The organism is Arthrobacter sp. PTI12, from assembly GCF_056679915.1.
This window is the reverse complement of record NZ_CM155256.1, coordinates 338086-452372: the sequence shown is the minus strand read 5'-3', so window position 1 is coordinate 452372 and position 114287 is coordinate 338086. Positions and strand designations below refer to the sequence as shown.

At 61.9% G+C, this 114287-nt stretch carries 111 protein-coding genes, 3 tRNA genes and 2 riboswitches (2 of these 116 only partly in view); of the genes, 70 read left to right on the top strand and 44 right to left on the bottom strand.

Annotated elements, in window-relative coordinates; genetic code table 11:
- On the top strand, positions 1 to 50 hold the 3' end of the coding sequence (locus AC1MBU_RS02225) for an error-prone DNA polymerase (protein WP_479788313.1). Its footprint begins 3358 nt before the window's first position; 50 of the gene's 3408 nt are visible here — the last part of the coding sequence; its start codon lies off the left edge, out of view; its stop codon occupies positions 48 to 50.
- A gap of 79 nt (positions 51 to 129) precedes the next feature.
- On the opposite strand, the gene AC1MBU_RS02220 is transcribed toward AC1MBU_RS02225, so the two are convergent.
- Positions 130 to 212: transfer RNA gene (locus AC1MBU_RS02220), tRNA-Leu, on the bottom strand.
- A 279-nt stretch (positions 213 to 491) separates the two neighbouring features.
- Here AC1MBU_RS02220 and AC1MBU_RS02215 point away from each other — a divergent pair.
- Genes AC1MBU_RS02215 through pknB form a run of 7 tightly spaced genes read left to right on the top strand, consistent with a single transcriptional unit; the run spans position 492 to position 9827 of the window.
- Positions 492 to 1220 carry an FhaA domain-containing protein gene (locus AC1MBU_RS02215; RefSeq protein ID WP_277358085.1) on the top strand — a complete coding sequence of 243 codons (729 nt, stop codon included), beginning with the start codon at positions 492 to 494 and terminating at the stop codon, positions 1218 to 1220.
- Positions 1217 to 1693, top strand: a complete 477-nt coding sequence (locus AC1MBU_RS02210) for an FHA domain-containing protein FhaB/FipA (protein ID WP_056545632.1) — start codon at positions 1217 to 1219, stop codon at positions 1691 to 1693. The genes AC1MBU_RS02215 and AC1MBU_RS02210 overlap by 4 nt, the downstream gene beginning before the upstream one ends.
- A 3-nt stretch (positions 1694 to 1696) precedes the next feature.
- On the top strand, positions 1697 to 3280 hold the full coding sequence (locus AC1MBU_RS02205; protein WP_479788312.1) for a PP2C family protein-serine/threonine phosphatase: 1584 nt from the start codon (positions 1697 to 1699) through the stop codon (positions 3278 to 3280).
- Positions 3277 to 4689, top strand: coding sequence for an FtsW/RodA/SpoVE family cell cycle protein (locus AC1MBU_RS02200; RefSeq protein ID WP_479788311.1), 1413 nt, complete (start codon positions 3277 to 3279; stop codon positions 4687 to 4689). The genes AC1MBU_RS02205 and AC1MBU_RS02200 overlap by 4 nt, the downstream gene beginning before the upstream one ends.
- A complete protein-coding gene (locus AC1MBU_RS02195; RefSeq protein WP_479788310.1) occupies positions 4686 to 6128 on the top strand; it encodes a peptidoglycan D,D-transpeptidase FtsI family protein in 1443 nt (480 codons plus the stop codon). Before AC1MBU_RS02200 ends, AC1MBU_RS02195 begins: the two co-directional genes overlap by 4 nt.
- Positions 6125 to 7870 carry a protein kinase domain-containing protein gene (locus AC1MBU_RS02190; RefSeq protein WP_277358082.1) on the top strand — a complete coding sequence of 582 codons (1746 nt, stop codon included), beginning with the start codon at positions 6125 to 6127 and terminating at the stop codon, positions 7868 to 7870. The genes AC1MBU_RS02195 and AC1MBU_RS02190 overlap by 4 nt, the downstream gene beginning before the upstream one ends.
- Positions 7871 to 7892: 22 nt before the next feature.
- Positions 7893 to 9827 (top strand): Stk1 family PASTA domain-containing Ser/Thr kinase, encoded by a 1935-nt coding sequence (gene pknB / locus AC1MBU_RS02185; RefSeq protein WP_346027793.1) that lies wholly within the window; start codon positions 7893 to 7895, stop codon positions 9825 to 9827.
- On the opposite strand, the gene AC1MBU_RS02180 is transcribed toward pknB, so the two are convergent.
- The 3 genes from AC1MBU_RS02180 to AC1MBU_RS02170 are packed head-to-tail and all read right to left on the bottom strand — an operon-like array spanning position 9816 to position 11352.
- Complete coding sequence (locus AC1MBU_RS02180; protein WP_479789708.1) at positions 9816 to 10469, bottom strand: anthranilate synthase component II; 654 nt, start codon at positions 10467 to 10469, stop codon at positions 9816 to 9818. The genes pknB and AC1MBU_RS02180 overlap by 12 nt on opposite strands.
- A gap of 2 nt (positions 10470 to 10471) precedes the next feature.
- A complete protein-coding gene (locus AC1MBU_RS02175; protein WP_277358080.1) occupies positions 10472 to 10630 on the bottom strand; it encodes a hypothetical protein in 159 nt (52 codons plus the stop codon).
- Complete coding sequence (locus AC1MBU_RS02170; protein WP_157359044.1) at positions 10630 to 11352, bottom strand: class E sortase; 723 nt, start codon at positions 11350 to 11352, stop codon at positions 10630 to 10632. The genes AC1MBU_RS02175 and AC1MBU_RS02170 overlap by 1 nt, the downstream gene beginning before the upstream one ends.
- 277 nt (positions 11353 to 11629) lie before the next feature.
- On the opposite strand from AC1MBU_RS02170, the gene AC1MBU_RS02165 reads away from it, so the two are divergent.
- Entirely contained in the window at positions 11630 to 11875 is a 246-nt protein-coding gene (locus AC1MBU_RS02165) for a cell division protein CrgA (RefSeq protein ID WP_056545619.1), read from the top strand.
- Positions 11876 to 11954: 79 nt separating this feature from the next.
- Here AC1MBU_RS02165 and AC1MBU_RS02160 read toward each other — a convergent pair whose 3' ends face one another.
- Complete coding sequence (locus tag AC1MBU_RS02160; RefSeq protein ID WP_277358079.1) at positions 11955 to 12467, bottom strand: gluconokinase; 513 nt, start codon at positions 12465 to 12467, stop codon at positions 11955 to 11957.
- 166 nt (positions 12468 to 12633) lie between these two features.
- Between AC1MBU_RS02160 and AC1MBU_RS02155 the strand changes: the two genes are divergently transcribed.
- Complete coding sequence (locus tag AC1MBU_RS02155; RefSeq protein WP_277358078.1) at positions 12634 to 13341, top strand: FadR/GntR family transcriptional regulator; 708 nt, start codon at positions 12634 to 12636, stop codon at positions 13339 to 13341.
- A gap of 153 nt (positions 13342 to 13494) precedes the next feature.
- On the opposite strand, the gene AC1MBU_RS02150 is transcribed toward AC1MBU_RS02155, so the two are convergent.
- Together AC1MBU_RS02150 and AC1MBU_RS02145 are read right to left on the bottom strand one after the other, a co-directional pair.
- Positions 13495 to 14361: a rhomboid family intramembrane serine protease gene (locus AC1MBU_RS02150; RefSeq protein ID WP_479788309.1), complete on the bottom strand. Its 867-nt coding sequence runs from the start codon at positions 14359 to 14361 to the stop codon at positions 13495 to 13497.
- A 6-nt stretch (positions 14362 to 14367) separates the two neighbouring features.
- Positions 14368 to 14910 (bottom strand): peptidylprolyl isomerase, encoded by a 543-nt coding sequence (locus AC1MBU_RS02145; RefSeq protein WP_056545617.1) that lies wholly within the window; start codon positions 14908 to 14910, stop codon positions 14368 to 14370.
- Positions 14911 to 15063: 153 nt separating this feature from the next.
- On the opposite strand from AC1MBU_RS02145, the gene AC1MBU_RS02140 reads away from it, so the two are divergent.
- Entirely contained in the window at positions 15064 to 15867 is an 804-nt protein-coding gene (locus tag AC1MBU_RS02140; RefSeq protein ID WP_277358076.1) for a hypothetical protein, read from the top strand.
- 110 nt (positions 15868 to 15977) lie between these two features.
- Positions 15978 to 16814, top strand: coding sequence for a glycosyltransferase family 2 protein (locus AC1MBU_RS02135; RefSeq protein WP_479788308.1), 837 nt, complete (start codon positions 15978 to 15980; stop codon positions 16812 to 16814).
- A gap of 54 nt (positions 16815 to 16868) precedes the next feature.
- Here the strand turns inward: AC1MBU_RS02135 and AC1MBU_RS02130 are convergent.
- The 11 genes from AC1MBU_RS02130 to dnaA form a co-directional block, all read right to left on the bottom strand.
- Positions 16869 to 16941, bottom strand: a tRNA-Ala gene (locus tag AC1MBU_RS02130).
- Between the two features lie 45 nt (positions 16942 to 16986).
- Positions 16987 to 17103, bottom strand: coding sequence for a DLW-39 family protein (locus AC1MBU_RS02125; RefSeq protein WP_235563158.1), 117 nt, complete (start codon positions 17101 to 17103; stop codon positions 16987 to 16989).
- A gap of 40 nt (positions 17104 to 17143) precedes the next feature.
- Positions 17144 to 17217, bottom strand: a tRNA-Ile gene (locus tag AC1MBU_RS02120).
- Between the two features lie 82 nt (positions 17218 to 17299).
- Positions 17300 to 17833: a DUF3566 domain-containing protein gene (locus AC1MBU_RS02115; protein WP_056545612.1), complete on the bottom strand. Its 534-nt coding sequence runs from the start codon at positions 17831 to 17833 to the stop codon at positions 17300 to 17302.
- Positions 17830 to 20463 (bottom strand): DNA gyrase subunit A, encoded by a 2634-nt coding sequence (gene gyrA, locus AC1MBU_RS02110; RefSeq protein ID WP_277358074.1) that lies wholly within the window; start codon positions 20461 to 20463, stop codon positions 17830 to 17832. Before gyrA ends, AC1MBU_RS02115 begins: the two co-directional genes overlap by 4 nt.
- A gap of 82 nt (positions 20464 to 20545) precedes the next feature.
- Positions 20546 to 22600: a DNA topoisomerase (ATP-hydrolyzing) subunit B gene (gyrB, locus tag AC1MBU_RS02105; RefSeq protein WP_404800710.1), complete on the bottom strand. Its 2055-nt coding sequence runs from the start codon at positions 22598 to 22600 to the stop codon at positions 20546 to 20548.
- A 248-nt stretch (positions 22601 to 22848) separates the two neighbouring features.
- Positions 22849 to 23406 carry a DciA family protein gene (locus AC1MBU_RS02100; RefSeq protein ID WP_277358073.1) on the bottom strand — a complete coding sequence of 186 codons (558 nt, stop codon included), beginning with the start codon at positions 23404 to 23406 and terminating at the stop codon, positions 22849 to 22851.
- 25 nt (positions 23407 to 23431) lie between these two features.
- Positions 23432 to 24613 carry a DNA replication/repair protein RecF gene (recF, locus tag AC1MBU_RS02095; protein WP_479788307.1) on the bottom strand — a complete coding sequence of 394 codons (1182 nt, stop codon included), beginning with the start codon at positions 24611 to 24613 and terminating at the stop codon, positions 23432 to 23434.
- Positions 24614 to 24630: 17 nt separating this feature from the next.
- Positions 24631 to 25518 (bottom strand): phosphogluconate dehydrogenase (NAD(+)-dependent, decarboxylating), encoded by an 888-nt coding sequence (gene gnd, locus AC1MBU_RS02090; RefSeq protein ID WP_056545603.1) that lies wholly within the window; start codon positions 25516 to 25518, stop codon positions 24631 to 24633.
- Positions 25519 to 25559: 41 nt separating this feature from the next.
- Positions 25560 to 26684, bottom strand: coding sequence for a DNA polymerase III subunit beta (gene dnaN, locus AC1MBU_RS02085; protein ID WP_277358071.1), 1125 nt, complete (start codon positions 26682 to 26684; stop codon positions 25560 to 25562).
- A gap of 454 nt (positions 26685 to 27138) precedes the next feature.
- On the bottom strand, positions 27139 to 28542 hold the full coding sequence (dnaA, locus tag AC1MBU_RS02080; RefSeq protein ID WP_277358070.1) for a chromosomal replication initiator protein DnaA: 1404 nt from the start codon (positions 28540 to 28542) through the stop codon (positions 27139 to 27141).
- A 454-nt stretch (positions 28543 to 28996) separates the two neighbouring features.
- On the opposite strand from dnaA, the gene rpmH reads away from it, so the two are divergent.
- The 8 genes from rpmH to AC1MBU_RS02040 all read left to right on the top strand — a co-directional run bounded on the left by rpmH (position 28997) and on the right by AC1MBU_RS02040 (position 34893).
- Positions 28997 to 29134: a 50S ribosomal protein L34 gene (gene rpmH / locus AC1MBU_RS02075; RefSeq protein ID WP_022892375.1), complete on the top strand. Its 138-nt coding sequence runs from the start codon at positions 28997 to 28999 to the stop codon at positions 29132 to 29134.
- A 65-nt stretch (positions 29135 to 29199) separates the two neighbouring features.
- Positions 29200 to 29574 (top strand): ribonuclease P protein component, encoded by a 375-nt coding sequence (gene rnpA, locus AC1MBU_RS02070; protein ID WP_277358069.1) that lies wholly within the window; start codon positions 29200 to 29202, stop codon positions 29572 to 29574.
- Entirely contained in the window at positions 29571 to 29924 is a 354-nt protein-coding gene (gene yidD / locus AC1MBU_RS02065) for a membrane protein insertion efficiency factor YidD (RefSeq protein WP_346027786.1), read from the top strand. The genes rnpA and yidD overlap by 4 nt, the downstream gene beginning before the upstream one ends.
- A 13-nt stretch (positions 29925 to 29937) precedes the next feature.
- Complete coding sequence (gene yidC / locus AC1MBU_RS02060; protein WP_056545587.1) at positions 29938 to 30900, top strand: membrane protein insertase YidC; 963 nt, start codon at positions 29938 to 29940, stop codon at positions 30898 to 30900.
- Positions 30897 to 31454: a Jag family protein gene (locus tag AC1MBU_RS02055; protein WP_346027785.1), complete on the top strand. Its 558-nt coding sequence runs from the start codon at positions 30897 to 30899 to the stop codon at positions 31452 to 31454. Before yidC ends, AC1MBU_RS02055 begins: the two co-directional genes overlap by 4 nt.
- Before the next feature lie 34 nt (positions 31455 to 31488).
- A complete protein-coding gene (gene rsmG / locus AC1MBU_RS02050; RefSeq protein ID WP_479788306.1) occupies positions 31489 to 32127 on the top strand; it encodes a 16S rRNA (guanine(527)-N(7))-methyltransferase RsmG in 639 nt (212 codons plus the stop codon).
- A gap of 96 nt (positions 32128 to 32223) precedes the next feature.
- Positions 32224 to 33333: a ParA family protein gene (locus tag AC1MBU_RS02045; protein ID WP_277358065.1), complete on the top strand. Its 1110-nt coding sequence runs from the start codon at positions 32224 to 32226 to the stop codon at positions 33331 to 33333.
- Between the two features lie 93 nt (positions 33334 to 33426).
- Positions 33427 to 34893, top strand: coding sequence for a ParB/RepB/Spo0J family partition protein (locus AC1MBU_RS02040; RefSeq protein ID WP_479788305.1), 1467 nt, complete (start codon positions 33427 to 33429; stop codon positions 34891 to 34893).
- A gap of 1952 nt (positions 34894 to 36845) precedes the next feature.
- On the opposite strand, the gene trxA is transcribed toward AC1MBU_RS02040, so the two are convergent.
- The 5 genes from trxA to AC1MBU_RS02015 all read right to left on the bottom strand — a co-directional run bounded on the left by trxA (position 36846) and on the right by AC1MBU_RS02015 (position 42281).
- Positions 36846 to 37169 (bottom strand): thioredoxin, encoded by a 324-nt coding sequence (gene trxA / locus AC1MBU_RS02035; RefSeq protein ID WP_277358063.1) that lies wholly within the window; start codon positions 37167 to 37169, stop codon positions 36846 to 36848.
- A gap of 21 nt (positions 37170 to 37190) precedes the next feature.
- Complete coding sequence (gene trxB, locus AC1MBU_RS02030) at positions 37191 to 38225, bottom strand: thioredoxin-disulfide reductase (RefSeq protein ID WP_277358062.1); 1035 nt, start codon at positions 38223 to 38225, stop codon at positions 37191 to 37193.
- Between the two features lie 118 nt (positions 38226 to 38343).
- Complete coding sequence (locus tag AC1MBU_RS02025) at positions 38344 to 39849, bottom strand: ABC transporter substrate-binding protein (RefSeq protein ID WP_479788304.1); 1506 nt, start codon at positions 39847 to 39849, stop codon at positions 38344 to 38346.
- A gap of 82 nt (positions 39850 to 39931) precedes the next feature.
- A complete protein-coding gene (murJ, locus tag AC1MBU_RS02020; protein WP_277358504.1) occupies positions 39932 to 41659 on the bottom strand; it encodes a murein biosynthesis integral membrane protein MurJ in 1728 nt (575 codons plus the stop codon).
- 91 nt (positions 41660 to 41750) lie between these two features.
- Positions 41751 to 42281, bottom strand: coding sequence for an NUDIX hydrolase (locus tag AC1MBU_RS02015; protein WP_082565888.1), 531 nt, complete (start codon positions 42279 to 42281; stop codon positions 41751 to 41753).
- 172 nt (positions 42282 to 42453) lie between these two features.
- Here AC1MBU_RS02015 and AC1MBU_RS02010 point away from each other — a divergent pair, with 172 nt between their 5' ends.
- Positions 42454 to 43896 carry a CCA tRNA nucleotidyltransferase gene (locus AC1MBU_RS02010; RefSeq protein ID WP_479788303.1) on the top strand — a complete coding sequence of 481 codons (1443 nt, stop codon included), beginning with the start codon at positions 42454 to 42456 and terminating at the stop codon, positions 43894 to 43896.
- Positions 43893 to 44540, top strand: a complete 648-nt coding sequence (locus tag AC1MBU_RS02005) for a histidine phosphatase family protein (protein WP_056545578.1) — start codon at positions 43893 to 43895, stop codon at positions 44538 to 44540. Before AC1MBU_RS02010 ends, AC1MBU_RS02005 begins: the two co-directional genes overlap by 4 nt.
- Here AC1MBU_RS02005 and AC1MBU_RS02000 read toward each other — a convergent pair.
- Positions 44537 to 45697 carry a DUF418 domain-containing protein gene (locus AC1MBU_RS02000; RefSeq protein ID WP_479788302.1) on the bottom strand — a complete coding sequence of 387 codons (1161 nt, stop codon included), beginning with the start codon at positions 45695 to 45697 and terminating at the stop codon, positions 44537 to 44539. The two genes, AC1MBU_RS02005 and AC1MBU_RS02000, sit on opposite strands and share 4 nt — an antisense overlap.
- Before the next feature lie 469 nt (positions 45698 to 46166).
- Between AC1MBU_RS02000 and AC1MBU_RS01995 the strand changes: the two genes are divergently transcribed.
- The 6 genes from AC1MBU_RS01995 (at position 46167) to AC1MBU_RS01970 (ending at position 52877) form a co-directional block, all read left to right on the top strand.
- The gene (locus tag AC1MBU_RS01995) at positions 46167 to 46478 is read left to right on the top strand and encodes a hypothetical protein (RefSeq protein WP_277358508.1); all 312 of its coding nucleotides are present in this window, start codon (positions 46167 to 46169) and stop codon (positions 46476 to 46478) included.
- Between the two features lie 248 nt (positions 46479 to 46726).
- Complete coding sequence (gene mshA / locus AC1MBU_RS01990; protein ID WP_479788301.1) at positions 46727 to 48016, top strand: D-inositol-3-phosphate glycosyltransferase; 1290 nt, start codon at positions 46727 to 46729, stop codon at positions 48014 to 48016.
- A gap of 9 nt (positions 48017 to 48025) precedes the next feature.
- Positions 48026 to 48793 carry a phosphatase gene (locus AC1MBU_RS01985; protein ID WP_479788300.1) on the top strand — a complete coding sequence of 256 codons (768 nt, stop codon included), beginning with the start codon at positions 48026 to 48028 and terminating at the stop codon, positions 48791 to 48793.
- 107 nt (positions 48794 to 48900) lie between these two features.
- Entirely contained in the window at positions 48901 to 50592 is a 1692-nt protein-coding gene (locus AC1MBU_RS01980; RefSeq protein WP_471672610.1) for a formate--tetrahydrofolate ligase, read from the top strand.
- 34 nt (positions 50593 to 50626) lie between these two features.
- On the top strand, positions 50627 to 51670 hold the full coding sequence (gene tdh, locus AC1MBU_RS01975) for an L-threonine 3-dehydrogenase (RefSeq protein ID WP_277358512.1): 1044 nt from the start codon (positions 50627 to 50629) through the stop codon (positions 51668 to 51670).
- A 13-nt stretch (positions 51671 to 51683) separates the two neighbouring features.
- Positions 51684 to 52877, top strand: a complete 1194-nt coding sequence (locus tag AC1MBU_RS01970; RefSeq protein ID WP_277358513.1) for a glycine C-acetyltransferase — start codon at positions 51684 to 51686, stop codon at positions 52875 to 52877.
- Between the two features lie 119 nt (positions 52878 to 52996).
- Here the strand turns inward: AC1MBU_RS01970 and AC1MBU_RS01965 are convergent, their stop codons facing one another.
- Complete coding sequence (locus AC1MBU_RS01965; RefSeq protein WP_277358514.1) at positions 52997 to 53491, bottom strand: DUF2306 domain-containing protein; 495 nt, start codon at positions 53489 to 53491, stop codon at positions 52997 to 52999.
- A 77-nt stretch (positions 53492 to 53568) separates the two neighbouring features.
- On the opposite strand from AC1MBU_RS01965, the gene AC1MBU_RS01960 reads away from it, so the two are divergent.
- Positions 53569 to 54189, top strand: coding sequence for a MerR family transcriptional regulator (locus AC1MBU_RS01960; protein WP_277358515.1), 621 nt, complete (start codon positions 53569 to 53571; stop codon positions 54187 to 54189).
- A 20-nt stretch (positions 54190 to 54209) separates the two neighbouring features.
- Here the strand turns inward: AC1MBU_RS01960 and AC1MBU_RS01955 are convergent, their stop codons facing one another.
- Together AC1MBU_RS01955 and AC1MBU_RS01950 are read right to left on the bottom strand one after the other, a co-directional pair.
- A complete protein-coding gene (locus AC1MBU_RS01955; protein WP_277358516.1) occupies positions 54210 to 55187 on the bottom strand; it encodes a YeiH family protein in 978 nt (325 codons plus the stop codon).
- 107 nt (positions 55188 to 55294) lie between these two features.
- Complete coding sequence (locus tag AC1MBU_RS01950; RefSeq protein ID WP_056545557.1) at positions 55295 to 56380, bottom strand: inositol-3-phosphate synthase; 1086 nt, start codon at positions 56378 to 56380, stop codon at positions 55295 to 55297.
- Between the two features lie 213 nt (positions 56381 to 56593).
- On the opposite strand from AC1MBU_RS01950, the gene AC1MBU_RS01945 reads away from it, so the two are divergent.
- From AC1MBU_RS01945 to AC1MBU_RS01920, 6 genes are all read left to right on the top strand, one after another.
- A complete protein-coding gene (locus AC1MBU_RS01945) occupies positions 56594 to 58063 on the top strand; it encodes a hypothetical protein (RefSeq protein WP_479788299.1) in 1470 nt (489 codons plus the stop codon).
- Complete coding sequence (locus tag AC1MBU_RS01940; protein ID WP_479788298.1) at positions 58060 to 59157, top strand: lipid II:glycine glycyltransferase FemX; 1098 nt, start codon at positions 58060 to 58062, stop codon at positions 59155 to 59157. Before AC1MBU_RS01945 ends, AC1MBU_RS01940 begins: the two co-directional genes overlap by 4 nt.
- 2 nt (positions 59158 to 59159) lie before the next feature.
- Positions 59160 to 60605 (top strand): phytoene desaturase family protein, encoded by a 1446-nt coding sequence (locus tag AC1MBU_RS01935; protein WP_479788297.1) that lies wholly within the window; start codon positions 59160 to 59162, stop codon positions 60603 to 60605.
- Between the two features lie 84 nt (positions 60606 to 60689).
- A riboswitch (glycine riboswitch) is annotated at positions 60690 to 60791 on the top strand.
- Position 60792: 1 nt separating this feature from the next.
- Positions 60793 to 60896, top strand: a riboswitch (glycine riboswitch).
- A gap of 54 nt (positions 60897 to 60950) precedes the next feature.
- Complete coding sequence (gcvP, locus tag AC1MBU_RS01930; RefSeq protein WP_277358520.1) at positions 60951 to 63779, top strand: aminomethyl-transferring glycine dehydrogenase; 2829 nt, start codon at positions 60951 to 60953, stop codon at positions 63777 to 63779.
- A 9-nt stretch (positions 63780 to 63788) separates the two neighbouring features.
- Positions 63789 to 64901: a glycine cleavage system aminomethyltransferase GcvT gene (gene gcvT / locus AC1MBU_RS01925; RefSeq protein WP_277358521.1), complete on the top strand. Its 1113-nt coding sequence runs from the start codon at positions 63789 to 63791 to the stop codon at positions 64899 to 64901.
- On the top strand, positions 64898 to 66271 hold the full coding sequence (locus tag AC1MBU_RS01920; RefSeq protein WP_479788296.1) for an L-serine ammonia-lyase: 1374 nt from the start codon (positions 64898 to 64900) through the stop codon (positions 66269 to 66271). The genes gcvT and AC1MBU_RS01920 overlap by 4 nt, the downstream gene beginning before the upstream one ends.
- Before the next feature lie 37 nt (positions 66272 to 66308).
- Here AC1MBU_RS01920 and AC1MBU_RS01915 read toward each other — a convergent pair whose 3' ends face one another.
- Positions 66309 to 66503: a hypothetical protein gene (locus tag AC1MBU_RS01915; RefSeq protein WP_479788295.1), complete on the bottom strand. Its 195-nt coding sequence runs from the start codon at positions 66501 to 66503 to the stop codon at positions 66309 to 66311.
- Between the two features lie 19 nt (positions 66504 to 66522).
- Entirely contained in the window at positions 66523 to 67053 is a 531-nt protein-coding gene (locus tag AC1MBU_RS01910; RefSeq protein WP_346027772.1) for a P-loop NTPase family protein, read from the bottom strand.
- 81 nt (positions 67054 to 67134) lie between these two features.
- Here AC1MBU_RS01910 and AC1MBU_RS01905 point away from each other — a divergent pair, with 81 nt between their 5' ends.
- From AC1MBU_RS01905 to AC1MBU_RS01895, 3 genes are all read left to right on the top strand, one after another.
- Positions 67135 to 68817 (top strand): ABC-F family ATP-binding cassette domain-containing protein, encoded by a 1683-nt coding sequence (locus AC1MBU_RS01905; RefSeq protein WP_277358524.1) that lies wholly within the window; start codon positions 67135 to 67137, stop codon positions 68815 to 68817.
- A gap of 114 nt (positions 68818 to 68931) precedes the next feature.
- Positions 68932 to 71400, top strand: a complete 2469-nt coding sequence (locus AC1MBU_RS01900) for a zinc ribbon domain-containing protein (RefSeq protein WP_479788294.1) — start codon at positions 68932 to 68934, stop codon at positions 71398 to 71400.
- A gap of 165 nt (positions 71401 to 71565) precedes the next feature.
- The gene (locus AC1MBU_RS01895; protein ID WP_479789707.1) at positions 71566 to 72744 is read left to right on the top strand and encodes an MFS transporter; all 1179 of its coding nucleotides are present in this window, start codon (positions 71566 to 71568) and stop codon (positions 72742 to 72744) included.
- Positions 72745 to 72775: 31 nt separating this feature from the next.
- Here AC1MBU_RS01895 and AC1MBU_RS01890 read toward each other — a convergent pair whose 3' ends face one another.
- Complete coding sequence (locus tag AC1MBU_RS01890; RefSeq protein ID WP_479788293.1) at positions 72776 to 73192, bottom strand: EGFR-like transmembrane domain-containing protein; 417 nt, start codon at positions 73190 to 73192, stop codon at positions 72776 to 72778.
- Positions 73193 to 73459: 267 nt separating this feature from the next.
- Here AC1MBU_RS01890 and AC1MBU_RS01885 point away from each other — a divergent pair, with 267 nt between their 5' ends.
- From AC1MBU_RS01885 to rplI, 14 genes are all read left to right on the top strand, one after another.
- The gene (locus tag AC1MBU_RS01885; RefSeq protein ID WP_479788292.1) at positions 73460 to 74053 is read left to right on the top strand and encodes an LURP-one-related family protein; all 594 of its coding nucleotides are present in this window, start codon (positions 73460 to 73462) and stop codon (positions 74051 to 74053) included.
- A 190-nt stretch (positions 74054 to 74243) separates the two neighbouring features.
- Positions 74244 to 75230: an ATP-binding cassette domain-containing protein gene (locus tag AC1MBU_RS01880; RefSeq protein ID WP_277358528.1), complete on the top strand. Its 987-nt coding sequence runs from the start codon at positions 74244 to 74246 to the stop codon at positions 75228 to 75230.
- Positions 75227 to 76060 carry an ABC transporter permease gene (locus AC1MBU_RS01875; protein ID WP_346027768.1) on the top strand — a complete coding sequence of 278 codons (834 nt, stop codon included), beginning with the start codon at positions 75227 to 75229 and terminating at the stop codon, positions 76058 to 76060. Before AC1MBU_RS01880 ends, AC1MBU_RS01875 begins: the two co-directional genes overlap by 4 nt.
- A 253-nt stretch (positions 76061 to 76313) precedes the next feature.
- Positions 76314 to 77300, top strand: a complete 987-nt coding sequence (locus AC1MBU_RS01870; protein ID WP_277358530.1) for a YncE family protein — start codon at positions 76314 to 76316, stop codon at positions 77298 to 77300.
- A 211-nt stretch (positions 77301 to 77511) separates the two neighbouring features.
- A complete protein-coding gene (locus AC1MBU_RS01865) occupies positions 77512 to 78372 on the top strand; it encodes a PDDEXK family nuclease (protein ID WP_277358531.1) in 861 nt (286 codons plus the stop codon).
- Positions 78373 to 78591: 219 nt separating this feature from the next.
- The gene (locus AC1MBU_RS01860) at positions 78592 to 79539 is read left to right on the top strand and encodes an ABC transporter ATP-binding protein (protein WP_346027765.1); all 948 of its coding nucleotides are present in this window, start codon (positions 78592 to 78594) and stop codon (positions 79537 to 79539) included.
- Positions 79540 to 79541: 2 nt separating this feature from the next.
- Complete coding sequence (locus tag AC1MBU_RS01855; RefSeq protein WP_277358533.1) at positions 79542 to 80423, top strand: ABC-2 transporter permease; 882 nt, start codon at positions 79542 to 79544, stop codon at positions 80421 to 80423.
- 34 nt (positions 80424 to 80457) lie between these two features.
- A complete protein-coding gene (locus AC1MBU_RS01850) occupies positions 80458 to 81714 on the top strand; it encodes a sensor histidine kinase (RefSeq protein WP_277358534.1) in 1257 nt (418 codons plus the stop codon).
- A 47-nt stretch (positions 81715 to 81761) separates the two neighbouring features.
- Positions 81762 to 82394 (top strand): response regulator, encoded by a 633-nt coding sequence (locus AC1MBU_RS01845; protein WP_056546653.1) that lies wholly within the window; start codon positions 81762 to 81764, stop codon positions 82392 to 82394.
- Between the two features lie 48 nt (positions 82395 to 82442).
- On the top strand, positions 82443 to 83723 hold the full coding sequence (locus tag AC1MBU_RS01840; RefSeq protein WP_346027763.1) for a M18 family aminopeptidase: 1281 nt from the start codon (positions 82443 to 82445) through the stop codon (positions 83721 to 83723).
- A 189-nt stretch (positions 83724 to 83912) separates the two neighbouring features.
- Positions 83913 to 84218, top strand: coding sequence for a 30S ribosomal protein S6 (gene rpsF, locus AC1MBU_RS01835; protein ID WP_026543913.1), 306 nt, complete (start codon positions 83913 to 83915; stop codon positions 84216 to 84218).
- A 54-nt stretch (positions 84219 to 84272) separates the two neighbouring features.
- Entirely contained in the window at positions 84273 to 84830 is a 558-nt protein-coding gene (locus AC1MBU_RS01830) for a single-stranded DNA-binding protein (RefSeq protein ID WP_277358536.1), read from the top strand.
- 99 nt (positions 84831 to 84929) lie between these two features.
- A complete protein-coding gene (gene rpsR / locus AC1MBU_RS01825) occupies positions 84930 to 85169 on the top strand; it encodes a 30S ribosomal protein S18 (RefSeq protein ID WP_005273147.1) in 240 nt (79 codons plus the stop codon).
- A gap of 15 nt (positions 85170 to 85184) precedes the next feature.
- The gene (rplI, locus tag AC1MBU_RS01820; protein WP_056545506.1) at positions 85185 to 85634 is read left to right on the top strand and encodes a 50S ribosomal protein L9; all 450 of its coding nucleotides are present in this window, start codon (positions 85185 to 85187) and stop codon (positions 85632 to 85634) included.
- Positions 85635 to 85700: 66 nt separating this feature from the next.
- Here the strand turns inward: rplI and AC1MBU_RS01815 are convergent, their stop codons facing one another.
- On the bottom strand, positions 85701 to 86126 hold the full coding sequence (locus tag AC1MBU_RS01815) for a DUF1801 domain-containing protein (protein WP_277358537.1): 426 nt from the start codon (positions 86124 to 86126) through the stop codon (positions 85701 to 85703).
- A gap of 576 nt (positions 86127 to 86702) precedes the next feature.
- Between AC1MBU_RS01815 and dnaB the strand changes: the two genes are divergently transcribed.
- Positions 86703 to 90362, top strand: coding sequence for a replicative DNA helicase (gene dnaB, locus AC1MBU_RS01810; RefSeq protein WP_479788291.1), 3660 nt, complete (start codon positions 86703 to 86705; stop codon positions 90360 to 90362).
- A gap of 12 nt (positions 90363 to 90374) precedes the next feature.
- Here dnaB and AC1MBU_RS01805 read toward each other — a convergent pair whose 3' ends face one another.
- Genes AC1MBU_RS01805 through AC1MBU_RS01795 form a run of 3 tightly spaced genes read right to left on the bottom strand, consistent with a single transcriptional unit; the run spans position 90375 to position 92377 of the window.
- Positions 90375 to 90944 carry an MOSC domain-containing protein gene (locus AC1MBU_RS01805; RefSeq protein WP_346027761.1) on the bottom strand — a complete coding sequence of 190 codons (570 nt, stop codon included), beginning with the start codon at positions 90942 to 90944 and terminating at the stop codon, positions 90375 to 90377.
- A gap of 39 nt (positions 90945 to 90983) precedes the next feature.
- Entirely contained in the window at positions 90984 to 91271 is a 288-nt protein-coding gene (locus AC1MBU_RS01800; protein WP_277358994.1) for a MoaD/ThiS family protein, read from the bottom strand.
- A complete protein-coding gene (locus AC1MBU_RS01795) occupies positions 91268 to 92377 on the bottom strand; it encodes a WD40/YVTN/BNR-like repeat-containing protein (protein ID WP_277358993.1) in 1110 nt (369 codons plus the stop codon). Before AC1MBU_RS01795 ends, AC1MBU_RS01800 begins: the two co-directional genes overlap by 4 nt.
- Before the next feature lie 138 nt (positions 92378 to 92515).
- Here AC1MBU_RS01795 and AC1MBU_RS01790 point away from each other — a divergent pair, with 138 nt between their 5' ends.
- Complete coding sequence (locus AC1MBU_RS01790) at positions 92516 to 93394, top strand: DUF4031 domain-containing protein (RefSeq protein WP_346027760.1); 879 nt, start codon at positions 92516 to 92518, stop codon at positions 93392 to 93394.
- 86 nt (positions 93395 to 93480) lie between these two features.
- On the top strand, positions 93481 to 94110 hold the full coding sequence (locus tag AC1MBU_RS01785) for a TetR/AcrR family transcriptional regulator (RefSeq protein ID WP_479788290.1): 630 nt from the start codon (positions 93481 to 93483) through the stop codon (positions 94108 to 94110).
- A 2-nt stretch (positions 94111 to 94112) separates the two neighbouring features.
- Here the strand turns inward: AC1MBU_RS01785 and AC1MBU_RS01780 are convergent, their stop codons facing one another.
- Positions 94113 to 94367, bottom strand: coding sequence for a hypothetical protein (locus AC1MBU_RS01780; protein ID WP_479788289.1), 255 nt, complete (start codon positions 94365 to 94367; stop codon positions 94113 to 94115).
- Between the two features lie 109 nt (positions 94368 to 94476).
- On the opposite strand from AC1MBU_RS01780, the gene AC1MBU_RS01775 reads away from it, so the two are divergent.
- Genes AC1MBU_RS01775 through AC1MBU_RS01765 form a run of 3 tightly spaced genes read left to right on the top strand, consistent with a single transcriptional unit; the run spans position 94477 to position 96823 of the window.
- Positions 94477 to 95814, top strand: coding sequence for an MATE family efflux transporter (locus AC1MBU_RS01775; protein ID WP_479788288.1), 1338 nt, complete (start codon positions 94477 to 94479; stop codon positions 95812 to 95814).
- 43 nt (positions 95815 to 95857) lie between these two features.
- Positions 95858 to 96448, top strand: coding sequence for a hypothetical protein (locus AC1MBU_RS01770; RefSeq protein ID WP_479788287.1), 591 nt, complete (start codon positions 95858 to 95860; stop codon positions 96446 to 96448).
- Between the two features lie 39 nt (positions 96449 to 96487).
- Positions 96488 to 96823 carry a hypothetical protein gene (locus AC1MBU_RS01765; protein WP_277358987.1) on the top strand — a complete coding sequence of 112 codons (336 nt, stop codon included), beginning with the start codon at positions 96488 to 96490 and terminating at the stop codon, positions 96821 to 96823.
- Between the two features lie 131 nt (positions 96824 to 96954).
- Here AC1MBU_RS01765 and AC1MBU_RS01760 read toward each other — a convergent pair whose 3' ends face one another.
- Positions 96955 to 97083 (bottom strand): hypothetical protein, encoded by a 129-nt coding sequence (locus AC1MBU_RS01760; protein ID WP_268760496.1) that lies wholly within the window; start codon positions 97081 to 97083, stop codon positions 96955 to 96957.
- On the opposite strand from AC1MBU_RS01760, the gene AC1MBU_RS01755 reads away from it, so the two are divergent.
- The 4 genes from AC1MBU_RS01755 (at position 97049) to AC1MBU_RS01740 (ending at position 100158) form a co-directional block, all read left to right on the top strand.
- On the top strand, positions 97049 to 98092 hold the full coding sequence (locus AC1MBU_RS01755; protein ID WP_479788286.1) for a TerC family protein: 1044 nt from the start codon (positions 97049 to 97051) through the stop codon (positions 98090 to 98092). The genes AC1MBU_RS01760 and AC1MBU_RS01755 overlap by 35 nt on opposite strands.
- A gap of 20 nt (positions 98093 to 98112) precedes the next feature.
- Positions 98113 to 98490 carry a helix-turn-helix transcriptional regulator gene (locus AC1MBU_RS01750; protein WP_277358985.1) on the top strand — a complete coding sequence of 126 codons (378 nt, stop codon included), beginning with the start codon at positions 98113 to 98115 and terminating at the stop codon, positions 98488 to 98490.
- 10 nt (positions 98491 to 98500) lie between these two features.
- The gene (locus AC1MBU_RS01745; RefSeq protein ID WP_056545479.1) at positions 98501 to 99079 is read left to right on the top strand and encodes an HhH-GPD-type base excision DNA repair protein; all 579 of its coding nucleotides are present in this window, start codon (positions 98501 to 98503) and stop codon (positions 99077 to 99079) included.
- Positions 99080 to 99180: 101 nt separating this feature from the next.
- Positions 99181 to 100158: an EamA family transporter gene (locus AC1MBU_RS01740; RefSeq protein ID WP_277358984.1), complete on the top strand. Its 978-nt coding sequence runs from the start codon at positions 99181 to 99183 to the stop codon at positions 100156 to 100158.
- Positions 100159 to 100206: 48 nt separating this feature from the next.
- Here the strand turns inward: AC1MBU_RS01740 and AC1MBU_RS01735 are convergent, their stop codons facing one another.
- The 3 genes from AC1MBU_RS01735 to AC1MBU_RS01725 are packed head-to-tail and all read right to left on the bottom strand — an operon-like array spanning position 100207 to position 103086.
- Complete coding sequence (locus tag AC1MBU_RS01735; RefSeq protein WP_479788285.1) at positions 100207 to 102483, bottom strand: heavy metal translocating P-type ATPase; 2277 nt, start codon at positions 102481 to 102483, stop codon at positions 100207 to 100209.
- A gap of 37 nt (positions 102484 to 102520) precedes the next feature.
- Positions 102521 to 102745, bottom strand: a complete 225-nt coding sequence (locus tag AC1MBU_RS01730; protein WP_056545421.1) for a heavy-metal-associated domain-containing protein — start codon at positions 102743 to 102745, stop codon at positions 102521 to 102523.
- A 29-nt stretch (positions 102746 to 102774) separates the two neighbouring features.
- Entirely contained in the window at positions 102775 to 103086 is a 312-nt protein-coding gene (locus AC1MBU_RS01725; protein ID WP_056545419.1) for a metal-sensitive transcriptional regulator, read from the bottom strand.
- Positions 103087 to 103216: 130 nt separating this feature from the next.
- Between AC1MBU_RS01725 and AC1MBU_RS01720 the strand changes: the two genes are divergently transcribed.
- Together AC1MBU_RS01720 and AC1MBU_RS01715 are read left to right on the top strand one after the other, a co-directional pair.
- Positions 103217 to 103876, top strand: coding sequence for a DUF305 domain-containing protein (locus tag AC1MBU_RS01720; protein WP_346027755.1), 660 nt, complete (start codon positions 103217 to 103219; stop codon positions 103874 to 103876).
- Between the two features lie 59 nt (positions 103877 to 103935).
- The gene (locus AC1MBU_RS01715; protein ID WP_277358981.1) at positions 103936 to 104580 is read left to right on the top strand and encodes a DUF3105 domain-containing protein; all 645 of its coding nucleotides are present in this window, start codon (positions 103936 to 103938) and stop codon (positions 104578 to 104580) included.
- A gap of 70 nt (positions 104581 to 104650) precedes the next feature.
- Here AC1MBU_RS01715 and AC1MBU_RS01710 read toward each other — a convergent pair whose 3' ends face one another.
- The gene (locus AC1MBU_RS01710; protein WP_479788284.1) at positions 104651 to 106198 is read right to left on the bottom strand and encodes an MFS transporter; all 1548 of its coding nucleotides are present in this window, start codon (positions 106196 to 106198) and stop codon (positions 104651 to 104653) included.
- Between the two features lie 63 nt (positions 106199 to 106261).
- Between AC1MBU_RS01710 and AC1MBU_RS01705 the strand changes: the two genes are divergently transcribed.
- The 4 genes from AC1MBU_RS01705 to AC1MBU_RS01690 all read left to right on the top strand — a co-directional run bounded on the left by AC1MBU_RS01705 (position 106262) and on the right by AC1MBU_RS01690 (position 108351).
- A complete protein-coding gene (locus AC1MBU_RS01705) occupies positions 106262 to 106819 on the top strand; it encodes a TetR/AcrR family transcriptional regulator (RefSeq protein ID WP_277358979.1) in 558 nt (185 codons plus the stop codon).
- 73 nt (positions 106820 to 106892) lie between these two features.
- On the top strand, positions 106893 to 107435 hold the full coding sequence (locus tag AC1MBU_RS01700) for a dihydrofolate reductase family protein (protein WP_479788283.1): 543 nt from the start codon (positions 106893 to 106895) through the stop codon (positions 107433 to 107435).
- Positions 107436 to 107490: 55 nt separating this feature from the next.
- Positions 107491 to 107826, top strand: a complete 336-nt coding sequence (locus AC1MBU_RS01695) for an ArsR/SmtB family transcription factor (protein ID WP_277358977.1) — start codon at positions 107491 to 107493, stop codon at positions 107824 to 107826.
- A 24-nt stretch (positions 107827 to 107850) separates the two neighbouring features.
- Positions 107851 to 108351 carry an SRPBCC family protein gene (locus tag AC1MBU_RS01690; RefSeq protein ID WP_277358976.1) on the top strand — a complete coding sequence of 167 codons (501 nt, stop codon included), beginning with the start codon at positions 107851 to 107853 and terminating at the stop codon, positions 108349 to 108351.
- 60 nt (positions 108352 to 108411) lie between these two features.
- On the opposite strand, the gene AC1MBU_RS01685 is transcribed toward AC1MBU_RS01690, so the two are convergent.
- The 4 genes from AC1MBU_RS01685 to AC1MBU_RS01670 are packed head-to-tail and all read right to left on the bottom strand — an operon-like array spanning position 108412 to position 111905.
- Positions 108412 to 108804: a universal stress protein gene (locus AC1MBU_RS01685; RefSeq protein ID WP_277358975.1), complete on the bottom strand. Its 393-nt coding sequence runs from the start codon at positions 108802 to 108804 to the stop codon at positions 108412 to 108414.
- Entirely contained in the window at positions 108801 to 110360 is a 1560-nt protein-coding gene (locus AC1MBU_RS01680) for a tripartite tricarboxylate transporter permease (RefSeq protein WP_277358974.1), read from the bottom strand. The genes AC1MBU_RS01685 and AC1MBU_RS01680 overlap by 4 nt, the downstream gene beginning before the upstream one ends.
- Positions 110353 to 110901, bottom strand: coding sequence for a tripartite tricarboxylate transporter TctB family protein (locus AC1MBU_RS01675; RefSeq protein WP_277358973.1), 549 nt, complete (start codon positions 110899 to 110901; stop codon positions 110353 to 110355). Before AC1MBU_RS01675 ends, AC1MBU_RS01680 begins: the two co-directional genes overlap by 8 nt.
- A gap of 5 nt (positions 110902 to 110906) precedes the next feature.
- Positions 110907 to 111905, bottom strand: a complete 999-nt coding sequence (locus AC1MBU_RS01670) for a Bug family tripartite tricarboxylate transporter substrate binding protein (RefSeq protein WP_277358972.1) — start codon at positions 111903 to 111905, stop codon at positions 110907 to 110909.
- Positions 111906 to 112115: 210 nt separating this feature from the next.
- On the opposite strand from AC1MBU_RS01670, the gene AC1MBU_RS01665 reads away from it, so the two are divergent.
- Both AC1MBU_RS01665 and AC1MBU_RS01660 read left to right on the top strand, forming a co-directional pair.
- Entirely contained in the window at positions 112116 to 113726 is a 1611-nt protein-coding gene (locus AC1MBU_RS01665) for an ATP-binding protein (protein WP_479788282.1), read from the top strand.
- Positions 113723 to 114287, top strand: the 5' portion of a protein-coding gene (locus AC1MBU_RS01660) for a response regulator (protein ID WP_277358970.1). 164 nt of this gene lie beyond the right edge of the window; 565 of the gene's 729 nt are visible here — the first part of the coding sequence; its start codon is at positions 113723 to 113725; its stop codon lies off the right edge, out of view. Before AC1MBU_RS01665 ends, AC1MBU_RS01660 begins: the two co-directional genes overlap by 4 nt.

Sequence of the window (114287 nt, the reverse complement as noted above, 5' to 3'; positions counted from 1 at the left end):
TCGAGGTGCTCCGCCTCAAAGCCGCCACCAAGTCACGGGACTTCCGCTGACCGGGGTCTTGGCCGTTCAATGCATCAGAAAGTAGGTAAAAAAATACCCCGACACGAGGCCGGGGTTATTTTTCTCTCGTGCGCGAGGGGGGATTTGAACCCCCACACCCTTTCGGATACTGGCACCTGAAGCCAGCGCGTCTGCCGTTCCGCCACTCGCGCAAAGTGAAGAAGGATTCTTGGAAAAGATTCCTCCGAATCAGCAGAAACAAGCATAACGGAGCGGCGCCAAAAACACCTAAACGGTACAGCTACGGCACACCGCGCAACTTTGCGATGAGTAGAGACGTTGAATGTAATCGACGGGGCAACATGCCGCGTTAAGGCCATTTAGGGGACGCCCCAGTAGTATCGACACAAGACAGCAGCGACCCGGCATGCCTCCGCGCGCTTTCGTGCGGGCGCATTCGGGCAGCAAGAAAAGCAGGTAAGGAGGTAGGCATGGGCATTCTGGATAATGTCGAGCGCGGACTCGAAAAGATGGTCCGTGGCGCCTTCTCCACCGGTTCCAGGTCCCAGGTGCAGCCCGTCGAGATTGCCAGCGCACTGCGCCGCGAACTGGATAACAAGTCACTCACGCTGGCGCAGGGACGCACCCTTGCACCGAATGTTTTCACCGCCCGGCTATCAGATCCGGACTTCGCACTCGCTCAGGAGTGGGGGGCGCCACTCGCCGAGGAACTGTGTGATGTCGTCATCAAGCACGTCAACAGCCAGCACTACACGCTTCAGGGATCGGTTCGGGTGTCTTTCACCCGCGATTCCGACCTGAAGCCCGGTTCCTTTGAAATCGACTCAGCCACCGAAAAACAGCCCGCGCAGCGTCGGCCTGCTCCCAGCGTCCCAAACCGCCAGCCCACGCGCTATCAGCCCGTCCTTGAACTCGACGGTCAGCGCTACTCGTTGAACGCCGGGTCCGTCCTTCTGGGCCGTTCATCGGAGGCGGACATCCTCATCGATGACACCGGTGTGTCCCGCCGGCATCTTGAGATTCACACCGCTCAGGGCCAGTCCCGTGCCGTTGACCTCGGCTCGACCAACGGCAGCTATGTGAATGGACAACGCGTACAGGGGGAAGCGGACCTGACGGACGGCTCAGTGATCACCATGGGTCGTACCCGCATGACTTTCCGACTTGTACCCGTGCAGAACGGTGGACGCCAAGCATGAGTGATCTGACCGTAACGCTGTTGAGATACGGGTTCCTGCTCCTGATCTGGATCCTCGTCCTTAGCGTCGTCAGCGCATTGCGGCGGGATCTTGTGGTGGGCCTGCGCAACCGGACTGGCTCTCCTACAGCCCGCGAAGCCCGTAAGCACCCGGAGTTGGTTGAGGAACCACCGGCCAAGGCGCAGGCGCGGCGTCTGATCGTCACGGAAGGCCCTCTCAAGGGAACCGCCCTGGACCTCGCGTCCAGCCCCATCCTGCTGGGCCGCGCCCAAGAAGCCACGCTTGTCCTTGAGGATGACTACGCGTCCGGCCGCCATGCCCGGCTCTTCCCGCAGGGCAGCCGGTGGTTCATTGAAGATCTCGGATCCACCAACGGAACCTATCTTGCCGGCAACCAGCTGACCCGCGCGCTGCCGGTGGAACCTGGCGTACCCGTCCGGATCGGTAAGACGGTTATTGAATTGAGGCCATAGTCCATGGCCCTGGTTTTCCGTTTCGCCGCCCGCTCGGATGTGGGAAAAGTCCGCGCAAAGAATGACGATTCCGCCTATGCCGGCCGTTACCTCGCCGTTGTAGCGGACGGAATGGGCGGGCACGCCGGCGGCAACATCGCCTCAGCGTCCACAGTCCTGGATCTGGTGCATCTTGACCGTAAGGATTACGACGACGACGCCGGCACTCACCTGGCCGACGAGATCCAGACTGCCAATTCGCTCCTGTCTGAACTGGTCAGCACCAACCCGCAGCTTGCCGGCATGGGTACAACCGTTACGGCGATGCTTCTCAACGGCGAGAAAATTTCCTTTGCCCACATCGGTGATTCGCGGGCCTACCGGCTGAAGAACGATGTTTTCGAGCAGATCAGCGTCGACCACACCTTTGTGCAGCGACTCATCGAGGAGGGCCGGCTCAAGCCGGAGGAGGCGGAGGTCCATCCGCACAAGAACGTGCTGATGCGCGTCCTCGGTGATGTCGATGCCAGCCCGGAACTCGACCTGACCACCTTCGATGCTGAGCCCGGTGAACGCTGGTTGCTCTGCTCGGACGGATTGAATGCCGTCCTGGATGATGCCACAGTCGAACGAATTATCCGTGAAACGCGTGATCTTTCAGCTTGCGTCAACACGCTTGTTGACCTGACGCTGGCCGGCGGATCCCCGGACAACATCACCATCGTGGTGGTGGATGTGGACACCGCCACGCCTGAAGATCTGCGCACTGCCGCGCTCACCGCACTTCCGCCCGCGCGTGAAGCAGCCGGGGAGACGGACAGCGACACTTCTACTGATGACGCGACACCCGGTGTAGCCATCAGGGCGGACGTTATCCGGGAAGACCTGTCATCCCGCCCGCATACCCTGGTGGGTTCGGCAGCGCTGGCTACTGAAACCGGACAGATTCCCATCGTCACGCAGCGGTCCACCGAGCGCCGCGCAGCTATGATGCTGACGCACAAGGCAGCACCCGCGGACACCGTGGAGGACGACCAGACCGAGGAAGCTTCCGCGCCCCGCCGCCGGCGCTGGCTGCTGCCGGCCGCCCTGGCTTTGATGGCACTGATCCTTGCCGCAGTGCTTTCCCTGGGATACGTCTGGACCCAGACGCGCTATTACGTTGCTACCTTCGACAACAGGGTGGCCATCTACAACGGGGTTGCTCAGACACTCGGGCCGATTCCCTTGAGCCACGTGGACCAGACGACCGACATTCCTGTGTCCAGCCTTCCGGAATTCCAGCGCAATCGCCTCGAGAACACTCTCGCAGCGAGCGACCTCGAACATGCACAGGACATCGTTGAAGACCTCCGCCAGTCACTGCGGGCGCTGCCGTGTCCACCGGAGAGCAATCCGAGCCCGTCCGCCGGCCCGTCGCCCACAGTTTCAGCCTCACCCGAGACTGCGTCGCCTGAGCCGTCGTCCTCGGGTAGCCCAACACCAGAACCGAGTGCAAGTGCCTCTCCTGCGAGTCCCGGCGCCACCGCCGAAGCCAGCCCCAGCGCCTCCGCAAGCGCTGATGCAGCACCAGGCGAAGCAGCCTCCTGTGGAGGGAGAGTCCAATGAGTGAGGTACTCACAGTCCCGAAGTCCCGTCGTAATGTCGAGGCACTCCTCCTTGTCGTGGCCCTTACAGTAGCGATCGGCGCCAACTGGCTTGTAGGTCTCGACAAGGAGAATCCGTTCGACTCGGCCTTCTGGCTGCAGGGCGGTACGCTGGCCGCGCTGGCGTTGATCTTCCACATACTTCTTCGTTTCCGCGCAAAATATGCAGATCCGGTAATTCTTCCCATCGTGATCGCGCTCAATGGAATCGGGCTGGCCATGATTTACCGGTTAGACCTGGCACTTCCGGCCGATGCACAACCTGTTGCACCGAGCCAGTTCCTCTGGACAACTGTCGCCATGGGTGCGTCCATAGCTACACTCCTGGTGATTCAGGACCACAGGATGTTGCGTCGGTTCACCTATATATCGCTCATTGTGAGCGCGGTCCTGCTGATGCTGCCGCTTACCCCGCTCGGCGTCGAAATCAACGGGGCGCGTATCTGGATCAACGTGGGTGTGGGTACCTTCCAGCCCGGCGAGGTCGCCAAGATCACTCTCGCCATATTTTTCGCGGGGTATCTTTCCACCAACCGCGACCTCATCCTGCTGGCCGGAAAGAAGCTGGGACCGCTGCAGCTTCCGCGTTTCCGGGACCTGGCACCCATGGTGGCCGCCTGGCTGGTCAGCATCGGCGTGCTGATCTTCCAGCGTGACCTCGGCTCCTCCATCCTGTTCTTCGGCCTCTTTATGGCCATGATCTACGTCGCGACGTCGCGGGTCAGCTGGGTGTTGATCGGCCTCGCGATGATTGCTGTCGGTGGTTACGCAGCCCTTCAGTTGTTCAGCCACGTTGCCCTGCGCATAGACAGTTGGATCAATGCGTTTGAGCCGGAGGTCTTCAACCGCAATCCCGGTGGCAGCGGTCAGGTTGTCCAGGGGCTCTTCGGCCTTGCGAACGGTGGACTCGTCGGCACCGGGCTCGGGCAGGGCAGGCCGGATCTTGTAACCTATGCCAACAGCGACATGATCATCACGGCCCTCGGTGAGGAACTCGGCCTAATCGGGCTCTTCGCCATCGTGCTGCTCTACATTTTGCTTATTTCCCGGGGTTTCCGCGCGGCTCTCGGCACCCGTGACGGGTTCGGAAAGCTTCTCGCCTGCGGCTTGTCCTTCACGATCGCGCTGCAGTGCTTTGTTGTCATCGGCGGGGTAACACGGCTCATTCCGCTTACCGGGCTCACCACACCCTTCATGTCGGCCGGTGGTTCTTCCCTGCTGGCGAACTGGATCATCGTCGCCTTGCTCCTGCTCATCTCGGAGACGGCCCGGCGGCCGGCCGTGAAGGGGCCGGTCCGCGAAACATACTCCGAAGGCAAGCAGAATCGGAACACTCCGGCAACAGATCCTACGCGGGAGGTCACCGCATGAACCAGGCAATCCGACGCTCCTGGATCGTGGCCATGAGCATGTTCGCGCTCGTCCTCGGATCCCTCACCTATGTCCAGTTCTTCGAGGCCAACGCGCTGGAGAACAATGACTGGAATACGCGGCAGATCCTGCAGGACTATGGAAAGAACCGGGGCGCGATTTTGGTGGATGGTCGTCCGATCGCGGAATCCGTGCCGTCGGATGACCAATTCAACTACCAGCGCGTCTACAACGAGCCGGAGATGTATGCGCACCTCACGGGATTCTTCTCGTTGGTGAACGGTTCCACACAGCTGGAGAACGTCATGAATGAGGAGCTCTCCGGCAGTAGCGACGACCTCTTCATTGATCAGATGGTCCGGCTGTTCTCGGGCGTCCAGGCACAGGGTGCCTCCGTCGAGCTGACCATCGATCCTCAATTGCAGCAGCTGGCCTGGGACATGATCCCCGAAGGGCAGACCGGATCGATCGTTGTGATGGAGCCAGCCACCGGAAACGTGCTCGCGATGGCTTCCAAGCCGTCGTATGACCCTAATCTGCTCGCCGCCCATGACACGTCGGTGGTTGTGCAGAACATCGAGCAGCTCGCTCAGGTTCCCGGCTTGTCCATCTACTTCAACCCAGCAACGCAGTCACTTGTGGCTCCCGGATCAGTCTTCAAACTCGTGGTGGCCGCGGCCGCTCTTGAGACAGGTCAGTTCGATGCGGAGTCCACTATCCCCAACCCGCCGGTGCTTGACCTGCCGGGCACCGACGTCGGGCTCCCGAACTTCACCACCGGCGGGTGCGCGGCGCGTGACACCGCAGACCTCGAGTTTGCACTCGAGCAGTCCTGCAACACTCCGTTTGCCCAGATTGCGTGGGAGGTCGGTGAGCAGGCGGTACTCGAGCAGGCGCAGGAGTTCGGCTTTGGTGAGCGCTTTTTCATTCCGGTTGAGGTGGCGGCCAGCCAGTTCCCCACAGAACTTAGTGAAGCCCAGCTCGCGCAGTCGGCCATCGGGCAGTTCAGTGTCGCAGTCACACCGCTTCAGATGGCGATGGTTAGCGCTGCGATCGCCAATGATGGTGTGCTCATGAAGCCCAACCTGGTGAAAGCCGTCCGTGCACCGGACCTCTCCATCATCGACGAACCGGAGCCGGAGGTTTTCCGCGAATCCCTCAGCGCGGACAACGCCAACCTGATCACGGAGTGGATGGTCAACGTGGTGGAGAACGGTACGGCCCAGAATGCCGCGGTCCCAGGGGTGGAAGTAGCCGGCAAGACCGGCACGGCGGAAGTACCCGAGCAGGGCGACAACGCCTGGTTCACCGGCTTCGCGCCGGCCGACAATCCGGAAGTAGTGGTTTCCATCGTGATGCAGGACGTCGACATAGCGACGGGTGCTCAATTGACAAGTCCAAACGCTAAGAGACTCATAGAGGCGGTGTTGAATAGGTGAGACCTACTTCAGGTATCACATTAGGCGGCAGGTTCCAGCTGACTGATCGCATCGCCATCGGAGGCATGGGTGAGGTCTGGAAAGCACGTGACCAGGTGCTCGGACGCATCGTGGCCATAAAAATTCTCAAAGAGGAATATACGGGGGATCCCGGTTTTCTCAATCGGTTCCGCGCCGAAGCCCGCCACACCGCCCTGCTGAACCACGAGGGCATCGCGAACGTCTTTGACTATGGTGAGGAAGGCGGCTCAGCCTATCTCGTCATGGAGCTCGTCCCAGGCCAGCCCCTGTCGACCATCATTGAGCGCGAACAAATCCTGGCACCGGACAGGGCGCTGTCAATCATCGGCCAGACCGCAACGGCCCTCAGCGTCGCACACCGCCAGGGCCTTGTGCACCGGGACGTCAAGCCCGGAAACCTGCTGATCATGCCCGATGGCCGCGTGAAGATTACAGATTTCGGCATTGCGCGCCTTGCTGACCAGGTTCCGCTGACCGCCACCGGACAGGTTATGGGCACTGCCCAGTACCTGGCTCCAGAGCAGGCAACCGGGCAGCAGGCAACCGGTTCCAGCGATATCTACGCGCTGGGCGTGATCGGGTACGAGCTACTCGCCGGACGCCGCCCGTTCTCCGGTGAGTCGCAAATCGCAATTGCCCTCGCCCAGGTCAATGATGCGCCGCCTGATCTACCCGAAACTATCCCTCATCCGGTGCGTGCGCTTATCGCGAGCATGCTGGCCAAGGACCCGGCGGACCGTCCGGGGAACGCGGAAGCGCTTGCCGAGGCTGTCGCCGCCATCCGGCGCAACGATATCCGTGCAGCTGAGTCAGCCGTACCCGGAATGCTGCTGTTTACGGACTCCACCGGCCCACTCACCACTCCGGTCCCGGCACCCACCGGCGCCACCCGCGCGATTCCCGCCCCAACGACGTCGGCTCTGCCCGCCGTCGCAGGTGCAGGGGCAGGCGCCGGCGCAGTTGCGGCGTCACGGGAGTGGACCGAGGAAGATATCGACGAAGTTCCCCCGCCAGAGGAAGAATCCCGTGGACGCAGTCCCTGGCTGATTGCGCTGATTGTCCTGCTGGTCCTGGCAGCGCTCACCGTTGCCGGCTTCCTGCTCGCTCCGCTGTTGGCCGGCAACGAAGACGAGCCGGCCCCGGCACCCACCAGCTCCTCGGCGTCCGCAACGCCGTCCGAAAGTGAAAGCCCGACGCCCACGCCGGAAGAAACCACTCCGGAACCCACCACCCCCGCACCCACCACACCGGAAGCGATCGTGGTGGATGAGGCCACCTATCAGGGTCGTCCCATTGACGTGGTCGTGGCCGAGCTCAACAATCTGGGATTCTCCGTGGACCAGCAGCCGGAGGTTACGGACGATTTTGATCCCGGGACGGTCCTGACCCTCAACCCCGTCGGCCCACTGACGCCCGGCTCCCAGATCACTGTCACCTTCGCGGAAGCGCCCGAGACGTTGACCATTCCATCGGGCCTTGTAGGAGCCACCGAGGAAGAACTGCAGCAGGCCCTCGCCGATCTGGGGCTCAGCGCCGTCCGTTCCGGTTCTGAAGCTTCCGAACAAGCAGCGGGAACCGTCCTGTCCGTGGATCCGGCTGAAGGCACCGAGGTGGAACCGGGAAGCACCGTTCGTTACGTCGTCTCCCTGGGCCCTGATGAAACCCAGGCGCCCCCGGCGATCGGTCCCGGCCAGACTCCGCCCGGCCAGGACCAGCCCTAGGAAGCATGTGAGGGGGCACCAGGTGAGCAGCGAGAGAGTCCTCAACGGACGTTACGAGATGGGTGAACTGATCGGCCGTGGCGGTATGGCCGACGTTCACCTCGGCCGTGACGTCCGGCTCGGCCGTACCGTGGCCATCAAGGTGCTGCGCCGTGACCTTGCCCGGGACCCACTGTTCCAGTCCCGATTCCGCCGCGAAGCGCAGGCGGTTGCCGGTTTGAACCACCCCACGATCGTGTCCGTGTACGACACCGGTGAGGAGGAGGTCGAGGGCCAGCACCATGACGAGGTCCGTGTTCCCTTCATCGTGATGGAATATGTTGCCGGGCGGACCCTCCGCGATCTCCTCAAGCGCGGAGAACTGACGCCTGAGACCTCTGTCGACTACCTTTTGGGAGTTCTCTCAGCACTCGAGTACAGCCACCGTGCAGGCATTGTCCATCGGGATATCAAGCCGGCCAACGTGATGATTACTCCTGAGGGTCAGGTGAAAGTGATGGACTTCGGCATTGCGAGGGCAATGGCCGATTCCGCCGCCACCATGACCCAGACCCAAGCGGTGATCGGTACCGCACAGTACCTTTCCCCTGAGCAGGCGCGCGGAGAAACCGTGGACGCTCGCAGTGATCTGTACTCGGCGGGTTGCCTACTGTACGAACTACTCACCGGAAGGCCTCCGTTCGTCGGCGACAGCCCGGTGTCTGTTGCCTACCAGCATGTGCGTGAGATTCCCACGCCTGCCCGTGAAATCGATGCCAGCATTCCGGCGGAGATCGAGTCAGTGCTCTCCATTGCGCTGGAGAAGGACCGCGCCCGGCGCTTCCAGAGTGCAGCCGACTTCCGGTCGGCCCTTCGTGACGCGCGCAAAGGCATCCGGCCAGACGTGCCGGCAGCACCTACCGAAGCAATCGCCGCCGTTCCAGCACGAACGGACGACGACGCCCCTCAGACAAGAGCGATGGCCAGGGTTCTTGCCGGTGGAAGCATCGCAGCTGATTCGCTGGTGGAGGAAGAGGAGACGGGCTCGCTGCCCGTGGCACATGCGGCGCAGAACCGTCGCGATGCCGAAGACCGGACCCGCTCACGCCGGCGCGGGTGGATAGCTGTACTGCTGGTGCTGTTGGCACTGCTCCTGTCTGCCGGAGGTATCGCGCTTTTCGGAATCCTCAACGCGCAACCGGAGGAGCCCATCCTCACCTCTGTTCCCGCCGTTGACTCCCTGAGTGAAACCGAGGCAAGCAACGCGCTGACCGCCGTGGGTCTCCGTCCGCAGGTGGAACGTACGTTCCACGATGAAGTCGAGTCGGGCTTCGCTATCACTACCGATCCCGAAGCAGGCAGCGAGGTGGAACCGGATGCCCTGGTATCACTGCTGATTTCCAAGGGACCGGCAAATCGCGCAATACCTGAGGACATTTTCCAGATGACCGAATCCTCAGCGAGGGATGCCCTTGAGTCGGTTGGCCTGCGGGGCGGTAGCGTGAGTGAAGCGAACAGCGCAACTGTTCCCGCGGGCCGGGTGATCGAAACCGAGCCGGCACTCGGCTCGACCGTACCCGCTGATTCCGAGGTTAACCTCGTGCTTTCGACCGGGCTGGTGACCGTCCCTCGTCTCACTTCCTTGCCGAGCGATGAAGCAGTCGCGCTGTTGGAAGACCCGGCCCGCGCTTTGGTCCCACGGATCGAGGAGGAACCAAACGCCGTCGTGGAACCCGGCCTTGTAGTGAGACAGGAACCGGTTGCGAACTCGAATATCGCGCCGGGCACCGAAGTAGTCATCTATGTTGCTACCAAACCGGCCGAAGAAGAGCCTGCTCCGTCAACAGCCCCGCCGCCCGCGTCGAGCGCTCCCGCCGAGGAGGAAGAGCCCGGCAACCAGGGTCGCGGGCGAGGACAGGGAAACGGGCAGGGCAACAGCGGCGTCGTGGGAGATGCGGTGGAGGGCCTAGGTCCCTGACTGCTGGTGAATCAGCGGGCTAAGCGTGGCTGAGCGGGCTGCAGCGCCGTCCAGGCCGGCCTGCTCCAACCAGTTCCCCAGCATCCGGTAGCCGCCCTCGGTCAAGACCGACTCCGGGTGAAACTGAACTCCGCACAGCGGAGCGGACCGGTGCTCAAGACCCATGATCACTCCGCTCGCCGTCCTCGCCGTCACACGCAGTTCGGAAGGAACGTCCCCTACTGCTGCCAGCGAGTGGTAGCGGGTGGCCGTCAACGGCGAGTTCAGGCCTTCGAAGACGTTCGTTGAGTCATGTTCTACCAGGGACGTCTTTCCATGCATCAGTTCGGGAGCATGGGTCACTGATCCGCCGTAAGCCTCTGCCAGCGCCTGGTGGCCAAGGCACACACCGAGCATCGGCTTGTCGTTTGCGCCGCACCACCTGATTAGCTCGATGCAGACGCCGGCTTCCGCGGGCGCTCCCGGCCCGGGGGAGATGAGAACTGCGTCCCTCACTTCGGCAAGCGCCACAGCTTCAGCGAGCGTGACGTCATCATTCCGGACAACGGTGGTCTCCGCACCCAGTTCCTGCAGATATCCGACCAGCGTGTACACGAAGCTGTCGTAGTTGTCGACAACCAGGATTCGGGTAGGACTGTTCATGATCACGTGCCAATCGTTGAATCGGTCAGGGGGCTGAACTGGGACAGCCAGGGGAAGACCCAGCTCACGAGGACTGCCAGTGCTGCAATGATGAGCAGAATCGCCCAGACGATCCGAAGCCAGAGAGGCCCCGGCAAGTGGCGGAATATGAAGGCGTACATCAGGCGGCTCCTTCCGCGACCTCGGCTACTTGTGCGGCAATCTCCTCCGGCGGTCCGTCCTCCAGTGACTGGAATGACTCCATCACTGCGTAGGCGATAATTCGTTCCTGCGCGCCAAAGCGCGGATTGCAGCTGGTGAGGGTGAGGATTCGTTCCTCGGGTTCAACGCCCGGCTGCGTAGGTACCGGCGCGAGGACATCAGTTCGGTCCGGCAGTACAATCTGCGTATTCCGGTAGACGTAGGAGTAATAACCGTCCTGTGTTTGCACATAGATGCGATCGCCGGGCACCAGAGTATGTATGTTGTCCAGCACGGCGCCGTTTGTCTGCCGGTGGCCTGCAAGTGCGAAATTCCCTACAGCACCCGGCATGCCGGTCTCGGGATAGTGTCCCAGGCCCAGGTTGTCGAGCACGGCCGTCGTCACCCCGCTGGTGACCGGCCGGGTGTAGCTGTCCCCGAAACGCGGGATGTAGATGACGGCGAAGGTCTCACCCGCTGCTTTCGCCTCCAGAACGGGAACCTGATCCGGTGACGAAGTTGGAGGCTCGTCCACAGGATCATCTGCCACAGGCGCCTCACCGAGGTCGGCGAAGAACTCCTCAACTGCCTGGTCTTGTTTTGCATTGGATTGGACATTTGTCCACCACAGCTGCCACGCCACGAACAGGAGCAGGATAACGCCGGCCGTGATGAGCAGCTCACCGATCACTTGGGCCGCCATCTCGAGCAGACTACGACGACGTCGGCGGGCGGGCGCGCGCCGGGAACGGTCACGGCGAGCCACCGCGATGCCGCCGCCGAGGTCGCTCAATCCTTCTCCCTGCCTACGGATGTGATGTCGGGCGTCGCAGCGGCCATTCATTAGCTAGAATGGGCAGCTAGAACCGCGCCGATGCCATGGGTCCTCATCTCAGGATAACTGGTGTCGCGGCCGGGTTCCGAGCTGTATGACCACAAACACAGCGGCTGGAAGCCCCAGCCACCGTCTAGGAGGATCCGTGCCCGAGTCGAAGTCCCGCAAGAAGCAGGTCGAGCCGAAGACGCGCGCCGCTGCGGAACCGAAGCCGAACCCGGTCTGGTACAAGCCGGTAATGTTCGGGTTGATGGTGCTCGGTCTGTTGTGGATTCTGGTCTATTACATCTCCGAAGGACGTTTCCCGATCCCAGGCATCGACTCCTGGAACATTCTCATTGGCTTTGGAGTCGCGATCGCCGGGTTCCTCATGACCACCCGCTGGCGGTAGTTCTAGCCAGAGCGGCTGCTCCATCCAGCCAGAAAGGAGGTGCCTTCCGAGCGAAAGGCGCCTCCTTTGTTCTATGCGCTCAGGCGATGATGCCGAGTTCGGCCATGATCCGATCCGTAACTTCCGCGGGTGTGCCGACATTGTCGATGGTGAGCCCGCGCTCGTTCTCCTCGAGGATTTCGAGGGTGCTGACCTGCGATGGCAGCAGGGATTCAGGCATGAAGTGCCCGGTGCGCGTCTTCATGCGTGAGCGAATGAGGTCAACATCGCCGAGCAAGTGAACAAACCGGATGTCACCGTCGGCAGCGGCCAGAACATCCCGGTAACGCCTTCGCAGCGCCGAGCACGTCACGATGGTGGATTCTCCATTGGCGCTCTTCTCGCTGATCCAATGCGAGATTGAATCAAGCCAGGGTTTGCGGTCCTCGTCGGTCAAAGCAATACCCTGGGTCATCTTCGTGATGTTCTCAGGGGAATGAAACTCGTCCGCTTCGGCATAGATCCAACCGAGGCGCTCCGCCAGTGCAGTGGCGATCGTCGTCTTGCCTGATCCTGACACGCCCATAATCACCAGATGCATTCGTGACTCCACGCCGTCTCCTCGACTTTCTGGTCGTTTCCGCCGCCTGCGACTCAACGCTCAATCTACTCGGCTATAAAGGTAGCACCTTTACCGAATGTAAAGATGCGACCTTTGAATCGCCGGCGTCCCGGCTTATTCTGATCCCATCCCTACCCCTCGGAAAGGTCAATCAGTGGTGCTGTCTTCGCAAGGCCGGGCACCGGCGGCCGCCGTAAAGTACAGCAGCATCATCGAGGAGCTGGGGCGCAGCATTGTCAGCGGTGAGCTACAACCCGGGGGACGGCTGACAATCGAGGGACTACAGGCGCGCTTCAAGGTCTCACGAACCGTGATTCGCGACTGCATGCGGATTCTCGAATCCATGAACCTCGTCTTCAGCAAACGCCGCGTCGGAATTGTGGTTCAGGCCCCTCGTCACTGGAATGTCTACGACGCGCGGATCATCCGTTGGCGGTTGGAGGGAACATCCCGCGCACGGCAGTTCAAGAGCCTGATGGAACTGCGATGCGCAGTTGAGCCGCTTGCTGCGGCGGGAGCAGCGCGCAATGCAACCCAAGAGCAACGCGCCGTCGTTGTGAACCTCGCCCAGCAGTTGCGCGCACTCGGCGAAGCGGGCCGTCTTGACGAGTTTCTAGCCGTGGATATCGAATTCCACGCCCTACTCCTGTTGGCCAGCGGTAACGAGATGTTCTCCGCGCTCGATGACGTTGTCACGGAAGTTCTCCGGGGAAGGACCACCCAGGGGTTGATGCCCCGCACACCCCGTGAGTATTCGCTTGCCAGCCACGAAGCCGTCGCGGCGGCGATCGCCGGATCCGACCCTGACGCAGCCGAAACAGAGATGCGGAACCTGCTGGCCGAAGTACAGGAAGCGGTTACGTAGTCGTGCACAGGTTGTGCACCGAGTTATCCACAGCTGTGGGTAACTCGGTGCAATTCTTCGGGCCGTTTCTGAAATCCGTGGGTTCTGCTTATCCACACCTGTGGAATTACATGTGTGTAAGTTTTCCCCACTGGGGATAACCCTTGTGGAAAACTAGGCGGGGAACGTCACCAGGCTTGCACCGACAAACGTAAGAACAAGGAGGACAACCGTCAGCGCGGCCAGTCCTGACCACTGGATCAGGGAGCGCTTCGAACTCCGCGGCGTGTAGGCGATGATGGCCGCGGCAGCGCTTCCGGCCATCAGACCGCCAAGGTGTGCCTGCCAGGAGATTCCCGATACCACAAACCCGAGGACGGTGTTGATTGCAATGAGCACAACCAGTTGCCGTACGTCACCGCCACGCCGCCTCTGCACAATGAGCATGGCCCCGAAGAGTCCGAACACCGCCCCTGATGCCCCGACAACGCCCTGCAGCGGATTGGTCAGCAGGAGTACCGCCACCGATCCGCCGAAGGCAGCGATCAGGTACAGGGCGAGGAATCTTGCCCGCCCCAGCAGGGGTTCAAGAGCCTGTCCGATGATCCACAGCGCATACATATTGAAACCGATATGGAGCAGGAATCCTGTGGAGTGAAGGAACGCGGCGGTGATCATGCGCCAGGGTTCCGGAGTGATGATGCCGGAGGTATAGATTCCTGCGTACGCCAATAGGTCCGTCACCCCGGGGATGGCTAGTTGGGCCAGGAACAACGCTACGCAGGCTCCGATGAGCGAAAAGGTCACCAGCGGTTTCCCTTGCCGCACTGTTCCGCCGAAGATGGTGCGCGTGGCCGGACTGTGGCGCTGTGCGTCACGCACGCAGTCGACGCACTGAATCCCGACGGCCGCCGGACGCTGGCATTCCGGACAGGCGGGCCTGCCACATCGTTGACACCGCACATAACTCACCCTGTCCGGGTGGCGTGGGCATACGGGAACGTCCTCATCCGGCTGGCCCGCCGGGATTCCATAAGTCATACGGTGCTAGGCCTGCTCGATGGTGATGCTGTTGATTACGACATCTTCGAGAGGCTTATCGCGTCCATCGGTGGGGATCGAGTTGAGCTGGTCGACGATGGCGCGGGATGACTCGTCCTTGACCTCGCCGAAAATGGTGTGCTTCCCCTGCAGCCACGTGGTGGGAACGGAGGTGATGAAGAACTGCGAGCCGTTGGTTCCGCGGCCATTCTGCAGGCCGGCATTGGCCATTGCCAGCTTGTAGGGAGCGCTGAAGTCAAGGTCGGGGTTGATCTCATCGTCGAACTTGTAGCCCGGGCCGCCGATGCCCTGGCCAAGGGGGTCGCCACCTTGGATCATGAAGTCTTTGATGACGCGGTGAAAAATGGTGCCGTCGTAGAGCGGTGCGTTGGTCTCTTCGCCCGTGCTGGGGTGAGTCCATTTGATCTCACCGGTAGCGAGGCCCGTGAAGTTCTTGACGGTCTTCGGGGCGTGGTTGCCGTAAAGCTCCACCTTGATGTCTCCAAGGCTGGTGTGAATAGTTGCGTGTGCAGTAGCTATAGCTGTCATGGGATCCATTCTTTCACGCACACCCGTGGTATCTCCCGGAACGACCACGTTCCGCGTACAGTGAAAAAGCTGTGAAACCAACGCACGGATAGCATGGACCTCGGGATAGCACGTAGGCTGACTAACAACAGTCACTATCCATGGGAGGTAGTTGTGAAGAAATCCGAAAGCGTTGTCCGCAGCCTTGAGAACAACGTTCTGATGGGCGTCGGAACGGCACGGGATTGGGCCGCTCCGCGAGTGGATGCCGCCAGAGAATGGGTGACGCCGCGAATCGAGCGAGGAATCGAGACGGCCTCGCCCAGGATCCAGCAGGGCGTGAACCGGGCAACACAGGGTCTGTCAGACGGCATAGCCGTCGTCACCCCTAGAATTCAGGAGAGCCTGGACCGCGTAGGTCCGCGCATCAACCAGTTCGTCGACGGCACGGCGCCCCGCATTCAGGGCACCCTGGACCGCGCAACCCCGGCCATCCACCACGCGCGCGACCGCGTCGTGAGTGAATACATCCCGGCTGTGTCATACCGGCTTGGTGATGCCGCAGATTCAGCGTCGCGTACTTTGGCTGCTGCTACCATCCCGGCTGGAGTTGCCGGTGTGGTGACCAAGGTTACCGGTGACAAAAAGGCCGTAAAGAAGTACCAGAAAGCAGCCGTTGTCGCCGCCCAGCGCGCCGCGAAAGACCTCAGGCGAAGCAAGCAGCGCAAGGGCGGGAAGGGCTGGCTGATTGTCGGCATCATCGCCGCCGCCCTGACAGCTGGAGTTGCCATCTGGCGCGCTTCACAGCCTGTGGAGGATCCCTGGAAAACCCCAGCTCCGGTTGAACCGACTCCTGTTGCAGACATTGCGCACAATGAAGAGGCCAAGCAGGCTGTGAACGACATCAAGGAAGCCGCTGACCGCGCAGCCGAAAAGTCGGACGACGGCGCCGGCGCACCCAAGGGTCCCGCCGTCTAGGTTCGTTGACGCCCCGCAAAAAGCGGGAAAGGTCCACCTATCGGAGGATCTTTCCCGCTTTTTTGATGTCTGGGGTCTTAGTCTGACCGGCCGGTGATAGATTTACGGCCGTGCACACCGCGAAGCCGTCCGTGTCGATAGTCATCCCGGCGTACAACGAAGAAAGCGTCATCCGCCAGTGCCTCGTCGCGGCCATCTATCAGTCAATGCCGGCACACGAGATTCTGGTCGTGAACAATCGCTCTACTGACCGCACTGCCGACATTTGCCGTCAGATGCAGCTCGAATACCCTGAGAGCCCGATCCGCCTGCTGGAGCAAGATGACAAGCAAGGTCTCATACCTACCCGAAACTATGGGCTGAACCACTCAACAGGAGACGTACTAGGCCGAATTGATGCCGACTCCGTCCTGGAACCCGACTGGGTCGAAACCGTTCAGGCAGGGTTCAGCGATCCAACCGTAGCCGCCGCGACCGGACCGGTTGTCTACTATGACATGCCGATGCGGCGGTGGGGGCTGAAAGCGGATGACAAGATGCGTCAACTCGTGCTGAAGCTCGCACGTAACCAGTACCACTTTCTCTTCGGCTCCAACATGGCGCTTCGCAGGACGGCATGGGAACAGATCCGTGAGTACACCTGTCTTGATGAAAAGGACGAGATGCATGAGGACATAGACCTCTCTCTTCACCTTGCAGAACAGGATCTGATCATCCGGTACATCCCCGGCATGGTGAGCGGGATGTCAGCCCGGCGCCTCGAGAATTCGCCCAAGGACTACCGCTATTACGTCACAAGGTTCGACCGCACCTACCGAGCGCATCAGATTGACAAGAAAGTTCTGAAAATTCCGATGCTGATCTTCATGTCGATCTACTACCCAGCGAAGGTGTTGCGTGCCGTGCACACCGCGCGTGCAGCCCGAAACACAGCGGCGAACCGTTAGCCACCGTTAACAGACAAGAGCCCCAGTCTTTCGACTGGAGCCCTTATCTTTCGGTGGAGGCACGGGGACTCGAACCCCGAACCCCCTGCTTGCAAAGCAGGTGCGCTACCAATTGCGCCATGCCCCCGTAAAACGGAACCTGATCAGTATACCCCGACCAGGCGGTGAAGTTTTACTCGACTGGATCAGTCGCGCTGCTCCACACTTCTTTTTCCTTCTCGGACTCCTGCCACCGTTTGTAGGCGAAAACTCCTGCAACAGCAGCTGCCGCTACCAGCAACTTCTTCACAGTGCTCCTCCTTGCAGTTGCCTGCCGGTTTCACGATCCGTGGGCGTACCAGGACTTGAACCTGGGACCTCTTCGTTATCAGCGAAGCGCTCTAACCGCCTGAGCTATACGCCCCCGTACCTCATCGGGCCGAAATACGACTTTACAGTAGGGCCTCAGCGATCCACAAATTGAGGCCCGCATCGATTTCGGCAGATCAGTCGTCCGTCAGCGTCACGCCGATTCCGCCGACAAGGGTCGATGAAATGTTGTAAAGAACCGCCGAAAGCATGGCCAGGGCGGTCAGAAGCACTACATTCACGACGGCGATGATGGTGGCGAACGAGACAACCTGACCCAGAGATGCGAACTGGCGCAGATCAAAGCCGGCTCCCTCTGATCCAGCGATCTCTCCAAGGAGCTGGTTCACCCGATCAAAGATCCCAGTGAGGTCTAGCACAGTCCAAATGACGATCGCCGCAACCACCGTAACAATGCCCAGCGCCACGGAAAGCAGGAATGACATTTTGAGGACGGACCACGGATCGATCTTGCTGACCAGCAGACGCGCTTTGCGAGCCTTGGCCTTCGGTGCGGGTTTGACCAGCCCAGGACGGTTTCCCGCCGGCCTTGCGCCTGATGAAGCCGGACGCTGGGTGGGCCGCGCGGGCGGGTTGACCCGAGGTCCGCCGCCCGACGACCGCACAGCGCTGCCCGCAGTCGTGCGCGGATTTGAGTTGGCAGAACTCACTCGGAACCTCCAATATCGCTTGACTCAGCCTCCGGCTCAGCCGTTTCTTCTGACGACAACGGTACTTCATCAGGAGCAACCGGCGCAGATTCAGTGTCATCCACACCCATTACCGGAACTTCCTCATCCACCGTGAGTCCACGTTCCGTGTTGCGGGCAACAGCGATGATCCGGTCCGACTTGTCCGGCTTCGCGAAAATCACGCCCATGGTGTCACGGCCCTTCGCCGGAACGCCGGCCACCGATGACCGCACCACCTTGCCGCCGCCCATAACAACGAGGACTTCGTCTTCTTCCTGCACGATGAGGGCCCCAACCAGATCGCCGCGCACGTCAGCAAGCTTTGCTACCTTGATGCCCAGGCCACCACGGCCCTGCACCCGATACTCATCGACCTTGGTCCGCTTCGCGAAGCCGCCCTCGGTCACGATGAACACGTAGGAGTCATCACTCACGACGTTGGCGGCCAGTAGCTCATCCTCTTCCCGGAACTTCATGCCGGTCACTCCCGAGGTAGCCCTGCCCATCGGGCGTAACGCCTCATCGGTGGCACTGAAGCGAAGTGACTGCCCTTTCCGGGAGACCAGCATCATGTCGTCGGTTTCGGACACAAGCTGAGCTGACACCAGTTCATCACCGTCACGCAGGTTGATGGCGATAACACCCGCGGACCGGTTGGTGTCATAGTCCTCGAGGCGCGTCTTCTTGACCAGGCCGCGTTTCGTTGCCAGCACCAGGTAAGGGGATTGCTGGTAATCGCGCAGATCAAGTACCTGCGCAATGGTTTCGTCAGGCTGAAATGCCAACAGGTTCGCTACATGCTGACCTTTGGCGTCGCGTGCCGCTTCCACAAGCTCGTACGCCTTCGCGCGGTAAACGCGCCCAAGGTTGGTGAAAAACAGCAGCCAATGGTGCGTCGTGGTGACGAAGAAGTGTTCGACGACGTCGTCGCCGCGCAACTGCGCCCCACGGATACCCTTACCGCCCCGAGCCTGCTGGCGGTAGTTATCACTACGAGTCCGCTTGACGTAACCACCGCGGGTGATGGTGACCACCATCTCCTCTTCAGGGATGAGGTCTTCCATGCTCATATCGCCGTCGTACCCCATGAGAATCTCGGTGCGGCGGTCATCACCATGCTTGTCGACGATCTCCTGCAACTCCGTAGAGACGATTTCTCGTTGCTGTACCTCGGAGGCAAGGATTTTTTTGTACTCGGTGATTTCGGATTCGAGCTTGGCATGCTGATCCTGGATCTTCTGTCTCTCCAGGGCGGCGAGCCGCCGCAGCTGCATGTCCAGAATCGCCTGAGCCTGGATCTCGTCAATGTCCAGCAGACCCATCAGCCCATTGCGTGCGTCCTCTACGGTCGAAGATCTCCGGATAAGGGCGATCACGTCATCGAGGGCGTCGAGTGCCTTGAGCAGTCCCCGCAGAATATGTGCGGCTTCTTCCGCTTTCCGCAGGCGGTACCTGGTTCTGCGGACAATGACTTCGAGCTGATGCGTCACCCAGTGCCGAATGAAGGCATCCAGGCTGAGGGTGCGGGGGACCTCATCCACGATCGCCAGCATGTTGGCGCTGAAATTGTCCTGGAGCTGCGTGTGCTTGTAGAGGTTGTTGAGCACTACTTTGGCCACGGCATCACGCTTCAGGACAATGACCAGGCGCTGGCCCGTGCGGCCCGAGGTCTCATCCCGGAGGTCGGCGATCCCCGAAACCTTCCCGTCCTTGACGAGATCGGCAATCTTGATCGCCAGGTTGTCCGGATTGGCCTGGTAGGGCAACTCGGTTACGACCAGGCAGGTACGACCCTGAATTTCCTCCACGTTGACCACGGCGCGCATGGTGATTGAACCGCGGCCTGTCCGGTAGGCGTCTTCAATACCCCTGTGGCCAAGAATCTGCGCTCCGGTTGGGAAATCCGGTCCCTTGATGCGCTGGATGAGCGCCTCAAGCAGTTCTTCCTTGCTGGCAGTCGGGTTCTGCAGATACCACTGCACACCGTCCGCCACCTCACGCAGGTTGTGCGGCGGGATGTTGGTTGCCATGCCGACGGCAATACCGGAGGATCCATTGACCAGCAGGTTCGGGAAGCGCGCCGGCAGGATGGTGGGTTCCTGGTTTTTTCCGTCGTAGTTGTCCTGGAAGTCGACAGTCTCTTCGTCGATGTCGCGGACCATCTCCATGGCCAGCGGTGCCATCTTGGTCTCGGTATACCGGGGGGCTGCCGCGCCGTCGTTACCCGGCGATCCGAAGTTCCCCTGCCCAAGGGCCAACGGGTACCGCATGGTCCAGTCCTGGATCAGCCGGACGAGTGCATCATAGATAGCGCTGTCGCCGTGCGGGTGGTACTGGCCCATGACCTCACCGACAACGCGCGCACACTTGTTGAACGAGCGGTCGGGGCGGTAGCCGCCGTCGAACATTGCATAGAGAACGCGACGGTGAACGGGTTTCAGACCGTCACGCACGTCAGGCAGCGCGCGACCGACAATGACCGCCATTGCGTAGTCCAAGTAGGACCGCTGCATCTCGGTCTGCAGGTCTACCTGCTCGATACGGTCCGTCAGCACTGCACCTTCAATGGGCGTACCGCTCGGAACCTCAGGCGTTACTTCGTCACTCATCTAGTTCGTTCCATTCGTGAATGCGTGTCAGGACCCGGGCCAGCAGATAGCTGCGTGCCCGGCCGGGGCTACTCAATGACGCTCAGATGTCGAGGAACCGTACGTCTTTCGCGTTCTGCTGGATGAAGTTGCGGCGAGACTCGACATCCTCACCCATCAGTACAGAGAAAATCTGGTCGGCTGCAGCGGCATCATCCATAGTGACCTGCAGCAAGGTGCGGTTGTCAGGATCCATCGTGGTGTCCCAGAGCTCGGTGTAGTCCATCTCGCCGAGGCCCTTGTAACGTTGGATCCCGTTTTCCTTGGGGAGACGCTGGTTATTGGCAAGGCCCATCTTGATGGTTTCATCCCGCTCGCGGTCGCTGTATACGTAGGAGTGCGCAGCGTTGGACCATTTGATGCGGTACAGGGGCGGCTGCGCCAGGTACACATACCCATTCTCGATGAGCGGCCGCATGTAGCGGAAAAGCAGCGTCAGCAACAGCGTGGTGATGTGCTGACCATCGACGTCGGCATCTGCCATCAGGACGATCTTGTGATAGCGGGCCTTCTCGACGTCGAAATCCTCACCGATGCCGGCTCCGAAGGCGGTGATCATCGCCTGGACTTCGGTGTTGCTCAGCGCACGGTCAAGCCGGGCACGCTCAACGTTCAGGATCTTTCCGCGCAACGGGAGGATTGCCTGCGTTTCCGGATTGCGACCGCGAACGGCCGAGCCACCTGCGGAATCTCCCTCGACAATGTAGATCTCAGACTTCGATGGGTCCTTCGACTGGCAGTCTTTGAGCTTGCCCGGCATCCCGCCGGATTCCAGCAGGCCCTTCCGCCGGGTGGACTCCCTTGCCTTGCGCGCAGCCAGCCGCGCCTGGGCTGCCTGAATGGACTTGCGGATGACATCGCGGGCAGGCCCGGGATTACGTTCGAGCCAGTCACCCAACTGGTCCGTGACCACGCGCTGCACAAATCCCTTGGCTTCCGAGTTGCCCAGCTTGGTCTTGGTCTGCCCTTCGAACTGTGGTTCGGACAGCTTGACCGAGATGACGGCGGTAAGCCCTTCACGGATGTCGTCACCCGTGAGGTTGTCATCCTTTTCCTTGATGATGTTCTTCTCACGCGCATAACGGTTGATCAACGATGTCATAGCTGCACGGAAACCCTCTTCGTGGGTTCCACCCTCGTGGGTGTTGATCGTATTCGCGTAGGTGTGAACGCTTTCGGAATACGCCGTTGTCCACTGCATTGCCACTTCGACGGCGATGGAGCGGTCCGAATCCTCAGTCTCGAACGCAATGACGTCCTCGTGGATGATGTCAACGCGTTTCGATGAGTTCAGGTGCTTGACGTAGTCCAGCAAGCCGTTCTCATAGAGGTACTCGACATGGCGGTGCTTGTTCTCTTCGGACTGTTCTGCCTCGGCGTGGGCGGCGTCCGTAATTTCCTCGGTCTCCACCTCAGGCACGCGCTCATCCACAAGGCTGATCCGCAGGCCTTTGTTCAGGAAGGCCATCTGCTGGAAACGCGCCCGCAACGTCTCGAAATCGAACTCAACCGACTCGAAGATTGAGGCATCCGGATAGAAAGTCTGCGTGGTACCGGTCTCGGTGGTCTCCGGACCCTTTTCGAGCTTTCCGACAGGTTTTCCACCATCCTCGAAGGACTGCCTCCAGACGTGGCCCTGACGCTTAATTTCCGTGTTGACACGGGAGGAAAGCGCATTCACAACCGAAATACCCACTCCATGGAGGCCACCGGATACGGCATATCCTCCACCGCCGAACTTCCCCCCTGCGTGCAGGATAGTCATGACTACTTCAACGGTGGGTTTGCCCTCGGTCGGGTGCATATCAACCGGAATACCGCGGCCATTGTCGATGACGCGGACGCCGCCGTCAGCAAGCAGCGCCACCTTGATGTGGTCGCAGTATCCCGCGAGTGCCTCATCCACAGAGTTATCCACAACCTCATAGACAAGGTGGTGCAGGCCGCGGGGACCAGTGGACCCGATATACATACCGGGCCGCTTTCGAACCGCTTCCAGCCCCTCAAGGACTGTGATGTCGCTTGCGCCGTAACCTTTGGGTGCGCCGGCGCCGGTTTCCGGCAGTCCGGCAGATTCCACTTCGTTGTCGTTAGCCACTGACGCTGTCGACTCCTCGTTGTCCTAATGTTGCCCAGTCTCAGAATGAAGGCATCCCAAAAGGAATGCCTGCACCTGTCATTCTACCGTGCAGTGGCCGACAACGGAGCCTCAATTGCCCCCTAACGGCGAATAAACAGCTATTTAAGCTCTCAGCGGGGGGTCTTGTGGGGGCGTATACGTCCGCTGGGGTCCGCTCGGCGCTGCACGCCGCTCATCAGCGGATCCGCAGATAACCGGTCAGCAGGTCACCCGTAGGTGTCCCTGGGACCTCTGCCGGGAACTGATCGGCCCCCTTTTCGCCAGGACGGAGCCGACGGCCCGACAATTTTCATGGCCGTCACAACACCTGTGCCCAGCTCGTGTTCGAAGCGGCGTAAAAGGTCAGGGCTGATCAGTCTGAGCTGCGTTGCCCAGGCGGTGGAGTCGCAGCGCACGAGAACCGTTGTTTCGTGGAAGCTTTCGGGAGTACAGTGGCTGGCGATTTCCTGCCCGACCAGTTCCGGCCACCGCGCCATGACCGACCCCACGGCTACCGGCGAATTCCAGCCTCGCTCACTAAGGAGCCGCCCGAATACGGCCCCGACTCCCTGCGGATCCCTACCGGTGTAGGACTCCTGACCTCTAGGATGATGAGCACCATTCCCAGTACGACGACGGCGGGCGGCCGGCGCGCGAAGATCACCACGCGCTGCAGACGCGTCACGGAGTCGGTTCAACAACAGCCGCGGTGCATCCTGGGCAGGTGTTTCCCCGGCATCATCCGCAAGGGGTGTGCCGGCGTCGTCATTGGGTTGTGCCTTCATAACACCCGGCGCTGCACGATTATCTTCAGGCCGGTACTTCACTGAAGCCCCCCGGTACTACCTCGAACTGGCGGCCTGCCAACGCAGCAGGTACATCCGCTCCAACCGCAGCGGTCACCAGTACCTGTTCAGCTCCGACCACCACAGAGGCCAACCGCTCTCGGCGATCAGTATCCAGTTCAGCAAACACATCGTCGAGAATCAGGACTGGCGTGGATCCCGGGGTCTGATCATCATCGGTCAGGAGGTAGTACGAACCGAGGCGGAGCGCAAGCGCCATCGACCAGGTTTCGCCGTGCGAGGCATACCCCTTGACCAGGGCACGACCGAGCATGAGCTCCACCTCGTCGCGGTGCGGCCCCACCAATGAGATACCACGCTCGGTTTCGCGGCGCCGCTGCTCCCTGATTGTCGTCAAAAACCGCTCAGTGATGTGTTCAATGGAGAGCGTGCCGAGGTCTTCGGCCGAAGAAGGTGCCTGGCCGTCGTCGTCATCGGAAACCGGACCGACCAGGGACGAACGGTAAGCGGCTGTTGCAACTTTCGAGCCGTCGGTCAGCTCGCGATAGGCCTTTTGGATATGCGGCAGAAGTCTGGTCAGAACGGCGAGTCGGGCATGGAGGAGTTGTGAACCAACCGCCGCAAGGTGCTGGTCCCACACTTCCAAAGTGGCCTCCTGCGCATCGGTCAGCCTGCGCCCCCGCAATGATTTGAGTAATGCGTTGCGCTGCTTCAAGACCCGTTCGTAGTCCGCTCGTGTGCCGGCATGATGCGGTACCAGCTGCACCATCAGTTCGTCCAGGAACCGGCGGCGGTTGGACGGATCTCCCTTGACGAGAGCGAGGTCTTCCGGTGCAAAGAGAACCGTACGCAGGATACCTGCGGCGTCCCGTGCCCGAACCGGGTTGGCCCGGTTGATACGGGCGCGATTGGCCCGCTCGCCGTTGATCTCCAGCTCCACACTCGTGGCTTGTGATCCGCGTACCAGGCGCCCACGGACCAACGCCCGCTCAGCGTCGAAGGCTATCAATGGTTTGTCGGAGCTCACCCGGTGGGACGAGAGGGACCCGAGGAAACCGATGGCTTCGACGATATTGGTCTTCCCGACGCCGTTTTGCCCGACGAACACCGTCACTCCTGGTTCCAGGGCGACCTCAAGCTGGGAATAACTACGGAAATCGGTCAGTGAGAGATGCTGGACGTACACCGTTGCTCAATCATTTTTCACTTGCGGGGAGGGCGTACGGCATGGCCGCCGAACTGGTTGCGCAGGGCCGCAACCATCTTCAGCGAGGGTGCATCCTCCTGCCGCGAGCTGAATCGGGCAAAGAGCGCAGCAGTGATGGCTGGTGCGGCCACTTCATTGGCAATAGCCTGCTCAACCGTCCACCGCCCTTCGCCTGAGTCCTCAACGTAAGCGCCAACCTGGGTGAGTTTCGGGTCTTCCTCGAGCGCCTTCACCAACAGGTCCAGTAGCCAGGACCGCACGACTGTACCCTTTTGCCATGCGCGGAACGTCCCGTGTACATCCTTGATGATGTCTTTTGCCTCGAGCAGTTCGTAGCCCTCGGCGTAAGCCTGCATCAGACCGTACTCAATCCCGTTATGCACCATTTTTGCGTAGTGTCCCGCACCGGTGTCTCCCACATGGACGAAGCTTTCTTCGCGGTCACCTTCCGGACGCAAGGCATCGAAGACCGGCATCACCCGTTCAACGTCCTCGGCAGCTCCGCCGACCATCAGCCCATATCCGTTCTCAAGGCCCCATACACCGCCGGAGACCCCACAATCAACAAAGGCAATGCCTTTGAGTGACAACTGCTCGCTGTGTTCCTGATCGGTACTGAACTTGGTATTGCCGCCATCAATCACGAGATCGCCCTCGGAGAGCTTCTCTCCCAACTCGGCAATCACCTGATCGGTAATCTTTCCAGCCGGGACCATGACCCAGACCACCCGTGGAGTGGGGATCGTAGCAATCAGTTCATCAAGACTTGCGACGTCGGATACATCCGGATTGCGGTCGTAACCGGAGACCTCAATGCCCTTGGAACGCAACCGTTCCCGCATGTTATGTCCCATTTTTCCGAGTCCGATTAGGCCGATGTGCAAAGTATCCTCCATGGGTTTCGGTGGGATAGACGGTCTCGCTGCTACTGGTTTGGCAACCTCACCGGCATCAACAAGTACCTGTAATCTTCCCGGTCAGCGCCGGTTGCCTCTTCCTGCGCCGAGATAACAGCGGGTTTGGGCGGGGTGGTGAAGGAGAACCGCACGAAGCGGCTGCTGAAGGCACCAAGACCTTCACTCAGGTAATGGGGGTTGAAGGCAACGGTAATGTCCTCGCCGTCCAGGGTAGCTTCGATGGCTTCGGATGCCTGCGCATCCTCACCCGTACCGGCGTCAAGTACCACCTGGCCCGCACTGAAAGCGAGGCGCACAGGCGTATTCCGCTCGGCCACCAAGGACACACGACGGACTGCTTCGACCAGCAAACTCGTCTCCACCGTTGCATGGATGGGTGTGCTGTCCGGGAATAGGGACCGGATTTTGGGGTAATCGCCGTCAACCAGCAAAGAGGTGGTTCGCCGGCCGCCACTTTCGAAGCCGATGAGTTCACTGTTGTCAGACAGCGCGATGTTGAGATCTCCGGATCCGCCCAGGGTCTTTGCCACTTCGCTCAGAGTCTTGGCTTTGACCAGGGCGCTGGTGGAGATTCCAGGATTCGTCGGTTTCCAGGAGAGTTCACGCAACGCCAGGCGATAACGGTCGGTGGCGAGGAAGGTGATCAGGTCTTCCTCGATTTCCATCCGTACACCGGTGAGGATGGGCAGTGTGTCATCCCTGCTGGCAGCGATGATGACCTGAGAAACGGCTTCGGCGAAAGCATCGCCGTCGACGACGCCGCTGACCTCCGGCAGCGCTGGAAGTTCGGGATACTCCGCTTCCGGCATCGTCGCCAGGTTGAAGCGGCTGTTACGGCAGGTCAGTGTGACCTTGGATCCGTCAGTCTCTACCTCAACCGGTGCGGACGGAAGGCTGCGGCAAATGTCAGCGAGTAACCGGCCGGACACGAGAATGGTGCCTTCTTCGGCTACATCAGCGGCAATTTCCAAACGAGCTGAGATTTCGTAGTCAAAGCTGGCCAAGCTGAGACTGCCTGCACCCGCCTTGATCAACAGTCCCGACAGCACCGGTACGGGAGGACGCGGTGACAAGGAACGCGCCGTCCATGTGACGGCCTCAGCCAGGACATCGCGCTCGACTCGGAATTTCACTGAAGGGTGCCGCCTTTCGCGAGGTACATGGGGGAAGCCACTCGGCCTCGACCTGTCCGACGATTCTTTGCGGGCGAAGGAGGAGGCGTGAGCAAGCGTCAACTCTACTGAGTCACAGCTTAGCGCGACACAGCGGACAGTCTTGCCGGATGGCCTGGAGGGGAAATGTTATTTGGAACAGATCGATGGATTAAGGATCAGTAGTGTTAACAACTCCTGTGGATACTGTGGATAACCTTCCCAGTACTGGCATTTCCGCGGATTCTCCCTGTGTACAGCATGTGAGCTGAAGACGGAGAAGTGCCAGGTGTGCTGTGCATGAGATAGCCGTAATTCAGCGGTCCACAGGCTTCCCTGGCGTTGTCCTCATTAACGTCCACGGGAATCCGGTAGTTATCCACAATTGTTTCCACAGATGTTAATTCACGCGCGGCTGAGGTATGTACCAAAGGTCCTATGAATCTTTCCGGTGGTGCTTTATCCGGTTGGTCAGTTCGGTCACCTGGTTGTAGATGGCCCGGCGTTCCGCCATGAGCTCGCGAATTTTGCGGTCAGCGTGGATGACAGTGGTGTGATCCCGTCCTCCCAGCTCTTGGCCTATTTTCGGTAGTGACATATCGGTCAGCTCACGGCACAGGTACATCGCAATCTGCCGTGCCGTGACCAGCGTGCGCGTTCGCGACTTGCTGCACAGGTCATCAAGAGTGATGTTGAAGTACTCAGCTGTCTGCGCCATGATCAGCGACGATGTAATTTCCTGGGCGCCGTCGTCACTGATCAAGTCCTTGAGCACGATCTCGGCCAGGTTCTTGTCCACCGCCTGGCGGTTCAGGCTGGCGAAGGCTGTTACGCGGATCAGCGCACCCTCGAGTTCACGGATGTTCGTGGAGATCTTCGACGCGATGTACTCAAGCACCTCATCGGGTGCGCTCATTCCTTCGCTGATTGCCTTCTTACGAAGGATGGCGATCCGGGTTTCCAGTTCCGGCGGCTGGATGTCAGTAAGGAGCCCCCACTCGAAGCGCGAACGCATCCGCTCCTCGAAGCCGGACAGCTGCTTGGGCGGAAGATCAGAGGTGATGACCACCTGCTTGCTGTGGTTGTGCAGGGCGTTGAAGGTGTGAAAGAACTCCTCCTGTGTACGGTCTTTGCCGGAGAGGAACTGAATGTCATCGATGAGCAGGATGTCGACGTTCCGATACGTCTGCTTGAAGCTTGTGCCTTCATCATCGCGAATTGAGTTGATGAAGTCGTTCGTGAATTCCTCGGAGTTTACGTAGCGAACCCGGATCCCTGTGTAGAGGTGGCGGGCGTAGTGGCCGATGGCGTGTAGCAGGTGAGTTTTACCCAGCCCGGAATCGCCGTAGATAAAGAGCGGATTGTACGCCTTGGCCGGCGCCTCGGCGACCGCCACTGCGGCCGCATGCGCAAACCGGTTCGATGAACCAATGACGAAGGTGTCGAAGATGTATTTAGGATTCAGTCGCCCGAACTCATGGGAGTTGCTCGGTGGAGTGGGCGATGGCGTCTGGTCCCGCGGCGCACTTTCCTCCGGAATCTCTTCCGGTTCTTCTTCAATGATCGGAGTGAGTTCCGGATCAATGACGAACGCGCACTGGATATCCTCTCGGAAAACGTCTTTTAGTGCGTCATTGAGCTGGCTCTTCAGCTGACTCTGCAAAACTTCGCGGGTCAGTTCATTCGGAACGGCCACCAGCAGGGTTGTCCCGATGAGTCCCTGTGCCTGCGCCAGCACCACGAACCCACGTTGACGTGGAGATATCCGCTCGTCCTGTTCCAGGGTTCGGATGACCTTGCGCCAGGAGCTTCCTACATCATTGATCTCGTCTGTACTCACTCGCGTCCTCAGTTGTCAGTTCTTTTGAGCCATCTTGACCCCGTAGCAGGGTCAGTAATCCACAGAGTTATGCACAGTACGTGGATAATTGCGCCACCCGGCAACAGTAGACGATGAAAAGTACAGAGGATAGCTGGGCCCGCGCCTGTGGATAAGGTAGTTCCCGCGAGTGCCCGTAGGGTGCAGGAGCGGCCGGTTGTCGGCAGTTGTCCACACGGTTCACAGGACGCCGCGCGCTGTGTCGAAGCCGGTCGGTTTGACCGCCTTGTGTTCGGTGCCCTAACGTTATGTAGTCCTTTATGTCTGCATTTTGCGTGCCTCCGTACGGCCAGCCAAGCGCTGAACAGTATGCTGTTGCCCGCCAACGCAGATGTACTACAACTTCATTGCGCCAGTCCGTTCTTCCCCCTTGTTGCAACGGCAGCGCATGCCAAGAACGTTCTGGAGTATCACAGTGAGCAAGCGGACCTTTCAGCCGAATAACCGCCGTCGTGCCAAGAAGCACGGCTTCCGCCTTCGCATGCGCACCCGCGCCGGCCGCGCCATCCTGTCTGCGCGCCGCGGCAAGGGACGCACCGAGCTTTCGGCCTAGCATCAGTCAATCCGTCCGCCGGTGTTGTCTCAACTGACAACGCCCTGACCGTCCCGGAGCTCCAGGTGCTTCCTATCGCCCACCGAGTTCGGACGGCCACAGATTTTTCACATACCGTTCGTTCCGGTACCCGTTCGGGGTGCCGGAACTTGGTGTTATATGCGGTCGGAACCGGAGCCGGTAGGCCTTCGCGTTTCGGTTTCATTGTGTCGAAAAGTGTGGGGAACGCGGTAACAAGGAACCTCGTTAAGAGGAGACTGAGAGAAGCAGCAGCGTCAGCGCTGGTGAAGCGACCGGTCGGAGTAGATGTTGTCGTACGTGCACTGCCTTCGGCGGCTTCGGCGGGTTGGCCCGAGCTCAGTTCCGATTTTGAACGATGCCTGGCATCGAGTGTGAAGCGGTTCAGCAAGGACGGCGGCAGAAAGGGAGACGGCAGATGACACGGGATCATTCGCCGTCCAAACTCTCCGGGCTGTTGTCGCTGCCACGTGTCATTCTTATCGGCATCCTTGTTGGCTACCGCCGCTTGATATCACCCCTCTATGGACCGGTATGCCGATTTTTCCCCTCCTGCTCGGCCTACGCACTTGAAGCTGTGACCGTCCATGGTGCTGGAAAGGGTTCATGGCTAGCTGCCAGGCGGCTCTGCCGGTGCCATCCCTGGAACGACGGCGGCGTGGACCACGTGCCGTCTGGTGGGCGACGCTTTGCACCCGGTGAGGAACCACAGATTGTAGTGCTGAATCACCCGGTGATTCCTGCAGACGAGGAAAGCCGCCCAGCGGCCTGAGGAGCAACAGATTATGGATTTCTTCGAAACGATTCTCCTGCCCTTCCGATGGCTGGTGTCTTGGGTCATGCAGGCTTTCCACGAGGGATTCACCTTCCTCGGGATGGACGCGGCGTCCGGCTGGACCTGGACGCTGTCCATTGTTGGCCTGGTTGTGGTCATCCGAGCCGCATTGATCCCCGTCTTCGTGAAGCAGATCAAGGCCCAGCGCGGGATGCAGGCGCTGCAGCCGGACCTTCGGAAGCTGCAGCAGAAATACAAGGGCAAGACGGATCAGCTTTCGCGTCAGGCAATGACGCAGGAGCAGATGGCACTGTACAAGAAGCATGGGACAAACCCGTTTGCTGCGTGTCTGCCGATCCTGATCCAAATGCCGTTCTTCTTCGCTTTGTTCACTGTTCTGAACGGTGTATCCACCGCAAGCGACAATGGTGAGGGTATCGGTGCTCTGACCGTCGACGATGTGCAGCAGTTCGATGCTGCCGAGATCTTCGGTGCGCCCCTCTCCTCCTCCCTGCTTCACGGGTTCGGTACTGAGGGACATACCTCAGTGGTGGTCCTTTCGATCATCATGATCCTTGCCATGACTGCCTCGCAGTTCATCACGCAGAAGCAGATCATGGCCAAGAACATGTCCGAAGAGGCCATGCAGAGTCCCTTCATGCGGCAGCAGAAGATCATGCTGTACATCCTTCCGCTGGTCTTCGGTATTGGTGGAATCAACTTTCCGATCGGTGTGCTCATCTACTGGACCACTACCAACCTCTGGACCATGGTTCAGCAGTTCTACGTGATCAGGCGGATGCCTACTCCGGGGTCCCCGGCGGCGAAGGCCCTGGCCGAGCGTCGCGCAAAGAAGGGACTGCCCATGGTTCCGTTGCTCGGCGAGAAGAAGAGTGAACCGGCAGTCGAAGTTGTTGCTCCACCCAAAGCTCAACGAGTACAGCCTCAGCGCAAGAACAGGAAACGCAAATGAGCACTGACAACATGCAGGAAGAATCTCTTCAGACAGTTGCTGGGGACGCCGGCGCCCAGGACGCAGGAGACCAAAATGAAGCGACCTCAGCGGAAGACGAGGGCGACGTCGCCGCGGACTACCTGGAGGAACTCCTGGACATAGCGGATCTAGACGGTGATATCGACATTGAGGTGCGAAATGGGCGCACCTACATCTCGATCGTGTCGGAAGAGAATGAAGCACGGGGACTTGAAGCTCTTGTCGGTCGGGATGGGGAGGTTCTTGAAGCACTCCAGGAACTGGCACGGCTCTCGGTGCTTACGTCGACGGAACACCGCTCACGTCTTGTTCTGGATATTGACGGATTTCGTGAGGCCCGTAACAAGGAGCTCCGCGAGATCGCCGAACAGGCAGTAAGTACGGTCAAGGAAGGCGGCACAGAGGTAGCTCTCGCGCCGATGTCTGCATACGAACGCAAAATCGTCCACGACATTGTTGCGGATCTGGGCATGGTCAGCGAGTCCGAGGGTGAGGGGTCACGGCGCCACATCGTAGTGTCAGCCGGATCCTGACATCCCGTCTGTCTTTCCCAAAGGAGGGATTGCCTTGACGATTGAGATCAGCACGAAGGAACTTCTTGCTGCGCGCACCATCTTCGGTGACGACCTTCCGCTTGCTGAGCGCTTCGTACACCACTTGGCTACGTCAGGGATCGAGCGAGGTCTTCTCGGACCTCGCGAGTTGCCGCGCTTGTGGGACAGGCATGTCCTTAACTGTGCGGTTGTCGGTGAACTGATTCCAGAGGCGTCTCGCGTTGCTGATGTCGGTAGTGGTGCCGGCTTGCCTGGGTTGGCTCTTGCCATCGCCAGACCGGATGCTGCATTCCTCCTGATTGAGCCCCTCGAACGAAGAGTGAACTGGCTTCGCGAGGTGACCGAGGATCTCGGCCTGAAGAACGTGGAGATTTTTCGCGGTCGCGCTGAGCAAGCTATCGGAAAGTCTGACGTAGATGTTGTTACAGCTCGCGCTGTGTCCGCGCTGTCCGGGCTCGCCTCGCTCACCATGCCACTCCTTAAGGGTCAGGGAGAGGTCCTCGCCATCAAGGGGCGAAGCGCGGGTGAAGAAGTAGAGAAGGCGGCGAAGATCATCCGCCGTTTGGGTGGAAAGTCGACGCGCGTTGAAACAGTGGGTGGCGATCTCCTTGATGAACCGACGACGGTAGTTCGTATCGTCGTCGAACGCTGATCTCGTCTCTAGAGGGAAGTTCCACCACACAAGGATTGCCTGCCGGGGTATGGGGCCTACACCCGATAACCTAGAGTGGAACACCCGGACCGGAAAGTGAGCAAAACGCTTGTGACGAAAGATTCTGCCATGCGACGCGAGCAGCCTACGTCGATGATGGGTTCGTCCTTGGCAATCACTATCGCCGATATTCAACCCGAAGTGTTTTCGAACCCGACAAACACCGGCATCGTTTCACGTGAAACGGGCCGCACGGGCGGGACAAGTGATTCAAGTCAGGCCACCAGCGTGAAATCTAACGGAAGTACCAGGAACGTCATGGATGTTCTCGACGACAGCACCCCTTTGGCGCGTGAGCTTGCGTCGGAGAACCGGCGACGCGAGAAGCTACTGGGGCGCTCTTTGCCTCGGCCGGCCGAGACGCGTGTGCTTACCGTCAGCAATCAAAAGGGCGGCGTCGGCAAGACGACCACAACAGTGAATCTCGCGGCAGGTCTCGCCTCCTCCGGCTTGAACGTTCTTGTTATCGACATCGATCCGCAAGGAAACGCCTCTACCGCTCTGGGCATTGAGCATCATGCCGAAGTGGACAGCATTTACGATGTCCTGATCGATGACCTTCCACTGTCGAGTGTGGTGGCACCGTGCCCAGATGTTCCAAACCTGATCTGCGCGCCCGCGACAATTCACTTGGCCGGCGCTGAAATTGAGCTCGTCTCGCTGGTGGCTCGTGAGCAGCGGCTGCGGCGTGCCATCGATCTGTATGCGAAAGAGCGTGCGGAGAATGGTGAGGACCGTTTGGATTTCATCTTCATCGACTGCCCGCCAAGTCTCGGTTTATTGACCGTCAATGCTTTTGTAGCGGCTCGTGAAGTCCTTATACCCATCCAGTGCGAGTACTACGCTCTAGAGGGTTTGAGCCAGCTTCTGAAGAACATCGAGATGATCCAGAAGCACCTCAATGCTGATCTGGTTGTGTCTACGATCCTTCTCACCATGTACGACGGCCGAACTAATCTGGCCGCGCAGGTGGCTGCCGAGGTTCGCGAGCACTTCCCCCACCAGGTCTTAAAAGCGGTTGTTCCCCGTTCAGTGCGGATATCAGAGGCTCCCAGCTACCAGCAGACAGTACTTACCTATGACCCATCTTCGAGTGGTGCACTGTCCTATTTAGAAGCGGCTGCTGAAATAGCGGAACGCTCCTAGAGCGCCTGCGCTGTATAGCGCGTCCCCCACAGTAGACTGAACGCGTTATCAATCGCTGCAGTTTGTCTGCTCTCCTTTGAGAGGAACCGTTTCATGCCTGAGAAGCGTAGGGGTCTAGGTCGAGGACTTGGCGCGCTCATACCGAGCAGCGCAGAACAACAGGATGGAAACGCAGGCAGTACTAGCACGAGGGTCACTGAGCGCGGGCGTCCAGTTGACCTCTTCTTCCCCACCGGCGCATCTAATGGCGCCGGTGATCGCTCAAGTGATGGCGGAGAGCGGGATGAGCCGTCGAAGTCGTCTACGCGATCGTCGATTAACAAGGAGGCGCTGACCGCGCCCTCGAAGCGACAGACCGGACGTAACCAGGCAGGGCTCAAGAAGCAACCGCCGAATAGGGCAGCAAAAGCCAAGCCGGAACCCACTGGTCAAGGCACTGTTGCAACACCGGTTGATTCGGCGATTGATGATCAGAAGACAGACCAGAGCGGCATCACGGCGGAGCCTGCTCTGGATGCAGCGGGTTTGCAGACAAGCCCTGGCGACGCGACCACCTTGGCGGCATCTGACGCAGTTGAGTTGCAGCGCCCGGCCGCGAAGGAACCTTCCCCTGTGTCCCGAGTTGAAGGGGCGTCGCCGGGCTCCGAAGCCGAGCCGGGCGAGGATAAGACGGGTATCGTCGACGCCGGAACCGATACCGCTGATGACGTTTCACCCGATGACGTTTCACGTGAAACGCTTCGCGAGGTGCCGGGAGCCCGTTTCGCCGAACTCCCGATTGACTCCATTCACCCTAACCGGAAGCAGCCCCGTAACGTCTTCGACGAAGACGAGATGGCTGAGCTGGTGCACTCTGTCCGTGAAATTGGTGTGCTGCAACCGGTAGTGGTTCGTGTCTCCCCTGAGGGCGGAGAACAGAACTACGAGCTAGTGATGGGCGAGCGTCGTTGGCGAGCATCAAAAGAGGCCGGCCTTGAAACCGTTCCAGCAATCATCCGCGACACCACGGACGATGATCTTCTCCGGGATGCCCTTCTGGAAAACCTGCACCGTAGTCAACTCAATCCACTTGAGGAAGCTGCTGCGTACCAACAGCTTCTCGAGGACTTCGGATGTTCTCAAGAGGAGCTGGCGGTGCGCATCGGGCGTTCCCGACCGCAGATCTCGAACACATTGCGGCTGATGAAACTGCCACCGCTCGTGCAGCGCCGCCTGGCAGCTGGCGTGCTCAGTGCTGGGCACGCGAGGGCGCTTCTCGGACTGTCCGATCCAGCTGAGATGGAGAAGCTGGCACAACGGATCGTCGCTGAGGGTCTATCCGTCCGGTCCACAGAAGAGATCGTTGCCATGAGTGACGGTCTGCGCCGGCCATCGAAGCCAAGTAGCCCGCGAGTTGGCGCGCGACATGAGCGCCTCGATTACCTTGCTACCTCGCTTTCCGATCGGTTGGACACCAGTGTCAAGATCACACTGGGCGCAAAAAAGGGACGGGTGAGTATTGAGTTCGCGAGTGTTGACGACCTGAACCGAATCATGGGGGTACTCGCACCGACTCCATAGTGGGAAGGTGCGGTCAATAGGTTCTGAAAAGGCGCCGTATACGTGGAAGTTTCACGTGAAACGGCGTCTTTCCGTGGTCAAATCGGTGCTGCCGAGGACGGGTCGTTTACAGTTGCGAAGACCGCTCGGGCCGGATCTGCGGTTCCACCTGCGCTGAAAGTCTAATCAGGGGTTGATGACTTCGCGCTGCATCGGACGGTCCGCCCAAATCGTCGCCGGATACAGGGGCGAATCACGCCGAGACCACACAACCTCGATCGACGCGTTGAATGTTATATCGCTACCTGGGTTGGGTCGCGTTTGGTATTGAATGATCCCTGAGTTGGCAAACTTGGTCTCAAGGTGAAACCGGGGTTTGAAACAGAGGCGTGTCTACCGAACTCACCCAGTTGCTGATCGTACCGCTCGCACCCTTGCGCCATGGGCCAGTTGACGGCTGCGTGGCTGATGGCACCGGATACGACGGCGGAGGAAAGTGTCACGCGGAATTCCGAGCACTCGTGGCGAGCCTCTGCATTGTAAGAAATTGCTCGTGCAGGAGTGCCAATGAATGAACGGTTTCACGTGAAACACCGGTACACCGGAATGCCATCTCGGTGAGCGGCTGTTGCGAAGGGCGGGCGACCCGAGGGCGACGGGCGGGCGACAGGCACGGGCACTAGGCGGTCGGCGTCATTAACGAGTTGCCGAATGGCTTAACCGATTGAATTGTTCAGCGGCGGTACTGGTGCGTGTTGCCGTTGATTCAGGCTACGGGCGGGCAGATTCCAGCTTTATGCTGTCGGAGCAAGCCGTTTCACGTGAAACACACGATACTACTGACCGGATGCAATGTGACGATGCGCTATGCGACTCCGGTTGTGGCCATGTCGCGCGTTGCCATGTGCCCTGGCTCCTCGCCAACCGTTCTTTTTTATTACTCACTCGCTTCAGGGAAAGTAAACCGTAGCCCAATTGGTATTAGTGTCTGCGTATGATTGTCTGCGGGCGCTTCAGAAGTATCGCCGAAGACAACGTTGCTGGAGGCTGAGGCGGGTCGTTTCGTGCAGTCTGCGCTCGGGGACCCCAATGACCACCACGGCGCCCACGTCCCGTATTGCCGTCTAGCCTTTGAAGATCTGTAGCTTGCAAACCGGCACGACCCCGTCGCTACACGTTTGGAGTCCCAGTTTCACGTGAAACTCGACCGAATGAGTGCCTGCGTGACGCTGTTGGGAGCTAGGCCTGGTACTGCCTGGATCCGTTCCGAAGGACGGGCAGCTCGATTGAGCGCGAAGCTCTGGGGCAGCAAGCCTAACGAAGGCCGGCCCCGGATAGCTCCTCGGGATCGAGCTGCCACCGACGCGCGAGCGGGGCTAAGTTGCGATGGGTTGTCGATGGTCCGGCTTCATGAACTAGGAAGTCCGAAGGTTTCACGTGAAACCTCCGGTTCCCCTATCTGAGCTGGCTGGTGATGCCGGCGGGTGTGGTATTGGACGGACGTTAGCCCCCGTGAACAGAGTCGGCATCTGCGATGAGAGCACCGATTCCCTTGGGCTTTTGGTGGGTCTCCTTGTAAGTACCTGACCGCTCGCCCGTTCCACGTGAAACCTACCGGCCAGCATCGGGCGAATAGCCCGTCTTTGCGCGGGACTACCGCTGACATCCAGGACGCTCAGGAGATAGAGGACCTGTCGGACAAATCCTCGGGCCAGCGTCTGCTATCGGTGCACAGCAGACCGGGGGGCGGGATGCGAATTGCCGTGAGCCGTTGGCTGAGTTGAAGTTGTAGTGGCCCGCGGCCAAACACACTCCCGCTATTAAAGCTCCGTGCGCATTGAGATTGTGTCCCACGTGAAACATTGATCTCGTGGACATCAGCGTCTGGAAACTATCGGGAGGTTGCACCGCGATTTCATGCATGAAAAAGCCGGGGCCCGATTGGGCGGCCCGGCTTCTTCTGATCCGCGTTCTTAGAGGAACTGTGCAAACTCCTGTTCCAACACCTGCTTTGGCTTGGCACCGATTGAGGTAGCCGCCACTTCCCCGTCCTGGAAGACGTACACAGCGGGAATTGACGTGATCCCGTACTTCGCCGCCGTGGCAGGGTTGTCATCAACATTCAGCTTCACGACATCGATCTTGTCGGCGTGCTCTGAAGCGATGTCATCAAGGATTGGCGATAGTTTACGGCAGGGGCCACACCACTCAGCCCAGAAATCAACCATTACGGGTTTCGAAGCGTTGAGTACGTCGGCTTCGAACGAACTGTCAGTAACTTCCTTTGCATCGCTCATATCTCTACTCCTTTTCGAGGGTTATACGGAAGCGGTCTCGGAGACTTCTTCTGCTACCGGTGTCGGTACTTCAGCGGCTGTCTGCACAGTGTCTCCCAGATCAGCGAGGTAGTGCTCGACATCGATGGCAGCAACACAGCCGGAACCGGACGCCGTGATGGCCTGACGGTACGTCGGGTCAATGACGTCACCGGCTGCAAACACACCGGGCAAGGAGGTCTTGGATGTCCGCCCGAGAACGGCAATGGTTCCTTCACCTGTCAGCTTGAGCTGATCTTTGACCAGGTCGATCCGAGGGTCGTTGCCGATCGCCACAAACACTCCAGTGACAGCTAGTTCCCGGGAGGAATCGTCGACGGTGCTCGCGAGCGTCAGACCGGTCACCTTGTCGGTGCCATGGATAGCTGCCACTTCCGCGTTCCACTCGAAGCGGATCTTCTCGTGAGCCAGTGCGCGGTCCTGCATGATTCGTGACGCGCGGAGGGAATCACGCCTGTGGACCACCGTAACCGAACGGGCGAACTTGGTCAGGAAGAGTGCCTCCTCCATAGCTGAGTCACCTCCGCCGATAACGGCAATGTCCTGGTCCTTGAAGAAGAACCCGTCACAAGTGGCGCACCAGCTGACTCCGTGACCGGAAAGCCGCTTCTCATCTTCGAGGCCGAGTTCGCGGTAAGCGGATCCGGTGGAGATGATGACCGCACGAGCCCTGAACGTCTCACCGGTGCCGATGGTAACGGCTTTGACGTCTCCAGAGAGGTCTACCGACGTCACATCTTCAAAAAGGATCTCAGTTCCAAAGCGCGCTGCCTGCTTCTCGAAGTTCTCCATGAGGTCAGGGCCCATGACACCGTCGGGGAATCCCGGGTAATTCTCGACGTCAGTCGTATTCATCAACTCGCCGCCAGCGGTCACCGAGCTGGCGATCAGCAGCGGTGAAAGATTGGCCCTTGCTGTGTAGACCGCGGCGGTGTATCCAGCGGGACCGGACCCTACGATGATGACGTCGCGGATATCGCTTGGCGAATTGCTGCCGTTGTCTGTCTCAGTGCTCACGGGTTTGATGAACCTTTCTATCGGTGAGAGCGATTCGAACCTTCAGTCCAGTCGCGATCATTTGCAATAACGACAGGTCAACTGCCGTTATTCCGTGTCCCGGGCAGAGGGGTAGTCGCTAGGAGATGTTGATCTCGGCGATACGCATTCCCCATGGGTACTGTGCCTGAACGTTGGAAAGCCTGGGGAGCTGAGTGAAATTTACGATCACATACTGCGCTGTGGCAGGAGCACCATCGACCTGCGGCACATTGAACGTCACCGACGGTCCGGTGAAGCCCGACTGCGCCACCTGGGTAGCGCCCTCAAGTGTCGGCTCATCATTCAGCAATACACTGAAGCTGCCGCCCGAGCTGTTCAGTTGTTCAATCTGAATTTCCGAGATGCTGGATGGCTCTTCCAGTTCCACCACGAGCGCAAGGTTCTGAGCGAGCCCGCCGAAGGTTTCGTTTGCGTAGACGAGGCTGCCCCAGAAGCTTGCAGGGTTATCGTCGATGATTGCCCCGAGGTCACCGTCGGTCTGGGAGTTGAGCTCGGGATTATCCGGCACCAGGCGAGTGACGCTTGTGGCGACCGGGGGTACCAGCTCCGGTGTCGGTGTTGCAGAGCCTGAGGCGGACGGAGAGGGAGCCGCGCTGTCCGTGGGTTCGACGGCACTCTCCGTCGTTGCGCTCTCGTTGGCGACAGGCGGGTCGAAGATGGGCCGCAATTGGGTGACAGCGAGGACGACCGCACCGACAATTACAAGAGCGAGGACAATACCCACGAGCAGGCGCGTGAAGCGGGGATTGTTCTCGCGATCTTCATCCTCGTCGTAATCCTCGTACGGGCCGTCGTCGTCATACTGGCTACCGGCAGCGGTAGCTCCGCCCGCAGCAGCGGCGGGGAAACGCGACGCCGGCCGCTGGGATGATGATCGGTCTTCCGGGCGGTCGTAATCGTCTTCGGACCAGGCCGAGACTTTCGCCCGCTCGTTCCGCTCGTCAGCCGGGATAGCCCGGGGAGGGGCGCTCGGTGGCGGTGGAACACTCGCATTGCCTCCGACGGGGCGGGATGCCGAGATGTCCTGCGGTGCAGTGCCTGGATCTGCCTGTCCGGACGCGGCGGCAGCACCCGCAGCAGCTCCGCCGGCGGCGCCGGCCGCAGACCCGCGGCCGAAACGGGGCATCCGCGCCTTCGGGAGGCGTGCCGGCCGCCGTTCCGGCTCGTGGTGATAGTCGTCGTCGTCCTCGTGGGTTTCCGGCTCCGTGGAACGGGCAACACCGAAGATTTCCGAACCGAGGGTGTCTGTGAAGAACGGTTCGATATAGGGGGCATCCTGCTGGATCACAAGGTCCAGGAGGTCAGCCGCCGGTGCGCGGTTGGTGACAAGGTAGGTGCCGGCGTCGGTGATTCCGAGATCAAGAACCTGGATATTACCGGACCGCTCACCCGTGGCGACTTCGCGGGCGCTCGTGGCAACCTGACCGGCGTTGGAAGGCGATGCCACCAGGATGCTGACCGGCCGATTGAGCACCTGGTCCACGCCATCGAGCACCAGGTCCTTCTCAGCAGAGGCGAGGACGTAAGCGGTGACCTTGTACCGGCCGCCCAGTACTGAGCCGACGTCTACTGCTTCTGGCACGTGTTCCTCCCGGATGTGGATACTTTGTACCAATGCTACCGGCCACTTCCGGGCAGATAGTGCGCACGCGCGGGGCCACCGCTTACCGGCGTGCGAAGCGGGATAGGAGCGGAGCGAGGAAGTCGCTCAGTTCGGTGATCCGCAGGACTTTCAGCATGCCGATGTAGACCCCTGCCATCAGCGGTCCGGCAACCAGCAAAACGACGACGGCGCTTCCCACCGACTGCCAGACGAACCCGTCCGGCTGGTAGGCACCGAAAAACCACAACAGCCCGGCGCCGAAAGCCGCGGCGATGAGGCCCGCAACGGTCAGCCGGACGTGCACGTCGTAAATATGCCCAGCTCCGTATCCGCCGATTTTCCGGACCAGAAACACATGACTGACGACGACGGCCACAATATTGCCGAGGGTGAAGCTGAGAGCCAGCATGGGAACGATGAGAGCCGGCTCGAACAGACTGGCGGTGAGGGCCAGTGCAACCCCGGTGACCGAGAGGATGAGCTGGATTTTCAGCGGGGTGATGGCGTCTTCCGCCGCGTAGAAAACCCGGTTGAGGAAGAAATTGGCGCTGAGGAAGGGCGCGCCGACCGCCAGCAGCGTGATGATCAGTGCGTTGAGTGCGCCGCCGGCACGGATACCACCGGAGAAGACCATGCCAAGCGGCGCGGCCAGGGCCAGTAGCGCTGCTGCACCGAAAACGGTGGCCACGCCGATGGTCCGCATGCCCAGGGACAGTGTTTCCTTGGTGGTTTCCACATCACCCTGCGAGTGCGCGGCCGCTAGACGATTGAACATGACGGTTGCCAGCGATAGCGCAATCACGGAGTGCGGCAGAACATAGACCAGCGACCCGATGTCCAGGTTGGTCAGACCGGCAATGTAGACGTCGTCGGGCAGGTCGGTTCGAGCTTCTGTGGCGATCGTGGCCACCCACTGGTTGATCATGTAGAGACCGTTGCCGATCAGCATGGTCACGATCGTGATGGAAGCCAGCCGTCCTGTCTTGCCGAGCCCGACGCCGCGCCACCCGAACCTGGGACGAAGGCCGAGGTGCAATCGGCGCAGCGGGACGATGAGGACCACCGCCTGGATGACGATGCCGAGGGTGGTGCCGCCGGCCAGCAGCAACGTATGGGTGGGAGTCCACGTATCGGGGGTATGGCCAGTGGTCCGTTCGGCGCCCAGCATCACGATGAAGGCAATGAGGAAACCGATCGAGACGATGTTATTGACCACTGGAGCCCACATGTACGGGCCGAAGGAGCCGTTGGCGTTAAGCACCTGGCCAATGATCGAGTAAAGCCCGTAGAAGAAGATCTGTGGCAGGCACCAATAGGCAAAGACCGTAGTGAGGGCCAGCGCGTCACCGGACACATTGGTGAGCAGGTCCGCCAGGAACGGCGCAGCGAGCGTAATCAGCACCGTAAGAATGAACAGGACGATGACCGAGAGCGTCATCAGGCGGCTTACGAAGTCCGAACCGCGGTCCTCCTGCTGGCTCGCCCGGATGATTTGCGGCACGAGCACTGCGTTGAACACACCGCCGGCAACCATCAGGAAGATGTAGGTCGGCAGGTTGTTGGCAGCAGGAAACAGGTCGGACACCGCGCCGGCCGTGCCGATCGCCGTGGCGAGAAGAGCGACACGGACGAGGCCGAGGATACGCGAAACGAGGGTACCCGCCGCCATGATTGCGCTGGAACGTGCTGTTGTATCAGTGGGCGGAACGTTGCCCGCGGGAGTGGGACGGCGACTGGGCACCACGCCCGCATCCTGGACCGGTATTGAGGCGGTGTTGGTATCAGACATCGTGACTTATCGTCTCACCATTGGCGGCCGATTCCGGTAACCGCGGTCCACGCAGCAAGCCCGTAATCGCCACGGTATGACGGGCACCGGCTCAGAGGTACTGCGGCAGGACCTCTCGGGCGAGGTCGGCGATACGCCGCTCGTTAGGGAAGGAGAGCTTGCGGCCGAGGTCTGCGAGCGGAACCCATGCGACGTCGACGGCCTCGTGATCGGGATCATTCTCGATGGTCAGATGCCCGCCCGTAGAGATAAGGAGAAAGTGGTGGACCGTCTTGTGGACGCGGTGACCGCTGACAGTGAACCAGTAGTCAATACTGCCGAGCGCTGCGAGGACGCGGCCGCAGATGCCGGTTTCCTCCTCGATCTCCCTTACTGCTGCCTGTTCGTTGTTTTCCTGGTTCTCCGGATGTCCCTTGGGCAAACACCACTCAAGCCGTCCACCGCGGTTCAGCCTCGCGATGATTGCTACGTTGAGCAGGTCCGTAGAGGTGTCGACGACGATTCCGCCGGCCGACACTTCCTCCACCGTGGGGAGGGACTGATGAATTAAAGGCGCGCCTGTTCGGCCCATTGACGCTGTCAATGGGGTGCGCTTTGGTGCGCTCGGAACGGGACGGTCCATGATCCCACTCTAACTACCTTTGCTGGGGGATGATGACCGCGCGGGCGGCTCCCCGCCAGCATGCAGGACGGTCGGCGTGTTGCCGTGCCGATGGTTCCACCGGCGACCCTTTAGCGCGTGCCCCCGTTCCCGTAATGGTGTTTGGGCTGATCTCTGGCACGCTTAAAGGACTATGGTGCACCTGTTGGAAGATTCCCCGTTGACCGCCCCCCTTCCGGCGGTGGTTACTGAGCTAGGACGGCTGTTCGCTGATGCCGGCCACGAACTTTCACTTGTGGGCGGGCCGGTCCGCGACCTTTTCCTCGGTAGGTCCTCGCCGGACCTCGATTTCACCACGGACGCTGATCCGGATCAGATAATCGCGGTCATCCGGCGGTGGTCCGACGCCTTTTGGGAGATTGGGCGGGAGTTCGGAACGATCGGGCTGCGCAAGGCGTCCTTCACCATCGAAGTCACGACCTACCGCGCCGAGGCGTATGAGCCGTCCTCCCGCAAGCCCGTGGTTGCCTTCGGCACGAATCTGGAGGATGACCTCCTCCGCCGGGACTTTACGATCAACGCCATGGCCTTGCGTCTGCCCTCACTGGAACTCGTGGACCCGTACGGTGGAGTAAAGGACCTGCACGCGGGCCTGCTGCGCACTCCGGGGGCGCCGTCGTCGTCATTCTCCGATGATCCGCTCCGAATGATGCGCGCGGCACGGTTCGCTTCCCAGCTGGGAGTGGAGGTTGCGCCGGAGGTGCGGGATGCGATGGCCGCGATGGCCGAGCGCATCACCATCATTTCCGCAGAGCGCGTCCGGGATGAGCTGATCAAGCTCATCAACGGTGCCCACCCCCGGCGGGGCGTCGACCTCATGGTTTCCACTGGGTTGGCCGACCATGTGCTGCCTGAGGTGCCTGCGCTGCGCCTTGAGATGGACGAGCACCACCGGCACAAGGACGTCTACCAGCACTCACTGACCGTGCTGGAGCAGGCGTGCGCACTGGAAACCGATGACGACGGCGCGGTGCCGGCTCCGGACTTTGCCCTGCGGTTCGCTGCCCTGATGCACGACGTCGGGAAACCGGCAACCCGACGATTCGAATCAACCGGCGCGGTGAGTTTCCGCCACCACGATGTTGTCGGAGCAAAGCTGACAGCCAAGCGGATGAAGACGCTCCGTTTCGACAATGACACGATCAAGGCGGTGGCGCGCCTCGTGGAGCTGCACATGCGCTTCTACGGCTACGGCGAGGCGGGCTGGACGGATTCCGCCGTGCGCCGTTACGTGAGCGACGCCGGGCTGCAGCTTGAACGGCTGCACCGGCTGACGCGGTCGGACGTGACAACGCGCAACCGCCGGAAGGCAGAGCGCCTCGCTTTTGCTTACGACGACCTCGAGAACCGCATCGCTGCGCTCGCCGAGCAGGAAGAGCTCGCATCGATACGGCCGGATCTGGACGGAGAAGACATCATGAAGCTGCTGGGCATTCGGCCGGGGCCGGTTGTGGGGCGGGCCTATCGCTTTCTTTTGGAGGAACGCATGGAACATGGTCCGCATACCCGTGAGGCTGCCGAGTCCAAGTTGCGCGTCTGGTGGGCCGGCCAGCCCGAAGCAGGAGATGAATCATGAGCCAGTCCGGAGCAGCTGCCGCTGATCTGACCGCGGCGGGCACACCGCTGCCTAACCTTTGGCTATTGCGCCACGGTGAGACGGAGTGGTCCCGCGACGGCAACTACACCGGCCTCACTGACCTTGCGCTGACTTCGGCCGGCGAGCAGCAGGCACGGGACGCTGCGAGCCGGTTGGCCGGCGTCGAGTTTGACCTGGTCTTCACGTCTCCGCTTCAGCGTGCGCGACGCACGGCTGAGCTGGCCGGTTTTGGTGGCGCCGAGGTGCTCCCGTATGCCCATGAGTGGGACTACGGCGACAATGAAGGCCGTAACAGCGCGCTTGTCCGCAAGGAGAATCCGGATTACCTCATCTGGAAGGACGGCGTCCCAAACGGAGAAACCATTGCCCAGGTGGCAGCACGCGCTGACCGGATCATCTCGAGGGTTCAGGCCGGTTGCGGCACACCGGCGGACCAGGATCCGCAGGCGCAACCGGTGCGTAACGCCCTCCTGGTTGCTCACGGCCACTTCCTCCGGGTGCTTACGGCGCGCTGGCTGGAGTTCGAACCCGTGGAGGGGCGGCGCTTCATCCTTGGTACGGCCGCGGTGTGTGCGCTCGGCTGGGACAAGCGCACTCCCGCCATCCTGCGCTGGAACGTCTAACTTCCCGGTGCCCGCGTACTCCGTCGGCCATACGTGATGCTCCGCAGTAGCCACTCTGCCGGGCCAATTCGTATGCGTGCGAGGAGAAGGCGGCTGAGGATAAGTTGGGCTGCAAAGATGACGACGGCGATTCCCGCCACCGCGCTGGCCGGCAGTCCGTCGGAGAGCCGCAGCCCGTAGGCGGTGAAAACGAGCGCCATGATCACCGACTGCAGGAGGTAGTTGGTGAGCGCCATGCGTCCCGCGGGTGCAAGCAGTCCGCAGAGGCGTGCTCCGGCCGCCGTGCGGAAGAGCAGCAGGAGGAGACTCACGTAGCCGGCTGTCTGCAGAGGCGCGGTGAGCGTTGAGATGCCGAAGGCCAGCACACTGAACCGGTCGCCGCTCCCATAGGTGGTCAGGTAGGCCTGGAAAACACCGGCGGCGAGGCCGACGGGAAGGCAGGTTGCCGCCGTCGTCGTCAGGATGCGGGTGGAGAGCGGCCGTTCCAAAAGGCGGGCCCGGGCGGCCGCGAGCCCGAGGTAGAACATTCCGAGCGAGAGCGGACCCTGAACGAAGACCACACCGGCAACGTTCTCCAGGAAGTTGTCCGCGTTGGCTGCGAAGACCGAGCTTGGGCTCTGGGTGAGCGCGCCTGAATTGACTGCAATAGCGGCGGAAGGAGCACCCGCTCCGGCGCCGGCAATGAAAAGGCCCACAGCCAGGATGAGCGAACCGATCCCTCCAATCAGCGCACTGCCCGTGATGACGGCCGTGGACGTGCGCAGTGAGTGCGTCGCGAGCAGAATCAGGCCCATCAGCGCATACGTCAGGAGGATGTCCCCAAAAAACAGGACGAGACCGTGCAGCAAGCCGAGGACAAACAACGCAGCAAGGCGGCGCTGGATGCGTTGTACCGGGGATGCGGTTGCCGCAATGGCCGCCCGCCACTGCAGATCAAAGCTGTAGCCGAACAGGAAGGAGAAGAGTAGGTAGAACTTCGCTTCGAAGAGAGCTGCAACCGTGAACCGCACTGCGAGGTCAGCTGCCGACCGGTGATTCGGGCTGATTTCGCCGGCAAGGGTGAACGGGTCGGCGAAGTACCAGATATTGACCATGAGGATGCCGCCGAGCGCAAAGCTGCGCAGCGCATCGACCTCGCGGAGCCGTGCAGATCCCATCCGCCTACCTCTCCTCGAATCCTTGGTCAGCCTAACGCTGCCTGGCGGGCTAATGCGCTGCTGCTGTCCCGGCTACTCCCCGTCCGGCAAAATATTCGGAATTTCTCGCAAAAGAGCTAGGCGAAGGCGCTTCGTTTGAGGTAGCTTTGAGAAGTGCCATTGGGAGAACCCAATCTTCCTTTGTTTTTGCACTGTTCAGGTAAGCGCAAGTTAGAAGTGGAGGTGGGATTCGGTGATTAATCTTCTCGGCGGCATGATGGCCGCGCGAACCCGCCCAGCCTCCGCCATCGCTGCGCATTAACTTCCTGCTGAAAACGGCACTTCTCTCCTAATTTCTTCTGCGGAGAAGTTTTCTTTTTCCTTTGTGTGCGTCAGGCGGAACCCGCCTCGCTTTTTCGTGCCTTTCTCACGAATTCCGGGCTCATCGCAGCCCTCTTCTCTTCCCGCACCACAATCTCAGGAGATATCCATGCCTGTTTCAGCCCCTGTTTCCACCGAACGCACCACGGCCCAGGTCGATGCACAGCAGCGTTCACACGGGGAATTCATCATGTCCGGCAGTCTCACCCGCCTCGACCCGGTTCGTGAACCCGACACGCAACCCGTCGATTTATCAGCGGTGATGCCTGACTTCACGCAGCGAGAGGAGGTGTACTTCATGATTAAGAAACTTCGGGAAAGTGTTTCCTTCTGGAAGCGAATACAGGAATCGTCGGTCGATAACGCCTGGGAAAACGCCCAGTCTTTTGCCCTGCCGCAGCATCACCTGTTCATCAAGTAACAGGTGCGTCCATGCGGCGTGTAGCCGCGCCCTGTCGATCCGCGAAGGAGAAACTGATGCAAGTCATCGGTGCCACCACCAGAGAAGCCCGCGCTTCCCAGCGCGGGCTTCCGCCTTTAACGGACCACTCCGGCTCCACGAGGCGCTCCCGCGGAATGTCGTGACTGTTGTCCGCGTTATATGGTCACTAGTGGCCAGAGGTCAAGTGCTGGCAGAAGAATACAACCTGGACGGCGAAGGGAGGGCTCGTGACCCCCGTGAAGCGCGTGGCGATGCTGTCGCTTCACACGTCGCCCTTCGATCAGCCCGGCGGCGGCGACGCCGGCGGTATGAATGTCTATGTACGCTCAGTGGCGCTGGAGCTCGCCAAGGTCGGTATCGACGTCGAAATTTTCACTCGCGCAGCAGCGGACGGGCAACCTCACATTGAGGAGTTGGGCCCGGGTGTCCTGGTCCGTCACCTTATTGCCGGACCCACGCGCCGGGTTCCGAAAGAAGTACTTCCCCAACTCTCCGATGACCTGGCCGACGCCATCGCCGACGCCACCGATCTGCTTGCCGACGGACACTTCGATGTCATCCACTCCCACTACTGGGTCTCCGGCATCGTGGGCTTGACCGTCGCGAAGTCCCTCAACCTGCCGTTGGTTCATTCGATGCACACCATGGCGAGGGTGAAGAACCTCCGGTTGCATGCCGGAGGAGTAAGGGAACCTGAATCGCGGATTGCCGGCGAGCAGACAATTGTCAACGACGCCGATCGCCTCATCGCCAACACAAGTACCGAGGCCGCGGAATTGGAATCCCTTTACGGCGCGGCCGCCGAGAAGGTCGACATTGTCGCCCCCGGTGTGGATCTCGACATCTTCAATGCGCTTGACCGGCCCGCGTCACGCGCAGGGCTTTCGTTCTCTGCCGAGACGTTCCACGTGGTCTTCGCCGGCCGGATCCAGAAGCTGAAGGGTCCCCACCTGCTGGTTGAGGCTGCCGCTGACTTGCTGGCGCGGCGCCCGGACATCCCACTCCAGGTCAGCATCATCGGCTCCGGCAGCGGACCTGAAGCCCTGGAGCTGCGGCCCCTGATCAATCGGCTTGGACTACAGGACGTGGTCCGGCTCTATCCGCCCGTTTTGCCGGAGCAGCTTGCGCACTGGTTCCGCGCGGCCGACGTCGTTGCGATGCCTTCCTACAGCGAATCTTTCGGTCTGGTGGCGCTTGAAGCGCAGGCCTGCGGCACACCGGTTCTGGCAGCGAATGTCGGCGGACTGCCGCAGGCGATCAGTGCCGGGCGAACCGGCGTTCTGGTTGACGGGCATGGTGCCGCACTATGGTCAGCGGCGCTGGAGGTCCTGCACGACGACGGCGCAATGCGCCGCACGCTCGGCACCAATGCTGCGGTGCACGCGTTGGCCTTCGGTTGGCAGCGGACCGCACTGTTCACGGCGCAGAGCTACCGGACGGCCGTCGAACAATACGAGGGTGCGCCCCGCACTGTAGGCCGCAGCACATCAGCCAGTTCCCCAGGACAGTGTGCCTAGGATGGACGGGTGAATGCAGCCGCCGAACTCGCCAACTATCTCGACTCAGTAGGTATTACCGGGAAGGTTGCCACACCGCGGCAGGACAACCTGCGGCACATGCAGCTGTTCCTTGATGGAAACGAGCACCTCGAGTTTGGTGTGCGGCTTACCCGCACCTGGAGCCTTGATGAGGTGTTTGACCTGATGCACGAGCGCGTCGGCACCAGCGCCGACCGGGATCATCTCGAGGGTCAGGACACCATCGACGCGCACAAGTGCGTCGCAGCACTCGACCGGTTCGCGGACCGGTTTGGCGTGGCCGTCCGCTCGGGCAGCCGGATTCTGTTCGCGACCGGCCACCCCGCAGGGTTGCTGCCCGTTCACGCTGCGCTCGCCGCTGCAGCTGAACGGGGCGGCGCAACCGTCGTCAAGGTCCCCGAGGGCCAGCCCTTCCGTGACGGTGACATCCGGCAGTTGTTCGGTGTCCTGGCCTGGCATCAGTACGGCGGCCTCGTCCACACCCACTATCCGGAGCCGATGCGGCTCAGCCTTGAGCTTCTCGCATCCCAGGGCGCACCCGCGCCCGAGCTGGTCGTGGCCGACCATGGTTGGGCAGGGCATGCCGCATCAGTTGGCATTCCGACTCTCGGCTTCGCCGACTGCAATGACCCCGGCTTGTTTGTCTCCGAGGCTGAGGGGCAGTTGGAGGTCGCGGTGCCGCTGGATGACAATCTGTGCCCCGGTCTGTATGAGCCGATGACCAGCTACGTTCTGGAGCGCGCAGGACTCGGCTAAAGCCCCTCTTCGGCGGCGCGCTCGCGCGTGGGCGCGCTGGTAGATTGGATGCAGCTCACACCCGAGCCGCCCATAGTCCAGCCAGCACCCCGGAGGGATTTCAGACGATGACGTCTATCCACGCCCCTGTGTCCGATCTCGACATTGCACGAGCGGCCCGTATCCGTCCCATCGAGGACATCGCAGCAGCGGCGGGTATTCCTGCTGAAGCGCTGGAACTGCACGGGCGGTACAAGGCAAAAATCGACGTCGCGCAGTTGCCTCGCGTCCCCGGGAAGGCGCCGGGGAAAGTGGTTCTGGTCAGCGCCATGAGTCCAACTCCCGCGGGTGAAGGAAAGTCCACCTTGACGGTAGGGCTTGCGGATTCGCTGGCGCGGGCCGGCCAGAGCGTGATGGTTGCGCTGCGCGAGCCCTCGCTTGGCCCGGTCATGGGCATGAAGGGCGGAGCCACCGGCGGCGGGTATTCGCAGGTGCTGCCGATGGAGGACATCAACCTTCACTTCACCGGTGATTTCCACGCGATCACCAGTGCAAACAACACGCTCATGGCCCTGGTGGATAACTCCATCTACCAGGGCAACCCGCTCAACATCGATCCGCGAAGGATCACCTTCAAGCGCGTGCTCGACGTCAATGACCGCAGCTTGCGGGACGTGGTGATCGGACTGGGCGGGCCCACGCAGGGAGTTCCGCGCCAGGACGGTTTCGACATCACGGTGGCGTCCGAAGTCATGGCCGCTTTCTGCCTCGCCACTGATCTCGCCGATCTCCGGAACCGGCTGGCGCGCATGACCATCGGATATACCTATGACAGGAAGCCGGTAACCGTTGCGGATCTCGGCGTCGAGGGAGCGCTGACACTGCTGCTGAGGGACGCCGTGAAACCGAATCTCGTGCAGACGATTGCCGGCACGCCGGCGCTGGTGCACGGCGGACCGTTCGCCAATATCGCACACGGCTGCAACTCGGTCATCGCCACCCAGACAGCGCAGCGCCTTTCCGACATCGTGGTAACCGAGGCCGGGTTCGGCGCAGATCTGGGTGCCGAGAAGTTCATGGACATCAAGGCGCGGGCCGCGGATGTGGCGCCTGACGCCGTCGTAGTGGTTGCGACCATCCGTGCCTTGAAGATGCACGGTGGTGTGGCGAAGGACAATCTGCGGGAGCCGGATGTCGACGCGGTGAAGCGCGGAGTCGTGAACCTTCGGCGCCACGTAGCGAACGTGCGGAAGTTCGGCATCACACCCGTGGTGGCCGTCAACAAGTTTGTTACTGATACGGATGAGGAACTCGAGTGGCTGTTGTCGTGGTGTGCTGCCGAGGGTATCAGCGCGGCCGTGGCGGATATCTGGGGTGAGGGCGGCGGCGGCCCGGGCGGTGACGATCTCGCCGGGAAAGTCCTGGCCGCGCTTGAAGCACCTCGCTCCTTCCGGCACCTGTATCCACTGGAACTCCCTGTGGAGGAGAAGATCCGCACGATTGCGCAGGAGATTTATGGGGCATGCGACGTCGAATTCTCCGCTGCTGCCCTGCGCCGGCTCAAGGAGATCCAGGCAAACGGGTGGGATCAGCTTCCGGTGTGCATGGCCAAGACGCAATACTCGTTTTCCGACGACGCCACCCGGCTCGGCGCTCCCGAGGGTTTCACCCTCCATGTACGGGACCTGATCCCGAAGACCGGAGCGGGCTTCATTGTCGCCCTCACCGGAGCGGTGATGACCATGCCCGGTCTGCCGAAGGAGCCAGGTGCCCTGCGCATGAACGTGGATGACGACGGCGGCGCGGTGGGACTGTTCTGAGTATTGTCCAGCGATACAAACGAAAGGACTGTGGGTGAAGGCGCTTTATAAATCGGGTGCTCGGGCTGGTTTTGAGTTCGTGGATCGGCCGGAGCCGGTGCCTGGCGTGGGTGAGGTGAAGATCCGGGTGTTGACCACGGGTATTTGCGGGACGGATCTGCATATTGAGTCGTGGGATTCGTGGGCGGCCGGGATTATCGAGGCGCCGCTGATTCCCGGGCACGAGTTCTACGGTGAGGTTGTGGAACTCGGTGAGGGTGTGTGTGAGGTCCGGGTGGGGGACCGGGTGTCCGGTGAGGGACATATTGTGTGTGGTATTTGCCGTAATTGCCGTGCTGGGCGCCGGCAGATGTGTATCCGGACGGTCAGTGTGGGCGTGCAGCGTGATGGTGCGTTTGCTGAGTTCGTGGTGATTCCGGAGACCAATGTGTGGGTTCACCACGATGCTGTGACACCGGAGTTGGGTGCGGTGTTCGATCCGTTCGGTAACGCGGTTCATACGGCGTTGAGTTTCCCGTTGGTGGGTGAGGATGTGTTGATCACGGGGGCTGGTCCGATTGGTTTGATGGCGATCGCTGTTGCCCGTCATGCCGGTGCACGCAACATTGCGATCACGGACGTGTCGGAGCCGCGGTTGGATCTTGCCCGGTCCATCGGCGTGGATTTGGCGGTGGATGTGAGCCGGATGCGGATCATCGAGGCGCAGCGTGAGCTGCATATGGTGGAGGGTTTTGATATTGGTCTGGAGATGTCCGGGCACCCCACAGCGTTGCCGGAGATGATCGAGAACATGAACCACGGCGGGCGGATCGCAATGCTGGGCTTGCCGTCCCAGGACATCACGATCGACTGGGGGAAGGTGGTCACGCACATGCTCACGTTGAAGGGTGTGTATGGGCGGGAGATGTTCGAGACGTGGTACGCGATGAGTGCGATGCTGCAGTCCAATGACCGGTTGCGTGATGCGGTGGCGAGTGTGGTCACTGACGTTTTGCCGGCGTCTGACTGGCAGGAAGGTTTCAGCATTGCCCGTGATGGGCGCAGCGGCAAAGTAGTGCTTGACTGGTCGGCGATCTAGAGGGAGTTTGCGAATGTTTGTTTCAGTGCGGGATCAGCTGCAGTCGGAGCTGCAGGAAATCCGGGATGCGGGTTTGTATAAGCATGAGCGGACCATTTCTTCGCCGCAGTCCAATAGGATCCGCGCGGCGTTGGGCAGCGCGGAGGGGGCGCAGGTGTTGAACTTCTGCGCCAACAACTACCTTGGTTTGGCGGATCATCCGGCGATTATCGAGGCTGCGAAGGGTGCGTTGGATGATCGCGGGTTCGGGATGGCGTCGGTGCGTTTCATCTGCGGGACGCAGGATCTGCATCTTGAGCTCGAGAAGCGCGTGTCGGCGTTTTTGGGCACTGAGGACACCATCTTGTTCTCGTCGTGTTTCGATGCCAACGGCGGGGTGTTCGAATCCCTGTTGAACGCTGAGGATGCTGTCATCTCGGATGCGTTGAACCACGCCTCGATCATTGACGGGATCCGGCTCAGTAAGGCGCAGCGGTACCGGTACGCGAACCGGGATATGGCGGATCTTGAGGCGAAGCTGCAGGAGGCTTCCGGTGCGCGCCGTCGGTTGGTGGTGACTGACGGGGTTTTCTCGATGGATGGGTATCTTGCTCCGTTGCAGGAGATCTGTGACTTGGCGGAGCGGTATGACGCCATGGTGATGGTCGATGATTCGCATGCTGTGGGTTTCATGGGGCCAACGGGGGCGGGAACACCGGAGCATGCTGGTGTGTCTGACCGGGTGGATCTGTATACCGGGACGTTCGGTAAGGCGTTGGGTGGTGCCTCGGGTGGGTACGTGTCCGGGCGGGCGGAGATCGTCGAGTTGTTGCGGCAGCGGGCGCGGCCGTATCTTTTCTCCAACTCGCTGGCCCCCTCGATTGTCGCGGCAACCCTGACGGCCCTGGACCTGGTCCAGAACAGTGCGGAGCTTCGTGCACGGTTGGGTGAGAACGCGGCCCTGTTCCGGTCTCGGATGAGCGAGGAAGGATTTGAGCTGCTCGCCGGCGAGCATGCCATCATCCCGGTTATGTTCGGTGATGCCGCGCTGGCGGCGAGAGTGGCGGACAGCATGCTCGAACACGGGGTCTACGTGATCGCGTTCAGCTACCCGGTTGTCCCCAAGGGAGCCGCGCGCATCCGTGTGCAACTCTCCGCAGCCCACAGCGCCGAAGACGTGGAAGCGTGCGTCACCGCCTTCGTTGCAGCACGGGACGCCACGGCGTAGTTCCTGCGTGCCGCGCTGAAGTAGGCGAGGGTGATTGCTTCCTGCTGAAGAGTACGTAGGCGGATGCCGCGCGGAGGCGATCCTGCCGCCCCAACCGCCCCCGGTCACGCCCAACGGTACTAAACCGGCGCCTTGCCGGTGTGGACCACCTTGACAGGTGCCGCTACCGTTCTCGGCCGGACCGCCAGGTAAAGCCCGCCCACTGTGAGCAGCACCAGCGCAGCAACAACGACGGCGGTGCCCGGGTCATCAGCCAACAGCAGCGGTATTGCCCGCCCCGGTGCCGTGGCTGCGAACACAAAAGCGATTGCAATGCCGATGTAGCTACCGATCATGTTGGCCCGGTGAGCAACGATGTTGCGGCGGATCGCCGAGACGAGGCCGAGCGTCACCGTGATAATGGTGAAGGCGGAGAGACCGTGAAGCCAGCTGAAATGTCCGTCGGTCACAATCCCGAAACTGCTCACGCAGACGAAGTACATGGCGCTCACCCAGGTATAGCCAATGATCCTGTGGGTGCGGTCGCGTCGCCGTCGGAAAATATTGAGTGGCCCGAGCACCAGGACGTACAGCGCGGCGACCACGTGGGCGGCTATGAGCGGGCTCCAGTCCATGGTTATAAGATAGACCCACTATCTTGCGATGTATATCTGGATAGTTGACGTCTTTCCACTATCCAGTGAGGACCCTCGTGCAGCTGAAGGAACTGAGCGCGTCAACGGGCATAAGCGCCGCCAGCATCAAGTTCTATCTTCGCGAAGGACTGCTCCAGCGCGGGGTCGAGATCCATCCCACTCGTGCCGAGTACAGCATCCGGCACGTTGAACGCCTCGAGCTGATCTCGGGTCTCCGGTCAGTCGTCGGGCTTCGTGTCGATCAGATCCGTGGCTTGATCGGACTCATTGAGGATACCGGTGTATCCCGCCTTGAGCTGTTGGGCAAAACCCAGGCGATGGTGATGGGTGCCCCTGCGGAAGCGGTGCAGGACCACCCGCTTATGAACGGGCTGTTGGCAGCCCAGAGCTGGCCGGATGCACCCTCTGAGGCGCGCGCGCTGCTCAACATCATCCTCCGGGAAATGGAGACAATGGGACTTTCGGTGAGCGCCGACGTCGTACTTGGATATGCACGAGCGGCGGATCAGGTGGCACAGCAGGATCTGGGCACAGTCCTCGACACACAGTCCCGGGATCAGGCAGTGCTCGCGGTGGCAGTGGGTGTCCGCGCATACAGCCGACTGCTCCTTGGCCTGGTGGGGATGGCGCAGGCGTCGCACAGCATCCGCCGACTGGGTGGAACACGTTCCGCGTGAGGCCTGCAGGCCACGTTTCTTCAGGACAGTGGCAGGGCCACCGAGCAGACGAGGGATACCGCGAGGATCACCAGGGTTGAAATCAAACCGAGCAGCACCGGGCGCTTGCCCACGCGCAGCAGGCTTTTCAGGTGGACTCCCAGACCCAGGGCGAACATCGCCGCTGACAGCAGCAGCGTCTGCAGGATCTGTGCCAGTTCCAGGACCCCTTGCGGGAGGACATCCGAGGTGCGCAACAGCATCGCTCCGACAAACCCCACAATAAAGAGCGGGACCACGGGAGGAATCTTGCCGCCTGTAGCCGGTTCGGCACGGCGCATGCGCAGGGCTATTCCGGCGGTGATCGGCGCCAGGGTGAGGACACGGGCGAGTTTCACCGTGACGGCAACAGCAAGAGCAGAGCTGCCCACTGATCCGCCCGCGGCAACAACCTGTGCCACTTCATGGGTCGATGCCCCGATCCACACGCCGAGGGTCCTCTCCGGCATTCCCAGCAGCCCGCCCAGGAAGGGGACCGTGGGGATCATCAGGGTCCCAAAGAGCACCACCAGTCCGATGGCGGTGGCGACTTCCGTCTTCTTGGCGCCGGCCGCGGTCTCCGTGGCTGCAACCGCTGCCGCACCGCAGATAGAGAACCCTGAAGCGATGAGAAGTCGCTGGGCAAAGCTGATGCCCAGGAGCTTTCCGATCCACAGTGTGGCAGCGAAGGTCACACCCACTGACAGAAAAACAAGGAGGAGCACACCGGGGCCCAGCCCAAGTACTGCTGAGAGTGAGAGTTGAAGTCCGAGCAGTACGATGCCCGCCCGCAACAGGGTTTTGGATGAAACACCGATCCCCTCGAAGAACAGGGATGGCACCGGCAACAGGTTCCCCCAGGCCGCTCCAAGGAGGATGGCGATCAAGAGCGGGCTGGTTCCCGGGAGTAGACCGCTCAGCAGCCAGGAAATTGCAGCGCCGGCGAGACACACCGCCAGACCGGGAAGGCTATTGCTCATGACAACAATCTCTCATGCGATGCGATCGCCAGCGGTCGGGCAGGCCCCTTCCCCACAACAAAACGCCCCCGGTAGGACCGGGGGCGTTTCATCAGAGGGGAACTGCTCTAGCGCTCGACCTCGCCGCGGATGAAAGCTTCAACTTTGTCGCGGGCGATGTCGTCGTTGTACTGCTCCGGCGGCGACTTCATGAAATAGCTCGACGCCGAGAGGATCGGTCCGCCGACGCCGCGGTCTGCGGCAATCTTCGCGGCGCGGATGGCGTCGATGATCACACCGGCCGAGTTCGGGGAATCCCACACCTCGAGCTTGTACTCAAGGGAAACCGGTGCATCACCGAAGTTGCGCCCCTCGAGACGCACAAACGCCCATTTGCGGTCATCGAGCCAGGCGACGTAATCCGACGGTCCGATGTGAACGTCGTCGGCGTGCAGTTCGGCCTCTACGTTTGAGGTGACAGCCTGGGTCTTGGAAATCTTTTTTGACTCAAGGCGGTCCCGCTCGAGCATGTTCTTGAAGTCCATGTTGCCGCCGACGTTGAGCTGGTACGTGCGGTCCAGCGTGACTCCGCGGTCTTCGAACAGCTTGGCCATCACGCGGTGGGTGATCGTTGCGCCGATCTGGCTCTTGATGTCGTCACCCACAATCGGCACACCCGCTGCAGTGAACTTATCAGCCCACTCCTTGGTGCCTGCGATGAAAACGGGAAGTGCGTTGACAAAAGCGACGCCCGCATCGATTGCGCACTGCGCATAGAACTTCGCTGCTGCTTCGGAGCCGACTGGCAGGTAGCAGACCATTACGTCAACCTGTGATGCCTTGAGCTCAGCGACGACGTCAATCGGCTCCGCATCGGATTCGACGATGGTCTCGCGGTAATACTTGCCCAGACCATCGAGGGTGTGCCCGCGCTGGACCTTCACTCCGGTGGGCGGCACGTCCGCGATCTTGATGGTGTTGTTCTCGCTGGCGCCGATGGCGTCGGCGAGGTCCAGGCCGACCTTCTTGCCATCGACGTCGAACGCGGTGACAAACTGCACGTCATTGACGTGGTACTTGCCGAACTCCACATGCATCAGTCCGGGGATGGTCGCCGTAGCGTCTGCATCCTTGTAGTACTGCACGCCCTGCACCAGGGATGCTGCACAGTTGCCAACACCGACGATTGCTACCCGAATGGGGTTAGTTCCCACTGTTCTCCTCTTTACGCGCACTTATAACCGCCCGGACCGAGGTCTTTGTTTGCCTTTGCCTCCGGCGAAATCCACAGCTTACCCAGTCTACTTGTTATTGCGAACGCCCGTTGTTGCCTGCTCATTCCCTCAAGCCCTCCGGAGTGCGGAATTACAGGTGGGTTTCTACGAAGAGGGCGCCATTGTCCTGCCCGTTGGCTAGGCTTTCGAGACATGGAGCAAGAGCAGGGTCAGCGCCGCCCCGCAAGCATCTCCGTGCCTACGCGCGGGGACCCCTTGCTCAGGCATGCCGCGGAAGTCGCCGGCGGGCCACTTGGGAGGCACGCTGCACCGGGCAGGGTGCGGCCGGTCGTCTTCACCGTCGGGCGGGTCCTGATCCTGATGACCACAGCCGCCGCTGTCCTGGCGGTGCTGATCAAGGCTCCGTGCCGAACCGACGGATGGACACGTCCCGCGCAGTTCTACCGGGGCTGCTACTCAGACTGGACCGAGGCCTTCCAGTTCCAGGGTCTCGGAAGCGGTTTGTCCCCATTCGCGGAGGGGTCCACCTTTGATGGGCCGCTGCTCGTTGGAGTGTTTGCGGGACTGGTCGCGCTACTGGTGCCGACGTCCGCGGACGGCATAGTCCAAACGCAATCCCTGATGCAGTATTTCGACGTGAACGCTGTACTGATCGCTGCCGCGTGGATTGGAACTGTTGTTACCGTGATGCGACTGGCGAGTCGCCGACCCTGGGATGCGGCGCTTGTGGCGGTGGCGCCGATCGCGATCCTGACGGCAACCTCAAGCTGGGTGCTGCTGTCCGTCCTATTGAGTGTCCTGGCTGTGTGGGCGTTTGCCCAGGAGCGCTATGTGATCTCCGGCGTCCTGCTCGGGTTCGGCGCCGGGTTCAGCGTTCACGTGCTCCTGGTCCTCGCTGCCGTCATACTGTTGGCCATCCGGACCGGCCGGTTCAGGGGTGCCCTGCTGAGCGGCGGTTCGCTGATCGCCGTCTGGGTACTCACCGTTCTGCCGTTCGGGCCCGAACGCATTCTGGCACTGCCGTGGGAATACGATCCGGCTCGCCTCGGCATTTCCTCTTCGCTGTGGGCGGGCTATGACCTGCTTGCGCAGCGGCTCGGCCTGCCGGTGCTCTCTCCGGTAGCAACAGCAACCCTGGCTTTTACCATTTTCGCGGTGCTGGTTGCCCTGATATGCCTGCTGGTGCTGCGGGCACCGCGACGCCCACGCCTTCCGCAAGTGATTCTTCTGCTGCTCGGAGCACTCGTCCTGGTCCTGCCCGACTACCCTCCCGCACTCACTCTGTGGTTGCTGCCCTTCGTTGCGCTCTCGTATGTCGATTGGCGAATACTTTGTGTCTGGCAGCTTGTTGAACTACTTCACTGGTGGGCGTACTGGATGTACGTAGCCCGTGAAGCGTCGTCAGGCGTGGTGGAGAACAATATCGACTCCCCCTACTATGTCGCCGCGATCTTGGCGCGGCTACTGGCCACCGGTTACCTGTTGTATCGGGTTGCGCAACATATACTTGAATCGACATATGATCCCGCACGGCGCATTGGTATTGACGATCCGGCAGGCGGCCCCTTCGATGGCGCTCCAGACCGGCATGCGCCTGCTCCGGTACTGTTGAGCGAGTCCTCTCCAAACCTCACCATCACCGCACCGAAAGACCCCCAGTGACAGAATCCGTCTTCCGCAGTGAGCGCCTAACGCCAGAGGCATTCGAGCTGTTGGCGTCGGCAAGCCCCGATGTCGTCATTCCGCTCGAACAGACTCCGCAGTGGGCGGACTTCGAGCGCAGTCTGGGCCGGGAACCGTACGGATTGTGGGCCTACTACGACGACGACGACGGCGCACCGGCTGCGATGGTGAGCTTCCTCCGGGTGCGGCGCAGGTTCCGAGAATCGCTGGTCGCGATCAACGGGCCCGTATGGTTCGCGGACCGTACCGCGGAAGCTGAACTCCGTCTTATGCACACGGTTCAGCACCAGTTCACTGATGATCCGGGCACAGACCCTCTCTATGTCCGCATGCAGGTGAAACACCCGCTGCCTCCTGCAGCCGGCCCGATCGAGCACGGCTGGTATGAGCGCGAGATCGTCGTTGACCTGACGCCGGGCGAGGATGCAATCTTCAAGTCTTTCCGGCCGAATGCCAGGAACAGTATCCGTCGTGCGGAACGGTCAGGCGTGGAGGTCCGGACCATCGAGCGGGCACGCTGGGTCGAGGTATTCAGGGCGGACCTGTACCCGATTCTGCAGGAAACAGCGGAGCGCGACGGCTTCTCCAGCTTCGGCCCCGAATACTACGAGTTGCTGCTCTCAACTCTGGGGGATCATCTTCGGCTCATGGTCGCCTACGTGGACAGCAGGGCTGTGAGTTGGTTGATCACTACCGAATACCGCGGCTACTCGGTCTACTATTTTGCGGGCAGCACACACGACGCGCGCAAGACGTTTGCGCCTTATCTGTTGCTGTGGGAAGCGTTTAAACAGCTCAAAGCTGCCGGCAATACCGCTTGCGGGCTTACCGGCATCGTGAGTGAGAACTACCCACAACTGGTCAACGTCACCACGTTCAAGCGGAACTTCTCCAAGAACGTTGTGGACCTCCCCACAACTTATGACATCCCGCTGAACCCGGGTAAGTACAAGGTGGTGGCTGGACTGCTCTCATTCCGCAGAACGGCGCCGGCCAAAGGTCGCGCGTTGCTCATGCGAGCAGCCTCGTCCGTGTCCACGCTTCGCGCCCACCGGTCCGGAGGGAAGAGCTAGCCATGGCGGACGTCGCGATTGTCGGTGCCGGCCCCAATGGGCTGGCTGCCGGCGTCGTGATGGCACGTGCAGGCTTGAGCGTGGAGATATTTGAGGCCGAACGAGCTATCGGCGGCGGGTCACGCACCATGGAGCTGCTTGAGCCGGAACACGTGCATGACATTTGTTCGGCTGTGCATCCGATGGCGTTGGCGTCACCCTTCTTCCGGGAGTTCGGTCTCCGGGAACGGATTCCCTTCGTGGTTCCCGAGCTGTCGTACGCCAATCCGCTGGACAATGGCCGTGCTGGACTCGCGTACCGCGATCTTGGGCGTACGGCGCTCGGTCTGGACAAGGACGGACAGGCCTGGCGGCGACTGATGCGCCCGCTCGTGCAGCACATTGATGGGGTGGTCGATACCGGGCTCAACCAGTTCCTGCGGGTCCCGCGGCATCCAGTCGCGGCCGCCCTGCTCGGTTCAAGGACGCTCGAGCAGGGGACTGGCCTGTGGAACCTGCGCTTCTCGACGGAAGAGGCGGCGGCATTGTTTACCGGAGTTGCCGCACATGCCGTTGCTGCCCTGCCCACACTCGCGGCTGCAGGTGCCGGGCTCACCCTCGGAGCGTTGGCGCATGCCGTGGGATGGCCCATTCCGGTTGGCGGATCCCAGGCATTGGTCAACGCTATGGCGGATGACATCCGGGCACATGGCGGCGCCGTCCACACTGCCCGTCGGATTGAATCGGTCGGCGAGTTCGACGGAGCAAAGGCAGTCCTGCTCGATGTCTCACCCGGTGCTGTTGGCGGCCTGGCAGGCGATCGCCTCCCGCAGGGCTACGTCTCAATGCTGGACCGGTTCCGCTTCGGGGACGGCGCCTGCAAGGTTGACTTCATCCTCTCGGGGCCGGTGCCGTGGGCAAACGAGGAAGTACGAGCGGCCGGCACAGTTCATGCGGGCGGAACCCGGGCTGAAGTGGCGGCGTCGGAAGCCGACGTGGCCGCCGGACGCCATCCGGAAAAACCGTACGTGCTGGTTTCGCAGCCTTCCCTGTTCGATTCTTCCCGTGCACCCCACGGACGGCAGGTTCTGTGGACTTACTGCCACGTGCCCAACGGTTCCACGCGGGACATGACGGAGGCCATTGTGCGGCAGATCGAACGTTTCGCGCCCGGCTTCCGCGACGTCGTCGTGCGTTCACACGTCATGACTGCAGCTGACCTTGAGCAGTACAACGCCAATTACGTGGGCGGTGACTTCAGCGGTGGCGCGGTGACCATCCCTCAGCTGCTGGCGCGTCCCTCATTCGGGCCGCGCCCTTGGCGGATGCCGGGGAAGGGCCTCTATCTGTGCTCAGCATCGACCCCGCCCGGCCCGGGCGTGCACGGGATGGGCGGTTATCACGCGGCAAAACTTGCACTCAAGGACGTGTTCGGGCTGCCGGTGCCGCAGTTGGGAAGGTCATCGTGAGCGCACTCCTTTGCTGATCGATTTCAGCGAAGAGTAAGCTTGATCACGATCGCATAACTGAAAAGCGCAGTAATAAAACGCCCTTGACCCGCAGCGGGAGAGTCCTGCCGTTGACCTACAGCCGGCAGGCGCCGTAGGAGCAAACCCTCCCCAGGAATCTCTCAGGCCCAGCACCGCAGCGGAAAGGCAACTCTGGAAAGTAGCGCAGCTGAAGATAGGTTGTGCTCACCGACGGTGCAAGGTGAACCCTGTGTTCACGGAATCTCTCAGGTCCAAGACAGAGCGGGGAGGAACCCACCCACCTGTCCGCGCGCCCTGCACGCACACTGATTCACGGAGTTCCTCATGACGCACCAGACGGAATCAACTTTCTCCGACCGCCACATCGGTCCCCGCTCGGACGACGCCGAGCAGATGCTCAAGGTCCTGGGCTACCCCAGCCTGGACAAACTCGTCGATGTTGCGGTGCCGGCGAGCATCCGTATCAACGAGGGCCTGGACATTCCGTCTGCGCTGAGCGAGTCGGAGGTCCTGGCGGAACTGCGCAGCATCGCCGCGAAGAACAAGACCGCCGTGCAGATGATCGGTCAGGGCTACTACGACACGGTCACCCCTCCTGTCATCCGCCGCAATGTGCTTGAGGCTCCCGCCTGGTACACCGCCTACACGCCCTACCAGCCGGAAATCTCCCAGGGCCGTCTTGAAGCCCTGCTGAACTTCCAGACGATGGTCCAGGACCTCACTGCGCTGCCCATCGCCAACGCCTCCCTGCTCGATGAAGCATCGGCCGTTGCCGAGGCCGTCCTCCTGATGCGTCGCTCCGGCAAGAACAAGGGACGAACCATCCTGGACGCGGAATGCCTCCCCCAGACCATCGCCGTCGTGCAGGGCCGCGCTGAGGCGCTGGGCTTTGATATCGAGATCGCTGACCTCTCAAAGGGATTGCCGGACGGCGACATCAACGGCGTCGTCCTCCAGCAGCCCGGGACATCCGGCACGCTCCGCAACCACACGGACATGGTCGCGAAAGCGCACGACGGCGGCGCCCTGGTGACGGTCGCAGCGGACCTGCTAGCGCTGACCCTGATCACCCCTCCGGGGGAGCAGGGCGCGGATATCGCCGTCGGCTCCGCCCAGCGTTTCGGTGTGCCGCTGTTCTTCGGCGGACCACACGCTGCGTACATGGCCGTTCGAAAGGGCCTGGAGCGCATGCTCCCCGGCCGCCTTGTTGGGGTGTCGAAGGATTCCGACGGCGCACCCGCCTACCGGCTTGCACTGCAAACACGTGAGCAGCACATCCGCCGCGAGAAGGCTACGTCGAACATCTGTACCGCTCAGGCGCTCCTCGCGATCGTTGCCAGCATGTACGCCGTTTACCACGGTCCCGACGGGCTGAAGGCGATCGCGGAACGTGTCCATGGAAAGGCGGCGCGGCTCGCTGCAGCCGTTCCAGGGACGGTCCACGAGTCCTTCTTCGACACCCTTCTCGTGAAGGTCGAGGGCCAGTCCGAGAGCATTGTCCGCAAGGCCGAGGAGCGCGGCATCAACCTGCGGTTGGTCGATGCCGATCACGTCGGCATCTCCTGTGACGAGACCACCACGGACGCTCACCTTGAAACCATCGCCGAGATCTTCGGGGTAAATCTGTCAGCCGACGCGGAGACTGCAATCCCTGCTGACCTGCAACGGACGTCGTCCTATATGACCCATCCCGTGTTCTCCCTCCACCGCTCAGAGACCCAGATGCTGCGCTACCTGCGCGGTCTCTCGGACCGCGACCTGGCACTGGACCGCACCATGATTCCGTTGGGATCCTGCACCATGAAGCTCAACGCCACGGTTGAGATGGAACCGATCTCCTGGCCCGAGTTCGCAACCATCCATCCGTTCGCCCCCGAGCACCAGACCGAGGGCTGGCGCCAGCTGATTGATGACCTGGAGGGCCGTCTCGCTGAAATCACCGGCTACGCCAGGGTGTCGATTCAGCCGAACGCCGGCTCCCAGGGCGAACTCGCCGGTCTGCTGGCCATCCGCAAGTACCATCTTTCACGCGGTGATGAGGCTCGCACAGTGTGCCTCATCCCATCGTCAGCACACGGCACCAACGCCGCCTCTGCTGTGCTCGCCGGCATGAAGGTGGTTGTGGTCAAGACAGCCGGAAACGGCAACATCGATCACGATGATCTCCAGGCAAAGATCGAGGCGAACAAGGATTCCCTGTCTGCGATCATGATCACCTACCCGTCCACGCATGGCGTTTTCGAGGAGGACGTCCGCTGGGTCTGCGACCAGGTGCATGGCGCGGGCGGTCAGGTCTACATCGACGGCGCAAACCTTAACGCGCTGGTCGGGCTAGCAAAGCCGGGTGAGTTCGGTGGTGATGTTTCCCACCTGAACCTGCACAAGACGTTCTGCATCCCGCACGGCGGCGGAGGTCCCGGTGTCGGGCCGGTAGCAGTGGCGGAGCACCTTGCCCCCTTCCTGCCTGGAGATGCGAATAGCGCAGCTGGTGTAGACAACAGCAACACAGCCGGCGTCCCTATCTCCGCCTCCCGCTTCGGTTCAGCAGGCGTACTGCCGATTTCCTGGGCCTATGTGGCGCTGATGGGAAGCGAGGGCCTGACGGCAGCCACGAAGTCCGCGCTCCTTGCAGCGAACTACGTCGCCGCCCGCCTCAATGAATACTTCCCGGTGCTCTACTCGGGTGAGAACGGACTCGTGGCGCACGAGTGCATTCTGGACCTTCGCGCACTTACCGCGAAGACCGGTGTGACAGCCGAAGACGTGGCCAAGCGCCTCATCGATTACGGCTTCCACGCCCCGACGCTGAGCTTCCCGGTAGCGGGCACGTTGATGGTGGAGCCCACGGAGTCCGAGGACCTGCGCGAACTGGACCGTTTTGTCGAGGCGATGATCGCCATCCGACACGAGATCGACCGCGTCGGAACAGGCGAATGGCAGCTGGAGGAGAGTCCGCTTCGCCAGGCACCGCATACCGCACAGACGCTCATCAGTGACGAGTGGTCGCAGGCCTACTCCCGGGAACTGGCTGCATTCCCGCTGCGGACGCTGCGCCACGACAAGTACTTCCCGCCGGTCCGCCGTATCGACGGCGCCCACGGTGACAGGAACCTCGTGTGCTCGTGCCCGCCGATCGAAGACTTCGAGGACTAAGGGATCGCCATGACAAAGCAGACAGCGCTGTATGCCCAGCACCAGGAACTCGGTGCGGCATTCACCGACTTCGGCGGTTGGCAGATGCCCCTGAAGTACCGCAGCGAACTTGAAGAGCACCACACGGTTCGCCGGGCCGCCGGCATTTTCGACCTTTCGCACATGGGCGAGGTGATGGTCACTGGGCCGCAGGCAGCCAGCTTCCTCAACTATGCCCTCGTGGGAAATATGGAGATCATGGCGGTGGGGAAGGCCAAGTACTCCCTCATCTGCACCGAGGGCGGCGGAGTGATTGATGACCTCATCACGTACCGTCTCGCCGAGGACCAGTTCCTTGTGGTGCCCAACGCCTCGAACTCCGACACGGTTGCTGCCGAGCTGCAGCAGCGTGCTGCCGACTTCGATGTCACTGTGCAGGATCAGTCGGAGGAGACCGCTCTCATCGCGGTGCAGGGACCGAACGCGGAGGCGATCCTGCTCGGCATGGCGCCGGCTGCAGACCGCGACGCCATCACCTCGCTCAAGTACTACGCCGCCGTTCGCGTGGAGCTCGCCGGTCAGCCGGTCCTCCTCGCCCGCACCGGCTACACCGGCGAGGATGGCTTTGAACTTTTCATCGAGAACGCGCAGGCCGTACAGCTGTGGAAAGCCGTGACCGAGGCAGGAACCAACCATGGCCTGGCGCCCTGCGGGCTGGCCTCGCGGGACTCGCTTCGCCTTGAAGCCGGCATGCCGTTGTACGGTCATGAGCTCGGCCTGGAGACAAATCCGTTTGAAGCGGGATTGGGCGGTGTCGTCAGCCTGAAGAAGACCGAGAACTTCGTGGGCCGCTCCGTGCTGGAGCCGCTGAAGGCCGAAACACCGGAGCGAAAGCTGGTCGGTTTGCGTGGTACCGGACGCCGGTCTGCCCGTGCAGGGTACGACGTCGTTTCGAACGGACAGACCGTAGGTACCGTTACGTCCGGCCTTCCGAGCCCGACCCTCGGGTACCCGGTTGCCCTCGCTTACGTTGACACAGCGTTGAGCGAACCGGGCACGGAACTGCAGGTTGACCTGCGCGGACGTCCGGAGGGTTTCACCGTCGTTGAGCTGCCGTTCTACAAACGTCCGGGCCGCTCATGACCATCAGCGCCTTCGACCTCTTCAAAATCGGGATAGGTCCGTCCAGTTCACACACGGGCGGGCCCATGACGGCGGCCTTTCTCTTCACCCGGATGGTGGTGGAGCAGGGGCTGCTGGAACAGGTCCAGCACGTCGATGCTGAACTGTTCGGTTCGTTGGGCGTAACCGGTCATGGGCACGGAACAGTCAAGGCCGTGATCCTGGGGCTCGAGGGCGAGCAGCCGCACCTTACCGATCCGGAACGCGCTGAACCTCGTGTGGAGGAAATCTCGAAAACAAAGACCCTTCGTCTGGCCGGCTCCCACGATGTAGCTTTTGATCCGGAGAAAGATCTTGTTCTGCACCGCAAGCAGCGGCTGGACTACCACACCAATGGGATGCGCTTCTCGGTATATAACGCTGAGGGCATACTCTTATTCGCCCGCGAATACTACTCGGTGGGCGGGGGTTTCGTTCTGGACGAGGACCAGATCGGCACCGACCTGTCCGCGGAACAGACCGTCGCGATTCCCTACCCGTTTGAATCCGGCGAACAGTTGCTCGGCCTTGCAGCATCGACGGGAAAGTCCTTTTCCGGGATTGTGCTGGCCAATGAACTGGCCGTCCGGTCCGAGACTGAGATCCGCAACGGCCTGCTCGAGATCTGGGACGTCATGCAGGACACCATCCGGCGGGGGTCGACCAACAGCGGCATTCTTCCCGGTGGGCTGCATGTCCGGCGTCGTGCTGCCCGGCAGTTGGAACTGCTTCAGAAGGAAGCTGACCCCAGTGACCACCTCAGCACCATGGAGTGGGTCACCCTGTTCGCGCTTGCCGTAAACGAGGAAAACGCGGCCGGCGGTCGTGTGGTGACCGCTCCCACCAACGGCGCGGCCGGCATCATCCCGGCAGTCCTGAAGTACTACACAGACTTCGTTCCGGGAGCCGACGACGACGGCGTTATCCGCTTCCTGCTCGCCGCCACTGCTGTCGGTGCCCTCTTCAAGAAGAATGCCTCCATCTCGGGTGCCGAGGTCGGCTGTCAGGGGGAAGTTGGTTCAGCGTGCGCGATGGCCGCTGCGGGGCTGGCCGAGGTGTTGGGAGGCACACCCGAGCAGGTCGAAAACGCCGCTGAAATCGGCATTGAGCACAACCTGGGCTTGACCTGCGATCCCGTCGGCGGACTGGTGCAGATACCGTGCATCGAGCGCAACGCCGTGGGAGCGATGAAGGCAATCACCGCAGCCCGCATGGCCGTGCGCGGCGACGGGCAGCACTTCGTCTCACTTGACGCTGCGATCAAGACGATGCGTGAAACCGGTGCGGACATGATGGACAAGTACAAGGAAACCGCCCGTGGCGGGCTGGCCTTGAACGTCGTGGAATGCTGATTGGGTTCCAGGGACTGCCCAGGAACTGAGCTGCGGCTCAGTCAGCCTTGACGTTCACGATCTGGCGCAGCGTGTGCCGGTTGCGCACGAGGTCGCGGGCATCCTGCATCACCACGTCGATGTCCACACCGACTGCCGCGGGAATGATGGCGCCGAGGGTCGGGATGACCGATCCGACTGCAGCTCCTCCTGCACCGATTTTTAGCGCGCTACTTTGCGTGAGCGAGCTCATCGTTCGATGAATTAGGCCGTCACCTCTCATAGGACCTGAGCCATTGCTCCAGATCCCGCGGTCTGGTGAAGCGAAGCACTGGCAACCCGGCGTCCTGATATTCAAGAATCCTCCGGCGCTTGCTGGCGAAGGACGTGAAGTGCCACCGAATGATCGAGTCGTGTGCGATGACGCGGCGGAAGGTCTCCGTGTTCCCGTTGCAGACCTCTTCCCGCAGCACCATGCGCCGCAGCGTCCTGCGGACCAGCCGGGACAGCGAGAGCCAGCGCGGATAATCCAGCGCAACGATGACTTCAGCGCGCGGAATCAGGTGGTCTGACCACTTCCGGTAGAAGCTGTCCAGCACCCAGGCATCCCGCGAGGCGATTTCCTCAACCATGCGGAGCTGCTCGGCGGGATCCCGCTCCGCCCATCCCGGAAGCCACCCGATGTCCGAGTCTACGGATGTCAGCGGCAACCCGGTCGCAGCGGCATAGCGCTCAGCCGCTGTTGTTTTCCCGGATCCGGTCACGCCGAAGAACACCACCCGCTGGGGAGTTATTGGAATCACGCTCCCATCCTCGCACTCGAGTGTCTACCCACGGATGAGACCCTATTTCGGCTCACTGGATGCGGGTGGAAGACTGGGAGCGTGGCGCACCTCGACATTTCCAACATCGACTACTTTCTTTCCGACGGCCGCCAGTTGCTCAACGGCGTCACCTTCAAGGTCGGCGAGGGCCACAAGACTGCCCTGATCGGTCCCAACGGCACCGGAAAGACCACGCTCCTTCGCATTGTTGCCGGCGATATCACCGCCGATGAGGGGGCCATCACCCGCTCCGGCAGTATGGGCATCATGCGCCAGTTCGTGGGCCAGGTCCGCGATGACACCACGGTGCGGGACCTGCTCGTCTCCGCTGCGCCGCCGGTGCTTGCAGCGGCCGCGAAAAAGATCGACGACGCTGAGCTCGCAATGATGGAGCACGACGACGAACCCACCCAGATGCGTTATGCCCAGGCGATTGCCGATTGGGGAGACGCCGGCGGCTATGAGCTCGAAACCACCTGGGATGAAGTGACGATGGCTGCGTTGGGCGTTCCGTATGATCGCGCACAGTACCGCGCGGCGTCGTCGTTATCCGGAGGAGAACAGAAACGGCTCGTCCTGGAGGCGCTGTTCTCCGGTCCAGACGAACTGCTCCTCCTCGACGAGCCGGACAACTACCTCGACGTACCCGGCAAACGGTGGCTCGAAGCGAAGCTCAACGAGTCCAGCAAGTCGGTCCTCTTTGTCAGCCACGACCGCGAGCTGCTGGACAATGCGGCTACCCGGATCGTCACGCTGGAACCCGGCGCACTCGGCGCCTCCAGCTGGGTGCACGGTGGAGGTTTCAGCACCTACCTGCAGGCCCGGACGGACCGCAACGCCCGCTTTGAGGAACTGCGGCGACGCTGGGATGAGGAGCACATCAAGCTCAAAGAGCTCGTGAACATGTACAAGAACAAGGCCGCGTTCCGCTCGGACATGGCTAATCGCTACCACGCCGCCCAGACGCGCCTGGCGAAATTCCTGGAGGCAGGGCCGCCGGAAGCGATCCCGATCGAGCAGAACGTGAACATGCGGCTCAAGGGTGGCCGCACAGCCAAGCGGGCCGTCGTCGCGCAGAGACTGGAGCTGACCGGGCTGATGAAGCCGTTCAGCACCGAGATCTGGTTCGGTGACCGCGTCGGAGTGCTGGGCTCCAACGGGTCCGGCAAGTCCCACTTCCTTCGCCTCCTCGCCGCCGGCGGCACCGATCCGGAGAAAGAACATGAACCGGTGTCCGAGGTGAGCATCGCACCCGTGCCTCACACCGGCGTGGTGAAGTTGGGTGCGCGCATTCGCCCTGGGTTCTTCGCCCAGACCCATGTGCGTCCGGACCTGCTGGGCCGGAGCCTGCTCGACATCCTGCACCGCGGCGACGATCACCGATCGGGCCTCGGCCGGGAGGCGGCGTCGGGAGTACTGGACCGCTACGGGCTGGCAGGGCAGTCGGAACAGCTGTATGACTCGCTTTCCGGCGGGCAGCAGGCACGGCTGCAGATCCTGCTCCTCGAACTGTCCGGCGCCACGCTCCTGCTCCTCGACGAGCCCACGGACAACCTCGATCTCCATTCAGCCGAAGCCCTGGAACGCGCTATAGACGCGTTCGAGGGAACCGTGCTGGCCGTAACCCACGACCGCTGGTTCGCGCGGAGTTTTGACCGCTTCCTCGTCTTCGGCGAGGACGGCAAGGTGTATGAATCGGAAGCTCCTGTGTGGGACGAAGGCAGAGTGCAGCGGTCGCGCTAGGACAAGGCTTGACACTTATCCACAGCACTACCCGGGGCACTGGCCGCTCATAGTAAATTGTCTCCGGGGGCAAATTAGTGATCGTCCTCATCATTCTTTCGTTGGGGGACAACCATGAATCCAGAATCCGTCGATCGGCCTGCCCTTCCGCCGCTGCCGCCAGCCACTCCGCGCGTATCGGCTCCGTCATCGTCAGAGCGGCCCGTTGATCCGTTGCCAGTTGGCGGAGGTTTCAGGGACATCGGGCACAGCCGTTGGTTGAGCGCGGGTTTGGCCGGGGTCATCGCGTACGGCGTCACAGTTTTCGCAGCATTCGCAGTCTTACTGCTGGTTGCTCTGGGCCTGGTTCTTTCAGCACAGGACCTGCAGGCCTCCCTCGATGAGTACGTGGGAGTGGAGACGCCCTCGGACGTTGGCGGCGCTTTTCTTTTACTCGCACTCCCATTTCAGCTCGCCGGCATGGCGATGATGGGAGCCCTACACGCCGATCTGGGTCTTAATGTCCTCGGGATGCCGCTGCAAATAGGCGCTGTAGGCTGGGGCGTCCCGCTCGCTCTGACGGGAATCGCGGTACTCACGCTGTGGTTCCTTGGTAGGCGGAGCGCTCGAAGCCAAACAAGTATCACCAGTACGCAGGCGTGGATGCTTTCGGCGGTCAGCGGACTGACACTTGCACTCGTTGGCCTGTTGCTTAGCTTCCTCTTCGCAGTCCGGATCTCCGAGAACGGCATGTCTGCTGTCCTTACGAGCGCCTCCTTGCCATTGTTCTTCGGGGCCCTTGCCATCGGAACACTCGGCAGTCGCTTGGGACATCATCACGGGTCGGCGACTACACACGGCCTTCTGCAAGCAACCGCGAGGCGACGCGCAGGCGCGGAGATACTGGCGGGCGTGAGGATCTTCTGCCTCCATTACATGGCCTACACGCTCGTGAGCGGGCTTGTACTGTTCATCTTTGCCACGGTGAAAGGCGGAGCAGCAGCGGCGTTCTCAGCACCGCTCTGGCTACCCACCGCCGCCGGCTGGGCCTACGGAATCGGGCATCTGTCTTCCGTCAGCAACGCCACCAGCCAGGGCACAGATTCCATGACGGTTTTTGATCTCCCATGGTGGGCCGCCCTGCTGCTTATCCTGTTAGCCATCACGATCGCTTTCGTCGCATCGATCGCCTGGGCAGCTGCGCGAGCCTCCTACCGCCAACGGGAGGGTTGGATGTCATGGGCCATCCTGCCGGCCATCTTTCTGGTGGGTGGGCTCCTAATCACTCTGTTCACCTCAGTGGTCTTCGGTGTCAGGGGCGGCGCATTGTCATTTTCGGGCACTCTGGCACTGGCTCTCTGGACGCCGCTGATCATGGGTTTGTGGGGAGCCGCAATTGAAGTTTCGGGACGATACCTGGCCCCGGTGGCAGTGCCTTTCCTGCCCGCCATTATCCACCGCTGGTTCTCCGGTCCCACAGCAACCGCCGACTCCGCAGTCGCCGGCACTGATACCGGGCGCCAGGTGGAGGAGGTGCCGGGTGCCTGCGGGCGGGAGACCAAACCATTAACCGCCCATGCCAAGAAAAGGCTGCGGATTGGCACAGCAATCGCGGGAATCGTCATCCTCCTGATTGTGGCTGCCACTGTTGCGTTCAACATTCTGAGCGCCACAACCTATGGGCCCCAAGCGCACGTTGAGAAGTACCTCAAGGCGCTCGAGGAGGGGGATGCGAGCGCAGCGGTAGCGCTGCATGATCCAAATGTGACGTCCGAGGAGCGGTTGCTGCTGGATGACGGCATCTTCGGTGCTGCTCAGAACCGCATAACCGACCATGAGATTCGCGACGTCGAGTTCTCGGGTGAATTGGCGACCGTTACGGCGGAGGTAACCCAGGATGCCAAAAGGGTGCCACTTATCTTCACCCTGGAGAAGGCAGAGCGAACGGCGCTGTTCTTCCACAACTGGACGGTGACCCGCGGGACGTCCTGGACCTTGCCGATCCAAGTGCCTGAAGGCGTGGACATGGTGACGGTAAACGGCGTGGACGTGGAGCTGTCCCAACAGCTCGGCCAGCAGGCTCCAGGCGCGTTCTCATTGCCGGTCCTGCCGGGCGACTATGTGCTGACTCCGCCGGAAGGCACCAAATATGTGACGTTGGGGGAGGAGCAAACCATTACAGTGTCGGCTGATCCGGCAAGCAGTGTTGGGGAAGGGGCCCTTTTCCAGCGCTCCATGACGGATGCAGTGACGGAAGATGCGGTGGCTCAGGCGAGGGAATTCCTTCAGACCTGCGCCGACTCCACAGAGGCGGCGCCCGAGGACTGCCCGAACAGAGCGTTCACGTTTGGCGACGACGAGGACTATCGCAATTTCAGCTGGACAATTACCCAGGAGCCTGAGTTCGAGGTGTCGGAGAATTGGGATGGGTCCCTGGCGCTGTACGCCACGGAAGGCGAGATGACTGCCACCTATGAGCGGAACACTCAGTGGCAGGACGACGAGCCGGCCGAATGGGAGCCGGAAGAAGACACCGCGAGCCTCTACTTCAGCGCGGCCGTGCAGATTGATGGAGACCAGCTCACCCTCAGCTTCGAGGATTAGCGGTACGTCGAGCCGGGCGTGTTTCTTTTGCCCGGGGTTTCAGTGCGGTCCGCCACCGTAGCGGCGGCAACCTGTTGTCATCTCCATCACACTGCCTGCCCTGGGTAGCCCCTTCCGAGCCCGTGCGCCTACGGTTTAGAGGTGCAGAGCAACGTCAATTCAGCCATGTGGGCTACCTTCGCTATCTTCGGTCTCAACGGCCTCGTATTCGCCAGCTGGGCGGCCCGGATTCCATCTGCGTCGGACACGCTGGGGCTGAGCGACGGCCAGACGGGCGCGCTGCTGCTTGTTGCGGCGATCGGGTCCATGGTGTCGTTGCCGTTGTCGGGCGGGATCGCCGCACGGATCGGGACAGCGAACACCGTGAGGCTGGGCGGAGTGGCTGCCACTATCGCCGCCTCCACCATTGCCGGCGGACTCGTCACGCAATCCGTGGTGGTTGCCGCCGTCGGCCTCTTCATTTTCGGCCTTGGTATAGGCCTCTGGGATGTTGCGCAGAACCTGGAAGGCGCCGACGTCGAACGCCGGCTCATGCGCACCATCATGCCGAAGTTCCACGCGGCCTTTAGCGGTGGTGCCTTCATCGGCGCGCTCACTGGAGCCGGTCTCGCGGCCGCAGGCGTAGAGCTATCAACCCACCTGGCGGTGGTTGCGGTGCTGGTACTCATTATTTCGCTGTGGATTCCGCGTTACTTCCTGCCTGAGGACCCTCACGCCGGGAAACATGACGACGCCGAGACCTCCCCTTCCGGCGGATTTGCCGCCTGGAAGGAGCCGCGCACGCTCCTCATCGGGCTGGTAGTGCTCGGTGCAGCGCTCACTGAAGGTGCTGCAAACGACTGGGTGGCGAAGGCAACAGTGGACGGCCTTGGTTCCACTGAAGCCGTCGGTGCGCTGATGTTCGGCGTGTTTGTAGCCTCAATGACCCTCTTCCGCTTCGTTGGCGGCGGCTTTATCGACCGGTTCGGGCGGGTGCGGGTGCTGCAGGTGAGCCTTGCGTCGTCGCTGGCCGGCCTGGTGCTCTTCGTCTTTGCACCCACTGTGCTTCTTGCCGGAGTCGGAGCGGTTCTGTGGGGAACGGGCGCCGCGCTCGGGTTCCCCATGGGAATGTCTGCCGCTGCGGACGAACCGCGCCTGGCTGCTGCCCGCGTGTCGGTGGTTTCCACGATCGGGTACACGGCATTCCTCGCTGGGCCTCCGCTGCTCGGATTCCTCGGTGACCAGATGGGAATCCGGAATGCCCTGCTCGCCGTCGGAGTGGCTGTATTGGCGTCGTTCCTTGTGGCGCCTGCCGCGGCCGAGCGCCCCGCGGGCGAACCGAGGGGCGCCGGCATCCGATCCTGATGACGGAGCGGCGCGGTCAGCGGCCCAGCTGTCAGTGACGTCCGGGCCGGCCGGGATCGGCGCCGTTCTTCCTAACGCTGCGCGTCCCCTGGTCGTTGCGTACGTCAGGATCGATCTCATCCGCGTGGCGCGCGCGTTCTTCGGTTTCCCGGCGCAGGCCCTGGGCATCGTTCTGCCGCTGTTCCGCTTCCTTGCGCAGTCTTTCGGCGTCCACCTCGGCCTGCTGGGCATCGGCGTCAGCGCGGGCGGCGCGTGCCTCACGCTCACGGGCTTCCAGGTCCTTGGCGTGCGCCTCTTCCCGAATCTCGTTTGCGTGCTCGTGGTCTTTCCGGCGCTTCTCCTGGTCGTGTGCGTGCTTGCGCTTCCGTCCAAGGAATACGATCAGTCCGATGATGAGCAGCACCACGAGGATCCCGATGATGATCCAGACCCACATCATTGCGTCCATTGCCTTCGCCTTCCTATGAATGGCCGCCGCGTATGCGGCGAGCCAATTGAGCGGCGCCCAGAAGGGACGTCATGTAGTAACTCTCGACCCGCGGATGAAGGTCGTCAAGAGCTCCGGATTCCCGGCACGGCCGTCATTTCCCCGGTACGGCCGCTCATTGGGCAGAGATACTCCCTCAGGACGACGTCGGCAGGGACCTCAGGTAGCTAGGCTCAGAACGGCTGCCCGCAGAGCGGTCGCAACTACAGACAACGACGAAAGAATCAGATGAACTCCCAGCCGCCGATCGAGCGATTTTCAGTAACCCAGAAGGTCACCCTCATGGTCAATCGGTACGAGGTCCGATCCGTCGATCCAGACGGAAATCCGGGGGCGCTCATGGCTCTTGCGCAACAGAAGCGGGCTGCCTTCAAGGAAGAGGTTAGGTTTTTCACGGACGAGTCGAAGAAGACGCAGCTATTCTCCTTCAAGGCTCGACGGCGTCTTGACCTGGGAGCAACCTATGATGTGCTCGATGCGCAGGGAAGCCCGCTGGGCAGCTTTCGCAAGAACTTCGGATCCTCGCTGCTGCGTTCCACCTGGGAGCTTGAAGCACCCGGAATTCAGGCAGTGGGCAGCGAACGGAGCCAGGGCGTCGCGATCGCTCGCCGTGTGTGGGAGATTGTGCCGTTCCTGGACGCCATCCCGGCGCCCTTCCTGTTCCACTTCGATTTCCGCGATCCGACGGGCCAGCTTGTCCTGACTTCGGAGCGGCGCGCTTCACTGCGGGACAGGTATGACGTTAATGTTCCCGGCGGACGTCTCGACTGGAGACTCGCGGCAGCTATGGCGGTTGCGCTGGACTCGCTGCAGTCCCGATGAATGCGGTTGGTACAAAGAAAACCGTTGCCGTCAGGATAAGAAATGTATACGGTGTCTACATGCTGTTTTCCTAGGAGCCACACACTCCTTATGACATCGCTCAGCGGCACAATTTGCCGCCACCGGGTCGCGGACCAAAGCTGTCCGCAATCTCCTTCTTCCCGTAATTCCGAAAACCTAGGGTTGACCCATGACGATTATCCAGGCTGAAGGCCTGACCAAGACCTACAAATCGAAGAGCGGCCCGGTGCATGCACTGGCGGGCCTCAACCTTTCGGTCCCGCAGGGGACCGTGAAGGCTCTGCTCGGGCCCAACGGCGCTGGCAAGACAACGGCGGTCAAGGTACTTACCACCCTGATCAAGCCTGACGAAGGCACAGCACATATCGACGGCATCGACGTCGTGAACAACCCCAAAGCGGCCCGGCGGATCATCGGAGCATCCGGTCAGTATGCGGCGGTCGATGAAAATCTCACCGGGTTCGAGAATCTGGAGATGGTGGGCAGGCTCTACCATCTCGGCGCGAAGACCGCACGCAAGCGGGCACAGGAGTTGATTGACCAGTTCGAGCTCACGGAAGCCGGGAACCGGCCGGTCAAGGGATTCTCCGGCGGCATGCGCCGTCGTATTGACCTCGCCGGAGCGCTGGTCATCAACCCGAAAATCCTTTTCCTTGACGAGCCGACTACCGGACTGGATCCACGAAGCAGGCTCGCGCTGTGGGAGATCATCTCCCAGCTGGTGAATGACGGGACCACGCTGCTCTTGACCACCCAGTATCTTGAGGAGGCGGACCACCTGTCAGATGACATTGCCGTGATTGACGGCGGTAAGGTCATCGCCGAGGGCACTTCGGATGAACTGAAGGCGCAGATCGGCGGACACCGGGTGGTCGTGACGCTGGTGGATGAAGCAGACGCCGGCGCGGCCCGTGAAATCCTCGCGCGTCACGGTGACGGCACTCCTACCGTCAGCGACCGCACCGTGGAGGTGTCCGTCGTCGACGGACCACGCGCGCTGCAGTACGTGCTTTCCGATCTGGGCCAGGCAAACATCCAACTGCACGACGCCGGTATGCGCCGGCCCACGCTTGATGACGTCTTCCTCAAGCTCACCGGCCACCGGGCCGAAGACGAGACCAGCAAGAATGACGCCGAAATGGAGAAAGCCCAATGACCGCGGTCAGCCAGCCCGCCTACGAGAGCGTAGGGTCGCCTCTCGCCCAACTGTTCTCGGACGGCTGGATCGCCACACGCCGCAACCTGATCAAGATCAGGCGCGTGCCGGAGATCCTCGTCTTCACCATCCTCCAGCCCATCATGTTTGTACTCCTGTTCAGCCAGGTTTATGCCGGCGCAATGAATGTGCCCGACTACGTGAACTTCCTGATGGCCGGGATCTTTGCCCAGACCGTGATTTTCGGCTCGACGTTCTCCGGGGCAGCCATGGCACAGGACCTGAAGGACGGCATCATCGACCGCTTCCGTACGCTGCCGATGAGCCCTGCAGCAGTGCTCATCGGCCGTACCAACGGTGACCTCGTGATCAACAGCATTTCGATGATGATCATGATGGGCACCGGCTGGCTGGTCGGTTGGCGGGTCACCACCTCGGTGTGGGGTTTCCTGGGCGGCGTGGCGGTCCTGCTGCTGTTTTCCTACTCCTTCAGCTGGGTGATGGCCCTTCTCGGGATGAGCGTCCGCAGCCCGGAGGTCATCAACAACGCGTCCTTCATGATCCTGTTCCCGCTGACGTTCATCTCGAACGCCTTCGTTCCCATCCATACCCTGCCGGAGGTTCTGAAGAACATCGCTGAGTGGAACCCGGTGTCAGCCCTTGTGGAATCGGCGCGCCAACTGTTCGGGAACACAAACCCCGACTTCCCTGAGCCCACCGCATGGACCCTGCAGAACCCGATCATCACCGTAATACTGGGAATCATCGTGATGCTTGCCATCTTCGTGCCGCTCTCAGTGAAGAAGTTCAAGTCCATCAGTTCCCGGTAACAGATCAGCCGTCGACGGCGGCAGCCCACCGGGGCTGCCGCCGATGCGCCTTTCGCGGGACAATGGGTGCATGTTTCGCAGCGCCGTCGCCATTCTGTGCCTGTTGTTTCTGACAGCCTGCACAGCGGTGCCTATCCCGAGCGCCACGAGTTCGGCCCCTCAACCGGCGGCCACCCCTTCCAGCATGGACGTGCCCACCTCTGGTCAATCTCCCTCAGCAAAGCCGACCCCACTGCCGTCACCACGGGAATCCATGGTCCTTGCTACCGACGCGGCAGGAGCGGACCTTCTGGTCATCAATCCCGCAGATTCGGGCAGTCCCGTTGAGCAGCGGATTCCCGTCGGGCAGGCACCTTGGGATGTCGCGGTGAGCGACACGCGTGCCTTCGTCTCCACTGCCGAAGGAGTGGCGGTAGTCGACCTTGTGGAGCGGCGTCGTACTTCACTGATCCCGTATGTGAATCCGGCCGGTTCCATCTCGCAGGGGGAGTATCGGCCAGGCGGTACGGGTATTGCCGTGAGCGCGGACGGAAGCACGGTTTATGTGGCGGTGCTCCGGGCGGACGGCACCTCAGCGCTGGAGAAGGTGGATGTCCAGGAAGGGCGGACCATCGGTACCGTTGAGGTGGGACTGCGGCCGTTTGACATCCTGCTCTCCGCCGACGGCTCTGAGGTCTACACGATCGACCATGATTCCTTTTCGGTCCACGTCGTCAATACCGAAACCCTCATCGTGCGGCGAATCGAGGTAGCGCCGTTCGGCACGCAGGGCGGCCTGGCCTCCTGGGAGAAGCCGCACTATGGCGCAATTGACGACGCCGGGAACCTCCTTCTGCCCTATCAGGGCCTGGCGCTCGCCATCGTCAACCCGGCCTCGGGTGCTGTCTCCGTGGAGGAGATGACCGCCAACTCGCATCAGCACGGAACGGCTCTGGTTGACGGCACCCTCCTTGTGATCGGAACGGGGGCATTCGGCAATGCCACCGGATCTCCGAACCTCACGGTCCGGGACACCGAAACTAACGCTGAGCGAATCGTGCCGCTGGACCGGTTGCACGAGACCGTGGTGCCGTGGACCGATCCCGCGACCGGCGAGGCCTATGCGCTGCTCTCCGGGGGCTACACCCGGGACGGTTTCTGGCCCGGTGTCACCCTTGTCGATCTCGAAACGTTCGAGCAGCAGGAGCTTGCGGTGCCAGGGAGGCCGCAGTCGCTTGCCGTGATTCCCGTCGCCCCCTGAAAGTTTTTGTCGCCTTGTTGAGGCGTAGAGGCGGCGAAAGCAGCAAGTAGGCGACAAAAACTCGGGAAGGGGCGCGGATATGACTCAAGATATCCACATACCCGGGCACGGCTGATTTTTCCTGAGTGCGGCGTGGCATCAAAGGATGATGAAACAACCTCATCCCCTACCTTCTCCACTGGATCAGCGCCCGTTCACGGTGCAGGAGTCGATGGCCCACGAAATCCCCTATTCGCGGCTCCGTGCGAAGGACCTGACTGCGCCCACGAGAGGCATCCGTGAAGCTGTCGGTCAGAACGCTGACGTTCTCAGTCGCGCCGAAGCCTTCATACAGCTCAATCCGGGCTCCTGTGTCAGTCACGTGAGTGCCGCGAGGCTTCACGGCATTGCCGTGCCGGGTCAACACGAGGATGTGCTGCATCTCGCACGCCCTGCACGCGGCTCTCTTACCCGTCGGAACGGGGTTGTCAGTCATCGACTGGCGCTAAGAGCAGAAGACACAGTGATCATAAACGGGTTGCCAGTTACAAGTGTCTTCCGCACCTTCGTCGATCTGGGAACTCTGTTGCACCTTGATGACCTGGTGGCTGCGGGTGATTCGATTGTCAGCGAGCACCACCGCCATTTCGGAGAGCCTCGCCACCCCATGATTCCTGTCGCTGGACTTCGAAAACTGGTTGAGCACACGAGCAAAATTCACGGTATCCGGGCGGCACGGCTTGCGATCGACCTGATTGAGCCCGGAGTCGATTCGCCCCCCGAGACCCAGATTCGGCTGATGCTCGGCCGTGCCGGTCTGCCCGTTTTCGTCCCCAATTGCCGGATCGACACCGAGATTGGCCTTCCCGTCTGGGCGGACCTCGGCTGCCATGAGTTCAAGACCTGCATAGAGTACGACGGCGGACATCACCTTACGCCCGAACAGCAGCAGTACGACGCCCGGCGGGATCAGCGCACCCGCGAAGCCGACTGGGCTCAGGTGAAGCTCAACAAACTGGATATTCGGAAGGGGGAGCAGTGGATTACTTCGCTGGCGCGCGGGGCACTACGTTCCCAGGGCTGGCCCGGGTAGGCAAGGGGGGGCGCCATCGTCGCCGGGAGTTTTTGTCGCCTACTTGCCGATTAGACGGTGTCGAAGCAGCAACTAGGCGACGAAAACTTCAAATAGGGGTCATCCTTTTGATGGACGCATGACGCGTGCAAGATCATCCGGTTGGTCGGTGCCCTTCGCGGTGAAGCTCCGTAGGGTTGGGTGTATTCCAAAACTTTCCCTTCCCCAAGGATGCCCATCATGATTGAGGCAGCAGAACTGTCCAAGCGCTATGGCGCAAAAACGGCGGTAGACCGTATCTCCTTCAACGTTAAGCCCGGCCGCGTGACCGGTTTTCTCGGTCCCAACGGCGCCGGTAAGTCGACCACAATGCGCATGATCGTCGGGCTCGACAATCCCTCAGGCGGCGACGTCCGCGTCAACGGCAAGCACTACGCCGAGCACTCCGCACCCCTGCGTGAAGTCGGCGCCCTGCTCGATGCCAAGGCGGTCCACACCAAGCGCTCCGCCTACAACCATCTGCGGGCGATGGCTGCCACTCACGGTATCCCCAATAGCCGGGTCAAGGAGGTCATTGAAATGACCGGTCTTGGACCTGTGGCGAAGAAGCGTGTCGGAAGTTTCTCCCTCGGTATGGGCCAGCGGCTCGGCATTGCCTGCGCGCTTCTTGGAGATCCGCATACGGTGATCCTCGATGAGCCGGTCAACGGACTCGACCCGGAGGGCGTGCAGTGGGTCCGGCACCTCGCCAAGGGCCTTGCGTCCGAAGGCCGTACCGTCTTTCTTTCCTCCCACCTGATGTCGGAAATGGCGCTCACAGCGGACCACCTCATTGTCATCGGCCGCGGCCGGATCATCGCTGATGCTCCCATCAGCGAAATCCTCGACGCACAGGGTCAAACCCGCGCCCGGGTCCGCACCGACCGACCAGCCGAGCTGGTGCGGGCACTGGCCGCGGACGGCGTTTCGACCCAGCAGCTTGAACCGGAACTTCTCGAGGTCACCGGGGCGAACTCGCGCCGGATCGCGGAGGTCGCTCTTGACCACCAGATCCTCGTCTACGAATTGACACCGCTGCAGGCCTCGTTGGAGGACGCATACATGCAGCTCACCTCCGATGAGGTCGAATACCACTCACACACTCTTCCGGATGCTCCTTCCGGCGCCGACTCCAAGGAAGGCAAGTAACCATGTCGCATACAGCAACCGCACCCGCGCCGGAAACTGCCGGCTCCCACCGCGGCCCCGCCAAAGGATCCGGCGTGAACTTCGCGCGGGTACTCAAGTCCGAGTGGATCAAGGTGACAACCGTCCCCTCGACGGTGATCATGCTGAGCATCACCGTGGTGGTCATGGTTGGCCTCGCGGCGCTGTTCGCCTGGCAGACAACTATCCTGTTTGATCTCCAGTCCGATCCGGAGGTGGCTGCCCAGGTGCAGGGAGCGCCGGACGCAACCTCGATCGTTTCCACCATCCCGGGCTCCGGACTGATTTTCGGCCAACTGCTCATGGGGTCCCTGGCAGTGGTCCTGATTGCCTCCGAGTGGGGCACCGGGATGATCCGGTCCACCATGGTCGCGGTCCCCAAACGTATTCCGGCGCTGCTGGCGAAGCAGCTCGTTTTCGCTGTCATCGCATTTATCCTCGGCGCGGGTTCAGCTTTCGTCGGCTACCTCGTTGCACAGCCGATTCTCGCCCCATCAGACCTGGCCTTCGGCCTGGATACTGACGGCGTGCTGCTGCACATCATCAACACGGGTTCGGTTCTGGCCCTGGTCGCCATCATTGCCATGTCCATCGGAACCCTCCTGCGCAACACCGCCGGCGGAGTTGTAACGACCATTGGCCTCCTGTTTGTCCTTCCGATCCTCGTGGCCACGTTGCTGGCAGGTATCGCTGACTGGATCCCTGACGCCGCGCGGTTCCTACCGAGCAGTGCCGGCGAGCAGATGGTGGCAATCACCATCGCTGAAGACGCCCTCAACCAGTGGCAGGGTGCGCTGGTACTCGGCGGCTGGGCTCTCGTGCTGCTCGTCATCTCGGTGGCGGTCACCAAGAAGCGCGACGTCTAGACGAGTAGACCTGCGCACCACATAAGCTCACTCCATGAGTGAAAAAGCCTTGGTGAAGGAGACTGCGGAACGAACGGCCGCCGTCTCCTTCACCGAGATTAACGCCCGGCGGCTCGGCCCCATCCGCCGGTACTTCCGGTCACATCCGCGTGTGATGGATGTCGCCGTCGTCGTGCTGTTCCTTGTTGCCAGTGTGCCCAACGTCGTCCTGGCAGCGGACCTTCCCCTGGGGTGGTGGGGTATAGCGCCTCTCGGCGCCGCCGCCCTCATCCTCTTCTTTCGGCGCCGACGGCCACTGGTTGTCCTGGCGCTGTTGTGTTTGATCGAACCCGTGGCGCTGCTGATCTCCGACGGGCGCGCAACGGTGGGCATCAGCATCTGGTTTGCGCTGTACGCGGTTGCGGTGGCTTTCCCTATCAAAATTGCAGCTGTGGCGTTTGCTGCCGCACTGGTCACCTCGGTGGTTCCCCTGCCCTTTATCCCGGACCTGATGCCCGACGACGCTCCCTTCCTCATCTGGGTTGTCGTGGGATTCGTGGTCATGTGGTACGTCGTGGCCGTCGGCATCGGCATGACCGTCCGCCGGGAGAGGCTGCATGAGAATGAGTTGCGCGAGTGGGCTGAACGCAACGCGGAACTTGCCTCCGCGAACGAGAGGAACCGGATCGCCCGTGAGATGCATGACGTCGTCGCGCACTCCCTGTCGGTGATGATCGCGCTGTCCGATGGCGCCGGCGTCGTCATGAAGCGGGATCAGGATCGAGCGCGGGAGGTACTGGCGGAGCTCTCCGCCACCGGGCGCACAGCGCTGGCGGATATGCGGCGGGTGCTGGGTGTTCTCCGTGAAGGACCGGACGCGGCCCCGCTCGCGCCGCTGCCGGCCGGCGGTTCACTCGCCGGTCTCCTTGAGGGATTTCGCGCGGCAGGGCTGCCTATCCGGGTGCAGCTGAGTGGGCCGGGCCTGCCCGAGGATGCCGCCTTCCAGATGACCGTCCACCGCATTGTCCAGGAGTCATTGACCAACGTGTTGCGGTACGCGAAGGGGGCCACCACGGTCGACGTCCTGATCGCCAGACTGGGCAGCACCGTCAGGGTGCGGGTGTCCGACGACGGCCGCGGCGCCATGGAACCGCTGCCGTCAGTGGGAACCGGGCAGGGAATCACGGGCATGCGTGAGCGGGCCGCCATTTACGGCGGCACAGTGAACTGTGGGCCAACGCCGTCCGGAGGATGGGTTGTTGCCGCAGAACTACAGGTTCCCATTGAGAACCGACAGGAGAAGATTGCGTGAGCGAGCCGACAAGGGTGCTGCTGGTGGATGACCAACCGCTGCTGCGGATGGGCTTCCGCCTGATCCTCGAGGGCGAGGAAGACATGCACATCGTCGGTGAGGCCTCCGACGGCGCTGAGGCTGCACGCCTGGCAGCACGGCTGGAGCCGGACGTCGTGTTGATGGACGTCCGCATGCCGGTGATGGACGGGATCGAGGCCACCCGGCGCATCACCCAGTCAGGCGCGTGTGCCCGGATCATCATCCTCACCACCTTCGACCTTGATGAGTACGCGTTCGCAGGGCTGCGGGCAGGGGCTTCAGCCTTTCTCCTCAAGGACGTCGCGCCCAACGAGTTGGTGCAGGCCGTCCGGGTGGTCGCGAGCGGGGATGCCGTGGTTGCGCCGAGGGTCACCCAGCGGCTGCTCGAGGAGTACGTACGCTCCCGCCCCGACGCGCCGAAGCCTCCCCGCGACCCGCTTTTGCAGGACCTGACGCCGCGTGAGCTAGAAGTGCTTGGCGCCATCGCGGAGGGGCTTTCCAACGCGGAGCTGGCACACCGGTTCTTCCTCTCCGAAGCCACCGTGAAAACCCATGTGCGCCGGATTCTCACCAAACTTCATCTGCGGGACCGCGTCCAGGCCGTCGTGTATGCCTACGAAACCGGTCTGGTCACCCCAAGCCAGGGGCTCGATTTCTGAGCTTGCCGGCTTCCGGGGCAGCACGCGGCGGCCAGTAGGCTTGCAGGCATGACTGCCGCTCACGCTCATATCGCAGACCTCGGCGCTTACGTTGCCGCCTCACCCTCCAGCTTCCACGCTGCCCACGAAGGCGGCATCCGACTTCAGGCGGCCGGCTTCAACCAGCTGCATGAGGACGATCCCTGGGACGGGGGACCCGGCCGCTTTTACGTCATCCGCGACGGCGCGCTGATCGCCTGGATCACCCCGTCCACTGCGACGGAGACCACCGGCTTCCACATCCTCGGAGCGCATACGGACTCCCCGTCCTTCAAGCTGAAGCCCAAGCCCACCATCGGACGGCACGGTTGGCTACAGGCCGGCGTCGAAATCTACGGCGGACCGCTGCTGAATTCCTGGCTCGACCGTGAGCTGGCGCTCGCCGGCCGGCTGGTGACGCACGACGGCGCGGAGCACCTTGTGCACACAGGCCCGCTCCTGCGCTTCCCTCAGCTGGCCATCCACCTGGACAGGGCTGTCAACGACGGCCTGAAGCTCGACAAGCAGCAACACATGAACCCGGTCTGGGGCCTTGGTGATCCGGGACGGGCGGACCTCCTGCAGCTTCTTGCGGTCGACGCTGATCTCGAAGCAGCGGAGATCGGCGGCTTCGACGTGGTGGTTGCGGACACTCAGCAGCCCCGGGTCTTCGGCGCGGACGGCGAGTTCTTCGCCTCGGGCAGGCTGGATAACCTCTCTTCCGTGCACGCCGGGATCACCGCCCTCATTCAGGCAACAAGGAACGACGCCGGTGGCGCACCCATCGCGGTGCTGGCCGCCTTTGATCACGAGGAAGTCGGCAGCGGATCACGCTCCGGCGCGAGCGGGCCGTTCCTGGAGGACATCCTGCATCGGATCTCGTCGGGATTGGGTGCCGGTGAGGAGCAGCGGCGGCGGGCTATCGCGTCGTCGTTCTGTGTGTCATCGGATGCCGGCCATGCAGTCCATCCCAACTACGCCGAGCGCCACGATCCGGCAAATCACCCGGTCCTGAATGGCGGGCCACTGCTGAAGATCAACGCGAACCAGCGCTACACCACCGACGCTCCCGGCGCCGCCTATTGGGCGCGGTTGTGCAGGGATGCGGGCGCGCCGTACCAGGAGTTCGTGTCGAACAACGTGATGCCGTGCGGATCCACCATTGGACCGCTGACAGCAACCAGACTTGGCATCCGGACGGTGGATGTCGGCGTTCCACTGCTGTCCATGCACTCGGCCCGTGAGCTCTGCGGCGTCGAGGATCCATACCAGCTCACCCGGGTGATGCAGCGGTTCTTCACGGTTTCCTGACACGGTTTGCCGGCCCAGCCACTTGTCCACAGGCGGTTCGGAGAGCTGCCTCATGTCCGGTAGTATTGATAAGTCCGTGCCAACGTGGAACCGCTGAAAATGAGTGGTTTCCGCGCGCGGATCAACGCTAAAGAACCTCCTGTTGCGGAAAGACCGCGACCGTTTAGCCCAGAGGAGGTGGGTTCACAAATGCGTGCATATGAACTGATGGTAATCATCGACCCCGATGTCGAGGAACGTACCGTTGAGCCAACACTCGAGAAGTTTCTGAATGTCGTCCGTAACGGCGAAGGAACTGTGGACAAGGTAGACATCTGGGGACGTCGCCGCCTTGCCTATGAAATCAAGAAGAAGTCCGAAGGTATCTACGCCGTCGTCAACTTCACCGCTACCCCGGCTGTTGCAGCTGAACTTGATCGCCAGCTTGGTCTGAATGAGACCATCATGCGCACCAAGATCATCCGCCCCGAGGAGCAGAAGGTTTCCGCCGAGTAATTTCGGCTATCAAACCAGGCCCACTCCGGTGGGCCCGTGACCGTAGGAGGCACCATGGCAGGCGAGACCACTATCACGGTCGTCGGTAATCTCACCAGCGACCCGGAACTTCGTTTCACCCCGTCAGGCTCTGCAGTGGCTAATTTCACCATTGCGTCGACGCCGCGGACCTTCGACCGTCAGTCCAGCGAGTGGAAGGACGGCGAAACGCTGTTCCTCCGGGCGTCGGTCTGGCGTGAAGCGGCTGAGAACGTAGCGGAGACCCTCACCAAGGGAACCCGTGTTGTTGCTCAGGGCCGCCTCAAGTCACGTACGTATGACACCAAGGAAGGCGAGAAGCGCACCGTCATGGAGTTGGAGGTGGACGAAATCGGTCCATCCCTGCGCTACGCATCGGCCAAGGTAAGCCGTACCCAGCGCTCCGGCGGTGGTGGCGGCGGTTTCGGTGGAGACAGCGGCGGCGGCTTCGGCGGCGGCAACTCCAACCAGGGTTGGAACGGCGGCGGCGGCCAGCAGGCCCAGCAGCCGTCCCAGGACCCGTGGGGTGCACCGGCCGGCGGTAACTCGTCCGGTTGGGGCAACGGCCCGGAATCATCCGAGCCGCCTTTCTAGACCTTCCAGGAACGGTGCCGCACCGGCGGCGTTCCACTTTTGAAATTCCCATCCCGCAGAACCGTTCTGCGGGCTCCACCAGACATAAGGAGCACCACGATGGCTAAGGCTGAACTTCGTAAGCCCAAACCAAAGTCCAACCCCTTGAAGGCCGCTGACGTCACCGTCATCGACTACAAGGACGTAGCACTGCTGCGTAAGTTCATTTCCGACCGCGGAAAGATCCGTGCGCGCCGCGTTACCGGCGTGACCGTGCAGGAACAGCGCAAAATCGCCCAGGCAATCAAGAACGCCCGCGAAGTTGCACTCCTGCCTTACTCCGGCGCAGGCCGCGGCTAAGGAAAGGAACACACCATGGCAAAGCTTATTCTGACCCAGGAAGTCACCGGTCTGGGAACCGCAGGCGATGTTGTCGAGGTCAAGAACGGTTACGCACGTAACTACCTTCTGCCCCGCGGCTTCGCCCTCACGTGGACCAAGGGCGGCGAGAAGCAGGTGGAGTCCATCAAGGCTGCACGTTCTGCCCGCGAACACGCTTCACTCGAGGACGCTCAGCGTCAGGCTGCTGCTCTGCAGGCAAAGCCGGTCAAGCTGACCGTCAAGGCCGGCGAGTCCGGTCGTCTCTTCGGAACCGTCAAGGCCGAGGATGTCGCCAAGGCTGTTGAGGCCGCTGGCCTTGGCGCCATCGATAAGCGCAAGGTCGAATTGCCGGCACACATCAAGTCGGTCGGCAGCTACCAGGCAAACGTTCGTCTCCACGAGGACGTAGCCGCAGTGATCGATCTCGACGTCGTCGCCAGCTAGAGTTACGCATAGTACGCGCAAGGCCCTCGTTCCTTCGGGAGCGGGGGCCTTCTGCTTGCCGCCGGATCAGCTGCTTGTGAAGTTCTCACTGACCATGAACTCGTGACCCAGGGCGATGAGCTGAGCGAGAACGTCCTGGTCGACGTCGTCGAGCTTATTGATGTACAGGCATCCTGCACCAGTTCTATGCTTGCCCAGCTCCGGAAGAAGCTCGGCGGCTTGTGGTGCGTAAGTGAGCCCGTAGAGCGCGAGGTTGGCGCTGCGCGGTGAGAACCCGACGGCCAGGGCGTCCCCCTCGCGGCCGGAAGCGTACTTATAGTGGTAGCTTCCGAACCCCACCATTGACGGACCCCACATCACCGCTTCCAGCCCGGTGATACGGCTCATGAGGGCCAGGAGCGTTTGAGCGTCCTGCCTGCGGCGTTCATGGGGTACTGAATCGATGAAGTCCTGTGGGGACGCGGCGGTGGGTACAGTCTTGTTGTCTGCCATGGGTGGAAGTATCTCAGGGTTAAGACGTACACCGGACCGTACCCGGTGCATATATCTCGCAGGTGGAGTATTCCCGTGTCCGTACGTCTATGGCCGGTCCATCAGTGTAGGGGCATAAAGGGCCGTCATGCTTTCTATTCGTTGTGACGCACGTCATGTCTAGTGGCGTACGGGTTGTGGATAGTCAGTGCATAAATGCGCCGCCGTAGGGCTCTTTTGCTCGTCTGTCAACACGAAAGTGCGGGCTGAATGTTGGCGGAATAAACTTCTTCTCCACAGGTGGAATGAAGCATTTACCCAAGTCAGCCCCACATTGTGGATTAATATTCTTTCTACTCCACAGAGATATCCCCAGCCTGTGCACACAACACGCCGAACAATTGCCTGTTTATACACACCCCCTGTGGATAACTCACTTGGCAGAGCGGAAGCTGGGCACTAGCGTTGCGGGGTATCCCATACCGCAAGGACTGTCGGTGACGGCTGGTATCTATAGTTATTCAGCTCGGATCCACCACTCCTCGGCAGACGCCCTGGGCAGGGATCGGGAAAGTTTCGGGAAGGAAGGCCGCACACGTGTCTTTGACTCATGCGGATTCATCAGAAGACACTCGTTCACCGCAGTTCTCCCGAACGCCTCCACAGGATCTGGTTGCTGAGCAGTCCGTCCTCGGCGGGATGATGCTGTCCAAAGACGCAATTGCCGATTGCGTCGAGGTGCTACGCGGCGTGGATTTCTACCGCCCGGCACACGAGAGCATCTATGAAGCGATCATCGATCTCTACGGTCGTGGAGAGCCCGCTGATGCCGTGACCGTATCGGACGAGCTCACCAAGCGCGGAGAGATCTCCCGCATCGGCGGGCCGGCCTACCTTCACACGCTGATCCAGTCTGTTCCCACGGCCGCCAACGCGGGCTTTTACGCTGAAATCGTTCGCGAGCGTGCTGTCCTGCGTCGCCTGGTTGATGCCGGTACCAAGATTGTCCAGCTCGGCTACTCCAATGACGGAGAGGTGGATGACCTCGTCAACGCCGCCCAGGCCGAGGTCTATGCAGTAGCCGAACGCCGCACCGCTGAAGATTATGTGCCCCTGAAGGACATCATCGAGGGCACGGTCGACGAGATTGAGTCGGCTGGCCACCGTGGCGAGGGGATGACCGGGGTACCGACGGGCTTCTACGAATTCGACGAACTTACCCAGGGTCTGCATGGCGGGCAGATGATTGTGATTGCGGCTCGTCCTGCCATGGGTAAAGCGCTTGCACTAGACACCCCGCTGCCCACGCCCAGCGGCTGGACAACCATGGGTGAGGTGTCGGTGGGGGACCAGGTGATAGCAGCAGACGGTAGCCCAACCGCGGTCGTAGCTGCCACGGAGGTCATGCATGGCCGACCGTGTTTCAAGATAACGTTCGACGACGGTTCGACCATCGTTGCTGACGAAGAACACCAATGGCTGACCGATACCCGAGCTTCCCGAAAGTCCGCGCAGGCGGCGTCCGTAGGCCACAGCGGTGTACGCAATCAACGGGTGTTCCCCTCTGTTCGCACTACACGGGAAATCGCGAATACGCTCCGGTGCAATACCAGCGATCAGCGACTCAACCATTCAGTGCGCAATACCCGTCCGTTGGCCCTGCCTCATGCTGAGCTCCCGATCGGCCCTTACACTTTGGGGGCGTGGCTGGGTGACGGCGCATCGGCGACCGCTCGAATAACCACGGCTGACGAGGAGGTGCTCCTCCGTATTGGCGGCGAGGGGTACGTGACGAAGCAGATTACCGACATCACCTATTCTGTACGCCTTCCTGAGCAGTACATCTTCCATGGTGTTTGTGTCGTTTGCAGTCGCCCGTTTGAAAACAAGGTTCGCCATGTCCGGACCTGCTCGCGCTCGTGCGGTGCTCGGGCAAGTGCTGTATCGGCCCCGGTTCCTCCTAGCGTTTGCATGGATTGCGGTGAGCGGTGCGCCGGCGGCTTGCGTTGTATGGCGTGTCGTAACGGCAACGGATCTTTACAAGCCCAGCTGCGCACCCTTGGAGTGCTTGGGAACAAGCACATCCCTGCCCAGTACCTTCGAGGGAGCGAGGCGCAGCGGCGCGCTCTCTTGGCCGGTCTGCTGGATACGGACGGTACCGTTACCGCGAATGGCTGCGTGCAGTTTGCGGTCACGCACGCTCGCTTGGCAAAAGATTTCCGTGAGCTCGCGCTCAGCTTGGGCTACCGCACCGGCTGGTGGGAAAAACCTGTCAAAGGTCGTAGCGCTTCTTCGTCGACGTGCTTCGTCATCACTTTTTCCACTGATGACACTGTATTTGGGCTCACTCGCAAGCAGATTCTCCACAAAGAGCGGGACTGTAGGTCCACGCCGAAGCGGACTCAGCGGTTCATCACCTCGGTGGAACGCGTCGAGTCGGTACCTGTTCGATGCATACAGGTAACGAATGACGAGCATCTGTATCTGGCAGGCAGGTCCTTCGTCCCCACTCACAACTCCACGTTCGCTTTAGACTGGGCCCGTTCTGCCGCCATCAAGCACAACATGACTACCGTCTTCTTCTCGCTCGAGATGGGTCGAAACGAGATCGCAATGCGTTTGTTGTCTGCGGAAGCCACCATCGGACTGCAGGACCTGCGTAAGGGCACCGTAAAGGATGAACAGTGGGGCAAGATCGCCACCACGATGGGACGCATGAACGACGCCCCGCTCTTCATCGACGACAGCCCGAACATGTCGCTGATGGAGATCCGCGCAAAATGCCGCCGTCTCAAGCAGAGGCATGATCTGAAGCTCGTTGTCCTCGACTACCTGCAGTTGATGTCATCCGGAAAGCGTGTCGAATCACGGCAGCAGGAAGTCTCGGAATTCTCGCGAGCCCTGAAGCTCCTGGCGAAGGAACTGAACGTTCCCGTCGTTGCACTGTCACAGCTCAACCGTGGCTCTGAACAGCGAACAGACAAGCGGCCAATGGTCTCGGACCTTCGCGAATCGGGCTGCCTCACTGCTGACACGAGGGTGCTGCGATCGGATACCGGTGCGGAGACCACAATGGGCGAGCTGTTCCGGACCGGTGCCCGTGATGTGCCTGTTTGGTCTTTGGATGACAGCCTCCGGTACGTGGAGCGCCACCTCACGCATGTTTTCTCGACCGGCACAAAGGAGGTTTTCCGTCTAACGCTGGCCTCCGGGAAAACTATTCGAGCCACTTCCAACCACCCGTTTTTCACCTACGACGGCTGGCGTGCGCTCGGTCATCTCAAGGTCGGGGACCGACTGGGTGTTCCTCGCCATGTCAACGGGCCGTCAGAGCGGACCCATTGGGATGATTCTCAGGTCATCCTTCTCGCCAATAAGGTGAGGGACTTCGTTCCGGAAGAGGTCTTCGCTTTACCCAAGGCCCAAATTTCCCTGTTCCTGAAGCACCTGTGGGCCACCGACGGTTCTGTGACCGTGAACCGGGCGGCTACGGGCGGCCGCATCTACTATGCGTCGACCTCACGGCGGCTCATCGATGACGTAATGCGGCTCCTTCTTCGCTTCGGTATCAGCGCCAGGGTAAAAACGGCGACCGCCAAGGGCAACTACCGTCCGGGTTACACGCTCGACGTCTCAGGCGGTGACGATCAGCGCCGGTTCCTTCAGGAGATCGGCGTCCATGGTGCCCGGGCGGCTTCATGCGAGCATCTGCTTGAGATCATCCGGGACAAAACAGCCAACACCAATGTTGACACCGTTCCTCTGCAGGTTTGGGATGATGTGAAGTCCATCCTCGCGGAAAAGGATATGACCCACCGTGAGTTCCAGGCAGCCATTGGGACCCAATATTGTGGATCAACCCTCTTCAAGGCCGCTCCGTCGCGGCAGCGATTGGCAAGGGTGGCGGCCGTGTTGGGCTCAGCGGAGCTCGACGTCATGGCAGTCAATGATCTCCTCTGGGACAGCGTTGTCAGTATCGAACCGGACGGTGAGGAAGAGGTATTCGACGCGACTGTCCTTGGAAACCACAACTTCGTTGCCAACGGCATTGCCGTTCATAACTCGATCGAGCAGGATGCCGATATGGTCATCCTGCTCCACCGCGACGACGTCTATGACAAGGAATCGCCGCGAGCCGGAGAAGCCGACGTCATTGTCGCCAAGCACCGTAACGGTCCCACCAAGACTTTGGTTGTCGGGTTTCAGGGCCACTACTCGCGGTTCAACAACATGGCAGCGGACACCGGCGGGTTCTAGGGGGAAGGGTGATCACGGGAGACGGCTGGGCTTCAGCCGATGAGGCACGCCGGCCTGCGCCGGGTCAAGCTCCACCGGGCTCACCAGGACGGCCGGCCCTCGGCGCAGCACCCCACTGGCGACAGGCTGACAGCGCACGCCCCCGCGGCCACGCATGGCCGCATGTGCTCCAGGAGCTAGCATCCGGTCCATCCACGCACACGGATGCGCGGGCCTGCCGCCGCGCAGCGTCACCCGGTCCGGGCCCGACTCGAGGGTGAACTCCTGCCCAACCAGGGGCGCCAGATGTGCACCCCTCAAGACCACGTTGCGCCGCGTCAGCAGCGGATCGAAAGCACCCTCACCCAGTTCTGCCGCGATCGCCTCCAACGCCTCGACGGCGAACACCGTCACCGCAGCGTCCATGTGCGCCGCCTTGCCGAAGAAGCGGTCCCCGACGATGCCCTTGCCGGCCACCACGTCGACATGCTCGGCGTCCACCGTTGGCACGTCCGCTGCGCCATCACGCGCGCGGCCGAAGTAGGCGTGCTGGCCGGACACGAGCAGATGCAAAATCTCGACCTCGTACCGGTAGACGCTCATTCATCCAAACTAACGCCTACTGTGGCTGAGCGCAGCCGCTTACCCGCCGGCCACGGACTGAATGATCATCACCTCTGAGCCGGGTGCAACCGGTGTAGAAAGACCGTCCGCCCGGCGCACGTCTTCACCGTCCACGTAGATATTGACGTAGCGGCGCAGCGCCCCGGTCTCATCACGGATCCGACGGGCAAGGACAGGTCTCCCGTCGGCCAGTGTGTCCAGTACCGCAGAAACCGGAGCGGGCGCCTCCAGCGGAATCTCGACGGCGGACCGGTCATCAACCAGCGGCCGCAGCAGCGTCGGAATCAGGACGGTGACAGGGCTCATGGTGACCCGACGCCAGCAGCGGCGCCAACGACGACGGCGGCACGCACGCACAGCACATCCGGCAGGTGAGCCGCCACCTCAGTGAAAGTATTCCCTTCGTCCGCGCTGGCGTAGACAGAACCGCCCCGCGTTCCGAAGTAGACGCCGACCGGCTCCGCAGTATCCACGCCTGCGGCATCGCGCAGTACGGCGTTGTATTCGCTAGCGGGCAAGCCTCTGTCCAGCCGGGTCCAGGTGGCACCGGCGTCGTCCGTGCGGTGAACGGCAAGCCGTGCATCCGGGGGGATGCGCTCTCCGTCGGCCTTCAGGGGAATAACCCAGGCGGTACCGCCGCGGCGGGGATGGGACAGCATCACGAATCCGAAGTCAGCCGGCAGTCCGTCAGCGATCGATTCCCAGGTTTCTGCGCCGTCGTCGGTCCGGTAGACACCGTGGTGGTTCTGGGCGTAGAGCCGTTGGGGATTCTCAGAATCCCGAGCGATCTTGTGAACACACTGACCGAATTCCGGGTTGGGGTCCGGCATGAAGTACGCCGAGATGCCCTTGTTCCGCGGTTCCCAGGACTGGCCGCCGTCTGTGGAGCGATAGACGCCGCCGGTACTCATGGCCACGTGAACGGTGTCGTCGACCGGGCTGGGCATAACCGTGTGCGCCGCGGCGCCGCCGAAACCGGCGCCCCACTCCGAGCGGTGCGGATGGTCCCACAGCCCGCGGTTGAGCTCGAAGTGCTGCCCGCCGTCAGTCGATTTCCACACGGAGATCGGTTCACAGCCGGCCCAGACAACCCCCGGCCGGCCCGTTGTGTCCGGCTGCAGCTGCCAGATCCGGCCAAGCGCGGTGTCATCTGATTCGGCAAACTTGATGGCGCCCTGCTCGGGTTCGGACCAGGTCGCTCCGAGGTCATCCGAATAGACCACGGTGGGTCCCCAGTGCCAGTCCATCATTCCCACCAGGATGCGCGTCCTCCCCTCGCGGGTATCAATTCCGATGCTCGGGATCTCGGACATGAGGTGGTGGGGCTGTGAGAGCGTCCAGTTCTGCCGGTCGGTGCTGGTTGCAAGCCAAAGGCCCTTTTTGGTTCCGACGGCAAGGAGGGTGGTTTCCATGGGTACTCGATTCGCGAAGGTGAAAACGCGGTCGCCGTGGACACACCAAACGCACGACGGCACCGCATGTAGACACCGTAAACAATGGCACAGCACCCAGCGGCTGTACAGGGGTTTTGCTGGGTATGCTTCTATCCCATGGCCGTGTATATCGATCCTCCGCTCTGGCCCGCGCACGGCACGCTTTTCTCGCACCTCATCTCGGATACCTCGCTCGCTGAGCTGCACGCATTCGCAGCCAGTGCCGGCATTCCCGAGCGCGCGTTCGACATAGATCACTACGACGTTCCGGCCCGGCGCTACCGCCGGCTCGCCGAGCTCGGTGCCCACGAGGTTGACGGCGGAACGCTGGTGCGGGTCCTGATCGCCAGTGGGCTACGGGTACCTGCACGACGCCGGCCGGACCGCATCCGCCGGTCCCTCCTCACGCGATGGGAGCAGACCCTGCCCGGCACGTCCCGGCTCGGCGCGGAGTTGCTGGGCCGGTGGTCGGAGCCGCACCGCCGCTACCATACGCCCGAACACCTGCTCGATGTCCTAGAGGCGCTGGACCTCCTTTTCACCGAGAACGACGGCGCCGAAACCCGCCTGAATGCCCGGCTCGCCGCCTGGTTCCACGACGCGGTGTATAACGGCCGTGCTGGGGAGGATGAGGCGGCGTCGGCCGCGCTCGCGGGGTCCCTGCTCGAAGGTGTCGTAGAGACTCATGCGGAGGTGAGGCGCCTGGTGCTGCTGACCACTACGCACGCACCGCTGCAGGGTGACCGCCCGGCCGAGTTGCTGTGTGATGCGGACCTTGCGGTGCTGGGCCGTGCTCCGGGCGGGTACCGGCGGTACCTCGCCGCCGTCCGGGAGGAGTATGCCCACATACCGGACCCGGAATTCGCGCGGGGGAGGGCCGCCGTCGTCGACCGCTTGTTGAATCTTGATCCCCTTTATCGCACTGCCGAGGGGCGGCGTCTGTGGGCGGTGAAGGCTCGGGTGAACCTTTCCGCCGAGGCAGCAACCCTGCGCTGAACGTCCCGGCTCGATTACCGGCGTCGTGGCACAATTGTTGACACTGTTCACATTTGTTTAGGCGCCTCACGAGGGGAGGAGATGGTGTGACTCATCGGAAGCGCAGCACATACCGTCACGGTGACCTGCACCGCGCCCTGGTGGCTGCTGGTACTGAACTTGCCCGCGAGGGCGGGCCCTCCGCCGTCGTGCTCCGTGAGGTCACGCGCCGCACGGGCGTGACACCCAACGCCGCCTACCGGCACTTCGCCGACAAGCGGGCACTCCTCCATGCCGTGTCGATGGCAGCTCAGGCGGAACTGGCGCGTTCCATCGAGCAGGAACTGTCCCGGATTGAATCAACCGGCGACGTCGGCGACGTGGCCAAGGCTCGGCTCCGCGCCGTAGGAGCCGGGTATCTTCGTTATGCACAGACCCAGCCGGGCCTTTTTCGTACTGCGTTCGCGGAGCATGCGGACCTGCGCGATGCCGCTGCCCCTGATTCGGCCGGCGACAGCGGCCTGACACCGTTCCAGTTGTTGTCTGCGGCGTTGGATGGTCTGGTCGAGGCGGGTGTTCTTCCGGCGGAGCGGCGTTTGGGAGCTGAGTTCCTGGCGTGGTCGTCGGTGCATGGGCTCGCCATGCTCGTCATTGACGGACCGCTGCAGGGACTGGATGAGGAGCAGCGGACCTTCGCTGCGCGGCGACTGCTGGAGATGGTTGAGAAAGGGCTATGACCTTAGGAGAGGTCCGTTGGCCTCCGCCCGGCCTCGCGTGCGCGCTCCCTGTAACGCAGCATGTGGCCGCGCGCGATCAACGCGATCGCCGCCACCACGATGACAACGCCGATAATCAGCAGCACTATGGAACCGCCATCGACAGGCTCGCTGCGAGCGGCGGACCGCGCAAAACCTGACATCCCCTGCGGTATGAAGAAGGTGCTGAACAGAAGGAGTGCAGCACCAACGATGAAGTGCTTGACTCCAGCTTTCACGGACATCTCCTCATCTGGCTGAACAGCTATTCAACCAGTACCCAGCGTAGCTATTCGGAGCCAGGATGGCCCATCCGTTTTGTCCTGCCCAGGGCCTAGGCTGGGATTCGTGTCCACCACTGTCCCCGACCGCCGCCAGCTTGGCCGCTCCATTCTCCGCCTTGCCGTACCTGCGCTGGGTGCTCTCATTGCGGAGCCGCTCTTCCTGCTGGCGGACTCCGCGATCGTCGGTCATCTGGGCGTAAACGAGTTGGCCGGCGTGGGACTCGCATCAACAATCCTTCAGACCGCCGTCGGACTTATGGTTTTCCTCGCCTACTCGACAACGCCTGCGGTTGCGCGGTTCCTCGGCGCCGGCCGCATGCAGGATGCACTCGCAGCAGGGCGCGACGGCGTCGGGCTGGCACTGTTGCTGGGTGTGACCCTATCGGTTCTCGGATGGATCCTCGCGCCAGGGCTCGCTGCCGCAATGGGCGCTGAAGGCGAAGTTCACCAGTTCGCGGTGGATTACCTGCGGTTCTCCATGCCGGGGCTGACAGCCATGCTTGTTGTACTCGCGGCAACAGGAGTGTTGAGGGGGCTCCAGGATACACGCACGCCGCTGGTAGTGGCCGGAGCCGGGTTCGGCGCCAATATCGTCCTGAACTACCTACTGGTGTACGGTGCGGGGCTTTCCGTTGCAGGTTCCGCGCTGGGGACGAGCATTGCGCAATGGGGCATGGCAGCGGTCTATCTCGTCATCATCTATCGCTTTTCAGGCAGGCACTCGGTTTCGCTTCGTCCTACCTGGCGGGGCCTGAGGGCAACGGCACGCGTCGGTTCATGGCTGATGCTCCGGACCGCCAGTCTGCGGGTGGCGATCCTCGCAACGGTGGTGGTGGCAACGTCGCAAGGGCCCGTGTCCCTTGCAGCCCACCAGCTGATCATGACCATCTTCACTCTCCTCGCCTTCGCGCTGGATGCTCTTGCGATTGCGGCACAGGCGCTCATCGGGAAGGAGCTCGGTGCTGGCAACCGGCCTCTCGCACATGCCCTCACCCGCACCATGATCCGTTGGGGAGTTGTCTTCGGCGTGCTCACCGGACTGATGCTGGCAGCCGCTGCACCGTTCATTGACTGGATTTTCACCTCTGACGAGGGCGTCCGGGCGGCCTTCACCATAGGCCTCTGGGTACTCGCCGCAGCGCAGCCGGTCTGCGGCTACGTCTTTGTGCTGGACGGAGTGCTGATCGGTGCGGGTGACGCGAGGTATCTGGCGCTCGCCGGCGTCGTAAATCTGGTTCTGTACGTTCCACTGCTGGTTCTGGTGTTCGCAGCCGGCCTGACGGGACTGGAGGGGATCGCCTGGCTATGGGCAGCGTTCGGTGTCGGGTACATGCTGGCGCGCGCACTGACTCTGGGCTGGCGGGTCCGGAATGATCGCTGGATGGTGACCGGGGCCGCCTGAGACTAAACTTGCATCGTTCCTCAGGCGCACGGAAAGGCAGGACATGAGCGTGGAAAAGGCAGGCAGGCCCGCACTGACTCTGCTCTGGCGTGCTTTTCTGCTTCACGCCGCAGTGGCCGGTGCTTTCGGGCTGCTGACCATCTTCTGGGGACAGCCCTCCGTCCATGTGATGTCCGTCGCGGGAGGGCTCTATTTTCTGGGGCTGGCCGCCGCCGTCTACTTCACCGAGCAGAGCCTGTTGCTAGAGGGCGCCATACCCGCGTGGCTCACCCGAACGGTGCCGGTGTTCCTGGCAATTGCCGGTCTGCTCAATCTGTGGGTGCATGCAGACCAGGTGTTTGCCCAAGCCGGGGCGCTTGCATTGATCCTGATGGGTTTGGTGTACCTGAATATCTGGTTCAGGAACCGCGGCGCCTATATTGCTGCCCGCGATTTCCTCCTGATCGGGATCGTGACAACGTTGACCGGAGCTCTGCTGCCGCTGTTCCAGCCTCTCGGAGCGCATGCCCTGCTCGGTGTGGCCGGCGGCGGCGCGGTGATTTCCGCCGTCGTGCTTGCTCTTGCAGCCCTCAGCTACCGGCATGACGCACGGGAAGTTACCGGTCCCGTAACCCACGCCAAACCCGTAAACTAGATTTCTACTATTCGTAGAAAACATTGAGGAGAAGGAACCGTGTCCAAGCAGGTCAAGGGCGTCAAGGGTCCTCTCATTTTTTCGGCCGTTCTGGCAGCAATAGCGGGGATCGCGACCATGGTGTTCGCCACCGGCGGTGGCACCCGGGAGCTGCGGGTGGACCTGGGCCTGACCGCCGCGGGCATCGCCTTCATCGCCTCGATGGTCATCTGCGCGCTGTTGCTGATGACGGAGAAACCCAATGAAGATCACCTCGGGAAGGGCACGGGGATCAATCGCTCGTCCTCGAAGATTCCCGGCGGATCAGCCAACCTCGATGAGCACGGCAACCCCCGGGGCACCAAGCCGAAAAGCACGGACGACGACGCCCGCTAACACGCAAGCGAAGACGGCAGGCTGCCGTCAACCGGATCAGAGGAGGCGCGGGAACCAGGGCGCTTGCGCGAAAAGGTGAACTCTGGTTCACTTATTTTCACGGAGGGGAGTATCCCCTAACCAGTCCATCGTCATTCCGGCAGCCCCAGCGCTTCCCGGTGGACAGGCCGGCAGCGGCCGGGAGAGACCTCCAGTTGGTAGTAACTGACTGGAAGCAGGTACCCCATGAACGTGCCCTTGTGGCTGTGGTTTGCTGTCATTGGCCTCATACTCCTGATGTTGACGTTCGACCTCGTTGCGCACCGGCGCGCGCATGTCATTTCTGTCCGGGAAGCTGCAATCTGGTCTGCTGTCTGGGTCCTGATGGGCGTGGCGTTCGGTGGAGTGATCTGGCTCGGTTATGGCGCTGAGTTCGGCCAGCAGTATTTCGCCGGATACGTGATTGAGAAATCTCTCGCTGTCGACAACGTCTTCGTGTGGGCCATCATCTTTGCCTTCTTCGGAGTTCCCCGCGAGTTCCAGCACCGCGTATTGTTTCTCGGCGTGCTGGGAGCCTTGGTTTTCCGAGGCATTTTCATTGCCGCCGGTTCGGCCATCATTGCCAGTGCGGAGTGGGTTCTCTACCTGTTCGCCGCGTTCCTGATCTTCACCGGCTACAAGATGCTCAAGCAGCGCAACGAGCACATTGATCCGGAGAAGTCACGCACGCTGAAGCTGTTCCGCCGCTATGTCCCGATGACCGACGCCTTTTATGGTCAGCGTCTTCTCATCCGCAAAAAGGGCGTACTGCTTGCCACTCCGCTGCTCGCGGTCCTCGTCATGGTAGAGGTGACGGACATTGTGTTTGCGGTCGATTCCATCCCTGCGATCTTCGCGGTGACGGATGAGGTGTTCCTGGTCTTCACCGCTAACGCGTTCGCTATTCTGGGCCTGCGTGCCATGTACTTTCTGCTTGCCGACCTCATTCACCGCTTCATCTACCTGAAGGTAGGGCTTTCCCTGGTGCTGGTGTGGGTGGGAATCAAGATGCTCCTCAAGGTGGACGTCTTCTACATCCCGACGGCGATTTCCCTGGGTGTCATCATCACCATTTTGGCCATCTCCATAGGCGCGAGCCTGCTGGCGACCCGCGGGGAGGAACGCCGGGCGCTTCCCGGTCCGCTGACTTCCCCCTTCCGCACGGCCACACCGGAAGAGTTCGAAGATCTGCAACCGGTCTGGGGTAGAAAAGGTGTAGCGGCGGGAACTGACCCCCGCAACGACACCTAAAACGACAACGGGGAGGCACTATGCCGGAGGCTGGACCGGACCCCCATCCCGGAGATGGCCCCCCGGCTGCGACGGGCGGTGAAAGCCGCCCGTCGTGGACCATCCTCACGAATCACGGGCACGTGCTCCTCGCGGTGGCAGCCCATCCGGACATTCTGGTGGAGGACCTTGCGCTCCGGGTGGGAATCACCCGCCGTGCCGCCCTGCACATCCTCAAGGATCTCGAGGAAGCCGGGTACATCCACCGTCTGAAGGAAGGGCGCCGCACACACTACGTCGTGGAGGGTTCCCAGCCCTTCAGGCATCCTGCGGAATCACACCACGACGTCGGCGCCCTCCTCCGCATCTTCAAGGATGACGAAGTGGCTTCCGACTCTAAACGCCCGTCCGGTCGATAGCATTGGATCCATGGCGCCACATGTTCACATCACCGGCGACAGCGAAGCTGATGAGCTGCTGTCCAACAATCCGCTCGCGCTGCTGCTGGGCATGCTCCTCGACCAGCAGGTAGCGATGGAAACGGCCTTTGCGGGGCCGGCCAAGATCAAGGCACGGCTGGGCGCGCTGGATGCCGCCACCATCGCAGAGTACGACGCCGACGCTTTTGTTGAGCTCTGCCGGACCCCTCCCGCTGTGCACCGCTATCCCGGCAACATGGCGGCCCGGATCCAGACACTCTGCCGGACGGTGGTGGATGAATGGGGTGGCGACGCGTCGGCCATCTGGACGCGTGGTGAACCTGACGGCGCCGAGGTGCTGAAGCGGCTGAAGGGCCTGCCGGGCTTTGGGGTCCAGAAAGCGCAGATTTTCCTTGCGTTGCTCGGCGAACGCTATGACTTCACGGGCTCCGGGTGGCGGGAGGCAGCAGGCCACTACGGCGAGAACGGCTGCTTCCGGTCCGTCGCGAACATCACTGACGCAGAGTCACTGGCGAAGGTTCGTGAGACCAAACGCGCGGCGAAGGCAGCCGCGAAGCAGAAAGCATAGCTGGTGCGTCATGACCGTAGCTGGTGTTGACTCATAACCAATTCTCAGCGTAACGTCATCACCGTAAGCACACTTTGGTTATGACGTTATGAGGGACACCCATGAGAAGCGGTACAGCTACCGGACTGTGGTTTGCGCTGCTGTCAGCCGCCTCCTTCGGCGTGTCAGGGCCCTTCGCCAAATCGCTGCTGGAGATCGGATGGAGCCCTGGTGCCGCCGTCGGAATCCGTATCGGTGGCGCAGCCCTGGTGCTGCTTGTCCCCGTGGTGGTTGCGCTCCGAGGCCGCTGGGGCACGCTGCGGCGCAACGCACTGACGCTGATCATCTACGGCGCAACCGCCATTGCGCTCTGTCAGTTCTTCTACTTCAGTGCTGTTCAGCGGATGTCAGTCGGCGTTTCACTGCTGCTCGAGTACCTCGCGCCCGTGCTCATTGTCGGATGGTTATGGCTCCGCTCCCGCAGGGCGCCGAGTAGGCTCACCATCTGCGGATCCATCACCGCCATGCTTGGACTGCTTCTTGTCCTTGACCTGACCGGCGATCAGCGGTTGGACCCCATCGGGGTTCTGTATGGACTCGGAGCCGCGGTCTGCCTCGCGGTGTTCTTTGTAATGTCGGCAAAAGCCGACGACGACCTGCCGCCACTGATAATGGCCGGCGGCGGTATGCTGGTCGGCGCTTTCACGATCCTCGTGCTCGGGCTGATCGGCGTGATGCCTTTTGCGTTCGAGTTCCGAGACGTGACCCTCGCAGGCTGGCAGACGTCCTGGCTGGTTCCCGTCCTGATGCTGGTTCTGATTGCGACGGTGCTCGCCTATGTCACCGGAATCTTCGCCGCTCGGGGCCTTGGGTCGAAGGTGGCATCCTTCGTCGGTCTTACTGAAGTGATGTTCGCCGTCCTGGCATCGTGGCTCATTCTCGGCGAGCTGCCCTCAGTCATCCAGCTGCTCGGCGGTGCGCTGATTGTCGGCGGCGTGATCCTGGTCCGCATCGACGAACTCCGGCAGGCGGCTGGCTCCCGCGACCCGCTCGACCAGGCAAACGTCGTAGAACCTGTACCGACAACGCCGGGCAGCTAGGGAGTGGGACCAGCGGAACAGTAAGTCCGGCTGGCCCCACACCAAGCGCTATTTCCCGAACCGGCGCAACCGCAGCGAGTTCGCGACCACCAGCACCGAGCTGGCCGCCATGGCCGCGCCCGCGACCATCGGGTTCAGCAGGCCCAGCGCGGCAATCGGAATGCCGATCGTGTTGTAGAAGAATGCCCAGAACAGGTTGGACTTGATGGTGCCGAGCGTCTTCCGGGACAGCTCGATGGCCTGGGCTACCTGTTCCAGGCTGTTGCCCATCACAGTGAGGTCAGCGGCTTCAATCGCCACGTCTGTGCCCGAGCCCATCGCGATGCCAAGGTCAGCCTGCGCCAACGCAGCGGCATCATTCACGCCGTCACCTGCCATGGCAACGGTTGCCCCATCCGCCTGAAGCCGCTTCACGGCCTCTACCTTGCCCTCGGGGAGCACATCCGCCATGACGTCTTCGGGAGCGATGCCTACTTCCGCGGCGATTTTCCGTGCCACGGCGGCGTTGTCACCGGTGAGGAGCATAGGCCGCAGCCCGAGTTGCTTGAGCCGCTCAATGGCAGCGGCTGAGGACTCCTTGACGGTGTCCTGCAGACTGATCAGCCCGGCAACCTCACCATTGACGGCAACCCAAATGGCGGTGGAACCGGCCTCCTGCTCCGCAGCAAGAGCCGAACGGTGCGCCTCGGTGATGTCGACGTCGTTCTCCTCCAGCCAACCGGCACGCCCGGCCAGCACGACAGAACCGTCAACGGTCCCACGCACACCGCCGCCTGCGGAGCTGATGAAGTCGCTCACCGGCGGGTGCCCCGGAGCGGCGGCCGCAATGGCCTGCGCAATGGGGTGTTCGCTGGCGGACTCCACAGCCGCAGCCAGCGACAGCACGTCTTCCCGGCTGCGGGAACCAAGCACGACGACGTCCGTCACGGACAACCGGCCGCTGGTCACGGTGCCGGTCTTGTCCAGAACGATGGTGTCGACCGTCCGGGTGTCCTCGAGGACCTGGGGACCGCGGATGAGGATGCCCAGCTGGGCGCCCCGGCCCGTGCCGGTGAGCAGCGCGGTCGGTGTTGCGAGCCCCAACGCGCACGGGCAGGCAATGACCAGCACTGCGACGGCGGCCGTGAACGCTGCTTCGACATCACCGCTGAAGACGAGCCACGCCGCGAAGGTGAGCACCGCGATCACAAGGACCACGGGCACAAAGACTGCGCTGATGCGGTCGGCGAGCCGTGCGATCGGCGCCTTGCCGCTCTGCGCCTGGCTCACCAGCCGGCCCATCTGCGCCAGGGTGGTCTCGCTGCCGACGCGGGTTGCCCGGATGATCAGCCGGCCGGACGTGTTGATGGTTGCGCCGGTGACGGTGCTGTCCGGGCCAACCTCGACGGGCACTGACTCTCCGGTGATGAGGGAGGTGTCCACGGCGCTGCGCCCCTCGACCACAAAGCCGTCGGTCGCGATCTTCTCACCCGGCCGGACAACGAACTCATCACCATGCACCAGCGACGACGCCGGCACCTTCACTTCGACAGGCTCACCGCCCTGTTGGCGCAGCACGGTGGCGTCCTTGGCCCCGAGATTGAGGAGGGACTTCAGTGCATCACCGGCCCGCTGCTTGGCGTTGGCTTCCAGATACCTGCCGAGCAGGAGGAAGGTGACCACGACGGCGGCAACCTCGAAATAGAGCGCGTGCCCGCCCATATCCATACCGACATGCGCCGTGACCATCGGGTCAGCGAGGAGCTGGCCCAGTGAGAACAGATAAGCGGCGGTGACGCCGATCGACACCAGCGTGTCCATTGTGGAGGAGAAGTGCCGCGCGTTGATGGCCGCGGCCTTATGGAAGGACCACGCAGACCACGTCACTACCGGCGTGCTGAGGGCAAGCACCACCCAACCCCAGTGCGGGAACTGGAGCGCCGGGATCATCGAGATGAGGAATACCGGGACGGTCAGGATGGCAGCGGTGATCAGGCGGGGACGCAGCTGGGACGCCGTGCCTCCGTGCGACATGTGATCATGGTCCATCCCGTCCGCCGCGGGTTCGCCTTCCGTCGATGGCCCGGGACCGTGCGGCGACTTCTTCAGTTGCGCGGTGTATCCGGTGGCATTCACGGTGTTGACGATGTCTTCATCCGAGATGTGCGCAGGAACCGTCACCATCGCGGATTCCAGTGGCAAGTTGACGCTCGCCTCGACGCCGCTGAGCTTGCCGAGTTTGCGCTCCACCCGACCCACGCATGAAGCGCAGGTCATGCCCTGGATATCGAGCTCAACTACCCTGGTTGCGCTCGCGGTTTCTGTAGTGTCCGGTGTGGTGGTCATGATGGTCCTTCCAGGCCGGCTTTTCGCCGGAGTTCTACTACGCGTCGTTGGAAACGACGACGTAGCCGGCTTCCGCCACGGCTTCGCCGATCTGCTCTGAGTCGATGTCACCCTCCGAGGTGACGGTTGCGGTGGAAATTCCACCCTTGTTCAGCTCAACGGAGACGTTCTGGACGCCCTCGATGGCGGAGATCTCCTCGCTGACTGAGTCAACGCAGTGGCCGCAGGTCATTCCCGAGATGCTGACTGTTGTGGTGCTCATGATTGTTCTCCTTCGGTGATGTGCAGGAATTACCGCAACAGCCGGCTGATGGCCGCTGTTGCCTCCTGAACTTTTTCGTTAACTGCCCGGGGGTCTCCGGACGCCTGTGACTCATTTGCGGCACCGACGACGCAGTGAGCAATGTGCTCTTCAAGGAGCCCGATGCTGACCGCATGCAGTGCCTTGTTCACGGCGGAAACCTGGGTGAGGACGTCAATGCAGTACTTGTCCTCCTCCACCATCCGCGCAATTCCACGGACCTGCCCCTCAATGCGCTTAAGCCTGAGGAGGTAGGCCTCCTTGTCAGCGGTGTAACCGTGTTCCGTTGTTGTCTGCGTCATGATTCCTCCCGGTTGTCACTCCAACATATACCCGCCGGGGGTATGCGTCAAGTACCCCTAGGGGGTATGGATTGGGAACGATTCGCCCGGTGCCCTACGTTAGATAACAAGACACGAAAGGCAACCCCTCATGACCCTCAACCTTGAGGCGTGGCAGAAGCGCGTCCTCCTCCTTCTCGGCCTCATCGCGGTGGCCGCCCTATTTGCCCTCGCCTTCACCGCGGGCAGGGTGGCGGCAGATCCTGAGACGCCGGGGACCAACAGTGCGGACGCTGGATTCGCGCGTGACATGCAGGTCCACCATTCCCAGGCCGTGGAGATGTCGCGCATCGTGCGTGACCAGACTGACGACGTCGTCATCCGCACTATTGCGTATGACATCGCCATGACCCAGCAGCACCAGGTCGGCCAGATGTACGCCTGGCTGGAGGAATGGGGTCTGCCGCAAAGCAGTGACGCGGATCGGATGGCGTGGATGGCAGGCAGCGGACACACCGCACATGCCGATGGCGGCACAGGCGCCGAGGGCGGGGATGACGCCGCCGCGGACACTCTGATGCCTGGCATGGCAACGCCCGAAGAAATGCAGGCGCTCGCCGAGGCGACCGGCGAGGACGCTGAGCGGCTGTACCTCGAGCTCATGATTGACCACCACATAGCCGGTGTGGACATGGCCCAGGCGGGAGTGGATTTGGCGGAGGACCCGGAACTCCGCGAGCTCGCCCGCAAGATGGCGGCGGGCCAGCAGATTGAGATCGTGGAGATGGAAAAGCTCCTGGCGCAGCTCTAGGCCACCCGCCCGGTACATTTAGACCCGAACCCTTACAAAAACAGAAGGAAATCAGCGCGTTGAATAAGAAACGAGCTCAGGAGAACGTGGACCGGCAGGCACGGTTGAAGGCGCTCCAGTCACAGCAGCGGGCCAGCGAACGGAAGCGGAACAGCCTGATCTTCGGCGGCATTGCACTGGTGATTGTCGCCATCATCGTCGCTGTCACCATCGTAATTGTGCAGCAGGTGCGGGAGAACGATCGCCTGGATGCGCTCGCCGAGCAGCCCATTGAGGGTCTTGAAACCATCGAGGTGACATCCTTCGAGCACGTCCCCGGACCCGTTGAGTATGAGCAGGATCCTCCCGTCGGTGGGAACCACAACGCCATCTGGACCAACTGCGGCATCTACACGGAGCCGATCCCCAATGAAAACACCGTCCACTCCCTTGAGCATGGCGCTGTATGGATCACGTACCAGCCGGATCTGGAGCAGTCCGAGATCGATGCCCTCACCGATCTCGTGGGGGAGCGGAGCTACGTCCTCCTGAGTCCTTACGAAGGCCAGGAATCGCCGATCATGGCGAGCGCCTGGGGCCTTCAGCTGGGCGTTGACTCGGCTGACGATGAGCGTCTCGTTGCCTTTCTCACCAAGTACATCCAGGGCGAGCAGACCCGCGAGCCGGGTGCGGCCTGCAGCGGAGCGCTTGACCCCTCCGCCTAACCCTTACCTTGAATGAGCAGGACAGGCCCCTTATCCCTCGGGATAGGGGGCGTGTCCTGCTTAATGAGGCTCAGGCGGCGGACGGCTTGCGCAGACTCCAGAAGGCTAGGCCGGAAGCGGCGAGCATGAGAACCGCGCCGATTCCTGACGTAAGAACAACGCCGCTGTCGAACGCGTGGAACGCCGACTCCAACAGGAGCGCCCCGCTCTCCGAAGGCAGTTCCGACGCGACGTTGATGGCGCCGCCCAGCGTTTCTGTCGCCGTCGTTCCCTGTTCAGGACTCAGCCCGGCAGGAAGCCTCAGGTGCTCCTGGTAGGAAGCGAGCAGGATGCTGCCGAGGAGCGCGGTGCCGAAGACGGAGCCGACCTCGTAGGCAGTCTCCGAGATGGCTGACGCTGCGCCCGCTTTCGCTGCCGGCACGCTGGACAGGATCAGGTCGTTCGACACCGTCTCGGATGCCCCCACGCCCGCGCCGAGCAGCACGAAGGCCGCAAGCAAGGCGCCGATCGATCCGCCCTGGCTCAGCAGCGCGACAAACGCATATGCTCCCGCCGAAAGCAGCAGGGCAGCCGGGACCACCACATGTGGTGCAACTTTCCGGACCAGCGGCACGACGGCGAGTCCCGCAACGATCGTCATGACCAGGCCGGGCACCAGGACCGCGCCGGCCTCCAGCGGACTGAGCCCGAGCACCAGCTGCAGATGCTGAGACACGAAGTAGAGAAACCCGACCAGCGAGAAGATTGCCAGCAGGTTCACCAGCACCGCACCGGTGAATGGCCGCACGGTGAAGAGGCGCACGTCGAGCATGGGATTCTGCCGCCTCAACTGGCGGCGGACAAACGCGGTACCCGCGGCAAGACCAACGACGACGGCGGCAGCAACCACCGCTGTGGACCCGCCTTTCGCGAAGGTCTTGATGGCGAAGACGATGGGCAGCATGGTGCTGACGGAGAGCATGATGCTCAGGTAGTCGACGCGGCCCGGGTTGGGATCCGCTGACTCCGGAACCAGCAGGGGCGTAACAACGAGAAGGACCAGGAGTACGGGAACAGCCAACAGGAACACCGAGCCCCACCAGAAATGCTCCAGGAGTGCGCCGCCCACCAGCGGACCGAGGGCAGCACCCGCCGAAAAACCGGCTGCCCAGACCGCGACAGCGAGGCGGCGCTGGTTCCGGTCGAGGAAGATGTTTCGGATGAGGGAGAGCGTTGACGGCATCAGCATGGCGCCGAACACACCGAGACCAACGCGGGCTGCCACCAGAAACTCGGCCGTGGGTGCGAAGGCGGCAACCACGGAAAAGACAGCAAACCCGGTGGCGCCGATCATCAAAAGCCGGCGCCGTCCGAATCGGTCGCCGAAACAGCCCATTGCAACCAGTAAGCCGGCGAGGACCAGCGGGTAACTGTCGATGATCCACAGCAGGGTTGTACCGCTGGTGTTGAACGCAAGCGAGATTTCCGGCATGGCGAAACTCAGGACCGTATTGTCCACTGCCACCAGCAGCACCGGCAGCATCAGAGCCGCCAGCGCCCACCACTCACGGCGACCGGCACGCGGAGGGACAGCGAGCGAGCGGGTGGCAGCCGGGACAGAAGTGTAGAACTGGGTCATGGGTTTAAGCTATACCGTCCAGCCGGTACAGTAAAGCGAATCGGCGTCAGTATGATGAAGGTCATGGCCAGTGCCCGCGAACGAATTCTTGACAGCTACGAAAGCATCCTCATCAGCGATGGGGAGCGCAGTGCCACCATGGAATCGGTGGCCGCGGCAGCGGACGTGTCCAAGGGTGGGCTGCTCTATCACTTCCCATCCAAGGAGGCCCTCGTTGACGGGCTTGCTGATCGCCTCGAGAGTCTCGTTGCCCGGGACCGGGAGGCAATGGCGGCGGATCCGGAAGGTCCGGCGCGCTATTACGTCCGTACCTCCATGTATGAGAACAGCCCCCTGGACCGGGCGCTCGTAGCCATGGCGCGCCTCGCTCAGCAGGGCCACCCGAAAGCACAGGAAACCTTCGCGCTCATTCAGGAGCAGTGGCTGGGTGCCCTCGAATCCGAGCTCGGGAGCCGCGCCGTTGCCCGCGCCGTGAAGCTGTTAGGAGACGGACTGTATTACGACGCCGCGTTCTTCGCCGGCGCGGCTTCCGAACAGCAGAGCGGGGATGACCTCAAGGACGTCCTCGCAATCGTGGACCTGATCGTCCGGGAGGGTGCACAGATCCAGCGAGGGGCATAGCCGCTGTGCTGAGGGCGCTTGAATTCGAGGCCACCGCTGCCCTGGAAACACGTGCCGGGTCTACGATGCTTCCATGACTCAGCGGCAGTGGTCCGGGCATGTGTTCATTGGCATGAGCGTCGACGGGATGATCGCAAGGGCCGACGACAGCCTCGATTGGTTGACAGGCGACGCATCAGCCGGGGAGGCCAACAATCCGGACGTATCAGGTTTCACTGGATTCATGGCTTCGGTCGACCACCTGGTGATGGGCAGAAGCACCTATGACGTGGTGCAGGGGATGGGGGAGTGGTTCTACGGCGATACACCGGTGCTCGTTTTGAGTACCACGCTCGAAACGGATGACCCCCGTATCCGGATTGTGCGCTCACTCGGCGAGGCCACTGCGCTGCTGGATGACGACGGCGCCCGCAACGTCTATGTGGACGGCGGCAGAACTGTGCGCACCTTCCTTGCCGCTGGTTTGATCCGAACTCTCACCCTCACGCGGGTTCCTGTTCTCATTGGCGAAGGGAAACCACTGTTCGGCGCACTCTCGGCCGATGTGCGGCTGCAGTTGGACGACGTGAGAGCACTCAAGGACGGGGCTGTGCAGACCCGTTACACGGTCCTCTGAAAATTTCCGCAATACCCCTTGACCCCTGCACCATGGAGGAATAATCTACAACCAAATGGTTGTAGATCAGCTTTCGGAACCTGAAGTGGACCGGTTGTTCCACGCACTCGCGGACAGCACGAGACGCAGCATTGTGCTCCGAGCAATCAGCGAGGAGTACTCAGTTTCAGCCCTGGCTGCGCACTACGCCATGAGTTTCGCGGCGGTGCAGAAGCACGTAGCGGTGCTGGAACAGGCGTCGCTGGTCACCAAGGAGAAACGCGGAAGGGAGCAGATGGTGCGTGCCAACCGGGAAACAGTTCGGAAGGCGCGGCAGCTGCTTGACGAGTTCGAGTTGATCTGGCGGCAGCGCGTCGACCGGATCACCGAGATCCTCGCAGAGGATGAGTAGTCGATATCAGGAAAGGTAGTCATCATGGCTGTCATCAGTACCGAAAAGGACCTCGAGGCGCTCAGCCTCACGATCGTTGCGGAGTTTGACGCCGCCGTCGAACGCGTCTGGCAGATCTGGGAGGATCCGCGTCAGCTCGAGCGTTGGTGGGGCCCGCCGACGTGGCCGGCCACGTTCGACAAGCACGAGTTCCGCGAGGGCGGCTCGTCAAGCTATTTCATGACGGGCCCGGATGGGGAGAAGAGCCGCGGCTGGTGGAAGTTCACCGCGATTGATTCGCCCCGGCGGCTGGAGTTCAACGACGGCTTTGCCGATGAGTCCGGTGCCCCCACGGGCGAAATGGGGGAGACCCACGCCGTCGTCATCCTGGAGGAGGTTGAAGCGGGCCGCACACGGATGACGGTGGCATCCAGCTTCGAGAGCGCCGAGCAATTGCAGCAGATGATCGAGATGGGTATGGAGGAGGGGCTCAAGGAGGCAATGGGCCAGATCGACGAGATCCTGGCAGAGCGGGCCAGCGTGTGAGGCCGGAAAAAGCAATGGCCCCGGCGGATATCTCCGCCGGGGCCATTCACCTGTCAGCAGTCAGGCCTTCACCGCAAGCACGTTGCAGCCAGCGCCCAACAGGATCGACTGCGCGGTGGAACCCATGATCAGCTTGCCCACCGGTGTTCGGTGACGCAGCCCGATCACGATGAGTTCGGCGGCATGGCGAACAGCCGCCTCCAGCACGTCCTCCGCGGCCGTGTCCTTCGACGTTCCGTGATGGACGGTGAAGTCCACTCCGGAAGTCCGCAGCGTGTCCTGCAGGCGGGACATGTCGTCGTCGTCGGCGTAGGTCGGGTCCACCAGGCGGTCCGCGCGGGTGGTGTTGACCACCACGAGTGTCGCGCCGCGTTGGCGAGCCTCGTCAACCGCGGCTGTCGCGGCGGCGTCACCCAGCGCATTCGGCACGTAACCGAGTACAACAGCACTCATTTTCCGCCTTCTTTCAGCTCGACGGTGGCAACAGGGGTTTCATCGGCCACCTCGGACTCCATGGCCTTCTGACGTTTCTTCAACCAGAAGGAGAGGGCAAAGATGACAATGAGCACCGCGTAGATGGTCGCGGCGATCGGTGTGCTGACCAGTGCGGTTGGATCACCCTGCGAGATGGCAAGCGAACGCCGGAGCTGATCCTCGAAGATCGGACCGAGGATGAGTCCCACCACCATCGGAGCGATCGGATAGCCGTAACGGCGCATGAAGAATCCGAGTACGCCGATAACCAGCAGGACAAACACGTCCACCGGGGTGAAGTTCACTGAGAAGGCGCCCATCGCAGCGAAGACCATGATTCCGGAGTAGAGGTAGGGCCGGGGGATCTGCAGGATCTTGACCCAGATACCCACGAGCGGCAGGTTCAGGACCAGCAGCATCAAGTTGCCCACGTAGAGGCTCGCAATCAGCGCCCACACCAGTGCACCCTCAACCTCGAACAGGAGGGGTCCGGGCTGGATGTTGTAGCGCTGGAACGCGACGAGCATCATGGCTGCAGTGGCCGTCGTCGGAATGCCAAGCGTCAGCAGCGGAACCAGGACACCGGCCGCGGCCGCGTTGTTGGCAGACTCGGGACCGGCGACGCCCTCGATGGCGCCCTTGCCGAACTGCTTCTTCCGCTCGCCCTTCGCGAGCTTCCGCTCGGAGGCGTAGGACAGGAAGGTTGCGACGTCCGCACCGCCGGCGGGAATGGTTCCCACCGGGAAGCCGATGAACGTTCCGCGAAGCCAGGGTTTCCAGGACCGCTTCCAGTCCTCCGTGCGCATCCAGTTGGTCCAGCGCCCGGCCACGGGAATCACCTTGACGGGACCGTGGCGGAGGCGGGAGGCGACATAGAGCGCCTCACCCACCGCGAAGAGCGCCACTGCCACCAGAACGACGTCGATACCGTCCGCCAGGAACGGGTTGCCGAACGTGTACCGCTGCTGGGCTGTCAGCGCGTCGACGCCGATCAGGGCAATGAACAGGCCCAGCGCCAGCGACGCAAGCCCCCGCAGCACGGAGGCACCGAGCAGTGCCCCGACGGTCAGGAACGCAACGATCATGAGCGCCACGTACTCGGTGGGCCCGATCTGCACTGCGAATTCAGCGACATAGGGTGCAACGAAGCTCAGTAGCACGGTGGCGACCGTGCCGGCAATGAACGAGCCGATCGCCGCCGTCGCCAGTGCCGCGGCGCCCCTGCCCGCCTTGGCCATCTTGTTGCCCTCAAGTGCGGTCACAATGGAGGCTGATTCGCCGGGCGTGTTCAGGAGGATCGAGGTTGTGGAGCCGCCGTACATGCCGCCGTAGTAGATGCCCGCAAAGACGATGATCGCCGCCGTGGGGTCAAGGCTGTACGTGATGGGCATGAGCAGTGCCACGGTCATGGCCGGGCCGATGCCCGGCAGGACGCCTACAGCGGTACCCACCAGCACGCCACCGAGCGCGTACAGCAGGTACATCGGCTGCATCGCAACGCTGAAACCCTCAAGCAATGCCATGAAATTATCCATTGAAGATTTCAACTCCTTCCAGGAGGAAACCGGCCGGCAGCGAGACGCCGAGGAGGCCGGCGAACACGAACTGGAGGATCAGCGCGAGAACGACGGCGATGATTGCGTTGCGCCACCACGGCTTGGCACCGAGGGACCAGGCGGCACCGAAAAAGAGGACGGCGGCCGCTACCGGCCAGCCGAGCGGAACAATGAGTGCGATGTGAATGGCGAGGAACCCGACGAGCTTGCCGACGGTGAGCCAGTCGGTCTTTACGTTGGGGTCAATGTCCTCGCCTTCCTCGGCAGCACCGGTGTGTCCGCGAAGGAGCTGGATGACCAGCCCGATGCCGATGGCCACCATGATGCCGGAGACGATGAACGGGAAGACACGGGGGCCAACAACGCCCGCGGACGGCGGGATGGGAATCTGCGCGCCGGCAACGAAACCGACGACGCCGACGCCGACGATCATTCCCGCGAAGATCAGTTCGCCGAGTGGCCGGGCGGTCGCGGCTTTCGTGCCGCTCCCGCCCGGCGCCTCGTTGATTGAAGAGCTCATCGCCGTTACAGCAGACCGATCTCGGTCAGCGTGGTCTTTACGGCGGCGATGTCTTCGGTCAGGAAGGCGTCGAACTCCTCGCCGGCAAGGAAGGCGTCGTCCCAGGCGTTGGTTTCAAGCGTGGTCTGCCAGGCTTCGGTTTCGGACATTTCGGTGACCAGTTCGGTCAGCTCGGCTGCCTTGGCCTCGTCGATGGTTCCCGGGGCCACAACGCCGCGCCAGTTGGTCAGCACCAGGTCCACGCCCTCATCCGTCAGGGTGGGAACGTCCGGCAACAGAGCTGCGGGCTCTGCACCTGACACTGCGAGTGCACGCAGCTTGCCGGCCTTCACCTGTTCGGCGTACTCGCCGACGCCTGAGATGCCGGCAGACACCTTGTTACCGAGCAGCGCAGCGAGCGACTCACCGCCACCGGAGTAGGGAATGTAGTTGAGGCTATCGGGGGCGATTCCGGCCTCTTTCAGCATCTGGCCTGCGAGGATGTGGTCAGCGCCGCCGGCTGATCCGCCGGTGATGGAAACGCCCTGACCGTCCTTCTCGACTGCGGAGAGGAGATCGTCGATGCTCTGGAACGGTGAATCGGCCGGCACGACGACGATCAGCGGTTCTTCTGTCAGCCGCGCAATGGGCGTGGTGTCTTCGATACGCGTTTGGGCTGCATTGGTTTCGACGGCGCCGACCATGACGTAGCCCATCACCATGAGTGTGTTGGGGTCCTGCTCGGTGGCCAGCTGCGCAAGCCCGTTTGTGCCGCCCGCGCCGCCGACGTTCACTACCGAAGCGTTGCCCACCAGGTCGTTATCCTGCAGATCCTTCTGCATGGCACGGCCGGTCTGATCCCAACCGCCACCCGGATCGGCGGGGACGATGATGTTGAGCCGGTCGATTCCGGACTCGGCTTCCGTGCCGCCGGACGTGCTGCCGCAGGCGGACAGGGCAAGGACAGATGCGACGCCGATGGCGCCTACAGCCGACAAGCGCTTCATTGTGCTCTCGTGCTTCATTGGGTGGAACCTTCCTACGTTCAATACCGACATGTGATGCGCCTCACCACACGTTCCGGTCCAGCGTAGGAAGGGAAGAGCCGCGCGGGAACCATACGGTCACAACGTGCGTAGTGGTCTTTATGGTCATGAGAAAGTTCCGGATCCAGCGTTGGCTTTCCGCCGGATCCATACACCCGATCATGCGAGAATGGAAGGATGATCCGGTCAATGTCGCTTAGATCACAGCTGTTCTTCCTGCAGCTGCTGATTGTGCTGATCATTGTGCTGGTTGCCGGCACCGTCGCCGTCCGGCTGCAGGAACAGCAGATTCGCGATGCCTACCAGGGCCGCATGGTCGGAGTGGCGCAATCAATCGCCCAGTTGCCGTCCGTCGTGGACGCGTTCGACGACGAGGATCCCAGCGCGGTCATCCAGCCGATTGCTGAACTCACCACTCAGGCCACTGGAGTCACGTATGTGGTGGTGACTGACGACGTCGGAATCCGGTATTCACACCCGAACCCGGACATGATCGGTCAGATGGTGTCCACTGATCCATCCGTCCCGCTGTCCGGTGAAACTTTCGTGGGCACGCAGACCGGAACACTCGGCGAGTCCTGGCGCGTGAAGGTTCCCATTCGGGGGGAGGACGGCACCGTGATCGGGACGGCCTCCGTGGGCACCCTGGAGTCGACTCTCGCGGCGGATCTGCAGGAAGACCTGCCTGTGCTCCTCGCCTGGCTCATCGTGGCTGCCCTTGCCGGAACCGCTGGATCGATCTGGATCTCACGGCTGGTCTGGCGTCGCATCTACAGGCTCGAACCGGAAGAAATCGCAGCGCTGCTCGAGACCCGTGACGCCATGCTGCACGGCATCGGTGAAGGGGTGGTCGCGGTTGATGAACGCGGACGGCTTGCCGTGCTCAATGACGAGGCCAAGCGGTTGCTCGAGCTGGGAGATGAGGTGAAGGGGCAGCCGGCAAACGCCGTCCTGGAACCCGCCCTGGCCGGCATGTTCGGTTCGGCAGGGGACGCCGATGAGACCGTTCTGGTGGGTGAAAGGGTGCTCCTCGCCCGCTCAAGCGACGCCGTCGTTGACGGTCGCCGCGTGGGAAGCGTGCTGGTGTTGCGCGACCGCACGGAACTCCACCAGCTGCTGCTGGACCTGGATGGTGCGCGTGATGTCACGCAGGCCCTCCGCAGCCAGGCGCATGAGTTCGCAAATAAGATGCACGTCATCTCGGGTTTGCTCGAGCTTGGCCGCACAGACAAGGCGGTGGATTTCATTTCCCGCTCAGGCCATGGCGGGTCGGTGGTGTCCGGAGACTTCTCGCCCGGTGTCAGCGATCCGGACACCGCAAGTCTCCTCATGGCCAAGACCACCATCTGCGCCGAAAAGGGCATCAGTTTGATCGTGGACGAGGCTTCGGCCTTCGAGGCGGACGGCACCACGGATCCGGTAACGGTGTTGGGGAACCTCATCGATAACGCCGTCGACGCCGTCGGTTCCAACGGGACAATCCACGTCCGGCTCACCTCTGACGCCGGCGGCTGTTCCATAGCGGTGTCCGACGACGGCCCCGGGATCCCCGAACACCTGCGCTCGCAGGTGTTTGCAACGGGGTTCTCAACCAAGGACGCCGCAGGCGCAGGTTCCCGCGGCTTCGGGCTGGCGCTCGTGCAACGCGTTGCAGAGCGCCGCGCGGGCAGCGTGACGCTCATGGAGTCGGTGCTGGGCGGCGCTCACATTGCGGTGACGCTCGGCCCGGCGCCTGTTCCGCTGGAGCAGAAATTTCCGAGCTCAGTGGAACCTCACGCCGCCGGGGTGCTCGCTCCGTGAGCCTGATTCGAACGCTGGTCGTCGACGACGATCAGGAGATTGCCGGTGTGCACTCAGGGTTCCTGCTGGCGCACGGAGGCTTCGACGTCGTTGGCGTGGCAAATTCCGGCGGCGAGGCGCTTGAGAAGGTGCGTGAAATGAAGCCGGAGCTGATGCTGCTCGATATTCATTTGCCGGACATGTCCGGAATCGACGTGCTGCGGGCCGCCCGCACCATCCCCGGTGACCCGGTGGACATCATTGCCATCACAGCCGCCCGGGAACTGGAAACGGTGCGTGCGGCAATGGCTGGCGGGGTACTTCATTACCTCGTCAAGCCATTCAACTCGAAGGTCCTGATGCAGCGGCTGGACGACTACGTTCAGCACCGCGCGAGCATCGCGGAGCACAGCTCCGTTTCTGCCGGTCCCCTGGATCAGGACCGCATCGACAGGTTGCTCTCCGCGACGCCGGCGAGGACTCCGCCGACGCCGCCTCCGATGCTGACAGAATCCTTGCCGAAAGGGTTGTCCCAGCCCACCCTTGAATCCGTGGTCGGTGCGCTCCGGACCTCCGGCGTCG

Bases quoted from the DNA above. Each gene is read 5' to 3' on its own strand.
- AC1MBU_RS02055 (WP_346027785.1), top strand. From the start codon at position 30,897: ATGAGCACTGACAACATGCAGGAAGAATCTCTTCAGACAGTTGCTGGG.
- AC1MBU_RS01740 (WP_277358984.1), top strand. From the start codon at position 99,181: ATGAGAAGCGGTACAGCTACCGGACTGTGGTTTGCGCTGCTGTCAGCC.
- AC1MBU_RS02010 (WP_479788303.1), top strand. From the start codon at position 42,454: ATGGTGCACCTGTTGGAAGATTCCCCGTTGACCGCCCCCCTTCCGGCG.
- AC1MBU_RS01695 (WP_277358977.1), top strand. From the start codon at position 107,491: ATGGTTGTAGATCAGCTTTCGGAACCTGAAGTGGACCGGTTGTTCCAC.
- AC1MBU_RS01710 (WP_479788284.1), bottom strand. From the start codon at position 106,198: ATGACCCAGTTCTACACTTCTGTCCCGGCTGCCACCCGCTCGCTCGCT.
- AC1MBU_RS02180 (WP_479789708.1), bottom strand. From the start codon at position 10,469: ATGAACAGTCCTACCCGAATCCTGGTTGTCGACAACTACGACAGCTTC.
- AC1MBU_RS02000 (WP_479788302.1), bottom strand. From the start codon at position 45,697: ATGGGATCTGCACGGCTCCGCGAGGTCGATGCGCTGCGCAGCTTTGCG.
- AC1MBU_RS01680 (WP_277358974.1), bottom strand. From the start codon at position 110,360: ATGGATAATTTCATGGCATTGCTTGAGGGTTTCAGCGTTGCGATGCAG.
- yidC (WP_056545587.1), top strand. From the start codon at position 29,938: ATGGATTTCTTCGAAACGATTCTCCTGCCCTTCCGATGGCTGGTGTCT.
- AC1MBU_RS01885 (WP_479788292.1), top strand. From the start codon at position 73,460: ATGAACTCCCAGCCGCCGATCGAGCGATTTTCAGTAACCCAGAAGGTC.
- AC1MBU_RS01760 (WP_268760496.1), bottom strand. From the start codon at position 97,083: ATGACAGCAAACCACAGCCACAAGGGCACGTTCATGGGGTACCTGCTT.
- gcvP (WP_277358520.1), top strand. From the start codon at position 60,951: ATGACGCACCAGACGGAATCAACTTTCTCCGACCGCCACATCGGTCCC.
- gyrA (WP_277358074.1), bottom strand. From the start codon at position 20,463: ATGAGTGACGAAGTAACGCCTGAGGTTCCGAGCGGTACGCCCATTGAA.
- murJ (WP_277358504.1), bottom strand. From the start codon at position 41,659: ATGTCTGATACCAACACCGCCTCAATACCGGTCCAGGATGCGGGCGTG.
- gcvT (WP_277358521.1), top strand. From the start codon at position 63,789: ATGACAAAGCAGACAGCGCTGTATGCCCAGCACCAGGAACTCGGTGCG.
- AC1MBU_RS01865 (WP_277358531.1), top strand. From the start codon at position 77,512: ATGGCCCACGAAATCCCCTATTCGCGGCTCCGTGCGAAGGACCTGACT.
- AC1MBU_RS01850 (WP_277358534.1), top strand. From the start codon at position 80,458: ATGAGTGAAAAAGCCTTGGTGAAGGAGACTGCGGAACGAACGGCCGCC.
- AC1MBU_RS01935 (WP_479788297.1), top strand. From the start codon at position 59,160: ATGGCGGACGTCGCGATTGTCGGTGCCGGCCCCAATGGGCTGGCTGCC.
- AC1MBU_RS01770 (WP_479788287.1), top strand. From the start codon at position 95,858: ATGAGCGTGGAAAAGGCAGGCAGGCCCGCACTGACTCTGCTCTGGCGT.
- AC1MBU_RS01855 (WP_277358533.1), top strand. From the start codon at position 79,542: ATGTCGCATACAGCAACCGCACCCGCGCCGGAAACTGCCGGCTCCCAC.
- AC1MBU_RS02145 (WP_056545617.1), bottom strand. From the start codon at position 14,910: ATGACAGCTATAGCTACTGCACACGCAACTATTCACACCAGCCTTGGA.
- AC1MBU_RS01915 (WP_479788295.1), bottom strand. From the start codon at position 66,503: ATGAGCTCGCTCACGCAAAGTAGCGCGCTAAAAATCGGTGCAGGAGGA.
- AC1MBU_RS02205 (WP_479788312.1), top strand. From the start codon at position 1,697: ATGGCCCTGGTTTTCCGTTTCGCCGCCCGCTCGGATGTGGGAAAAGTC.
- AC1MBU_RS01800 (WP_277358994.1), bottom strand. From the start codon at position 91,271: ATGAGCCCTGTCACCGTCCTGATTCCGACGCTGCTGCGGCCGCTGGTT.
- AC1MBU_RS02170 (WP_157359044.1), bottom strand. From the start codon at position 11,352: ATGGCGGCCCAAGTGATCGGTGAGCTGCTCATCACGGCCGGCGTTATC.
- AC1MBU_RS01830 (WP_277358536.1), top strand. From the start codon at position 84,273: ATGGCAGGCGAGACCACTATCACGGTCGTCGGTAATCTCACCAGCGAC.
- AC1MBU_RS02100 (WP_277358073.1), bottom strand. From the start codon at position 23,406: ATGAAGGCACAACCCAATGACGACGCCGGCACACCCCTTGCGGATGAT.
- AC1MBU_RS01665 (WP_479788282.1), top strand. From the start codon at position 112,116: ATGTCGCTTAGATCACAGCTGTTCTTCCTGCAGCTGCTGATTGTGCTG.
- AC1MBU_RS01805 (WP_346027761.1), bottom strand. From the start codon at position 90,944: ATGAGCGTCTACCGGTACGAGGTCGAGATTTTGCATCTGCTCGTGTCC.
- AC1MBU_RS01795 (WP_277358993.1), bottom strand. From the start codon at position 92,377: ATGGAAACCACCCTCCTTGCCGTCGGAACCAAAAAGGGCCTTTGGCTT.
- AC1MBU_RS02040 (WP_479788305.1), top strand. From the start codon at position 33,427: ATGCCTGAGAAGCGTAGGGGTCTAGGTCGAGGACTTGGCGCGCTCATA.
- AC1MBU_RS01675 (WP_277358973.1), bottom strand. From the start codon at position 110,901: ATGAGCTCTTCAATCAACGAGGCGCCGGGCGGGAGCGGCACGAAAGCC.
- AC1MBU_RS01745 (WP_056545479.1), top strand. From the start codon at position 98,501: ATGGCGCCACATGTTCACATCACCGGCGACAGCGAAGCTGATGAGCTG.
- rpsR (WP_005273147.1), top strand. From the start codon at position 84,930: ATGGCTAAGGCTGAACTTCGTAAGCCCAAACCAAAGTCCAACCCCTTG.
- AC1MBU_RS01815 (WP_277358537.1), bottom strand. From the start codon at position 86,126: ATGGCAGACAACAAGACTGTACCCACCGCCGCGTCCCCACAGGACTTC.
- AC1MBU_RS01790 (WP_346027760.1), top strand. From the start codon at position 92,516: ATGGCCGTGTATATCGATCCTCCGCTCTGGCCCGCGCACGGCACGCTT.
- AC1MBU_RS01685 (WP_277358975.1), bottom strand. From the start codon at position 108,804: ATGAGTGCTGTTGTACTCGGTTACGTGCCGAATGCGCTGGGTGACGCC.
- trxA (WP_277358063.1), bottom strand. From the start codon at position 37,169: ATGAGCGATGCAAAGGAAGTTACTGACAGTTCGTTCGAAGCCGACGTA.
- AC1MBU_RS01860 (WP_346027765.1), top strand. From the start codon at position 78,592: ATGATTGAGGCAGCAGAACTGTCCAAGCGCTATGGCGCAAAAACGGCG.
- AC1MBU_RS02215 (WP_277358085.1), top strand. From the start codon at position 492: ATGGGCATTCTGGATAATGTCGAGCGCGGACTCGAAAAGATGGTCCGT.
- AC1MBU_RS01840 (WP_346027763.1), top strand. From the start codon at position 82,443: ATGACTGCCGCTCACGCTCATATCGCAGACCTCGGCGCTTACGTTGCC.
- AC1MBU_RS01875 (WP_346027768.1), top strand. From the start codon at position 75,227: ATGACCGCGGTCAGCCAGCCCGCCTACGAGAGCGTAGGGTCGCCTCTC.
- AC1MBU_RS02015 (WP_082565888.1), bottom strand. From the start codon at position 42,281: ATGGACCGTCCCGTTCCGAGCGCACCAAAGCGCACCCCATTGACAGCG.
- AC1MBU_RS01965 (WP_277358514.1), bottom strand. From the start codon at position 53,491: ATGGACTGGAGCCCGCTCATAGCCGCCCACGTGGTCGCCGCGCTGTAC.
- AC1MBU_RS01995 (WP_277358508.1), top strand. From the start codon at position 46,167: ATGCCTGTTTCAGCCCCTGTTTCCACCGAACGCACCACGGCCCAGGTC.
- AC1MBU_RS01970 (WP_277358513.1), top strand. From the start codon at position 51,684: ATGTTTGTTTCAGTGCGGGATCAGCTGCAGTCGGAGCTGCAGGAAATC.
- AC1MBU_RS02195 (WP_479788310.1), top strand. From the start codon at position 4,686: ATGAACCAGGCAATCCGACGCTCCTGGATCGTGGCCATGAGCATGTTC.
- AC1MBU_RS02150 (WP_479788309.1), bottom strand. From the start codon at position 14,361: ATGACTTATGGAATCCCGGCGGGCCAGCCGGATGAGGACGTTCCCGTA.
- AC1MBU_RS01705 (WP_277358979.1), top strand. From the start codon at position 106,262: ATGGCCAGTGCCCGCGAACGAATTCTTGACAGCTACGAAAGCATCCTC.
- AC1MBU_RS01720 (WP_346027755.1), top strand. From the start codon at position 103,217: ATGACCCTCAACCTTGAGGCGTGGCAGAAGCGCGTCCTCCTCCTTCTC.
- AC1MBU_RS01870 (WP_277358530.1), top strand. From the start codon at position 76,314: ATGGTCCTTGCTACCGACGCGGCAGGAGCGGACCTTCTGGTCATCAAT.
- AC1MBU_RS01890 (WP_479788293.1), bottom strand. From the start codon at position 73,192: ATGGACGCAATGATGTGGGTCTGGATCATCATCGGGATCCTCGTGGTG.
- AC1MBU_RS01730 (WP_056545421.1), bottom strand. From the start codon at position 102,745: ATGAGCACCACAACAGTCAGCATCTCGGGAATGACCTGCGGCCACTGC.
- AC1MBU_RS02200 (WP_479788311.1), top strand. From the start codon at position 3,277: ATGAGTGAGGTACTCACAGTCCCGAAGTCCCGTCGTAATGTCGAGGCA.
- rpsF (WP_026543913.1), top strand. From the start codon at position 83,913: ATGCGTGCATATGAACTGATGGTAATCATCGACCCCGATGTCGAGGAA.
- AC1MBU_RS01670 (WP_277358972.1), bottom strand. From the start codon at position 111,905: ATGAAGCACGAGAGCACAATGAAGCGCTTGTCGGCTGTAGGCGCCATC.
- AC1MBU_RS02210 (WP_056545632.1), top strand. From the start codon at position 1,217: ATGAGTGATCTGACCGTAACGCTGTTGAGATACGGGTTCCTGCTCCTG.
- AC1MBU_RS01690 (WP_277358976.1), top strand. From the start codon at position 107,851: ATGGCTGTCATCAGTACCGAAAAGGACCTCGAGGCGCTCAGCCTCACG.
- AC1MBU_RS01920 (WP_479788296.1), top strand. From the start codon at position 64,898: ATGACCATCAGCGCCTTCGACCTCTTCAAAATCGGGATAGGTCCGTCC.
- AC1MBU_RS01750 (WP_277358985.1), top strand. From the start codon at position 98,113: ATGCCGGAGGCTGGACCGGACCCCCATCCCGGAGATGGCCCCCCGGCT.
- rplI (WP_056545506.1), top strand. From the start codon at position 85,185: ATGGCAAAGCTTATTCTGACCCAGGAAGTCACCGGTCTGGGAACCGCA.
- AC1MBU_RS01880 (WP_277358528.1), top strand. From the start codon at position 74,244: ATGACGATTATCCAGGCTGAAGGCCTGACCAAGACCTACAAATCGAAG.
- AC1MBU_RS01955 (WP_277358516.1), bottom strand. From the start codon at position 55,187: ATGAGCAATAGCCTTCCCGGTCTGGCGGTGTGTCTCGCCGGCGCTGCA.
- AC1MBU_RS02175 (WP_277358080.1), bottom strand. From the start codon at position 10,630: ATGTACGCCTTCATATTCCGCCACTTGCCGGGGCCTCTCTGGCTTCGG.
- AC1MBU_RS01895 (WP_479789707.1), top strand. From the start codon at position 71,566: ATGTGGGCTACCTTCGCTATCTTCGGTCTCAACGGCCTCGTATTCGCC.
- AC1MBU_RS01980 (WP_471672610.1), top strand. From the start codon at position 48,901: ATGACGTCTATCCACGCCCCTGTGTCCGATCTCGACATTGCACGAGCG.
- AC1MBU_RS01755 (WP_479788286.1), top strand. From the start codon at position 97,049: ATGAACGTGCCCTTGTGGCTGTGGTTTGCTGTCATTGGCCTCATACTC.
- AC1MBU_RS01700 (WP_479788283.1), top strand. From the start codon at position 106,893: ATGACTCAGCGGCAGTGGTCCGGGCATGTGTTCATTGGCATGAGCGTC.
- AC1MBU_RS01845 (WP_056546653.1), top strand. From the start codon at position 81,762: ATGGGCTTCCGCCTGATCCTCGAGGGCGAGGAAGACATGCACATCGTC.
- AC1MBU_RS01725 (WP_056545419.1), bottom strand. From the start codon at position 103,086: ATGACGCAGACAACAACGGAACACGGTTACACCGCTGACAAGGAGGCC.
- AC1MBU_RS01900 (WP_479788294.1), top strand. From the start codon at position 68,932: ATGAATCCAGAATCCGTCGATCGGCCTGCCCTTCCGCCGCTGCCGCCA.
- AC1MBU_RS02005 (WP_056545578.1), top strand. From the start codon at position 43,893: ATGAGCCAGTCCGGAGCAGCTGCCGCTGATCTGACCGCGGCGGGCACA.
- yidD (WP_346027786.1), top strand. From the start codon at position 29,571: ATGACACGGGATCATTCGCCGTCCAAACTCTCCGGGCTGTTGTCGCTG.
- AC1MBU_RS01945 (WP_479788299.1), top strand. From the start codon at position 56,594: ATGGAGCAAGAGCAGGGTCAGCGCCGCCCCGCAAGCATCTCCGTGCCT.
- AC1MBU_RS01735 (WP_479788285.1), bottom strand. From the start codon at position 102,483: ATGACCACCACACCGGACACTACAGAAACCGCGAGCGCAACCAGGGTA.